Genomic DNA, 102968 nt, shown 5'->3' with positions numbered 1-102968 from the left:
CCCGACGCCCGGTGCCCGCCGATGAGCCCTGCACCGACCGCGCCGCCATGATGCCAACCCGCCGCCGCACCCGCGCCCAGGACCGCGCCACCCGCATCGCCACCGAACGCAAACACAACCGCGACGCCCGCCTCGCCCGAAAAGCCGCCACATCCGGCGATGTGGGGCCCGCCCCACCCGACGACGACCCGCCGCCTTTCTAACCGGAAGTTACGGCGAACAGCCGCCACTCGCCGGGCACGCCCTTGAGCGCGTGCGCGCCGCGGTCGTCGAACTCCAGACCCGACCCGATCACCAGGTCGCGCAGTGTGCTCGATACCAGCACCTCGTTGGAGCCTGCCAGGGCGCTCACGCGCGCTCCGATGTGCACGCCGATCCCGCCGATGTCGTCGCCGCGCACCTCGCATTCGCCGGTGTGCAACCCGGCCCGCACCTCGATGCCGAGCGAGCGCACAGCGTCGCGGATTGCCATGGCGCAGCGGATCGCCCGCTGCGGGCCGTCGAACATCGCCAGGAACCCGTCGCCCGAGGTGTTCACTTCTCGGCCTCGGAAGCGATTGAGTTGTGCCCGGACGATCACATCGTGCGCGTCAAGCAACGCGTGCCAGTCACGGTCGCCCATCTCCGCCGCCCGGCGGGTTGAGTCCACAATGTCGGTGAACAACACCGTGGCGAGAACCCGATCATCGGCCACGTCGGCCCGCTCACCGGTGAGGAATTCGGCGATCTCCTGAAACGACGACCGCCAGCCGGGTTCAACGAAGTGAAAGACGTTGCGCCCTGGGAGCTCAACGTACTTCGCGCCCGATATGTGATCGGCGATGTCCTTGCCCCACTCGGGCGGGATAAGGGCGTCGTCGGCGTGATGGAGGACGAGTGTCGGCACCCGGACTGTGGGAAGCAACGCCCGTACGTCCATTTCAGCCATAAGAGGCATCATGAAAGCGACAGTTCCTGGGCTCGCGCCCAGCCGTTCATGCCGTGCCCACGCTGCCCGGATCTCATCGTTCCACGGCATATCGGGATTCAAGACACGCTGGTACTCCCCCGTGCCCCACATACCGACCATGGCAGCGAGGACTTCCTCGGGAGCGAGCCTTGAGTGCGCTCGGCAAACGGATCCGCATAACCCTCCAGCACGACAAGCCCGGCTGTGCGCGACGGATGTGTCGCCGCGAACAGGGCACCCGTCGCGACCGCGCCGACGCCCCCGAGGAGGACCGCTTCACGACTCCCGAGGTCGTCCAACACCGCAGTGATGCTGTCGGCCCACAGCTCCAACGTCGGGAGCGCACCACCGGTGATGGGATCAGACGCTCCGATGCCCGGCTGGTCGAAGATAATCAGCCGACCGAGCGATGTGATTGCCTCGATCCACCCTTGAAGAGACGGCTGCTCCGGAAAGTCCTCACAGTTGCTGAACCACGACGGGATGAAAACGATGTCACGAGGACCTTCACGCGACGCCCGATAGGCGACACGCAAGTTCCCGTTCATCGCATAGCGCGTCTCCGAGAACATGGCGGAAGTCTAAGCCGGGGAACGCGTCGATTCCCGGAGTCAGGCCGCTTGGCTGATCGCCAACGAGTCGACGGCTCGGCCATTTTTGGAAGATACACCCCCCTGGGCGTCGCCGCTAAGAGGAAGCGACGGCGAACAAACGCCACTCACCGGGCACACCCTTGAGATCATGCGTACCGCGATCCTCGAACTCGATTCCTGACCCGATCACCAAGTCGCGCAACGTACTCGACACCAGGACGTCGCTCGGTCCCGCTAGGGCGCTCACGCGCGCGCCGATGTGCACGGCGATCCCGCCGATGTCGTCGCCACGCATTTCGCATTCACCGGTGTGCAATCCGGCGCGTACTTCGATACCGAGCGCCTTCACCGCATCGCGGATCGACATCGCGCAGCGGATCGCCCGCTGAGGGCCGTCGAACATCGCGAGGAAGCCATCACCAGAGGTGTTCACCTCGCGGCCTCGAAAGCGATTGAGTTGCACGCGCACGATGGCGTCGTGGGCGTCCAGCAGCGCATGCCAATCACGGTCGCCGATCTCCGCCGCCCGCCGCGTCGAGTCCACGATGTCGGTGAACAACACCGTGGCGAGAACCCGATCGTCCACTACTTCCTCGGGCTGCTCGCCCACGAGGAACTCGCGGATTTCCCTGAAGGACGGGCGCCAGGGCTCGACCCAGTGGTGCATGTTGTGGCCCGGCAGCTCGACGTACTTCGCGCCCGATATGTGATCCGCTATGTACTTGCCCGACGCCGCGGGGAGCAACGGATTGTCCGCGTGCTGGACGACGAGGGTGGGCACGCGGATTGTCGGCAGGACCGCCCGCACGTCCAATTCGATCACCATTGGAAACATCTGCGCGACGGTCCCCGGGCTCGCCGCCAGGCGTTCTAGTCGGGCCCACGTTGCCCGGATTTCCTCATTCCACGGCATGTCCGGATTCATCACATGTTGTAACTGACCCGTCCCCCACATGGCGCACATCATGGCAGTGATTTCCTCGGGTGTGGGTCCCTCGGTTCGTTCGGCAAGAGGATCGGCATAGCCCTCGAGCACAACCAGCGCCGTCGTACGGGACGGATGTGTTGCTGCGAACAACGCCCCGGTCGCGAACGCGCCGTCGATTGCGATGAGGACCGCTTCGCTACTCCCGAGATCGTCGAGCACCGCCCTGATGCTGTCGGTCCACTGCTCCAACGTCGGTAGCGCGTCTGATGTAACCGGGTCGGACGCACCGGTGCCCGGCAGGTCCAAGAAGACCAGCCGACCGAGCGATGTCATCGCCTCGACCCACCCTTGAATCGAAGGTAGCTCCGGGAAGACCTCACAGTTTGTGAACCAGTTCGGCACGAACACAATGTCGCGCGGACCTTCGCGAGACGTGCGATAGGCGACGCGCAAGTCCCCGTTCACTGCGTAGCGCGTCTCGGAGAACACTGCGGAAGTTTAAGCCGAGGAACGCGTCGATGACCGGAGTCGAGGGCGCTTGGCGATCGCCACCGAGTCGACGGCTCGATTATCTGGAGGCTGCTCGGCGGGCGCATTCATGTCACCACCCCGGGCAGCGCGCTGCTGTTCCCTACCACCGGCCCGGCACCTCGACGCTCCGTGCCCGCTGATGGGCCTTGCACCGACCGCGGCGCCATGATGCCCACACGCCGCCGCACCCGCGCCCGGGACCGCGCCACCCGCATCGCCCGCGAACGCAAACACAACCGAAACGCCCGCCTCGCCCGAAATAACGCCGCCCCGGGCGACGTCGGGCCCGCCCCGCCCGACGACGACCCGCCTCCTTTCTGAGGTGTCGAATTGGGCTGCCGGCGTTCGCCGGCCGACTTAGAATGAGGCCCTTTGATGCTGCCGTGCAGCCCGGTCGGGATGAGGTTGTTCATGAGTGAGCGCGTTCGTTCTCGACGTCTGAAGTCGGCCATCGCCTGCGCGGTCAGCGCGCTCGTCGTGGCCGGGTGCGCCACCTTCGTCGACGGCCGGGCGCTGTCGATGCTCAACGACCCGTTCCGGGTGGGCGGACTTGCCGCCACCAACGGGCCCAGCGGAATTCGCACCAACGCGCCGAGCCCGGACGGAACGGTGGTCAACACCGACAACGGGGCCATCGACAAGCTGTCCCTGCTGTCGGTCAACGACATCGAGGACTACTGGAAGTCCGTGTACAGCCAGTCGCTGAAGGGAACCTTCGTCCCGGTCGGCAAGCTGGTGTCGTACAACTCGGACGACCCGCGCAGCCCGATCGTCTGCCACGAGGAGACCTACAAACTCGTCAACGCCTTCTTCACCGGCCGCTGCAACCTCATCGCCTGGGATCGCGGCGTGTTCATGCCGGTGGCGCAGCGGTATTTCGGTGACATGTCTGTCAACGCTGTGCTGGCGCACGAATTCGGGCACGCCCTGCAGCAGATGGCCAAACTGGTGACCCGGAAGGACCCGACCATCGTCCGCGAGCAACAGGCCGACTGCTTCGCCGGCGTCTACCTGTTCTGGGTGGCGGACGGCAAGTCGCCGCGGTTCACGCTCAGCACCGCCGACGGGCTGGACCACGTGCTGGCGGGCATCATCACCACGCGCGACCCGGTGATGGACACCGACACCGAAAACGACGACGAGCACGGGTCGGCGCTGGACCGGGTGAGCGCCTTCCAGATGGGCTTCATCTCCGGCGCACCGGCCTGCGCGGGCATCAACAGCCAAGAGATCGAGCAGCGCCGCGGCGACCTGCCGAAGGCGTTGCGATTCGACAACAACGGCGACCCGGAGACCGGCGAGGTGCCCATCGACGAGGACACCTTGTCGACGCTGATGGAACTGCTGGGCCAGATCTTCGCGCCCAAGAATCCGCCCAAACTGTCCTTCACCCCCGCGGATTGCGCCGACGCCAAGCCCAGCCCACCGGCGTCATACTGCCCGGCGACCAACACGATCGTGGTGGACCTGCCGGCACTGGCGCAGCTGGGCAAGGTCGCCGACGAGAAGCAACAGAGCCTGCCGCAGGGTGACGACACCGCCCTGTCGGTCGTGATGTCGAGGTACGCGCTCGCCGTCCAGCACGAGCGCGGCCTGCCGATGCAGAGCCCATGGACGGCGCTGCGGACGGCGTGCCTGACGGGCGTGGTCCACCGCAAGATGGCCGAACCCATCGACCTGCCGTCGAAAAAGCAGCTGGTGCTGACCGCCGGTGATCTCGACGAGGCCGTGGCCGGACTGCTCACCAATCACCTGGTCGCCAGCGACGCCGACGGCACGAGCGTGCCCGCGGGCTTCACCCGGATCGCGGCGTTCCGCGGCGGCGTCGGCGGCCAGATGGACGCGTGCTACTCGCGCTATCCCGGATGACGGCGCGCGTCAGGTCATGCACACGTTGGCGAAGATCAACACCGGCCACGACACGATCGACCCGAGGAAGGACACCGCCAGGTCGACCCCCTGCAGTTGATGCAGGTGCTCGGTGTGCGTGGTCGACCAGATCGTGCCGATCAGGAGATACGGGGTGCCGACGATGATTCCGAGCGCTATGAGTTGGCCGACGGAGACCCGGAACTCGAGCACCTGGCGAATCTTGTCCCACACGCGCGGCACCTCCGGCTGACGAGCTTAGCCCTCCACCAGGCGCAAGGCGGCGTCCACGGCCAGCGCGGGCACGTCGAGGGTCTTCGAACGCAGATCGTGCCGCGCGCCGGCGATCTCCACGACCTCGGTGGGCGCGGGTATGAGCGCCGCGGCGGCGCGCAGTTCCTCGGGCGTGCCGAACGGGTCCGACGTGCCGTGCGTGAACACGGTGGGCACCGCGATGCCGGGCAGGTGCTCGATGCGGGCACGCTCCGGCTTCCCGGGTGGGTGAACGGGATAAGAGAACAACGTCAGCAGGTCGACCGGGGCGCCGCCGTCGGCCACCACCATGGACGTCTGGCGGCCGCCGTAGGAATGCCCACCGGCGATCAGCGGACCGTCAACCAGCCCGCGGCACAACGTGATTGCCTCGACGATGCCCTCACGGTCGGCGGCGGCCGAACCCGACGGCGGGCCGGTCGGCCGTCGCCTGCGGTAGGGCAGGTTGTAGCGGACCGCCAGCCAGCCGCGGCGCGCCCATTCGTCGCAAAGTTGCTGCAGCAGTGGCGAATCCCGGTTGCCACCCGCGCCGTGGGTCAACACCACCACACCCGACGGCTTGCCGTCGGGTTCGTGGGCCAGGCCGGCGATCTCGTCGAGGACCATCACGACAGCCGAAACAACGGGGAGACGGGCCCGTGACCGTGGCCGAGCGGATAGGACCCGCGCAAACACTCAGTGACCCAACGCTTTCCGAAGCCGACGGCGTCCGGCACGGAGAACCCGTGGGCGAGCGCGCATGCGACCGCCGACGCCAGGGTGTCGCCGCCACCGTGGTCGTTGCCGCCGGGCAGTCTCTCGGTGTCGTACTCGTGGAAGCCGGAACCATCGGAAGGGCCCCCGTACAACAGGTCGCAGCTGCGTCCCGACGACCGCAGGTGGCCGCCCTTGACCAGCACCCAGCGCGGGCCGAGGGCGTGCAACGCCTGCGCGGCCGCGCGCTGCGAATGGGCGTCGACCACGTCGATGCCCACGAGCAGCCGCACCTCGTCGAGGTTGGGCGTCACCAGCGTGGCCAACGGGAAGAGGCGCTGCCGGAGGGTGTCCAGCGCCGACACCGGAAGCAGGGCGTCGCCGTGCATCGAGGCGCACACCGGGTCGACGACGAGCGGCACCGACGCCCTGAGGCGTCGCCAGGTGTCCGCCACCGTGTCGATGATCGCCGCCGACGCCAGCATCCCCGTCTTCGCGGCCTGGACGCCGATGTCGGTGACGACGGCTTCGATCTGGCCGGCGACGACGCCATCGGGCACCTCGTGAAACTCCTTGACGCCCAACGTGTTCTGGACGGTCACCGCCGTTACGGCGACGCAGGCGTGCACGCCCAGCAGCGCCATGGTCCGCATGTCGGCCTGGATGCCCGCGCCGCCCCCGGAGTCGGACCCGGCGATGGTCAGCACGCGAAGCGGGGTGGTCCCCACAGGTGCCAGCGGCAGGTAGCTCAAGGCTGGGTGATCGGCAGATACACCCGGTTGCCGTGCTCGGCGAACTCCTGCGACTTCTCAGCCATGGCAGCTTCGATCGCCTCTTCGCTGTCCAGTCCGTGCGCGGCCGCGTAGTCGCGGACGTCCTGGGTGATGCGCATCGAGCAGAACTTCGGCCCGCACATCGAGCAGAAGTGCGCGGTCTTGGCCGGCTCGGCCGGCAGCGTCTCGTCGTGGAACTCCCGCGCGGTGTCGGGGTCCAGTGACAGCGCGAACTGGTCGTGCCAGCGGAACTCGAAACGCGCCTGTGACAGCGCGTTGTCCCGATCCTGCGCGTGCGGATGCCCCTTGGCCAGATCGGCGGAGTGCGCGACGATCTTGTAGGCGATCACGCCGTCCTTGACGTCCTTGCGGTCCGGCAGGCCGAGGTGCTCCTTCGGCGTCACGTAGCACAGCATCGCCGTGCCGGCCTGGGCGATGATCGCCGCGCCGATCGCGGACGTGATGTGGTCGTAGGCCGGCGCGATGTCGGTGGCCAGCGGGCCCAACGTGTAGAACGGGGCCTCCTCGCACAGCTCCTCCTCGAGCCGCACGTTCTCGACGATCTTGTGCATCGGGACGTGCCCGGGGCCCTCGATCATCACCTGCGCGCCATGGGATTTCGCGATCTTCGTCAGTTTGCCCAGGGTGCGCAGCTCGGCGAACTGCGCGGCGTCGTTGGCGTCGGCGATCGACCCGGGGCGCAGCCCGTCGCCGAGGGAGAAGGTCACGTCGTAACGGGCGAAGATGTCGCACAGCTCGTCGAAGTTCGTGTACAGGAACGACTCCCGGTGATGCGCCAGGCACCACGCCGCCATGATCGAGCCGCCGCGGCTGACGATCCCTGTGACCCGCTTGGCGGTCAGCGGGACGTAGCGCAGCAGCACGCCGGCGTGCACGGTCATGTAGTCCACGCCCTGCTCGCACTGCTCGATCACGGTGTCGCGGTAGATCTCCCACGTCAGCGCGGTGGGGTCGCCCTTGACCTTCTCGAGCGCCTGATAGATCGGCACCGTCCCGACCGGCACGGGCGAGTTGCGCAGGATCCACTCGCGGGTCTCGTGAATGTTCTTGCCGGTGGACAGGTCCATGATCGTGTCGGCGCCCCAGCGGGTCGCCCACACCATCTTGTCGACCTCCTCGGCGATCGACGACGTCACCGCCGAGTTGCCGATGTTCGCATTCACCTTGACCGCGAACGCCTTGCCGATGATCATCGGCTCGATCTCGGGGTGGTTGTGGTTGGCCGGGATCACCGCGCGGCCGCGGGCGACCTCGTCGCGCACCAGCTCGGCCGGCATCCCCTCGCGGGCGGCGATGAACGCCATCTCCGCGGTGATCTCGCCGGCGCGGGCGCGCTGCAGCTGGGTGCCGCGGTCGCGCGCCACGCCCGGGCGCGCGGGCAGTCCGGCCGCCAGGTCGATCACCGCATCCGAATCGGTGTAGGGGCCGGACGTGTCGTAGAGGTCGAAGTGCTCCCCGGTCGACAGGTTCACCCGCCGGAACGGCACCCGGGCCCCGGGCACGCCGTCCAGTTCCCGGTAAGCCTTGACGCTGCCGGCGATCGGCCCGGTGGTGACGGACGGTTCGATGGTGACGGTCATAATCATCTCCCTACGCCGGCATTACCCGGTCAGGTTCGTACGGTCGACGGCCCCGAGCCGTCCTCTCAGCGCCTTCGGCGTGCGCTCCCGCGTCTGGTGGATGGTCCGCTGGCGACGTTACCCCTTTGGGCCGGTGGCCGCCGATACGACCCAAATGGGAAGATCGGAGGGTGCAAGATCCCGCGACAACGGCCGCCGCCGCGCCCGCCGAACCCGCCCCGGGATACCTGAATGTCGGGACGGTCCGGTTCTGGTTCGTGGGCCAGCGCTGGGAGTGGTCCGACGAGGTGGCCAGGATGCACGGCTACGAGCCCGGGACCGTCGAGCCGACCACGAAGCTCCTTCTTTCCCATCGTCATCCCGACGATCGCGCCCACGTCCAGGAGTTGCTGGACACCGCCCTGCTGTCCGAGGAGTCGTTCTCCAGCCGGCACCGCTTCGTCGACACCGCCGGACGGGTGCACGACGCGATCGTCGTCGCCGACCGCATGGTGGACGACTCGGGCGCGGTGGTGGGCACCACGGGCTACTACATCGATCTCACCGACACCTTCGACGAGGAGCGCCACGAGACCCGGCGCGAGGTGCTCGACGAGGCGCTGCCGGACCTGTTCGAGAACCGCGCCGCGATCGAACAGGCCAAAGGGGTGCTGATGTACGTCTACCGGATCAGCTCCGAACAGGCTTTCCGGATTCTGCAGTGGCGGTCCCAGGAGACGAACGTCAAGCTGCGCGCGCTGGCCAAGCAACTCCTCGACGAGGTGGCGACGCTGCCGAGCCCGGCGCCCGCCGCGCAGAGCCAGTTCGACCATGTGTTGCTGACGGTTCACGAACGGGTCCCCGCCGAGTCCGCTGATTGAGGTGGCTAATACCGGGAATGCGGGTGTTCACCAACGGATAGGCTCGAAGCACCTTCGACGGCGCACCTCGGGCATCCGCGCCCCGAAGGCTTAGCGGCGAGGCGGCGAAGGGCGTGGGAATGTTGGCGGTCGATTGCGAGCCCCGTGAGGAGGCCGTGTTGGTGCGGGTTCAAGGCGAGGTGGACTCGAGCACGGTCGACGAACTTGCCCCGCGCCTGGCGGAGGCGCTGCGGCTGGCCGGCTCGCATCCGTCCCGGCTGGTCGTGCTCGACCTGCAGCCCGTGACCTTCTTCGGCAGCGCCGCGATCAACGCGGTCCTCGACTGCCACGAGGACGGCAAGGAAGCCGGCACGGCAGTGCGCCTGGTCGCCGATCACGACCAGGTGCTGCGGCCCATCCAGGTCACCGAGCTCGATCGCGTCCTCGACGTGTACCCGACGCTGTCCGCGGCACTCCATAGCAAGCCTGAACGATGACCGCCCGCCTGCCGGCCGACCTTTCGGCTGCGGCCGCGCTGGGCGGGGAGATGGGTCGGCGGTTCACCGAATTCGATTGGGCCGCACATCCTTTGGGCTCGCCCGAGAGTTGGCCCGGCGAGGTTCGCGCCGCGGTGGCCATCATGCTCACCTCGCGGTTCCCCATGTTCCTGTGGCTGGGGCCCGACGACCGGTTCATGGTCTACAACGACGGGTACGCCCAGATCCTCGGCGACAAGCATCCCGCCGCTCTGGGCGCGCCGGGGGAGCGGGTCTGGTCGGAGATCTGGGACGAGATCGGCCCCATGCTGGCCGGCGTGTTCGCCACGGGCGAGGCGACGTGGTCGAACGACCTGATGCTGGAGATCGTCACCCACGGTGTCCCGGTGGAGCGGTACTTCACCTTCACGTACAGCCCGACCATCGGCGAGGACGGCGCCGTGAGCGCCATTTTCTGCGCCGTCATCGAAACCACCGAACGGGTGCTGAGCGAACGCCGGCTGCAACTGCTGAACGCCGTCGCAGCGGCGACCGTCGAGCCGCGCACGGTCAACGAGGCGGTCGGCGCGGCCGTCGCCGCGTGCGCGAGCCAGCCCGCCGATCTCCCCTTCATCGCCGTCTACGTCCAGGACCCCGAGTCCGGCGAGGTCACCCTGCGCGGCGCGACGCCGTCCGTATTGCCGCTGTTGCCAAGGGAATTGAAGCATCTGACCGAGTGGGACGCCGGGTCGCGGTCCAGGGCCGAGTTGCTGGTCATCGACGGGGTGGCCGACGCGATTCCCGGCATCCGGGACGTGCTCGATGGCGACTGCTGCGAACGCGCGCTGGTGTTGCCGCTCGGGGACGGCCCGACCGGCGGGGCGCTGGTGGTCGGCACCACACCGCGACGGCCGCTGGACGAGCAGTACCGGGGCTTCTGCCAACTGCTGGCCGACCAGTTGTCGTCGGCGTTCACGTCGATCGTCTCCTATGAGCAGCAGCGGCAGCGCGCCGACGCGCTCGCCGAGCTGGACCGGGCGAAGACGGCCTTCCTGACCAACGTCAGCCACGAGTTCCGCACACCGCTCACCCTGCTGCTCGGGCCGATCGACGACGCGCTCGCCGACGCGCCGCCGGGAAGCGCGCTGGCCGAACGGCTCAGCGTCGCCGCCCGCAACGGGCGGCGGCTGCAGCGCCTGGTCGACTCGCTGCTCGACTTCTCCCGGATCGAGGCCGGCCGGGCCAACGCCGACCTGGTCTGCGCCGACGTGGGCGCGCTGACCGCGCACATCGCGTCGTCGTTCACCGAGCTCTGCCGGCGGGCGGGCCTCGAGCTGATCGTGGACTGCGGGCCCGCGCTCGCGGACGTCGACGCAAGCATGTGGGAGACGATCGTCCTCAACCTGCTGTCCAACGCGGTGAAATACACGATGAGCGGGTCGATCTCGGTCGAGGTGGGCGCCGACGCCACGCACTGCCTGGTCGCTGTTCGCGACACCGGGGTGGGGATCGCCGCCGACGACCTGGACCGCCTGTTCGAACGGTTCTACCGCGCCGACAATGCGCGCGGGCGCAGCGTGGAAGGGGCCGGGATCGGGCTGTCCCTCGTCCGCGGGCTGGTCGAGCTGCACGGCGGGTCCGTCGGGATCGCGAGCGAGCTCGACAGCGGTACGACGGTGACCATCCGCTTGCCGCTGTCCGCGGGACCCGCGGCCGATCAGTCGCCCGGCGCGCTGCTGGACGACACCAATGCCGTGGACGACACCAATCCCTATGTGGCCGAGGCCCGTCTGTGGGTGACCCCCGCCCCCGGGGCCGACGCGGTGGCCGCCGCGCCCGACCGGACGCGCCCGCTGGTGCTGATCGCCGACGACAACGCCGACATGCGGGCGCATCTCGACCGCGTCCTCTCGCGCCACTTCGACACGGTCCTCGCCGCCGACGGGGAGTCGGCCCTCTCCTCGGCCCGCGCGCTGCATCCGGACGCCATCGTCACCGACGTCATGATGCCGCGCCTCGACGGTTTCGAGTTGGTCGCGGCGCTGCGCGCGGACCCGGCGCTCGCCGCGACTCCCGTCGTCATGCTGTCGGCACGCGCGGGCGACGAGGCCGTCACCGAGGGTTTCGCCGGCGGGGCCGACGACTACGTGCCCAAGCCGTTCCGGTCTCAAGAGCTGGTCGAGCGGGTGGCGTCGAGGCTGTCCGCCGTCGCGCGCGAACGCGACCGCCAGCGTCGCGAGGCCCGGCTGGGGCTCGCCTCGGACCTGGTGCGGCTCGACACCGCGATGCAGGCCAGCGACTCGGTGGCGGCGCTGCTCGACGCCCTGCTGAACTCGGCGTTGGGTTCGGGTGGCGCCGCGGCGGCGACGATCGGCGTGCTCGACGGCGAGCACCACATCCGGTTCGAGTACGCCGGCGACGTCCCGGTCGAGCTGCGCGACCGCTATCACGTGACGTCCCTGGATTCGCCGCTCATCGGTTCCGACGTCGTGCGCACCGGCGAACCGATGGTCATCCCCGACACGTTCGAGCTGCCCCCGCGCTATCAGCACGCCGTGCAGGACACCGCCGACAGCATCCGCGCGTGCGTGGCCCATCCGCTGCGGGACGGCTCCGGCCGGGTGATCGGGGTGCTGGCCTTGTTATGGCCGGCGCCGCGCCGCTTCGAGCCGGCCGAACTCGAAACGTTCGTCCAGATGGCCGAACTCACGTCGTCGGCCCTCGACCGGGTGCGCGTCAGGGCGCATGAGCACCGCATCGCCGTCGACTTCCAGGAGCACCTGCTCGACCTGGACCACAGCTCCACCGCCGCCGCGGTGGCCGCGGTGTACCAGCCCGCGGGTGAGGCGATGCGCGTCGGCGGCGACTGGTACTCGGTGACCCCGCTGGACCGCTCGAGCCGGATCGCGACTTCCGTCGGCGACGTGGTGGGGCACGGCCTGGCCGCCGCGATCGTGATGAGCAGGCTGCGCGCCGCGGTGGCCGCCTCGGCGCTCACCGCGGCCGAGCCGGCCGCGGTGCTGGGCGCCCTGGACAGGTACGCGGCCAGCGTCGCCGGCGCCCGCTGCGCAACCCTGGCCTACGCGCTGGTCGATACCGATCCCGACACGGGCCGCGGCACCATCAGCTACGGTTGCGCGGGCCACCCCTATCCGCTGCTCATCCGCCCGAACCGGGCGCCGGTGTACCTCGAGTTCGGCCGGCGAGCCCCGGTGGCCGTGCGGGAGAACGACGCGGACGACCGCCCGGCGAACCCGACCGCGACGGCCCACCTGCCGCCGGGCAGCCTGATCGTGCTCTACACCGACGGCCTCGTCGAGCGGGCCGGTGAGACCCTGGACGAAGGGTTCGCGCGGCTGAAGGCGGCCGCCGCCGACTGCGCCGACCTGCCGGTCGAAGCCATCTGCACCGAACTGCTGAGCAGGATGACCCCGCCCGACGGCTACCGCGACGACGTCGTGCTGCTGGCGGTGCGCCCCAGCCACGCGGCGGAGTGCAGCTTCACGACCGTCCTGCCCGCGGTGCCGGCCCAGATCCCCGTCGGTCGAGACCGGCTGCGGGAATGGTTGAAGCGGCTCCCGGTCGCGCCGCGCAAGGAGCTCGACATCCTGCTGGCGACCGGCGAGGCGGTGACGAACGCGATCGAACACGGCAGCAACGCCGAGTCACGCAAGACCGTGTCCGTGGAGGCCTTCGTGCGGCGGGAAACCGTGTCGATCACGGTCAGCGACACCGGCCGGTGGATGGGCGACTCGTCGGCCAGCCTGCGCAGCAAGCGGCGGGGACGGGGGCTGACGCTGATGAGTGGGCTCGCCGATCGCGTCGACACCGTGCGCACGCCCGCCGGCACGCAGGTCACGCTGGACTTCCACCACGCCCTGGCGGCGGAACCCGTCCGGAGCTGACGGGTCAGGCCTCTTCCATCGCCTCGCCGAGTTCCTCGAGGATCTTGTTGTGGTGGTTGCTGGCCATCAGGTGACCGGCGGCGATCACCAGGGCCACCGGCCAGTCGATCAGCTCCAGCGCGGCCAGTGCCGCGAGGCCGCCGAAGTAGGCCAACTGCTCGGGCCGCGGAATCTCGAATTGCCCCACCACCGGCAGGTTGACCGCGAACGTCTCGCCCTCGCGGATCTTCTGCACCGCGTCGCGCTGCGACGTTCCCCGGCGCGCTTTCTTTTCCGCCATCATCTGCCTTTCAGGTCCGACTCGACGACCGACTCTGTGACCGATCCGCTCGCTTCGTCGATCGCTTCCGTGCTGAAGGTGCCCTCGGTGGAACTTTATGCGCTGTTGCGGCGGGATGGGGTTGTGGACGTTCGGCGGCCGGACCGGACCCGTTGTCGGTCGGTTCGGGGGTGGGTTCGGCGGTGGGTTGGGACACCTCAATGGGTGGCAGCGGCGTGCGCGAGGCGCCCCAACCATCCGCGAGACGGTTCGCGGCGCCCATCGCGACGGTCGCCGCGGCGGCCGTCCCCAGGGCCTGCGTCCAGCCGACCGGGCCGAGCGGTGTGCAGCCGAGCAACTGGCTGACCACCGGGATGCTGATCAGCGTTCCCATCACCGCCAGCGAGCCGGCGGCCGTCAGCACCACCAGCGGCGCCCGCGAGTCCAGCAGGGTCTGACCCAGCTCCGCGCCCACCAGGGCGACCAGCGCCACCGTCGACGCGCGCTGCGGGCGGCCGGTCATGCTCGCCATCACCCACGCGCCGGTCGTCGCCGCGGCGGTGGTCACGCCGCGAATCGCCACGGCGCGCCACAGCTCCGGCTGATCGGGGCCGCGCTTGCCCGTGTCGACCGGGCCGCTGGGCTTGCTGACCGCCAGGGCCGCGGCGGGCAGAGCATCGGTCAGCATGTTCACCAGCAGGAGCTGCCGCGTGTTCAGCGGCGACGTCCCGGTGATCGCGCTGCCGATGATCGCGAACAGCACCTCGCCGGCGTTGCCGCCGAGCAGCACCGACACCGCAGACTGCACCCGCTGCCACAGCTGGCGTCCCTCGACGATGGCCTGCAGCAGCCCCTCGATGCGGGCGTCGACGAGCACCACGTCGGCCGCCATGTGCGCGGGGTCGCTGCCCCCGGCGACGACGCCGATGCCCACGGTGGCCGCGCGGATGGCGGCCGCGTCGTTCGAGCCGTCGCCGACCATCGCGCACAGCACCCCGGCGCCCTCGAGCGTCTGGACGACCTGAACCTTGTTCTCCGGCGTCATCCGGGCGAAGATCACGCGTTCGGTGACGACGCGCTCCTGGTCCTTGCGCGACAGCGAATCCCACTCGGCGCCGCTGATGACCTGCTCGGCGCCGACGTCCAGGCCGAGCTCGGCCGCGATCGCCTTCGCGGTGATCGGGTGGTCGCCGGTGATCAGCTTGACGCCGACCCCCAGCCCGCGCAGGTCGGCCAGCAGGCCGGCGGCCTCGGGGCGCGGCGTGTCCGACAGGCCGAGGAAGCCGGCCAGCGTGAGCCCACCGCGGGCGAGTTCGGCGATGTCGTCGGGCTCGTCGGAGATGGCCCGCGCCTGTTGCGCGCTCAGCCGGCGCCGGGCCACCGCGATGACCCGCAGCCCGTTGGCCGCGAGCTCCGCCACGGTGCCCTGCATGCCGGGGTCGACGTTTTTACAGGCGGCGAGCACCACCTCCGGGGCGCCCTTGACCGTCAACTCGTTGCCGGTGACGGAGGCCGAGAACGACCTGCCCGAGCGGAACGGCAGGTGGGCCTCGGGTGGCCGCAGCGGCTCGGCGTCGGCGACCTTCTGGGCCGCCTCGACGATGGCTGCGTCGGTGGCATGCACGTGCGGGTCGCCGTTGCCCGGCTTCGCCGCGCTCGCCGCGCAGCGCAGGACCTCCGCGCGGGAGTGGCCGGGCGCGGGGTGGACCTGGGCCACCCGTAGGCGGTTCTCGCTGAGCGTGCCGGTCTTGTCGAAGCAGACGACGTCGATGCGGCCCAGCGCCTCGACCGAGCGCGGGACGCGGACCAGCGCGCCGAACTTCGTCAGCCGTCGCGCCGACGCCGCCTGCGCGAGCGTCGCCACCAGCGGCATGCCCTCGGGGACCGCGGCGACGGCGATCGCGATGCCGCTGGCCACCGCCTCCCGCAGTAGGGTGCCGCGCAGCAGGCCCAGCGCGCCGACCAGTGCGCCGCCGCCCATGCTGACCGGGAAGGCGCGGTTCGTGAGCTGACTGAGCTGGTGCTGCAACCCGATGTCCGACGCCGTGTCGGCGGACACCAGCTCGGCGGCCCGGCGTTCCTGGGTGTCCGCGCCGACGGCGGTCACCACCGCCAGCGCGGTGCCCGCGACCAGCGTCGTGCCCGCGTAGAGCATGCAGAACCGTTCGGCGAGGTCGGCGCCCGGTGTGGGATCGACCTGCTTGTCCACCGACAGCGACTCACCCGTCAGCGACGACTCGTCGACCTCGACGTCGACCTCGTCGAGGATGCGGGCGTCGGCGGGCACCACCTCGTGCGTCCGCACCTCGATCACGTCACCGGGCTCCAGCTGCGCGGCGATCACCTCGGTGTAGACGCGCTCGCCGTCGGGGCCCGTCGTCACCTTCCGCGCGGGCGGCGTCTGTTGCGCCAGAAGGACATTGAGGCGGTTCTCGGCGCGCAGCCGCTGGCTGGCGGCGAGCATCGAGTTGCCGGCCAGGACCGAGAACACCAGGACCGCGTCGACGGGCGAACCCAGCACGGCGCTGGCCGCCGAGCCGAGCGCCAGCACCGGCGTCAGGGGGTCGGTCAATTCCGCGCCGACGGCTTTGACGAACTGCCAGAACGGATTCGGGGGACCGGCGGGGACCTGCGCGCCGCGGCGGTGCGCCGGGAGCGACGCCAGCGCCCTGCGCACCTGCTCGGCCGACATCGCGTGCCACTCGTACACCGACGCGGGCCGGGGCGCCTCCGCGCCGACGACTCGGCGGGCCAGCAGGTACCCCGAGAACAGGCCCGCCGCGGCGCCCGTGGTCACCGGGCCGCGCCCGATCCCTCGGACGCCCGGGATCATCAGCAGCGAGCCCATCGCGGTGGCACCGGCGGAAATCCCGACGCCGCGCTCGACCGCGGACCTCGCCGCGGGGAGCGCGTGCAGCACCCGCCAGGCGGCGCCCAGGTCCGGAACCAGCAGGTCCGCCGACCACAGCGGCGGGCCGCCACCGGGCCCCGGAATCAGGCTCAGCGCCACGTCGGCGGACCAAACAGCCTGTGCCGCAGCCGAAGACAACACGGCCACCGTGCGCCCGGCGTCCTGCAGGTCGGCGACCGCACGGGCCAGCGCCTTGTCGACGTCGCCGTTCGCGACGGGCCGGATGTCGTCGAACGCCGGACGCAGTTCGTCCAGGGATTCCTCGTCGACCGAGACGAGTTCGGTTCCCGTGCGGTGCGCCTCGGCGACCACGGCCGACGCCAGCGGATCGTGGGCCGGGCAGAACAGGGCCGCCACCTCGGCGTCGGACCCGGCGCCCGAGATGCCGGGGATGGCGTGCCAGCCCGGCGAGAGGCCGCTCTTCTCCAGCATCAGGTGGGCGCGGTTCCACGCGGCGGACACGTCGTCCTCGTGGGCGCCGCGGATGCGGGCCACCCGCAGCGTGTCGGTGCACAGCACGCGGGGGTCGATGACGATCGCGTCGACCCGGTGCAGGTGGCGCAGCGCCTCCGGGCGCAGGAGCAGGACGGCGTGCTTGTCCGCCAGTCCCTGGCCGAGCGCCGCGGCGAAGGCCTCGGGGGTGGTGCGGTTGGCCGCCGGTGTGGTGACCAGGAGCGCGGTCGCGGCCATGGCGGGATTGCGGGTGACGGCGCCGACCAGGCCGGCGCCCAGGCCCTGAACCAGCGCGAAACGGTCGGCGTGGCGTTCCACGGGACGGCCGCGTGGCGGCTTCAGCCCCGCCTGGGCGCCGAGCGGGGCCTGGTCCGCGTAGCGGGCGAGTTCCGGTTCGTGCGCCCGCCACACGCGCGCCTCGGCGCGCGACTCGGCGGCCCTCAGCGACTGCATGAGCAGACCGACCGTCAGCGAGGCCGGGGCCTGCGTCACGGTTTCGGCGGCGGTCGTGGCCAGCGTCATCAGGGTGTCGGTGGCGGGCCGGCCGATGCGGTCCTCGATCAGGCGGCGCAGCCAGGGCTGATAGTCGACGGCGACGACGCCCGCCAGGGCGGCGACGGGAACCCGGGGCCACCGCAGCGCCCGGCCGGTCAGCGCGATGCCCAGCCCCGTCGCGGACGCGGCCACGGTCACGGCCCGGGTCGCCAGCACCACCCCGTCGCCGGGCAGGCTCGCCGTCGGGACGGCGAGGTCGGTGAGTTCACTTGCGACGCCTGACGTTTCGGCGGCGCTGACGATGCGGCACAGGTCGCGCAGCGACGTCTCGGGCCCGCTGACCTCGACGACGACGCGGGACAGCGGATAGTTCAGGCTCGCGGAGGTGACGCCCGGGTGGGCGCGGATCCCGTCGAGCACGCGCCGCCCGAGCACCTCGTCACCGTCGAGGCCGCGCACCTCGATCCAGGCCCGGCTCTCGCCGCGCCAACAACGTCGACTCAGGTGGGTTTCGTAGGACAGGTCGCCCGAGATCGCCCTCGCGCCCTCCCGCAGCGGAATGGCGGCGATGTTCGCCAGCGTGGTCGCTGCCTGAAGTCCCGTCGCGACGGCGCGCAACGGTAGGGATCGTTGTACCGAGTCGACAATGCTCAAGGCTTGTTCGGGTGATCCTGTCAGTTGGTGCTGCGCAACTGCGCCGCGCCGCCCGCGCGCCGCGTGGACGACTTCTTGGCCGTCGACTTCGACGGCGCCTTGCGTGCCGCCGGCTTCTCGGCCGCCGGCGCGGCCGGTACCGGCTTGAGGCTCGCCACCGGGGTGGACGCCTCCGGCTTGCGGTTCAGCCTCTGCAGCAGCAGGGCGCCGCCGCCGACCGCCAGGAGGATCGGCCACTCGACCAGGCCGGCCACGCCGAGCGCGCCGATAGCCAGCGCGGCCGCCGGGGCGGAGTGGCTGCCGGTGCTGACCCCGCGCTTGACGCCCTCGGCGGCTCCGGTTACGCCGCCGACGATCCCGTTGACCGCCGCGCCGCCCACCGCGCCCGCGGCCGCAGTGGTGGCGTTCGCCGCCCGATTCACCGCTTGACCCGCGCCCCGGATCGCTCCGCCGATGACACTCATGATGACTCCCTGACTTTTCAAGGTTGTTGCCGCAACCTCACGTAGGCCATATGTATACCCGCTGAACGTTACGTAAACGAAAACCCACGTGAGCGTTTTCGGCATCTAACAGGCGAAAGCCTGCCACGTTGCCGACCCGCAGACAACGCGAAACGGCGCCGAACCTGCCGTCCGGCGCCGCTATTGCGACCTATTCGCGCGTGAGATCGACCAATACCGGGGCGTGGTCACTGGGGGCCTTGCCCTTGCGTTCATCGCGGACGATGCGTGCGTCCGTCACGCGGTGGGCCAGCGCGGGGGAGGCGAGGATGAAATCGATTCGCATGCCCCGGTTTTTGGGGAACCGCAACTGGGTGTAGTCCCAGTAGGTGAAGACGCCCGGCCCGGGCGCGAAAGGCCTTACGACGTCGGTGAATTGGGCTTCGGCCATGGCGGCGAACGCGCGGCGCTCCGGCCCGGGGACGTGCGTGCAGCCGGCATAGAACTCGGTGCTCCACACGTCCTCGTCCGTCGGCGCGATGTTCCAGTCGCCCACCAGTGCGATCTGCGCCGCGGGGTCGTCGCGCAGCCAGCCGGCCGCCGTATCGCGAAGCGCGGCAAGCCATTCCAGCTTGTAAGCGTAGTGCGGATCACCCACCGCGCGGCCGTTGGGCACGTACAGGCTCCACACGCGGACGCCGGCGCAGGTGGCGCCCAGCGCGCGTGCCTCGGCCGTGGCGGCCACCTCGGGCTTGCTGCTCCAGCTCGGCTGGCCGTCGAAGCCGATCTGCACGTCGTCCAGCCCCACCCGCGACGCGATCGCGACGCCGTTCCATTGGTTGAAGCCGACGTGCGCCACCTCGTAGCCGAGTTCGAAGAACGGCAGGGTGGGGAACTGGCCGTCCGAGCACTTCGTCTCCTGCATCGCCAGCACGTCGACCTCGGCGCGGGAAAGCCAGTCGATCACCCGGGGCAGGCGGGTCCGGATCGAGTTCACGTTCCAGGTGGCGAGGCGCAGCGGGTCGCCGCCGTGATCCAGCGGCTGGTCCTCGGGCATGGCTAGACGCTACCCATGGCGGGGAAGTAGCGGCGGCGGTGGTGCAGGCGGAAACCCAGCGCCTCGGCGAGGGCGCTGTCGGCGTCCGGGACAACAAGGTAGCCGCGCGTTGCGCCGCGGGCGGCGCCCCAGGCCAGGAGCGCCCGGCACGCCACGGCCAGGGCGGGGTCGCCGGCGGCGCGCACCGACAGGCCGACCCAGCGGGTGCCGTCGGGCGCGTCGGTCACGGTCGCACCGGCTTCCGACCCGTCCGGGTCGGCGTCAACAAGGCCTTCGGCACCGGGCGCGACGTCGCGCACCAGCACCCGTTCGGTGTGGTCGGCCGGCAGCCCAGGCGGGACCGGCAGCAGGCGGTCGGGAACGGCCAGCCGCGGGGCGACGCCGCGCCGCTCGTACCAGTCGACGATCGCCGGGACCGAGCCCAGGGTGGCCGAAATGTCCAGCGGCATCGCCGAATTCGCGGCAAGGCCGGCCCCCGGCGCGGATCGCAGCAACCACCCGTCAACCCAGGCCCGCTCGACCCCGGGCGAGGCGGCCGCCGCCGCGTGCTCGAGCGCGCGGATGTCCGAGGTGCGCACGGGCGCGTCGGTCAGCACCCGCAGCGCCACGACGTCGTCGTGCGCGAACTCGGCGACCGCGCCCGTCTTCGTCCGCAGCCGGACCACCGGCCCGGCCTCGAGCAGGTGGCCCACCGCGTCGGTGAGCGGCGGGACCGAACCCGGCTCGCGACGGTAGCGGACGGTGACGCGCGTGCCGGGTGGCGGCCACGAGATCATCAGTGCCCGAACGGGTCCGGTCCCTCGCCCGGTAGCCAGGACAGGCCGGGGACGCCCCAGCCGTGCGATTTGACGGCCCGCTTGGCGCCGCGCGCGTAGCGGCCGATGAGGCGGTCCAGGTACAGGAAACCGTCCAGATGCCCCGTCTCGTGCTGCAGCATCCGCGCGAACAGGCCGGTGCCTTCGATGTCCACCGGCTTGCCCTCGGCGTCGAGGCCTGTGACGCGGGCCCACTTCGCCCGCCCGGTGGGGAATGACTCGCCCGGCACCGACAGGCAACCCTCCTCGTCGACGCCCGGGTCGGGCATGGTCTCGGGGATCTCGGAGGTTTCCAGGACCGGGTTGACGACGACGCCGCGCCGGCGGTTGGCCATCCCGCGGTCGTCGGCGCAGTCGTAGACGAACACCCGGATTCCGTGGCCGATCTGGTTGGCGGCCAAACCGACTCCGTGTGCGGCGTCCATCGTCTCGTACATCGTGTCGATCAATTCCGCCAGGCCGGGCGGCAGGGACCCGTCGGGCCCCACCGGCACCGGCGTCGTCGGCGTGTGCAGGACCGGATCCCCGACGATGCGAATGGGAACGACTGCCATGGTCGGCTAAAGTACCGCACCGGCGCGCGACCGGACCCGCCGATCCGGCGCGGGCAATCGGCGCGATTCGGCCGACTCGCGGGTCTTGATGACGGCTTGAGGGTTCGCGCCGTGTTTCAATAAGCGCCGAAACATGCCCCTAGGTAAGTCAAATGAGTCGAGCAGTTCGAGAATCTCCGGAAGGGTCCAGGGGAAGCGATATGGACAGCGCCATGGCGCGGGCAAATCGATCGGGGGACGAGGCTGAGATCGCCGACGGGCTCACCCGCCGCGAACACGACATCCTGGCCTTCGAGCGTCAGTGGTGGAAGTACGCCGGAGTGAAGGAAGAGGCCATCAAGGAGCTGTTCTCGATGTCGGCCACTCGCTACTACCAGGTGCTCAACGCGCTCGTCGACCGCCCCGAAGCGCTGGCTGCCGACCCCATGCTGGTGAAACGGCTGCGGCGGCTGCGGGCCAGCCGCCAGAAGGCGCGGGCGGCGCGGCGGCTCGGCTTCGAGGTGACCTGACTCGCTACAGTGGGCTCGATGAAAGAGCGAGTTCCCGACTCGACGGGCCTTCCGCTGCGCGCGATGGTGATGGTGCTGTTGTTCCTCGGCGTCATCTTTCTGCTGCTCGGCTGGCAGGCCCTGAGTTCGTCCGGGAAGTCCGACGACGACTCGTCGTCGGCGGCGTCCACGGCCACAAGCGCCGTGAACTCGCCCGCCCCGACGAGCAAGGCCGCCGCCAACCAGGCTGAGGTGCGCGTCTACAACATCTCGTCGAAGGAAGGTGTGGCCGCCCGCACCAAGGACCAGCTGACGGCGGCGGGGTTCAAGGTCACCGACGTCGGAAACCTCGCGCTCGCCGACGTCTCGGCCACCACGGTGTACTACACCGACGCCGACGGTGAGCACGCCACCGCCGACGCGGTGGGGCAGAACCTCGGCGCGCCCGTCCAGCCGCGCATCCCGGCGCTGGCCAACCAGCCCCCGGGCGTGATCGTCCTAGTTACCGGCTGACCTCGCCGTCACAAGTTAGGCTTCCCGGTATGCCCAGCCTTCCCGCTCACCGCACCACGCTCGCGCTCTCGGCGGCCACCTGCGTCGCGCTGGTGGCCGCATGCTCGTCGCCCCAGCACGCCTCGACCAGCCCGGGCACCACGCCGTCCGTCTGGACCGGATCGGCCGCCCCGGCGGCGGCCCCGAGCGGCGAGGCCTCGCCGGCGCCCGCCGCGCAGGGCATCGTGACCAAGCTGCGGACGCCCGACGGCGCGGAGGTGGCGACCGCCAAGTTCGACTTCGGCAACGGCTTCGCGACCATCACGATCGCGACGAGCGGCCCGGGCCGGCTCACGCCCGGCTTCCACGGCGTGCACATCCACCAGACCGGCAAGTGCGAGCCCAACTCGGCCGCCCCCACCGGCGGCGCGCCCGGCGACTTCCTTTCCGCGGGTGGGCATTTCCAGGCGCCCGGGCATTCCGGCGAGCCCGCCAGCGGCGACCTGACGTCGCTGCAGGTGCGCAAGGACGGTTCCGCCGAGCTGGTCACCACCACCGACGCCTTTGCCATGCAGGACCTGCTCTCCGGCGAGAAGACGGCGATCATCATCCACGCCGGCGCCGACAACTTCGCCAACATCCCGGCCGAGCGCTACAACCAGACGAACGGCGCGCCCGGCCCCGATCAGATGACCATGACCACCGGTGACGCCGGCAAGCGGGTGGCGTGCGGTGTCATCGGTGCCGGCTAGTCAAAGATCAACGCAGCGCATCGATTTCGCGCCCTCCCCGCGGCCGACCATCGGCGTCGAGTGGGAGTTCGCGCTGGTTGACGCGCAGACCCGCGACCTGAGCAACGAGGCCACCGCGGTGATCGCCGAAATCGGCGAAAGCCCGCACGTGCACAAGGAACTGCTGCGCAACACCGTCGAGATCGTCACCGGAGTGTGCGACAGCGCCGGCGAGGCGATGGAGGACCTGCGCGGCACCCTGGGGCCGGCGCGGCGCATCGTCCGCGACCGCGGCATGGAGCTGTTCTCGGCCGGCACCCACCCCTTCGCGCGGTGGTCCACCCAGAAGCTCACCGACGCCCCGCGCTACGCCGAACTGATCAAGCGCACGCAGTGGTGGGGACGCCAGATGCTGATCTGGGGCGTGCACGTGCACGTCGGGATCTCGTCGGCCAACAAGGTGATGCCGATCATGTCGTCACTGCTCAAGTACTACCCGCACCTGCTGGCGCTGTCGGCGTCGTCGCCGTGGTGGGGCGGCGAGGACACCGGCTACGCCAGCAACCGCGCCATGATGTTCCAGCAGCTGCCCACCGCCGGCCTGCCGTTCCAGTTCCAGACGTGGACCGAGTTCGAGGGCTTCGTGCACGACCAGAAGAAGACCGGCATCATCGACCACATGAACGAGATTCGTTGGGACATCAGGCCTTCGCCGCACCTCGGCACGCTCGAGGTGCGGGTGTGCGACGGCGTGTCCAACCTGCGGGAGCTCGGCGCGCTGGTGGCCCTCACGCACTGCTTGGTCGTGGACCTCGACCGCCGGCTCGACGCCGGCGAGACCCTGCCGAACATGCCGCCCTGGCACGTCCAGGAGAACAAGTGGCGCGCCGCCCGCTACGGGCTCGACGCGGTGATCATCCTCGACGCCGACAGCAACGAACGACTTGTGACCGAGGACCTCGACGAAATACTGACGCGACTGCAGCCCGTGGCGAAATCGCTGGACTGCGTCGACGAGCTGGCCGCGGTGGCCGACATCCCCCGCGCGGGCGCGTCGTACCAGCGGCAGCGGCGGGTGGCCGAGGAACACGACGGCGACCTGCGCGCGGTCGTCGACGCGCTGGTGGGTGAACTGGAGATCTGATGGAATTCCCGGAATCGATCGAGCTGGCCATGTTCCCGTTGGAGGCCGGCCTGCTGCCCGACGAGGATCTGCCGCTGCGGATCTTCGAGCCCCGCTACAGCGCGATGGTGCGGCAGTGCACCGAGAGCGGCGATCCGTTTGGCGTGGTGCTGATCTCGCAGGGCCGCGAGGTCGGCGGGGGAGACAAGCGGTCCGAGGTGGGCGTGCTCGCGCGGATCACCGAGTGCGTGGACCACGGCGAGGGCCGGTACTCCGTGCAGTGCCGGACGGGGGAGCGGATCCGGGTGGTGGAATGGCTGCCCGACGACCCCTTCCCGCGGGCGAACGTGGCGCTGTGGCCCGACGAGCCGGGCGAACCGGTGACGCCCGGCCAGTTGCGCGACATCGAGGACCGGGCCGTGGCCCTGTTCGAGCGGATCGCGGAGGCCCGCGACGTCGCGCTGCCGGACCGCGAGGTGCTGGTCGGTCGCGACGAGGGCGGCGATCCCGGGCGGCGCCTGTTCGAGCTGGCGTCGCGGATCCCAATCGGCACCGCCGACCGCTACTCGGTGCTGGCCGCGCCGTCGGCCGCCGACCGGCGCGACGCACTCAGCGAGGCACTGGACGCCGTCGCCGAGATCGTGGAGTTCCAGCTGTCGGAATGAGCGGCGACGTCACGGTCCACATCGACGGCGGCGTGGCGGTGCTCACGCTCAACCGTCCCGAGCGCCGCAACGCCTACACCGCCGAGATGGGCGCGCTGCTGGGCCGGGCCTACCGCGAGTGCGACGGCGTCGACGACGTCCGCGCCGTCGTGCTGACCGGCGCGGGCTCCACCTTCTGCGCCGGGGCCGACTTCTCCGGCGGCGCATCGCCTTTCGATTCGCCGGAGGACGGGTTCTCGGCCTCGCCGATCGACCCGGCCGCCTTCGAGATACGCAAGCCCGTCATCGCCGCGCTCAACGGGCACGCCGTCGGGATCGGCCTCACAATGGCGCTGCAGGCCGACGTCCGCATCGTCGCCGAGGACGCGAAATACGGTGTGGTGCAGGTGCGCCGGGGCGTCCTGCCGGACTGCATGTCGCATTGGACGCTGACGCACCTGGCCGGGCTCGGGGTGGCCGCCGAGGTGCTGCTGACCGGGCGGACGTTCACCGGCGCCGAGGCGGTGGCGCTGGGCATCGCGAACCGGGCGGTGCCCGCCGGACGGGTGCTCGGCGACGCCCTCGACATGGCGCGCGACATCGCGGCCAACGTGGCGCCGATGTCGGCGGCGTTGTGCAAGCGGCTGCTGTGGGACAGCGCCACCAACAGCTACACCCCGCGCCAGGTCGCGGCGCTGGAAACGCTGCTACACCGGCGCGTCATGGGCGGCGCGGATGCCCGCGAGGGGGTCGACGCCTTCCTGGAGCGACGGCCGCCGCGGTTCGGCGCGCGGATCTCGGCGGAATGGTCGGACCTGCCCGGTCCGTGACGGCACTGTTCGTCAGGCGGCATTCGGCGCCGGGAGCGGCGCCCGGGCGGCGGCGGGCTCGGCCGCGTGGTGCCTGATGACGACGCCGCTGACGAGGGCGCCGATGAAGAACAGCGCCGCGCTCACCTGCAGCAGCCGGGTGAAGCTGGCGTCGGTGAGCCGGTTGGCGGCGATCAGGCCCATGCAGGCCACGGCGAGCAGCGCCGACGTCCGACCGGTCGCGTTCTGGATGGCGGCCGCGATCCCGCTGTGCGCGGACTTCACCGACGACAGGTTGAGCGCGGTCAGGGGCGTGATGGCCAGGACCATCCCCACGGCCAGCACGATCCTGCCCGGCAGCAGGTCGGTGGCGACGTCGAAGCCGCGCGCCGAGGGGTGGATGAGCAGCAGGCCCACACCCGCCAGGGCGGGCCCGGCGATCAGGAAGGCCCGCGCCCCGATCCGGGCGGCCATGCCGCCGACCGAGCGGGCGAACAGGAAGGACACCACGGGGCTGGACAGGGTGGTCAGACCCGCGGCGGTGGCCGAGTACCCGGCGACCTCCTGGAGGAACAGGGCGATGGCCAGCGAGCCCAGCGTGATGCCGCCGTAGACGAACGCCGTGACCAGGTTGACGCCGGCGAAGTTGCGGGCGGCGAACAGACCCGGCGGCACCATCGGGTGGGGCGCCCGGCGCTGCCACGCGACGAACGCCGCCAGCGCCGCGACCCCCAGCAGCAGCGCGGCCCGGATGACGGGGTCGTTCCAGCCGTGCCGGCCCGACTCGATCAGGGCGTACACCGTGGCGGCCAGCCCGACCGCCGACAGGGCGGCGCCGGGCAGGTCGAGGCGGGCACGCTCAGCGGCGCGGGGCAACGGCGGCAGGCCGAACGTGAGCGCGAAACCGGCGAGCATCGGGACCGCCGACAGGATGTAGATCCATCGCCAGTTCAGCAGGTCGACGGCCAGCCCGCCGAGCAGGGGACCCAGCGCGAACGCCGTGCCCGTCCACGCCGTCCAGGTTCCGATCGCCGCGGCGCGGTCCGCGCGGCCGAACGCCGAGTTGATCAGCGCCAGCGAGCCGGGCACCAGGAACGCGCCGCCCAGCCCCTGGACGAGGCGGCCGGCGATCAGCATCGCCGGCGTGCCCGCCGTGGCGGCCAGCGCGGAACCGGCCCCGAAGGCAACCAGCCCGAAGCGCATCACCGGTATGCGCCCGAACCGATCGGAGATGGCCCCGCCCGGCAGCACCATGGCCGCCACCGCCAGCAGGTAGCCGTCCACGACCCATTGCTGGGAGCACATGCCGCCGCCGATGTCACGCTCCGTGGCGGGCAGCGCCAAGTTCACGACGGTGCCGTCGAGGAAGACGACCATCGACACCATGATCGCGACGAGCAGCACGCGCCTGCTCGGTTGCTTCGCCGCGATCATCGCCGCGGGGTCCCGGTGTGCTGGCTTTCCATGCGCTCTTCTCCTCGGCTTCCGGCGGTATGTAGTACCCAGGGGGGTTACAGCCCGGAGCGCCTGAGGTCGTCACGACCGGGTGGGCCGATGGGTTCAACGGGTTCGAGTGAGTTTCAGTGGGGTTTCGGCCAGCCGTAGCGACGAGCCGCGGCGCGCGCTGCGCTCCATCAGCCGCGGCGCCACCACGCGGTGCAGCGGACCGACGGCGGCCCAGACCGCGCGGGCGGAGCCCCGGCGGTAGTGCAGTCGCGTGGTGAGGGTGGCGCGCCGGCCGCCCTCGCGCCGCAGCGTCAGCCGGGCATCCATCAGCGGGCCGCCCGTCGCGAGCACGAACTCGTCGGGATCCGATCGCACGATCGGCCAGCCGATCACCCGTCCGGGCGCCGAGTACGGCCCCAGGCTAAGCCGCAACACGTGCCGGTGGATCCAGGCCACCGCGCTCCCGGACACGCCCGGGCGGCGCCCGACCGCGTCGCGGAACGCCTGCTCGGCGGTGCGCGAGTCGCCGGGTTCGATCGGGACCTCGAAGACGTCGGTGTAGTCCGGGCACGCCGCGGTCGCCACGCGACGCAGCGTCCAGCGCACGGCCATCCGGTGGCCGCCGGTGCCGATGACCAGCGCGCGATACAGCGAGCCGTGCACCCCCGGGAAGTCCGCCCAGGTCAGCGCGCGGAGCCGGGTGCGCCGGGGCGATTCGGCGTCCAGTTCGAACACCCATCGGTACACCGCAAACGGGTGGCGGCCCCTCAGCGCGAACCGGGCCGCGGGCCGCGCCTCGTCGAGGACGAAACCGGTCGGCACGGTCGCCGGATCGAGCGGGTCACGGCACATCACCCGCAGCAGGGCCGACCACGTGTCCTCGCGGCTCGCGTCGACGGTTATGGCATGCTCATCGATATAGGATAACTGTTCCATATAGAAGGAATGTACTAGATCGTGGCACCTCCGCGGAAGCACGGCACCGATGTGATCCTCGACGCGGCGCGGGCCCTGGTGCTCGACGGCGGGCCGCGGGCGGCGAGCGTCGCGGCGATCGCGAAGGCCAGCGGTGCGCCCGCGGGCACCCTGTATCACCGCTTCGGCAGCCGCGACGGCATCCTGACCGCGGCGTGGCTGCGGGCGCTCGAACGCTTCCAGACGCGGGCGATGGCCGCGCGCGGCGACACCCCGCTTGAGACCGCGGTCGCGATGGCCGTCGCGGCGATCGGCTTCGCGCGGGAACTGCCCGAGGACGCCCGCCTGCTGTTGACGATCCGGCCCGGCGACCTGCTCGACGCCGAACCCGACGCGGCGTTCAACGAGACGCTCGCCGCGATGAACGCGCCGCTGACCGAGCGCCTCGGCGCGGTGGCCCGAGAACTCTACGGGCGCAACGACGCCCGCGCCGTCGACGCGGTCGCGCGGGCGGTCGCCGATCTGCCCTACGCCGTCGTGCGTCGCCACGCGCACGACGAGCCGATGCCGCCCTGGCTGGAGGGCGATGTCGCCGCGGCGGTCCGGGCGATGCTAAAGGACTTTCGCAAAGGCCTTGAGGGAGTCCACCTGGACGGGATCCAGTGAGGGGCGCACGGTTTCGCGGGCCGCGGCGAGGTCGGCGGCCGTCACGTCGGTGGCATCGATCGACCGGCGCATCGCCGTGAGCGCCGCCTCGCGCAGCAGCGCCACGCAGTCGGCCGCGCTGTAGCCCTCGAGCCCGGCGGCCACGTCCTCGAGGTTGACGTCCGCGCTCAGCGGAATGGATTTGCCCGCCGTGCGCAATATTTCGAGGCGGGCGGCGGCGTCGGGCGGTTCGACGAACACCAGCCGCTCCAGGCGCCCCGGCCGCAGCAGGGCGGGGTCGATCAGGTCCGGCCGGTTGGTGGCGCCCAGCACGACCACGTCGCGCAGCGGGTTGACGCCGTCGAGTTCGGTCAGCAGGGCGGCCACCACCTTGTCGCTCACCCCGGAGTCGAAGCTCTGGCCGCGCCGTGGCGCCAGCGCGTCGATCTCGTCGAGGAACACCAGTGACGGTGCGGAATCCCTTGCGCGCCGGAACAATTCGCGCACCGCCCGCTCGCTGCTGCCCACCCACTTGTCCATCAGCTCGGAGCCCTTGACGGCGTGCACCGACAGCCGGCCGGTGCTGGCCAGGGCGCGGACGACGAAGGTCTTGCCGCAGCCCGGCGGACCGTACAGCAGCACCCCCCGCGGCGGCTCCACGCCGAGCCGGGCGAACGTGTCGGGATGCTGCAGCGGCCACAGCACCGCTTCGGTGAGCGCCTGCCGGGCCTCGGCCATGTCGCCGACGTCGTTCAGCGTGACGTTCCCGACGGTCACCTCCTCGCTGGCCGAGCGGGACAGCGGCCGGATGACCGTCAGGGCGCCGACGAGGTCCTCCTGGTTCAGCTTCGGCGGCTGCCCGTCGGCGCTGGCCCGCGACGCCGCCCGCAGCGCCGCCTCCCGCACCAGCGCCGCCAGGTCGGCGACCACGAAACCCGGTGTGCGGCCTGCGATCTCGTCGAGGTCCAGATCGCCGGCGGGCACCGGCTTGAGCAGCGATTCCAGCAGCGCCTTACGGGTGCCGGCGTCCGGCAGCGGCACGCTCAGCTCGCGGTCGCACAGGTCGGGGGCGCGCAGCCGGGCATCGAGCTGATCGGGCCGGGCCGAGGTGGCGATCAGGGCGACGCCCGCGGTGGCGACGGCGGTGCGCAGCTCGCCGAGGATCAGCGACGCGACCGGCTCGGGGGTGGCCGGCAGCAGCGCGTCGACGTCGGTGATCAGCAGCACGCCGCCGCCGTCGCGCACTGCCTTGACCGCCGACGCGACCGCCTTGAGCCGGTCGTCGGCCGCCAGCGCGCCGGCCTCCGGGCCGTCCAGCTTGACCAGCCGGCGCCCGTCGCACACCGCGTGCACGAGGGTCACCTTGCCCACGCCGGCGGGACCGGACACCAGCACGCCGAGGTTGGTGCCGGCGCCCAGCGTCTTGAGCAGGTGCGGCTCGTCGAGCGCGAGCTTGAGCCACTCCGACAGCTTGGCGGCCTGCGGCTGCGCCCCCTTGAGCTCCTCGACGACGGTCTCGGGGCTGGCCACCTCGACCAGCTCGTGCGACGCGGTCGCCGGGCCGGACGGCACGGCGGTGCCCCAGGTGACCAGCGTGTTGGGCTGCACGCTCACCGGCCCCACCGGATCGACGCCGGTCACCGTCAGCAGCTCCGAGGTCCAGCTGATGCCCACCGAGGCGGCCAGCGCGCGGGTGGCGGCCGCCGTCGAGAAGCCCGGGCCCAGGTCGCGGGGAAGCAGCGACACCGCGTCGCCCACGGTCACCACCTTGCCGAGCAGGGCCTGGCGCAGCGTCACCGACGAGATCGACTGGGTGGCCAGCGCGGAGCCGGACAGCGTCACCGACCTCGCCCCGTACACGGTCACCGTGCCCACGATCACCGGGGCGTCCTCGCGAAGGCCGGCGTTGGACAGCGTCACGTCGTCGAGCAGGGCGGTGCCGACCGGGGTGTCCGGGCCGGCCAGCCCGGCGACCGCGGCCGTCGTGCGCGAGCCGGTCAGCGAGATCGCGTCCCACTCCCGGATGCCCAGCGCGGCAACGACACTCGGGTGCAGGCGGACGACGCCGCGGCGGGAGTCGACGGCGGAGGTGTTCAGCCGGGCGGTGAGGGTGAGCTGCCGGCCCGGTTGGGTCATCGCAGGCGACCGCCGGGCTTGCGCAACCCCAGCCGCGCCGCGGAGCGGCCCTTCGGCTGCGCGCGGCGGTTGGCGCGCCGGGCGGCGCGACGCTGCCTCGGCTCGTCGCCCCACGCCTCCGGATGGGCGGCGAGCCAGCGCTGGTTGCGCACCGCGAACGGGACGTGACAGAGGTAGGCGATGATGATCACCCAGATCAACAGGTAGGGGGCCAGCACCGCGGCGGCCGCGGCGATCGCGAGCAGCGCCAGCAGGGGGGCGGCCCAGTTCGGGGGCACCGCGGCGGCGTGCATCTTGCGCATCGGAATCTTGCTGATCATCAGCATCGAAGTCCCGGTGATCCAGATGCACAGGAAAACCGGCGACGTCCACCAGCCCTCCCCGAACTGCAGCTTGAGCCCGATCAGGCCGATCATCGACACCGCGCCCGCCGGCGCGGGCATCCCGACGAAGAATTCGTGCGTGTAGGAGGGCTGCCTGCCGTCGTCCTGCAGCGCGTTGTAGCGGGCCAGCCGCAGCACCACGCACACCGCGTACAGCAGCACCACGATCCACCCGGCCGGCGACTGGGAGAACAGCGTCAGGTACAGCACGATCGCCGGTGTCACACCGAAGTTCACCGCGTCGGCCAGCGAGTCGATCTCCTCGCCCATGCGCGACTGCGCGTCGAGGATGCGGGCCACCCGGCCGTCCAGGCCGTCGAGGATGGCCGCCGCGGCGATCAGCGCCATCGCGGCCTTCGGCTGGTGTTCGAGCGCGAACTTGATGGCGGTGAGCCCCGCGCAGATGGACAGCACCGTCATCGCGCTGGGCAGGATCTGCAGGTTGACGGCCCGTTTGGCCCGCGGCTTGCTGATCATGGCAGTTCGGCCAGCACGGTCTCGCCGGCGATCGTGCGCTGGCCCACCTGCACGAGCGGCTCGGCGCCCGCCGGCAGGTAGGTGTCCAGCCGCGACCCGAACCGGATCAGCCCGTAGGTGTCGCCGATCCCGAGCTTGTCCCCGACGCGGGCGTCGCACACGATGCGGCGCGCCAGCAGGCCGGCGATCTGCACGGCGACCACCTCGGCGCCTTCGTCGGTCCGGATCCGCAGCCCGGTGCGCTCGTTCTCGGTGCTGGCGGCGGCCAGGTCGGCCGACCCGAACCGGCCGGGCCGGTGCTGCACGGCGACCACTTCCCCGCCGACGGGCGCGCGCTGCACGTGGGCGTCGAGCAGCGACAGGAAGATGCTGACCCGCGGCAGTGGCGTGTCGGCCATGCCGAGTTCGGCCGGCGGCGCCGCGCTGTCGATCACGCAGACCATGCCGTCGGCCGGCGCCACCACGACGCCGGGCCGGGTGGGCGGCACGCGCGGGGGATGCCGGAAGAAGCCCGCGCAGGCGCCGGCCGTCAGCAGGCCGGCCCGGCGCAGCCACCGGTGGCGACGCCCCGCCAGGGCGAGCCCGAGGCCCCCGGCGATGAACGGTCTTCCGGCCGGGTGGACCGGCGGAATGGCGGAGCGCACCAGTTCGAGCACGTGCCGGGGGCTGAAGGCCGGGTCCTCGGCGGTGGGACCGACCGGAGGAGGGGGGCTGCTGGGGCGTCGTGCCACGCGGCCATCTTACGAGCCGCCATGATGGGGGCATGGGGCTGCGCCGCGCGAAGGTGGGCGTCACGTCGGCGTTCCTGGCCCACGCGGTCGTGTTCTCGTCGTGGGCCGCCCACATCCCCCGGGTCAAGGCCGAGCTCGGCCTGACCGACGCGGCACTGGGCACGGCCCTGTTCGGCGCGCCGCTGGGGTCCGTCGTGGCCACGCTCCTGTGCCACTGGGCGCTGCCCCGTGTCGGCAGCCGCCGGCTGGTCCACGTGACGCTCGCCGGCTACGCGGCCGCCGGCGCCACGGTCGGGCTGGCCTGGTCGGCCGCGTCGCTGTTCGGCGCGCTGGCGCTGTGGGGGTTCTTCCAGGGGGCGCTCGACGTCGCGATGAACACCCAGGCCGCCGCGGTCGAGCGAATGGCGCGGGCGCCGATCATGGCCCGTTTCCATGGAATGTGGAGCGTCGGCGCGCTGGTGGGCGCGCTGATCGGGGCGGCCTGCGTCAGCGCCGGCGTCGGGCTCGCGCCGCAGCTGGCGGTCCTCGGGGCCGTCGTGGTGGTCGCGGGTGAGGCGCTCACCCGGGGCCTGGTCCGCGACCGGGAGCCCGAGCCGTCGAGGTCCGGTTTGGCCGGGCGGAGGTGGCTGACGCCGACCGTGGCGATCCTCGCGGCGGTGGCGTTCGCGTCGTTCCTGTGCGAGGGCGCCGCCACCGACTGGTCCGCCACCTACCTGTGCGACGTCGTCGGCACCGGCCCGGGCGTCGCGGCGCTGAGCTACGCGGCGTACACGCTCACGATGGTGGTCACGCGCCTTGGCGCGCTGCGCCTGCACGCGCGGATGCCCAGCCGCCGCCTGCTGCCGGCGCTGGCGCTCGTCGCGGTGGCCGGCATGAGCGTGGCGCTGGTCACCGGCAGCGCCGTCGCCGGGGTGCTGGGTTTCGCCGCCCTGGGCGCCGGCGTGGCGCTGCTCGTGCCCACGGCCTTCAGCGCGGCGTATTCGGCCACCGAGGCGGGGTCGGCGATCGCCCTGGTCGCCGCGACGGGCTGGATCGGCTATCTGCTGGGCCCGCCACTCATCGGGCACCTGGCCGGCGCGGCGGGACTGGCGGCGGCGCTGGTGACCCTCCCGGTGATGATGTCGGTGGTCGCGATCGCGATCCGCTTCAGCCCGGCGTTCGACAAGGCCGACGAGTTTCACCGCGAGGTCGCGGCGCCCGCGGGCTAGCTCAGGTCCCAGACCTGCAGCTCGGTTCCGGCCGCCACCTCGACGACCTCCTCCGGGATGTCCAGCAGCGCGTTGGCCGACGCCAGCCAGCGCAGGTGGTGCGACGCCGGCGGCCCGTAGCTGACGACCGTGCCGGCCTCGTGGTCGAGGATGGCCCGCCGGAACTGGCGCTTGCCGCGCGGCGAGCTGAGCGACTCGGCCAGCACGGCGGACCGGTGCGGGCGCTCGGGATCGGGCAGGCCCATCGCGCGGCGCAGCGCCGGGCGCAGGAACACCTCGAACGAGACCAGCGCGCTGACGGGGTTGCCCGGCAGGGTGACGATCGTGGTGCCCGCGACTCGGCCGATGCCCTGCGGCATCCCCGGCTGCATCGCGACCTTGACGAACTCCACCCCCTGGTCGCCCTCGCGGCCGAAGGCGTCCTTGACCACCTCGTAGGCGCCGGCGCTCACGCCGCCGCTGGTGATGATCAGGTCGGCTGCCGGCGCGTGGCGGTCGAGCAGCGCGCTGAACTGGGTGACGTCGTCCTCGGCCGTCGCGACGGCCGTCACCTCGGCGCCGGCGTCGCGCACGGCGGCCGCCAGCATGACCGAGTTGGACTCGTAGATCTGCCCGGGCCGCAAAGGATTGCCGGGCGGCACCAGCTCCGAGCCGGTCGACAGGACCAGCACCCGTTGCCGCGGGATCACCGTCAGCTCCGCCATGCCCAGCGCCGACACCAGGCCGAGCACCGCGGCCGTCACGACCTGGCCTTTACGCAGGACCGTGGTGCCGGGGGCGACGTCCTCGCCCGCCCGCCGGATGTGCGCGCCGGCCGGGCGGGGGCTGCGGATCGCCACCCTGTCGGTACCCCCGTCGGTGTCCTCGACCGGGACGACGGCCGTGGCGCCGGCCGGCAGGGGCGCGCCGGTCATGATCCGGTGCGCCGATCCCGGTTGCAGCGTCAGCTCGTCGGTGCGGCCGGCGGGGATGTCCTCGGCGACGGGCAGCACCACCGGGTGGTCGGGCGCCGCGTCGGCCACGTCCTCGGCGCGCACGGCGTAGCCGTCCATCGCCGAGTTGTCGAACACGGGCAGCGCCAGCCGTGCCGCCACGTCCACGGCGAGCGCCAGGCCCAGCGCGTCGGCCAGCGGAACGGCGATCGCGGGCCGGGCGCGGATCAGCCCCGCCACCACGCGCTGGTGTTCTTGGACTGACCGCAAGACCGAGCGCATCAGACCGGGAAGCTCACGCCGGTCAGTTCCTCGGAAACCTCCCAGAGCCGGCGCTGGAGGTCCGCGTCGTGGGACTGGGCGCTGGATTCGACCAGCTTCGGATTTCCCCGCTGCTCGAGGAAGCCGTCGGGCCCGTAGTACTGACCGCCCGTCACCGCCGGGTCGGTGGCGGCCCGCAGCGTCGGCAGCGCGCCGCCCTCGGGGCTCTGGAACAGCAGGGGCCCCAGCACGGCCTTGAGCGGCTGGAAGATGCGCGGCAGGTTGCGGGCCAGGTCGGTGTTGGACCCGCCGGGATGAGCCGCCACGGCGATCGTCTGGGCGTCCCGGCGCGCCGCCAGCCGGCGCTGCAGCTCGTAGGTGAACAACAGGTTGGCCAGCTTGGACTGGCCGTAGGCGGCGATGCGGTCGTACCCGCGTTCCCACTGCAGATCGTCGAAGTGGATCGCGGCGCGCAGCCGGTGCCCGAGGCTGCTGACGGTCACCACCCGCGACCCGGGCACCTCGAGGAGGTGGTCGAGCACCAGGCCCGTCAGGGCGAAGTGGCCGAGATGGTTGGTGCCGAACTGCAACTCGAAGCCGTCGGCCGTGGTCGACTTCGGTGTCCACATCACCCCGGCGTTGTTGATCAGCAGGTCGATCCGCGGATAGGCGGCCCGCAGCGCGTCGGCGGCCGACCGCACCGAGTCCAGCGACGACAGGTCCAGCTTCTGCACGGTGACGTCTATGTTTCGGGACCCTTGGCCCCCGGCCGCCGCGATGCGCGCCGCCGCGGCGTCACCCTTCTGCGGGTCGCGCACCGCCAGCACGACGTGGGCGCCGCGGGAGGCCAGCGCGGCGGCCGTGGGCAAGCCGATGCCCGTGTTCGCGCCGGTGACGACGGCGACCCGGCCGCTCTGGTCCGGGATGTCCGATGCGGACCACTCGCGAGAAGCCATGCGGCCAAAAATACCCATACGGCCGCGGGCCACCCCGACGTAAAGTCGAGAACGTGATTACCGGTCTGGCCCACACCGGGGTCTGCGTGCCCGACTGCGAGGCGGCCGTCGCCTTCTACCGGGACGTGTTGGGCCTGCATGTGCTCTCGCCGCCGTACGCCATCACCGGTAACGCCATTCACAACGACATGGGCGAGCTGGTGTCCGACCCCAGCATGAAGGCGGCCATCGTCGGGTTTCCCGGCGACGGCGACCGCGTGCTCGAGGTGATCGAGTACCTCAACGTCGAAGGGGCGGACCGGGGCGCCGCGCTCGCCGACCACGGGCTGTCGCACGTCGCGCTGCTCTGCGAGGACCTCGACGCCACCCGCGCGGAGCTGGAGAGCAAAGGTGTGCGGTTCCTGGTCAGGGGCATCGCCGAACTGGTCGGGGTGCGCACGACCTGGTTCGCCGACCCGTGGGGCGTGGTGTTCATCCTGGTCGAGAAGAGTCGGCCCGAGCGACCGTATTTCGCCCAGTGGTCCTGACCGTCGGCATCATCGGCGCCGGCGCCGGGGGCATCGCCATGGGCGTCCAGCTCGCCGAGGCCGGCTACGACTTCACGATCTTCGACCGGGCCGACGGGTTCGGCGGCACCTGGCGGCACAACACCTTTCCCGGCGCGGCCTGCGACGTCCCGTCGCACCTGTACTCGTACTCCTTCGCCCCCAACCCGCGGTGGAGCAAGACCTACGCAAACCAGCCCGAGATCCTCACCTACCTCGAGCAGGTGGCCGCCGAGCACGGGCTGGGCGCTCGTCTTCGGCCGGGCACCGCGATCGTCTCGGCGCGTTGGTCCGACCGCGACCGTCGCTGGACGCTGACGGGCGACGACGGGCGCGAGCACGCCTTCGACGTCGTCGTCAGCGCCGTCGGCATGCTCGACGTGCCCCACATCCCCGACATCCCGGGCGCCCAGCGGTTCCGCGGACGCCAATTCCATTCCGCGCGTTGGGATCACAGCAGGTCGACGGCCGGTGAGCGGGTCGCGTCGATCGGCACCGGCGCCAGCGCCATCCAGTACGTCCCGGCGATCGCGCCGCAAACCGCGCACCTGACGGTGTTCCAGCGGACCCCGATCTGGATCGCCCCGCGGTTCGACTTCCCGTTCACCCCCGAGCAGCAGGAGCTCTTCGAGCGCGACCCGGCCGCGGCGCGAAAGCTGCGTCAGGAGGCCTTCGACGCCTACGAGTCGGCCGGCTTCGACGTCGACGACGCCCAGACCCGGGAGGCGACCGAACTGGCCCGCAGCTACCTGGCGCGCAAGGTGGCCGACCCCGAGCTGCGGGCGAAGCTGACACCCGACTACCCGGCGGGCTGCAAGCGGCCGCTGATGTCCCGCGACTGGTACCCGACGCTCGCGCTGCCCAACGTCAGCCTGGAAACCACGCCCATCGCCGAGATCACCGAACGCGGCGTGCGCACGGCCGACGGCGTCGAGCACCGCGTGGACACCATCGTCTACGGCACCGGATTTTCCGCGGCCGACTACCTGGCCAGCATCGACGTGCACGGGACCGGCGGACGGCACCTGCGCGAGGACTGGAGCGAGGGCGCCGAGGCCTACCTCGGCACGCTGGTGGCCGGCTACCCGAACTTCTTCACGCTGTACGGCCCCAACACCAACGGCGTGAACTCGATCATCTACATCCACGAAGCGCAGACGACCTTCGTCCGCCGCATCCTCGACGTCCTGCGCGCCCGCCGGGCGCGCACGGTCGAGGTCACGCCCGAGGCGCAGCGCCGCTACAACGACGAGATCCAGGCCGCGATGGTCGGCAAGGTGTGGCTGGCGTGCGACAACTACTTCCGGCACCCCAGCGGCAAGGTGGTCACCCAGCTGCCCTACAGCGGCCGGACCTTCTACGAACGCACGCGTGAACTGGTCGAAAGCGACTACCGGTTCGCGGGGTAGCCAATCCCGGTGGCCGCTCGCGTCTCATCAGCCGGATCCGCGCCCCCGCCCGGACCGGGGTGCTGAAATCCCTTTCGGTCCGTATCCGCGCCGCGGTGGCGGCCCGTCGGGACGGCTTCTTCGCCTGCACCCGCCACACCCTACGCACGGTCGGGGAACCTGCGGGTTACTGAACCCAGAAATTATCGTGGCGAATGAACCACTCCCGGCGCTCGTCGTCGGTCATGTCGGCCAGCGCGGCGAAGCCCTCGAAGTAGGCCTCGCGCGGGGCGCCGGGCGCGAACAGCATCAGGATCGACGCCGGCTCGTCCGCCCCGTTGCGGAAGCCGTGCACCCCGCCGGGCGGGACGTAGAGGAAGTCGCCCTGGTGCCCGTCGGCCCACCGGACGCCGTCGTAGAGCTTCATCGTCCCGCTCAGGACGAAGAACGCCTCGGACATCGCGCGGTGGAAGTGCGGCCCGGGGCCACCGCCGTTCGGCGGGATGTCCACCCGGTACAGGCCGTAGTCGCCGCCGGTCGCCTCCTGGTTGGCCAGGTAGTGGTACTTGACCCCGGCCGTTTCGTAGTCCGGCGGTTCGCCTGCCCGCTTGAGCCAGGCGCTGATCTCCGGCTCGTCCTCGGTGTAGCGCGGCGGCGGGTAGGGCGGCACGACGAGGGACATGCCCCCAGTGTTACCCCCCGAGCGGGTACACCACCCCGGTCAGCTCCTCGGACACCGCCCAAAGCCGGCGCTGCATTTCGGCGTCGTGCGACTTCGCGCTGGACGAGACGAGCTTCGGGTGGCCGCGCGTCTCGGCGAAGCCGTCGGGACCGTAGTACTGGCCGCCGAGCACGCCCGGGTCGGTGGCGGCGCGCAGCGTCGGGAGCGCGCCCATCGCCGCGTCCTGGGCGATCAGGTTGAAGAACACGTTGACGAGCGGCCGGAACGCCGCGGGCGTGTAGCGGCCCAGCTCGGTGTTCGACCCGCCGGGGTGGGCGGCGGCGGCGATGGTCGTGCCGTGCGGGGCGAGCCTGCGCTGCAATTCGTAGGTGAACAGCAGGTTGGCCAGCTTTGCCTGCCCGTACGCCGCCACGCGGTTGTAGCGGCGCTCCCACTGCAGGTCGTCGAAGTGGATGTCGGCCAGGATGCGGTGGCCCATGCTGCTCACGGTCACGACCCGTGAACCGGGGACCGGCAGCAGCCGGTCCAGCAGCAGGCCGGTCAGCGCGAAGTGGCCCAGGTGGTTGGTGCCGAACTGCATCTCGAAGCCGTCTTTGGTGGTCTCCTTCGGCGTGTACATGACGCCGGCGTTGTTGATCAGCAGGTCGATCCGCTCGTAGGCGGACTTGAGCTGGTCGGCGGCGGCGCGCACGGAGTCCAGTGACGTCAGGTCCAGCTCCTGCAACACCACGTCGGCGCCGGGGCTCTTGGCGGTGATCCGGGCGGCGGCGTCCTTGCCCTTGTCGAGGTTGCGCACCGCGAGCACGACGCGCGCGCCCTTGTCGGCCAGCGCGGCGGCGGTTTCGTAGCCGAGGCCGGTGTTGGCCCCGGTGATGACGGCGACGCGGCCGGTCTGGTCGGGAATGTCCGCGGTGGTCCACTTGGCCATGTGCAGCTCCTGCAACTAGTAGAGTAAACGGGGCGAGCGCTCCGGTTGATGATCACTATACGGAACGCACGCCCCGCTTTGTCAACCGAATCGATGGTGAACACATGGCGCAACCGGACCGGCCGCTGCGGGCCGACGCGGCGCGCAACCGCGCCCGCGTGCTGGACGTCGCCTACCAGACCTTCGCGGCCGAGGGCTTGTCGGTGCCGATCGACGAGATCGCGCGCCGCGCCGGCGTCGGCGCGGGGACGGTCTACCGCCACTTCCCCACCAAAGACGCGCTGTTCGCGGCCGTCATCGACGACCGCATGCGGCACCTGGTCGACGACGGGCGCGCCCTGTTGGGGACGGCGGGGCCCGGCGAGGCGCTGTTCGCCTTCCTGCGCTCGATGGTGTTGCAGTGGGGTGCGGCGGACCGCGGCCTGGTCGACGCCCTGGCCGGCTACGGGATTGACATCGCCTGCGCCGCGCCCGACGCCGAGGACGCCTTCAAGGCCATGCTCGCCGAGCTGCTGCACGCCGCCCAGCAGGCGGGTACGGCGCGGCGGGACATCGGGATGGGGGATCTCAAGGCGATCCTCGTCGGCTGCCAGGCCATGCAGGCGTACGACGCGGCGCTGGCCGAGCGGGCGACGGACGTTGTCATCGACGGTCTTCGCGCTGGGCGATAACGCCCCGCGTGTTCTTGCACTCGGCATAGGCGAGTGCTAAGAATGACGTTGGCACTCCCGACCGGTGAGTGCTAGGTCGGGACGGTGAGGCCAGTCTGGTCGTCCGTCGCGGGCACTGCGCCCGGCCAGCGTAAGTAACGGGGTCGTCCTCACCCGGTCACCCCTGGTCCATTCCCGATCCGGAGGAATCACTTCGCAATGGCCAAGACAATTGCGTACGACGAAGAGGCCCGTCGGGGCCTCGAGCGGGGGCTCAACGCCCTCGCCGACGCGGTAAAGGTGACGTTGGGTCCCAAGGGCCGCAACGTCGTCCTGGAGAAGAAGTGGGGTGCCCCCACGATCACCAACGATGGTGTGTCCATCGCCAAGGAGATCGAGCTGGAGGACCCGTACGAGAAGATCGGCGCCGAGCTGGTCAAGGAAGTCGCCAAGAAGACCGACGACGTCGCCGGTGACGGCACCACGACGGCGACGGTGCTGGCCCAGGCGCTGGTCCGCGAGGGCCTGCGCAACGTCGCGGCCGGCGCCAACCCGCTGGGCCTCAAGCGCGGCATCGAGAAGGCCGTCGAGAAGGTCACCGAGACCCTGCTGAAGTCCGCCAAGGAGGTCGAGACCAAGGAGCAGATCGCCGCCACCGCCGCGATCTCCGCGGGCGACCAGTCGATCGGCGACCTGATCGCCGAGGCGATGGACAAGGTCGGCAACGAGGGCGTCATCACGGTCGAGGAGTCCAACACGTTCGGCCTGCAGCTCGAGCTCACCGAGGGCATGCGGTTCGACAAGGGCTACATCTCGGGCTACTTCGTCACCGACGCCGAGCGTCAGGAAGCGGTCCTCGAGGACCCGTTCATCCTGCTGGTCAGCTCCAAGGTGTCGACGGTCAAGGACCTGCTCCCGCTGCTGGAGAAGGTCATCCAGGCCGGCAAGCCGCTGCTGATCATCGCCGAGGACGTCGAGGGCGAGGCCCTGTCCACCCTGGTGGTCAACAAGATCCGCGGCACGTTCAAGTCGGTGGCGGTCAAGGCCCCCGGCTTCGGCGACCGCCGCAAGGCGATGCTGCAGGACATGGCCATCCTCACGGGCGGCCAGGTCATCAGCGAGGAGGTCGGCCTTTCGCTGGAGAGCGCCGACGTCGCGCTGCTGGGCAAGGCCCGCAAGGTCGTCGTCACCAAGGACGAGACCACCATCGTCGAGGGCGCCGGTGACACCGACGCCATCGCCGGGCGCGTGGCCCAGATCCGCCAGGAGATCGAGAACAGCGACTCCGACTACGACCGCGAGAAGCTGCAGGAGCGCCTGGCCAAGCTGGCCGGCGGTGTTGCGGTGATCAAGGCCGGCGCCGCCACCGAGGTGGAGCTCAAGGAGCGCAAGCACCGCATCGAGGACGCGGTGCGCAACGCCAAGGCCGCCGTCGAGGAGGGCATCGTCGCCGGTGGTGGCGTGGCCCTGCTGCACGCGACCCCGGCGCTGGACGAGCTGAAGCTCTCCGGCGACGAGGCGACCGGCGCGAACATCGTTCGCGTCGCGCTCGAGGCCCCGCTGAAGCAGATCGCCTTCAACTCCGGGCTGGAGCCCGGCGTTGTGGCCGAGAAGGTCCGCAACTCGCCCGCCGGCACCGGCCTGAACGCCGCCACCGGCGAGTACGAGGACCTGCTCAAGGCCGGCGTTGCCGACCCGGTCAAGGTCACCCGCTCGGCGCTGCAGAACGCCGCGTCGATCGCCGGGCTGTTCCTGACGACCGAGGCCGTCGTCGCCGACAAGCCGGAGAAGGCGGCGGCTCCCGCGGGCGACCCGACCGGCGGCATGGGCGGCATGGACTTCTAAGAAGTCAACGGAAAAGCCCGGTTCCCCTTGGGAGCCGGGCTTTTTCGTGCGTCGAGACTGCGTACAGCGTCAAGAACCGGGAGGAGAACCCGCTCTCACCGCAGTTTCGGCGACGTCATTGCAGACTCGGCGTTCGACAACGCTAAGCGGGCAGCGAGAACACCACGCAGTCGTGCAGGCAGCCCTTGGCCGCCTCCGGGGAGTCGGGCGCGGCGTCGCGGTGCAGCAGCGCGCGGGTGGGCACCACGCCCAGGCGGGCGGTCTCGTCGCCGGCGGAAGACACGGTTGCCTCGCCGTCGACGATCAGCGAGTACCCGCCCGGCTCGGTCGGCGGCCACAGCAGGGTGACGTCGCCGCGCCGGGCGAGGTTCCGCCGGGTGCGTCCCCCGATGAGCCCGACGTCGAGCGTCTCCCCCCGCAACCGCGGCTCGACCGCCACGGTGTGCGGGCGATACCCGTCGTCGACCGTGATCAGGTAGGCAAACGGGAAGTCGGGAAGAGCTGCTGCCAGCCGGTCGAAGTCCACCTTCTTGGCGCCCATGCCGTCGAGGATAGGCCGCTATCGAAGGCGGCGACCCGCCTCGCCCGGCTTCGCCGCGCTCGCGATCGCCGCTATCGAAGGCGGCGACCCGCCTCGCCCGGCTTCGCCGCGCTCGCGATCGCCGCTACTCGGGGAAGACCGGCTCCCTGGTGCCCGCGTTGGCGTCGGCGGGCGGGCGGTCGCCCTTGAAGAAGTTCGAGCTCGGTATGGCCGACTCGCGGCCCGCGGGGCGGATAGTCGTCTCGCTGCCGGACGCGGCGGGGAAGAAGGCGGCCGGGGCGGCCGTGGTCGTGCGCAGTCCCGGCGGGGTGGGAGTGCTGCCGCCGACCGGGCCGGCGACGCCGGAGTTGGCGTTGCCGGACTCCATGCCGGCGGCCGCCATCCCCGCGGTGCCCGCGTCGGCTATGGAGCCGGTGACGGCCGGGCCGGCGGTTGCGGTGTGGAGCAGGCTGGGACTGGCGATGCCCGGGTTGAGGCCCCCGGTGGTTGCGGCCGCGGTGTTCAGCAACCCCGTTCCGACGTTGGCGGCGCCCAGCCCGCCGGTGGCGTAGTGGCCGGAGCCGAACGACGACTCGGACCCGGCGACGTTGTCCTGCAAGAAGCCGGTGTTGGCGTAGCCGTTGTTCAGGAAGCCCGCATTGACGCTGCCCGAGTTCATGAGGCCGGCGTTGGTGGACCCTGCATTTCCGATGCCGAAGTTGCCGCTGCCGGAGTTGAAAAAGCCGATGTTGTTGTTACCCGAATTGAAGAAGCCGATGTTGCCGGTGCCCGAGTTGAATCCCCCGAAGCCAATTTGGCCATTGCCGCTCAGCCCAATTCCGAAGTCGTTGCTGCCGGAATTGCCGAACCCGAGGTTGTTGTTGCCCTGGTTACCGAAGCCGAGGTTGCTGTTGCCCGAGTTTCCCGAGCCAACGTTCTGGGCGCCGCTGTTTCCGAAGCCCATGTTGGGCACGCTCAGCGGACCCCAACTGATTTTGCCGTTGTTGAACTCGAAGCCCACCTTCTGCAGGAGTTGCTGCCAGGGCGCCAACTGCGCGGCGGCGGCCGACGCGTCGGCGTGGTAGCCGAACATGGCGGCGACGTCCGCGGCCCACATCGCCTCGTAGGCCGCCTCGGTGTCCATGATCGCCGGGATGTTGAACCCGAACCAGTTCGTCGCCGCCAACGCCTGTACGAGTTGCCGATTGGCGGCCACCACCGCGGGCTGAACCGTTGCGGCCACCGCCGTCTCGAAGGCGGCCGCGATCGCGGAGGCCTGGGTGGAGGCGGCCTCGGCCTGGGCCGCGGCGGCGCTGAGCCAGCTCACGTATTGCGTGGCGACGGCCATCATCGCCGCGGCCGACGCGCCCTGCCAGGAGCCGTTGACAAGATCCGATGTCACCGAAAAGAATGACGACGCCGACGAAGTCAGGTTCTCGGCCAGCCCGTCCCAGGCTTCTGCCGCAGCAAGCAGCGGCGCCGCTCCAGGACCGGCGTAAAGTAGTGCCGAGTTGATTTCAGGCGGCAACCACGCAAAATGCGGGCTCGTCACTGACCCAACTTAACCGGGATGGGCCGCCCTTCGTGGCGTTATGGAGCAGGTATCGGGGCCGGCTTGCGGCCGCGGACCAACTTTCCGGGACGGGCGTCGGTCGGAACGCCATTTTCGGCAATTACTTCCCCCGACACAATGGTTGCCACGTATCCTTCGGCCGTCTGGTCCAGCCGCCGGCCACCCGCCGGCAGGTCGTGACGGATCACCGGCTTGTGCAGCCGCAGGGCGGCGTGATCGATGACGTTCAGGTCGGCCTTGTAGCCGACGGCGATGCGGCCCCGGTCGCCCAGTCCGGCCACGCGGGCCGGCACCGACGTCAGCTCGCGGACGGCCTCGGGCACCGTGAAGCGTCCCGATTTCCGGTCGCGGGCCCAGTGCGCCAGGAAAAACGTCGAATAGCTGGCGTCGCAGATCATCCCGTAGTGGGCGCCGCCGTCGCCGAGGCCGAGCACCACGTCGTCGCGGTGCAGCAGCTTTCCGACGGTGTCCAGCGAGTTGTAGGCGAGGTTGCTGGTGGCCACCAGCAGCATGGCGCGGCCCTCGTCGTCGAGGAGGCGGTCGTAGGCCTCCTCCATCGGGTCCACCCCGCGGGCGCGGGCTCGGGCGCCGATGCTGGTCGACGGGTCGGGCTCGTAGTCGGGGGTGTCGCCCAGCGGGAAAATCCAGTCCCACATCTGCGCCACGTAGAGGATCGGGTGCCCGGTGCCGGGCTTGTCGGCCAGGATGCGGGCGCGGACCTCCGGCTTGCGCATCTGGACCACCCGCTCGGCCAGCGGCAGGTGCGCGATCTCGCGGTAGCTGGGGTAGAGGATGAACGGGTTGGCGGACAGCTGCAACCCGATGATCAGCCCGATCGGGCGCGGCAGCAGCTGCGCCGTGATGTCTCCGCCGGCCGCGTTCGCCTTCTCGATCATGGTGATCGCGTCCTCCCACGTCGGATCGCCGGAGTTGGCGACGATCAGCGTGAACGTGACGGGCAGGCCGACGTCCTCGGCCACGTCGAACACCGTCTGCAGCACCGGCTGGTAGCCGCCGGCCGGGATGTCGGGCACGAACTGCAGGAGCCCGCCGCCGCCGTCGACCACGCCCTTGGCGATCTCCTCGATCTCCTCCCGGGCGGCGTCGTAGCTGGGGATCGGCGAACCGCTCTCGGTCTTGTGGATCGTGAACCGCGACGTCGCGAAGCCCAGAGCGCCGGCCTCGATCGCCTCGGTGGCCAGCGCCCGCATCCTGGCCAGGTCGTCCTCCGTGGCCGGCTCGCGGTCGGCGCCGCGCCGGCCCATCACGTAGACGCGCAAGGGCGAATGCGGCAGGAAGGCGGCGACGTCGATGTCGCGCTTGCCCGCGTCGAGCGCGTCAAGGTATTCGGGGAAGGTTTCCCAGGTCCACGGCAGGCCGTCGGTCATGACCACCCCGGGGATGTCCTCGACGCCGGCCATTACGTCGACCAGCACGTCGTGGTCGTCCTGGCGGCACGGCGCGAAGCCGACACCGCAGTTGCCCATCACCACCGTGGTCACGCCGTTCGCAGACGACGGTGTGAGCCGCTCCGACCAGATCGCCTGGCCGTCGTAGTGGGTGTGCAGGTCGACGAAGCCGGGCGTGACCAGCAGGCCGGTCGCGTCGATCTCGCGTGCGGCCGCCTCGCCGTTCACGTGGCCGACGGCCGTGATGATGCCGTCGCGGACCGCCACGTCCCCCACGTACGGTTCCCCTCCCAGCCCGTCGACGATGGTGCCGTTGCGGATGATGAGGTCGTAGGTCATCTAAATAATCTACGACCGCGTCCCGCGCTCATGCCAGGCTCGGCTGCCCGCCGTCGGTAGTGTCGGCCCTATGGCCAGCCCCGACGAAGCAGCGAAAGAACTCCTCCGCGACGCGTTCACCCGGTTGATCGAACACGTCGACGAGCTCACCGACGGATTGACCGACGAGGTCTCCGACTACCGCCCGACCCCGGAGGCGAACAGCATCGCCTGGTTGATCTGGCACAGCGCCCGGGTGCAGGACATCCAGCTCGCGCACGTCGCCGGGGTCGAGGAGGTGTGGACCCGGGACGGGTGGGTGGACCGGTTCGCGCTGGACCTCCCCCGCCACGACACCGGCTACGGGCACGGGCCGGACGAGGTCGGGAAGGTCCACGCGTCCGCCGAGCTGCTGAGCGGCTACTACCACGCCGTGCACAGGCTCACCCTCGAATACGTCGCCGGCGTGACCGCCGACGAGCTGTCCCGGGTCGTGGACACCAATTGGGACCCGCCGGTGACGGCCAGCGCGCGGCTGGTCAGCATCATCGACGACTGCGCCCAGCACCTGGGGCAGGCGGCGTACCTGCGGGGAATTCAGTAGGTTCGCACGCGTGCGATTCGCGGCGGCGGTGCTGGCGTGGTTGGCCGCCACCGTGGCGCTGGCGGTGGCGGTACCCGCCTCGTGGGCCCAGGCGCACATCATCGACGCCGACGGCTACGCCGCGCTGGCGCGCGAGGCGGCCGGCGACCCGGCACTGCAGTCCGCCATGGCCTCCGAGCTCACCACCCGGGCCGTCACCCTCATCGCCGCCCGCGCCGGCGGTCGGTACCCGGTCGACGGCTCGCGGCTGCGCTGGGCCGCCAGCGCCTTCACGGCCGGGCCCGCGTTTCCGCCGATGTTCGAGCAGGCCAACCGCGCGGTGCACGGCTGGTTGTTCACCGACCGCGGCTCCGGTGATCCGTGGACGATCGACGTCGCCCCGATGCTCAAAGACGGCGCGATCCAGGCGCAGTTGAGCCGTCAGGGCGTGGCGGTGCCGGCCGCGCTGAGGGTTCCGGTGACCGCGTCGTTGCCCGGTTCGTGGCGGCAGGGACGGCTCAGGCCGTTCGCCACGTGGGGGCCCTGGGTGAGCGTCGGCGCGGCGGTGCTCAGCGGTTGCTGCGCCCTGCTCACGCTGGCCGCGGCCCGCAGCCGCGGACAGGCCATCAGCAGCCTGGGCGTCTCGGCGCTGATCGTCGGCGCGCTGGGTTGGGCCGGCACCGAGATCGGCCGTCCCTACGTCAACGACGGGCTCGACGGCGCCACCACCACCGATCTCCGCGACATCGGCGACGTCATGGTGACCCACGCCGAGGCCAGCCTGCACCACTGGCTGGACGTGACCCTGGTTGCCGGCGCCGCGCTGGTGGCGGTCGGCGTCGTCGTCGCGGTCGTGGGCGGCCTGCGGCGGAAGCAGGGGGCCGCCACTAGCCGAACGTGAACGAGAAGACTTGCAGACCGGGGCTGACGCCCAGGTCCAGCCCGTCGCTCGCGGCGGTCGGGTCGGCCACGATCCGGTGCAGCGTCGGTGGCCCGGCGATCTGCATCGTGGTCGTCCGTCCGCCCCGGCTCGCGGTGAGGGTTCCGGTGCCGCCGACCACCACGAAGACGTCCTTGGCCGTGTAGTCGAGGCGGATGGCGGCGTCGGGGCCGTCGGCGGTGGCGCCCTGGTCGTCGAGCGTCCAGCGCCCACGCAGGGCGAACCTGTCGGCCGGGAGCGTGGGCGGGTAGTCGTAGGTGGCGGTGCCCGCCCGATACGGACCGGCGCCGCCGTAGTAGGTGGCCTTGCCGGCGCCCAGATACGTCTCGGGGGTGAGCCGTCCGGTGGGAGTCGTGTCCGGCCCGTGGGCCGGCGCGGGGAGCCTGGCGCCGGGGTTCGCGTCGGCGAGCAGCTGCCGGATCAGCCTCTCGGTGCCGTCGTAGTCGCCCTCGCCGAACTTGGTGTGGCGGATCGTCCCGTTCGCGTCGATCAGGTATTCGGCCGGCCAGTACAGGTTCTGGTAGTTGTTCCACGTCGCGTAGTCGTTGTCCAGCGCGACGGGATAGGTGATGTGCAGCGCGGCCGCACCGCTGGCGACGTTGGCGGGAACGTGTTCGAACGCGTACTCGGGGGTGTGCACGCCCAGGACGACCAATCCGCTGTCGCGGTAGCGGCCGTACCAGTCGACGACGTGGCCGATGGCCCGCTGGCAGTTGATGCACGAGTACGCCCAGAAGTCGACGAGCACCACCTTGCCGCGCAGCGAGGCGAGGTCGACCGCGGCGCCGCCCGGGGTGTTGAGCCACTGGGCGATGCCGGTGACCCCGGGGGCCGGCCCGCACTGCTGGAGCTGGTCGGCGCCCTCGGTGCAGTCGGCGAGCTGGCCCTTGGGCGCGGCGCCGAGTTGCTGCTGAATGTGGTTGGCGCCGAGGTCTTTCTGCATGGCGGCGGTGTAGTCGGGGACGGCGCGCTGCAGCATCGCCGGCAGGTTGAACACGAGCGCCACGGCCAGCACGATCATCGCCACGCCGCCCGCGGCCTGGATCGCACGTTGCCGGCGGCGGAAGGCCGCGACCCGCTGTGTCACGCCGCGCCCGGCGAGCGCGAAGACGAGCAGGGGAACCGCGGTGCCGACCGCGAACGTCGCGGTCAGCAGCAGGACCGGGAGGCCCAACGACGCGGTGCCGCCGGCCACCACGATCGCGGCCAGCACGGGGCCGGCGCAGGGCACGTACAGGGCGCCCAGCGTGAGTCCGAGCCCGAATCCGCTTCTGCCGAGCGGGGTTTCGCGCAGCGGAATGCGCGCGAACGGCCGCTCGATCAATTCCCGCAGCGGCGGGAAGATCAGGCCCAGCCCGATGACCGTCAGCGCCACCAGGGCGCCCCAGCGGATCGCATCCTGCGGCAGGTGCAGCGCCGACAGCAGCGTCGAACCGGCCAGCGTCACCAGGCCGAAGCTACAGACCAGCCCGGCGATCACCAGATATGGCCGGGCCGAACGGGTTTGACCACCGACGGCTCCGGAGAAGAACACCACCGGCAGCACCGGCAGGATGCACGGCGAGATTCCGGTGATCAGGCCCCCGAGGAAGCCGATCAGTGCGACCGTGGGCATGGCTAGTCGGTGTACGCCAGGGCGCTGTCCCGGTCGGCGGGCCGCGACGGAACCCGCGGCGGGCGGGAGCGGACCCGGATCGGCCACCAGAACCACCGTCCCAGCAGCGCGGCGACGGACGGCGTCATGAAAGCACGCACGATGAGCGTGTCGAAGAGCAGGCCCAGGCCGATCGTGGTTCCCACCTGTCCGATGATCCGCACGTCGCTGACGACCATGGACGCCATCGTGAACGCAAAGACCAAGCCGGCGTTGGTCACCACCTTCCCGGTGCCGCCCATCGAGCGGATGATGCCGGTCTTCAGCCCCGCGTGGATCTCCTGCTTGAAGCGCGAGACCAGCAGCAGGTTGTAGTCCGATCCGACGGCCAACAGGACGATCACCGACATCGCCAGCACGAGCCAGTGCAACTGGATCCCGAGGATGTCCTGCCAGACAAGCACCGAGAGCCCGAACGACGCCCCCAAGGAAAGCGCCACCGTGCCCACGATCACCGCGGCGGCGACGAGCGCGCGGGTGAGGATCAGCATGATGATGAAAATGAGGCAGAGCGAAGAGATTCCGGCGATCACCAGGTCCCACCGGGCGCCGTCGGAGATGTCCTTGAACACGGCGCCGGTCCCCGCCAGATAGATCTTCGCGTCCTCCAACGGCGTTCCCTTGAGCGACTCTTCGGCCGCGGTGCGGATCTTGTCGATGCTGGCGATGCCCTCGGCCGACGCCGGGTCTCCGCGGTGCAGGATGATGAACCGCGCGGAATGCCCGTCGGGCGAGAGGAAGTTGTTCATCGCGCGCCGAAAGTCCTTGTTCTTGAACACCTCTGGCGGAAGATAGAACGAGTCGTCGTTCTTGGACGCGTCGAAGGCGTGGCCCATGGCCGTCGCGTTGTCACTCATCTCGTCCATCTGCGCGAAGATGCCCGACATGGTGCTGTGCATGTCGAGCATCATGGTGCGCATGTTCACCATCGTCTCGATCATGGGCGGGAACTGGGCGACCATCTCCGGCATCAGCCGGTCGAGCTCCTGGATGTCGCCGACGAGCACGGTCAGCTTGTCGTCGATCTGATCGACGCCGTCGAGAGCGTCGAAGATGGAGCGGAACGACCAGCAGATCGGGATGTCGAAACAGTGCCGCTCCCAATAGAAGTAGCTGCGGATCGGCCGCCAGAAGTCGTCGAAGTTGGCGATCTCGTCGCGCAGCTGATTGGTGATCTGCTGCATCTCCTCGGTGTCGCCGACCATCTTGTGGGTGACGCCGACCAGTCGCGTCATCAGGTCGTACATGTGCCGCATGGTCGCGATGGTCCTGGTCATCTCGTCGGCCTGCTTGAGCATGTTGTCCATCTGGTCGCGCTGGTATTTCATGCTCTGTGCCTGCGCCGCGTTCTGCATGCTCATCTGGAACGGGATCGACGTGTGGTCCATCGTCGTCCCGTCCGGCCGGGTGATTGCCTGGACGCGCGAGATCCCCGGGACCCGGAAGATCCCCTTGGCGAGCCGGTCCAACACCAGGAAGTCGGTCGGGTTGCGCATGTCGTGATTCGACTCGATCATCAGGATTTCCGGCTTCATTCGCGCCTGGGAGAAGTGGCGGTCCGCGGCCGTCAGGCCCTCGTTGGCGGGGATGGAGCTGGGCAGGTATTCGCGGTCGTTGTAGTTCGCCTTGTAGCCGGGCAGGGCGAGCAGGCCGATGAGGGCGATCGCGAGCGTGACGGCCAGGATCGGCAACGGCCAGCGGACCACCGCGGTGCCGACGCGGCGCCAGCCGCGGACACCGATCCTGCGCTTGGGGTCGAACAGGCCGAACCGGCTCCCGGCGGTCAGCACGGCGGGCCCCAGGGTGAGCGCGACCAGCACGGCGACCAGCATCCCGACCGCGCAGGGCACGCCGAGGGTCTGGAAGTACGGCATCCGCGTGAAGCTGAGGCAGAACGTCGCGCCGGCGATCGTCAGGCCGGAGCCCAGGATCACGTGAGCGGTCCCGCGATACATGGTGTAGAACGCCGAATCCCGGTCCTCGCCGGCCTGCCGCGCCTCCTGGTAACGGCCGATGATGAAGATCCCGTAGTCGGTGCCGGCCGCGATCGCCAGCGAGGTGAGCAGGCTGACCGCGAAGGTGGACAGGTTGAGCAGCCCGGTGTGGCCCATCAGCGCGACGGCCCCACGCGCCGCGGTCAACTCGAAACCGACCGTGACCAACAGCAGGATCACGGTGACGATCGAGCGGTACACGAACAGCAGCATGATCAGGATGACCGCGACCGTCGTGACCGTGATTCTGGCCGTGGACTTGTCGCCGCTGTGGTGCAGATCCGCGGCCATCGCGGCGACCCCGGTGACGTAGGCCTTGACGCCGGGCGGGGCGGGCACCCCGGCCACGATTTTGCGGACGGCCTCGACCGATTCGTTGGCCAGCGGCTCGCCCTGGTTGCCGGCGAGGTTCACCTGGACGGTCGTCGCCTTGCCGTCGTTGCTCTGGGCGCCGGCCGCGGTGAGCGGATCGCCCCAGAAGTCCTGGACGCTCAGCACGTGCGTCTTGTCCTCGCGCAGCTTGCGGACGATCGCGTCGTAGTACCGGTGGGCGTCGTCGCCGAGGGTCTGGTTGCTTTCCAGGACGATCATCGCCGAACTGTCGGTCTCGCCCTCCCGGAAGGCGTGGCCGATGCGCTTCATCGCCTCGAACGACGGCGCGTCCCGCGGGCTCAGCGACACCGAGCGTTCCTGCCCGACGACCTCGAGCGACGGGACGAACAGGCTGAAGGCGGCGGCGGCCGCGATCCAGAACAGGATGATCGGCACCGCGAAGGTGTGGAGGAGGCGGGCGAGGAGCGGCCGTTCGGTGTGGGTGGGCCCGGCGCCGGCGAAGTGGGTGGTCACGCGGACTTCACCACGCAGAACGTGTAGGCGCGGACCTCGTTGGAGATTCGCTCGGCCTTGACGACGTCGTCCACGGTGATCCGGCAGCCGACGCTGTCGCCGCTGGCGCGGGCCATGAGGTTGCCCATCATGGCGGCCTTGTCGGTGGTGACGCGCAGCGTCCACGGCAACGGCGCCCCGTCGACGCGGTGGGGATCGCCGTTGACGTCGAAGTAGCTGATGTCGGCGGTCGTCCCGGGCGGCCCGAACACCTCGTAGACGATGCGCTTCGGGTTGAACGGCTTGGGGTTTTGCAGGTTGCTGTCGGCATACGATTCGCGCTTCTGCGAGCCGAAGTAGCCGTGGACCCGGTCCACGATGAAGCCCCCGACGGCGACTACCGCCAGGATCACCAACGGGATCCAGAACCGCGACAGAAACCTGAAGATCGGCTGTCCCCTTTACCGGTTGGCACGCCGGCGGACGATCCGCCCGCTCGCCCATGTCCGGTTCCCGATTGCCCCGGCTGGGTGATCGGGAAGGCGAACAACCAAGGCTAGCCTAAGTAAACCACGGGCGATCAGCTGCCGAAGGCCGGAGCGGTCGCCGCCTTATCCTCGCGAAACGCAGTGTAACGACACCGTTCCGCCGGTAACCCGCTTTGGCGCTAGGCCCAGTTCCACACCGACATGTCGCCAGGCGGGTACTGGTTGCACACGTCGGTCGCCTTGGCGACCACGCCCTTGTTGTTGAAGAAGATCTTCATGTGGTTGACCCACGCGAACGTCAGCGGGTCGCCGTTGTAGAAGTTCTCGGAGTAGTCCCTGCGCTCCTGCGGTGACAACGAGAAGAACCAGTGGGCCTTGTCGATGGTCGCCTGCTGCAGGTTGGCGTGGTTGTTGAAGTCGATCATGTACCGCTGGTAGTACACGGGACTCGTGTCGCGCACGGCCGCCATGTACTGCTCGGCGTCGCAGGTGGTCGCGATCATCCGGCGGGGTACCGGGAAATCTTCCGTGGAGTCGGCCACCGCGGCCTTCGGAAAGGCGGTGGCGGCGATGCCCAGGGACAGCAAAACGGCGCCTGCACGCAGGCCAGAACTCAGCCGAGACATAGCTGTTACCGTAACACTTTCCAGGCCTGCGGTGGGAGCCGTCGCGACATTTCGTAGCCCGTCTCACTATCAGTCGTGATCTGGGACGATGACATGGCTCGGGTCGGGCCGTAGCTCCGGTGGCGCCTGGCTGTAGTCCCCGAACGGGCCGTCGCGCCGCTCGACCGCCGCGCGCACGCCCTCGGTCTGCGCGATCGTGATGAAATCGAGCGCGTCGGGGGTGTTGCGCATCAGGCCGTCGAGGATCCCGCCCAGCATCTGCGTGCTCGCCAGGCCCATGTTCTCGTAGGCCTGGTTCACGATCAGCTTCTGGGCGCGCAACTGCGACAACGGGATTCGCGCCAGCTCCGCGGCGATCTCCGCGACGCGGGCCTCGAGCCGCTCGAAGGGCACCGCCTCGTTGATCAGTTCGACCTCGGCGGCCTGCACCCCGGTGAGCGGCCGACCGGTCAGCGAGTGCCACTTCACCTTGGCCAGGCTCAACCGGTAGAGCCACATCCCGGTCAGGTAGGCGCCCCACATCCTGCTGTACGGGGTGCCGATCACGGCGTCCTCGCTGGCGATCACGAGGTCGGCGCACAGCGCGTAGTCGCTGGCCCCGCCGAGGCACCAGCCGTGGACCTGCGCGATCACCGGCTTGGACGCCCGCCAGATCGCCATGAACTTCTGCGTCGGCCCCGTCTCGCGGGCGGTGACCATCGCGAAGTCCTTGCCCGGGTCCCATCGGCCGTCGGTCATCATGGCTTCGCCCCAGTGCTGGAAGCCGCCGCCGAAGTCGTAGCCGCCCGAGAAGGCGCGGCCGGCGCCGCGCAGCACGATGACCTTGACCTCCGGATCGCGTTCGGCCAGGCCGACGGCCGCCTCGATCTCGTCGGGCATGGGCGGGACGATGGTGTTCAGGTGTTCCGGGCGGTTCAGCGTGATGGTCGCGACGGGGCCGGCCGTCGCGTACAGCAGGGTCTCGAAGTTCGCCATCGGTCAAGCGAAGTCGGTGGCGCGGTTCGTGTCCAGCGCGACTCTCGGGCCGGCCCGGCCAATTTTCGTCGGTTAGGCGCGGGCCCGCGCGACCGATCGCTAGCATGGTGATTCGGCGGGGGTGTGTCGGAAGGTCTGCAGCGGGCGAGTGATCGGCCAAGGTCGAATGGGCACGGTCGTCTCGGCCGCGGCCGCGATGGTGTTCACCGCGTTTTCGGTGGTCACCACCCTTCCCGTCCCCGCGCAGGCGGCCCCGTGTGCGGGCGACGGGGCCAACCCCGTCTCCTGCCAGAACTGCCTGATGTTCGTCGAGGCGTATCACACCTCGAACGTGTGCGACCACCCCGCTCCGCCGCGCCCCGTTCAGTCACCCCAGACCAGGCTGCCGCTGCCGACCCCGGAGGCCCCGCCGGAGCCGCTGCCGCTGGAGCCCGTTCCGCCGGTGCAGACGCCCAAGGCCATTCCGCCGAGTCCTTCGCCCCCGAGCACGGTTCCGGTGCAGAGCCCGCGGCTCAATCTCGGGGGCGCCGGGGTGCCGAAGAACGCGTCGGTGGTGACGCCCCCCAAAGGGCTGGACGCGCCACCGCAGGCCGTCGCGGATGCCAGGGGCGCGCCGGCGACGCGAATCGACCCCGCCAACCCGCCATTGCCGCCGATGCAGGTGTACGACTTCGACCACCAGGTGCAGAACGTGGTCGACGCCCACAACGGCAACGTCGACGTGGTGCACGCCGGCAACCAGGAGCTGGTGCGGCCCCGGCACTGGGACTACGTCGACTACGACGAGGATCACCGGCCGGCCCTGTACAACCCGCTGAGTGAGGCGATGACCTTCCGCTACCGCTACAACGGCGCCTATCGGGAGGCCTTCGTGCCGGCGGGCGGGCGGATCGTCCTCGACGTGGCCGCCGCCGGCGAATACCCGTTCACCGCGGTCGGATTCAGCCACGTGGCGTCCGGCAGCTTCCACGGCGGCGCCTGGATACCGCCGGCGGGCTCGGACGTCCCGCCGCCCCGGACCTACGCCGCGCCGCCCCCACCCGAGCTGTACCAGGACGTCCCCGCCTATGTCGCGGCGGCCAACCAGACCGTCGTGGTCGGCCAGGTGCAGGTGCTCGGCCACGACGACAGCCAACCCGCGGGCGGCCAGGACACGTTCCTGCTCGACGACTCCACCCTGGCGTGGGGTCAGGTGAGCGAATCCGACGGCAACGGGCAGATCAAAGTGACCAAGACCCAGTCGCTACCGGGCGCCGGGCCGACCGACAACGGCAGCCTCCTCATCGCGCTCGCAGCGCTCAAGCCGCCGGTTCAGCATTCCGAAACCTGGTGGCGTTCGGCGCTGGGATACGGCGGGCTGGGGTTGGTGGCCTGCCTCGCCGCCTGGCTGCTCGGGCGCCGGAATCGCAACCCGGACGTGTTCGTCGACGACTAGTGGCGACCCGTCACGGGTGGTTGACGCAGAACGCCACGCACATCGCCGACACGGGAATGGACACCCACTGCAGCCCGCCGTCGGCCTGGCGCTCGCAGTAGACGGGGCCCGGGACTCCCCAGACCTTCGCCCCCTCCGGCGAGCACGGTTTCCCGAGGTCGGAATCGGCGTGCGCCGGGCCGGTTCCGAGGGCGATGGCGATGGGTGCGATCGCCGTCAACGTCGCCACGCCGATGAACCTGAGTGCGCCCATGATCCATGCCCTCCTCGACACCGTCCGCCAGTTCGTTACCGAGCTTAACCGTTTCGGGCGCTTAAGGATCGGGCTGGCGGTTCTCGGGTGACGCCGCGTAGATGCGCCCGCGGATCTTGATGTACGGGGTGATGAGGTAGGCCGAGCCGACCACGACGGCGATGAACATCAGCGTCGACAGCACCGCGTTCGGCCAGAGCTTGCCCACCCCCACCGCGAAGCAGGCGATGCCGATGGCCGAGGTCGTCCAGTAGTAGCGGCGCCCCGCGCGGCGGTGGGTGATGTAGCGGAACCGCGCCTGGGTCGCCCCGGCCGCGATGAGGATCAACCCCGTCGCCAGCATGGTCAACTCGATGCGGTCGGTCGCGGACACGCCGACGATCTTACGGCCGGTCAGCCGGGGTCGATCACCTGCAGGACGCCCGCGGTGACGCCGGCCACGAACAGTCGCCCGGTCGCCGGGTCCACGCCGACGGTGTAGGGGTTCTGCACGGTGGGGATCCGGCGGATCTCGCGCGGCGCCGGCTGGGTCATGTCGTAGCCGACGACCTCGTTGCCGCCCGAGGACGCCACCCAGAGTTGGTCGCGCGCTGGGTCGTAGGCAACGCCGTAGGGGCCGCCCGGCTGCGCGACGCGCGCGACCTCCCGCGGCGCCGGCAGGGCATCGAACACCCGGATCGCGTCGCCGCGGGTGTCCACGGCGATCAGGTGGCCGTGCCGGTCCGCGACGAGGTGGGTGGGCCCGTCCCCGGCCGGGGCCGCCCCGACGACCGACAGCCGTTCGGCGTCGTAGACCGTCAGCGTGTTCTGGCGGGCGTCGAGTACCCCGACCGCGGCGCCGGACGCGGCCAGTCCGGCGGGCTGGGTGAGGCCGGTGAAGACCTTGACCACGGTGCCGTCGCGCACGACGCTCACCGAGCCGCCGTGCTCGTTGCCGACGAAGACGGTGCCGCCCGCGGCGGCGGTCGCATCGTGGGGGAAGGTGCCCGTCGCGATCGGCGGCGACGCGGCGTCGCCCGGTAATTGCACCTCCACCAACGCGTTCGCCGTCTCGACCGGCACCAGCACGGGGCCACCGGCCGCGGCCAGCTGGAGGTGGCGCGCCGAGCCGGGCAGCGGCGTGCGCGCGGTGACGGCGAGCGAGTCGGCGTCGAGCAGCACCAGTTGGTCGGGGTCGCGCACGGCCACCGCGACGACACGCGTCCGGCCGTCCACGGCGACGCCCTCGGCTCCCGCCCCCACTCCGACGATCCGCCCCGGCGGGGTTGCGTTGGGCGGCGGCGCGTTTCGCGGTTCGGCGGCGGACGGCAGGGGCGGTTGTGCGTTGGGGTGGGTGCACCCGAGCAGGAGCGCGGCGGCGAGCGCGACCGCGGCCGCGCGCCGCGTCATCGCCGGCCGCCGAGCATCCGCCACAGGAACGAGTAGGTGAGCGCGGACTTGAAGGCGACCTGTTCGTTGTCGGCGGCGCCGGCGTGGCCACCCTCGATGTTCTCGTAGTACCAGACCCGGTGGCCCGCGGCCTCGAGCGCCGCCGCCATCTTGCGCGCGTGTCCCGGATGCACCCGGTCGTCGCGCGTGGACGTGGTGAACAGCACCGGCGGGTAACGGCGGTCGGACGAGATGTTCTGGTAGGGAGAGTATTCGGAGATGAACGCCCAGTCGTCGGGATTGTCCGGGTCGCCGTACTCGGCCATCCACGAGGCGCCGGCCAGCAGCAGGTGGTAACGCTTCATGTCCAGCAGCGGCACGCTGCACACCAGCGCGCCGAACCTCTCCGGGTACTGGGTCAGCATGATGCCCATCAGCAGGCCGCCGTTGCTGCCGCCCTGGGCGCCCAGCTGCGGCACGTTCGTGATGCCCCGGTCCACCAAATCCGTTGCGACCGCGGCGAAATCCTCGGCCACCTTGTGCCGGCCCTCGCGCATCGCCTGGGTGTGCCAGCCTGGACCGTACTCGCCCCCGCCCCGGATGTTGGCCAGCACGTAGGTGCCTCCGCGGGCCAGCCACAGGCGGCCCAGCACCCCGCTGTACGCGGGTGTGTTGGAGGACTCGAAACCGCCGTAGCCGTACAGCAGCGTGGGTCCGGGGCCGTCCGCGCCGGTGGGCCGCACCACGAAGTACGGGACCTGCGTCCCGTCCTGGGAAGCGACGAAATGCTGTGTCACGGCAAAGTTTTCGCCGTCGAAGAAGGCGGGCGCCGCCTTGACCTGCTCGAGCGGCCCGTCACCCGTGCCGCGCATCAGCCGCGACGGTGTCACGAACGCGCTGGAATCCAGGAAGAACTCGTCGCCGGTGTCGTCGGCGGCGACGACGACGGTGTTGGTCGCGGCCGGGATGCCCGGCACCGGCCGGCGCTCCCAGTCGCCCGGCCTGACGATCTCCACCCGGCTGGCCACGTCGGCGAGGGTGACGATCAGCAGCCGGTCTTTCGTCCACGCGTAGTGGTGCAGGGCGGTGTGCTCGTCGGGCTCGAACACGACCCGCAATTGCGCTGTGCCGCTCAGGAATTCCTCGTAGTCGGCCGCGAGCAGCGAGCCGGCCCGGTATGTCTCGGTGCCGCGATACCAGTCGGTGCGCAGCTCGATCAGCAACCAGTCGCGGTGTACCGAGACGCTGGAGTCGGTGGGCGTGTCGATGCGGACGAGTTCCGGCCTTTCCGGGGACCCGCGTAGCTCGTAGACCTCCTCGTTCCAAAAGTCGACGGCCCGGACCAGCAGCGTGCGTTCGTATCCCGGGGTCCGGTCCACCGACACGCTGACGAGGACGTCGGTTCGGGCGCCCTCGAACACGGTTTCCGCGTCGCTCAGCGGGGTGCCCCGGCGCCACCGCTTGATCACCCGCGGGTAGCCGGAGTCGGTGAGCGAGCCGGCGCCGAAGTCGGTGCCCACCAGGGTGGTGTCCGGGTCGGCCCAGGCGATCTGCGACTTCGCCTCGCGCAGCTCGAAGCCGCCGGCGACGAAAGTCCTTGTCCGCATCTCGAACTCGCGCACGATGGACGCGTCGGAGCCGCCGGGGGAGAGCCGCACCAGCGCGCGGGTGTGGTCGGGCTCGATGACCCCCGCCCCCGCCCACACCCACTTCTCGTCGTCGGCGCGGCCGAGCTCGTCGACGTCGATGAGCACGTCCCAGTCGGGGGAGTCGGTGCGATAACTGTCCAGGGTGGTGCGCCGCCACAGGCCGCGGGGGTTGGCGGCGTCGCGCCAGAAGTTGTAGAGGTACTCGCCGCGGCGGACCACGTAGGGAATGCGGGCGTCGGTGTCGAGCACCTCCAGCGCCTCGACGCGCATCTTCTCGAACTCCCCGTCCCGAAACTCCGCCAGCGTCGGCTCGTTGCGCGCCCGCACCCAGTCCAGCGCCTCGTCACCGGTGACGTCCTCGAGCCACAGGAAGGGGTCGTCACAGGAGTCGGCGTGGGATTGCGGTGTCATGGAGCCATTGTGGCCCGCGGCGGTAGTGTGAGCTGTATTACAGAGCCGAACGAGGAGCCGAACAAATGACTGTCTTCGCACGTCCGGGCGCCGAGGGCGCGTTGATGTCATACGAGTCGCGATACGGGAACTTCATCGGGGGCGAGTGGGTCGCGCCCGCCGCGGGCCGCTACTTCGAGAACCTGACGCCGGTCACCGGCCAGCCCTTCTGCGAGATCCCGCGGTCGGACGAGGCCGACATCGAGAAGGCGCTCGACGCCGCCCACGCCGCGGCGCCCGCGTGGGGCAAGACCGCGCCCGCCGCGCGGGCGGCCATCCTGAACAAGATCGCCGACCGCATCGAGGAGAACAAGGCCGCCCTGGCCGTCGCCGAGACGTGGGACAACGGCAAGCCGGTCCGCGAGGCGATCGCCGCCGACATCCCGTTGGCCGCCGACCACTTCCGGTACTTCGCCGCGGCGATCCGCGCCCAGGAGGGGTCGCTGTCGCAGGTCGACGACGACACCGTCGCCTACCACTTCCACGAGCCGCTCGGGGTGGTCGGCCAGATCATCCCGTGGAACTTCCCGATCCTGATGGGCGCCTGGAAGCTGGCGCCCGCGCTGGCGGCCGGCAACGCCGTCGTCCTCAAGCCCGCCGAGCAGACACCGGCGTCGATCCTGTACCTGATGTCACTGATCGGCGACCTGCTGCCGCCGGGGGTCGTCAACGTCGTCAACGGGTTCGGGGCGGAGGCCGGCAAGCCGCTGGCGTCCAGCAACCGGATCGCCAAGGTGGCGTTCACGGGCGAGACCACCACCGGGCGGCTGATCATGCAGTACGCCTCCCAGAACCTGATCCCGGTCACTTTGGAACTCGGCGGCAAGAGCCCCAACATCTTCTTCTCCGACGTGATGGCGGAGGGCGACGACTTTCAGGACAAGGCGCTCGAGGGCTTCACGATGTTCGCGCTCAACCAGGGCGAGGTGTGCACGTGCCCGTCGCGCAGCCTGATCCAGGCCGACATCCACGACGAGTTCCTGGAACTCGCCGCGATCCGCACCAAGGCCGTCCGGCAGGGCGACCCGCTGGACAGCGAGACGATGCTGGGCTCGCAGGCCTCCAACGACCAGTTGGAGAAGATCCTGTCCTACGTCGAGATCGGCAAGGAGGAGGGCGCCAAGCTGATCACCGGTGGCGAGCGCGCCGAGCTGGGCGGCGACCTGTCCGGCGGCTACTACATGCAGCCGACGATCTTCAGCGGCAACAACAAGATGCGCATCTTCCAGGAGGAGATCTTCGGCCCGGTGGTGGCGGTGACGCCGTTCCGCGACTACGACGACGCGATGGGCATCGCCAACGACACCCTTTACGGGCTGGGTGCGGGGGTCTGGAGCCGCGACGGCAACACCGCCTACCGGGCCGGCCGCGAGATCCAGGCCGGACGGGTGTGGGTCAACTGCTATCACGTGTATCCGCCGCACGCGGCGTTCGGCGGCTACAAGCTGTCGGGCTTCGGCCGCGAGTGCCACAAGATGGCGCTCGAGCACTACCAGCAGACCAAGAACATGCTCGTGTCCTACTCCGACAAGGCGCTCGGTCTGTTCTAGATGGCGGCCGGTCCGATACCACGGGCGGTCATCACTGCCCCCGCCGCGGAGTTGTTGGCGCGGCTGCAGGAACTGCATGGCCCGGTGATGTTCCACCAGTCCGGCGGCTGCTGCGACGGGTCCTCGCCGATGTGTTACCCGCTCGGCGACTTCCTGGTCGGCGACCGGGACGTCCTGCTCGCCGAACTCGAGGTCCCGCGCTCGGAGGCGGTGCCGGTGTGGATCTCGGGCCCGCAGTACGAGACGTGGAAACACACCCAGCTCGTCATCGACGTGGTGCCGGGGCGCGGCGGCGGATTCAGCCTCGAGGCCCCCGAGGGATTCCGATTCCTCAGCCGCGCAAGGGTATTCACCGACGACGAGCAGGCGCAGCTGCTGCAGACGCCCGTCGTCACCGGCACGGACTACGAGCGCGGGCTGCGCCCGCCGGTGCGCGGTCGGGTGGTGCCCGACGCCGGTCCGGAAACGTGCCGTCCGGTCCGGGAGCCGCAGTAAGGTCGTCACCGTGATCCCGCTTCCGCGCCCCTGGCTGCTGGCCGGCGCGCTGCTGGTGGGCGCCGCGGTCGGTTTGCTGGCGGGCGTGGCATGCAGTGCGATGCACGCGGCGATCCGCCCGGAGATCGCCGTCGGGCTCGTCGTCGGGATACCCGGTGTGCTCGGCCTGCTGACGATCCTGTTCTCGGGGCGGCGCTGGCTCACGACGCTCGGCGCGTTCGTCCTGGCGCTGGGCCCCGGCTGGCTCGGTGTGCTCGTCGCCCTGCGGGTGTCCGGTGGCTGACGAGCGCGACCCCGAATCGAACCCCGGGACCGCGCCGTTCGTCCCGGACTTCTCCGACACCGAGGACACGGGCACCCAGTCCTGGACCCCCGACTTCGACGACGACACCGGCCCGCGGCCGGCGGTCGAGGAGTCCGAGCAGGAGCCGGCGCCGTCGCCCGCGGAGCCCGAAGGTCAGCCCGACGAATCCGCCGGCGCGCCCGTGCAACCGGTCACGGTGCCCGGGCGCTACTTCTCGGTGAAGTGGTGGAAGTTGCTGCTGGTGATCGTCGGCGTGTGGTTCCTGGCGGCCGAGGTCGGGCTCGGCCTCCTGTACTGGTGGTACCACTCGACCGACAAGACGCCCGCGCTGTTCGTGGTGCTGGTCTACATCGTGGCCTGCGCGGTCGGCGCGGTGCTGCTGGCCATGGCCGAGGGCAGGCCGCTCGTCTCGGCGTTGTCGATCGCGCTGATGTCGGGGCCGTTCGCGTCCGTCGTCGCCGCCGCCCCGCTCTACGGCTACTACCACTGCGCGCGGGTCGGACACTGCCTATTGGGCGTGCTTCCGTATTAACGCCCGACAACCCCGGCCACTAGGGTGGGGCTCGTGACTTCTCACTATGACGTCGTCGTCCTCGGGGCCGGTCCGGGCGGATATGTCGCGGCCATCCGCGCGGCGCAGCTCGGGCTGAACACCGCCATCGTCGAGCCGAAGTACTGGGGCGGGGTCTGCCTCAACGTCGGCTGCATCCCGTCCAAGGCGCTGCTGCGCAACGCCGAGCTGGTCCACATCTTCACCAAAGAGGCCAAGACGTTCGGCATGAGCGGCGAGGCGACCTTCGACTACGGCGCCGCCTTCGACCGCAGCCGCAAGGTGGCCGAGGGCCGCGTGGCCGGCGTGCACTTCCTGATGAAGAAAAACAAGATCACCGAGGTCCACGGCTACGGCAAGTTCACCGACGCCCACACGATCTCCGTCGACCTCAACGACGGCGGCACCGAAACCCTCACCTTCGACAACGCCATCATCGCCACCGGCGCCAGCACCCGGTTGGTGCCGGGCACCTCGCTGTCGGACAACGTGGTCACCTACGAGGAGCAGATCATGACCCGGGAGCTGCCCGGGTCGATCATCATCGCCGGTGCGGGCGCCATCGGCATGGAGTTCGGTTACGTGATGCGCAACTACGGCGTGGACGTCACCATCGTCGAGTTCCTGCCGCGCGCGCTGCCCAACGAGGACGCCGACGTCTCCAAGGAGATCGAGAAGCAGTTCAAGAAGCTGGGCGTCAAGATCATGACCGCAACCAAGGTCGAGTCGATCACCGACAACGGATCGGACGTCACCGTGGTCGTCAGCAAGGACGGCAACTCCCAGGAGCTCAAGGCCGACAAGGTCATGCAGGCCATCGGCTTTTCGCCCAACGTCTCCGGTTACGGGCTGGAGAAGGCGGGCGTCGCGCTGACCGACCGCAAGGCCATCGGCATCAGCGAGTACATGCAGACGTCCGTGCCGCACATCTACGCGATCGGCGACGTCACGGGTCTGCTGCAGCTGGCGCACGTCGCGGAGGCGCAGGGTGTGGTGGCGGCCGAGACCATCGCCGGCGCCGAGACCCTCGCCCTGGGCGACTACCGCATGATGCCGCGCGCCACGTTCTGCCTGCCGCAGGTCGCCAGCTTCGGGCTCACCGAGCAGCAGGCGCGCGACGAGGGCCACGACGTGGTGATCGCGAAGTTCCCGTTCACCGCCAACGGCAAGGCGCACGGCCTGGGCGACCCCACCGGCTTCGTCAAGCTGGTCGCCGACGCCAAGCACCTCGAACTGCTGGGCGGCCACCTGATCGGCCCGGACGTGTCCGAGCTGCTGCCCGAGCTGACGCTGGCGCAGAAGTGGGACCTGACCGCCACCGAGCTGGCCCGCAACGTACACACCCACCCGACGCTGTCCGAGGCGTTGCAGGAGTGCTTCCACGGCCTGACCGGCCACATGATCAACTTCTGAGTTCCTCCCATGAATCGCACCGAGACCGTCATAGGTGCCATCGCCGGCGTCGCCGCGGGTTACGTCCTGTGGCTGGTGGCCTTCTCGATCGCCGACGACAACGCGGCGGTGGGCAGTTGGGCGCCGGCGGTGCTGCTGGGCTCGGCGGTGCTGGCGGTCGGCGCGGTGCTGTGGGGATTGGTGCTGCGGCGACGCCGCAGGTATCTGTGGTCAGGGTTCGGCTTCGGCCTGCCGGTCCTGCCGCTGGCGCTGACGCTGGCCGTCCTGGCCGACGTGTATTTGTACTAGCGCGGATTGTCCAGCGGGATGTCAAGCGCCGACATCGTCGCCGCCAGCCCGTCGTATTGCGTTGCCAGCAAACAGAATTCGATGAGCCCCCGGCGGTCGAGGTGGCTCGCGAGCTCTCGCCAGGTGGCGTCGGTGACCGTGCGGTCCTTGACGAGCTCGTCGGTGGCGGACAGCAGCGCGCGCTGCCGCGCGCTCAACTGGTCGGCCGGGCCGTCGGGCCAGCCGAAGATGGCGGCCTGCTTCGCGTCGTCCAGCCCTTGCCTGCGGGCCATCCGACGGTGGTGCTGCAACTCGTATTCGCACGCCCGCAGGTGCGCGACCCGCAGGATCACCAGCTCGCTGTCGATCGCCGGCAGCCTGCCCCGCAGCAGCCGGCCGCTGTAGACGCTCCACGCCAGGAACAGCAGCCGGTGCTGGCCGAGGGTGGTCATCAGATGCATCTCGGGGGCGTGGACGGCGCGCGCGCCGAATTTGGCGATCACCCAGTTGATCGGCCCGAGTTCGCGGAACCGCCCGGACGGGATGCGGCCGGTGTCGCTCACGGCTGCTTCACCAGGTAAGGGGAGACGGTGCTGCGGTGCTCGTCGAGGTCCAGCGCGCGGCCCAGCGCGGGGAACGCCCGCTGCGGACAGTTGTCGCGTTCGCAGACCCGGCAGCCCGCGCCGATCGGTGTCACCGCCATGTTGGGATCCCCCGACAAGTCCAGTCCTTCCGAGTAGACGAGCCGATGGGCGTGGCGGAGTTCGCAACCCAGCCCGATCGCGAAGGTTTTACCGGGCTGACCATACCGGGCGGCGCGGCGCTCCACGGTGCGCGCCACCCACATGTAGTTGCGGCCGTCCGGCATCTGGGCGATCTGCACCAGGATCTTGCCCGGGTTGGCGAACGTCTCGTACACGTTCCACAGCGGGCAGGTGCCGCCGCTCGAGGAGAAGTGAAAGCCCGTGGCGGACTGGCGTTTCGACATGTTGCCCGCCCGGTCCACCCGGATGAAGGAGAACGGCACGCCCCGCATGGACGGGCGCTGCAGGGTGGACAGCCGGTGCGCGATGGTCTCGTAGCTCACCGCGTAGAACGACGACAACCGCTCGACGTCGTAGCGGAAGTTCTCGGCCATGTCGTGGAACTGGTGGTAGGGCAGCACGGCCGCGGCTGCGAAGTAGTTCGCCAGGCCCAGCCGGGCAAGCGTGTGCGACTCGTCGCTGGTGAACTTCCCCTCCTCGACCAGGTCGTCGATCAGGTCCCCGTACTCGAGGTAGGCGAGCTCGGCGGCCATCTTGAACACCTGCTGGCCTGGCGCCAGGTGGTTGCCCATCTCCAGCGTCTTGGTCCGCGGGTCGTAGCGGTGAAGCACGGAGTCGCCGAGGTCGATCCGTCGGGTGATGTGCACGCCGTGCACCTCGGTGAGGCGGCGGGTGAGCTCCCGCGCGAGGTCGCCGTGGTGCAGCCGCATCTTGTTGGTCAGCTCCTCGGCGGCGGTGTCCAGCTCGTGCAGGTAGTTCTGCCGCTGGTAGAAGTAGTCGCGCACCTCCTCGTGCGGCATGGTGATGGACCCGGTGCCGCTGCCGTCGGAGAACCGCTCCTCGGTTGCGGCGGCCAGCTGGGCGGTGGTGATGCGGTAGCGCCGGTGCAGGTTGACCACGGCCCGGGCGAGGGTGGGATGGGCGTTGACCATCTCGGCGACCTCGGTGGGGTCGACTTCGATGTCGAGGTCGCGGTCCATCGTGACCTCGCGCAGCTCGGCGACCAGCCGGGTGTCGTCCTGGGAGGCGAAGAAGGTGGCGTCGACCCCGAACACCTCGGTGATGCGCAGCAGCACGGCGACCGTCAGCGGGCGCACGTCGTGCTCGATCTGGTTGAGGTAGCTCGGCGAGATGTCGAGCAGCTGCGCCAGCGCGGCCTGGCTGAATCCGCGCTCGCTGCGCAACTGGCGCACGCGGGCGCCGACGAACGTCTTGGGCATCCGGCCCAGGGTACCGCGCATTGCGAAGGACCGCTTCGCAGAGTTCGCACGTCGGCACGATCCGGTCACGATTGGTGTTTGAAAGATGCGATTGGCATGATTCGCACCGGGGCCCCGCGGTACAACACTGGGGTACGAACGAAAGACAGTGGACGGGGAGCAGAAGCCGTGAGCCTGGACAAGACGCTGATGCCGGTGCCCGACGGTCACCCCGACGTGTTCGACCGCGAGTGGCCGCTGCGCGTGGCCGACATCGACCGCACCGGCCGGCTGCGGCTGGATGCCGCCGCCCGCCACATCCAGGACATCGGCCAGGACCAGCTGCGGGAGATGGGGTTCGAGGAGACGCACCCGCTGTGGATCGTCCGCCGCACCATGGTGGACCTGATCCGGCCGATCGAGTTCCAGGACCTGCTGCGGTGCCGACGCTGGTGTTCGGGCACCTCGAACCGGTGGTGCGAGATGCGGGTGCGCATCGACGGGCGCAAGGGCGGCCTGATCGAATCCGAGGCGTTCTGGATCAACATCAACCGCGACACGCAGATGCCGTCGCGCATCGCCGACGACTTCCTCGCGGGCCTGGCCAAGACCACGTCGGTGGACCGGCTGCGGTGGAAGGGCTACCTCAAGCCGGGCAGCCGCGACGACGCCGCCGAGATCCACGAGTTCCCGGTCCGGGTCACCGACATCGACCTGTTCGACCACATGAACAACTCGGTGTACTGGAGCGTCGTCGAGGACTACCTGGCGTCGCACCCGGACCTGCTGAGCGGACCGCTGCGCACGACGATCGAGCACGAGGCGCCCGTCGCGCTGGGCGACAAGCTGGAGATCATCTCCCACGTCCACCCCGCCGGCAGCACCGATCAGTTCGGCCCGGGCCTGGCTGACCGCACTGTTACAACGCTCACATATGCGGTCGGCGACGAGACGAAGGCCGTCGCCGCCCTCTTCGCGCTCTGACGTCCGACCCGCGCGTCAATTACCTTCGATGACCTGCGAATTCGTGTTACCGGCCGGTAGCTTCTGAAACGGTTAAGTGATTGCCGGGATTTACAAGATTTGCAAAAACCGGCCTGCCCGTTGCTGAAATTGGCAACTGAAACGGGTGGACCTGCATCAACAGCTGTGCCATTGTCGAGTTAGCACACCAGCGAAGTTGAGCCTCTAGCTACCCGCCGGTGCCGCTTATTGCTAGTCAGCAGTGAAGATTCGTTAAGGAGCAATGCCACATGTCTGTCGTTGGCCGACCGAAGAGCGCCGAGCAGATCCAGCAGGACTGGGACACCAACCCGCGCTGGAAGGACATCACCCGCACCTACACCGCCGAGGACGTCGTCGCGCTCCAGGGCAGCGTCGTCGAGGAGTACACCCTCGCCCGCCGCGGCGCCGAGGTGCTGTGGGACGAGCTGCACGACCTGGAGTGGGTCAACGCCCTCGGCGCGCTGACCGGCAACCAGGCCGTCCAGCAGGTGCGCGCCGGCCTCAAGGCCATCTACCTGTCGGGCTGGCAGGTCGCCGGTGACGCCAACCTCTCCGGCCACACCTACCCCGACCAGAGCCTGTACCCGGCCAACTCGGTGCCCCAGGTGGTCCGCCGCATCAACAACGCGCTGCTGCGCGCCGACCAGATCGCCACGCTCGAGGGCGACACCTCGGTGGAGAACTGGCTGGCCCCGATCGTCGCCGACGGCGAGGCCGGTTTCGGTGGCGCGCTGAACGTCTTCGAGCTGCAGAAGGCCATGATCGCCGCGGGTGTCGCGGGCACCCACTGGGAGGACCAGCTGGCGTCGGAGAAGAAGTGCGGCCACCTCGGTGGCAAGGTGCTGATCCCCACCCAGCAGCACATCCGCACCCTGACCTCGGCGCGGCTCGCCGCGGACGTGTGCGACGTCCCGACCCTGGTGATCGCCCGCACCGACGCCGAGGCCGCCACGCTGATCACCTCCGACGTCGACGAGGCCGACCAGCCGTTCATCACCGGCGAGCGCACCCGCGAGGGCTTCTTCCGCACCCGCAACGGCGTCGAGCCCTGCATCGCGCGGGCCAAGGCCTACGCCCCGTACGCCGACCTGATCTGGATGGAGACCGGCACCCCGGACCTCGAGCTGGCGCGCAAGTTCTCCGAGGCGGTCAAGGCCGAGTACCCCGACCAGATGCTGGCCTACAACTGCTCGCCGTCGTTCAACTGGCGCAAGCACCTGGACGACAGCACCATCGCGAAGTTCCAGAAGGAGCTTGCCGCAATGGGATTCAAGTTCCAGTTCATCACGCTGGCCGGCTTCCACGCGCTGAACTACTCGATGTTCGATCTGGCCTACGGCTACGCCCGCAACCAGATGAGCGCCTACGTCGAGCTGCAGGAGCGCGAGTTCGCGGCCGAGGAGCGCGGCTACACCGCGACCAAGCACCAGCGCGAGGTCGGCGCCGGGTACTTCGACCGGATCGCCACCACGGTCGACCCCAACTCGTCGACCACCGCGCTGACCGGCTCGACCGAAGAGGGTCAGTTCCACTGATCTGGTGAGCCACTGATCCTTCGCCGAACGTGCACCTGTTGCGAATATTCGACCGATTTTTCGCGCTGAATGCACGCTCGGCGTAAGGGTTAGAAGCTGAAGTAGCATAGGCCCCGCCCGGCTACCCCGGGTGGGGTCTATTGCGATGCACGACAACACGACTCGGGAGACACAGACCAGTGAGTGACGCAGCGATCGAGCGGGTAGGGGTCGTCGGGGCCGGGCAGATGGGATCCGGCATCGCCGAGGTCTCGGTGCGTGCCGGCGTCGGCGTGACGGTGTTCGAGCCAACCGAGGCGCTCATCACGGCGGGCCGCAACCGCATCGTGAAGTCGCTGGACCGCGGCGTCAGCGCCGGCAAGGTGACCGAGCGGGAGCGCGACCGCGCCCTGGGCAAGCTCACCTTCACCACCGACATCAACGACCTGGCCGACCGCCAGCTGGTGATCGAGGCGATCGTCGAGGACGAGGCCGTCAAGGCGCAGGTCTTCGCCGACCTCGACCGAGTGGTCAGCGACCCCGACGCCGTCCTGGCGTCGAACACCTCGAGCATCCCGATCATGAAGATCGCCGCGGCCACCAAGAACCCGCAGCGCGTGCTCGGCCTGCACTTCTTCAACCCGGTGCCGGTGCTGCCGCTCGTCGAGCTGGTCAGCACGCTGGTCACCGACGAGGCCGCGGCGGCGCGCACCGAGAAGTTCGCCGGCGCCGTCCTCGGCAAGCAGGTGGTGCGGTGTTCCGACCGGTCGGGCTTTGTGGTGAACGCCCTGCTGGTGCCCTACCTGCTCTCGGCGATCCGGATGGTGGAGGCCGGGTTCGCCACGATCGAGGACGTCGACAAGGCCGTGGTGGCCGGGCTGTCGCACCCGATGGGCCCGCTGCGGCTGTCCGACCTCGTCGGCTTGGACACCCTCAAGCTGATCGCGGACAAGCTCTACGAGGAGTTCAAGGAGCCGCTCTACGGGCCGCCGCCGCTGCTGCTGCGCATGGTCGAAGCCGGCCGGCTGGGCAAGAAGTCCGGCCGGGGCTTCTACACGTACTAGCGGCCTACTTCTCGCAGGTGAACTGGCAGACGTCGGTGGCGCCGTCGCGGAACAGCTTCGCGCAGCCGGTCAGGTACTTCATGTAGCGGTCGTAGACCTCCTCCGACTGGATGGCGATCGCCTGGTCCTTGTTGGCCTCCAGCGCGGCCGCCCAGATCTCCAGCGTGCGGGCGTAGTGCAGCTGCAGCGACTGCACGCGCGTCACCCTGAACCCGGCTCCCTCGGCGTGCTCCTCGACCAGCGCGGCCGTCGGGAGCCAGCCGCCCGGGAAGATCTCGGCCAGGATGAACTGCGTGAAGTGCACGATCTCGTGGGTCAGCGTCACGCCCTTCGCCCGCGCTTCCTTGAAGGTGGGGCGCGAAATCGTGTGCAGCAGCATGATGCCGTCGGCCGGCAGGACCTTGTAGGCCATCTCGAAGAAGTGGCCCCAACGCTGACGGCCGAAGTGCTCGAACGCGCCGATCGAGACGATGCGGTCGACGGGCTCGTCGAACTTCTCCCAACCCTCCAACAGCACCTGCCGGCTGCGCGGGGTGTCCATCTCCGAGAACATCTTGTCCACGTGGGCGGCCTGGTTCTCCGACAGCGTGAGGCCGACGACGTTGACGTCGTAGCGCTCGATGGCGCGCCGCATGGTCGCCCCCCAGCCGCAGCCGATGTCCAGCAGCGTCATGCCCGGCTTCAGATTCAGCTTGCCCAGCGCGAGGTCGATCTTGGCGAGCTGTGCCTCTTCCAGGGTCATGTCGTCGCGCTCGAAGTACGCGCAGCTGTAGGTCTGCGTCGGGTCGAGGAACAGCCGGAAGAAGTCGTCCGACAGGTCGTAATGGGCTTGGACGTTTCCGAAATGCGGCGTGAGCTCCACAGACATAACTAAACGGGCCTTTCTATACGCGAAGCGACGACGGGCGGCCTGTGCGGCGCGAACCCGGCTCCCCCCGATGCATCCCCTGCATGCTAGCGGTTCGCGAGCGCCAAGTCCGCCTCCAGACCGCGGATTCTGGTCACACAAGGGTGTCGAAATAGGCAAAAAACGCAGGCCGGAGCTACCGCGGGGAGCCGTTGCCGTCTTCTCGCGGCGGCACGATCGGGGAGGGGTGCGGCTGCTCCCGGAACTTCTCCAGCGACCCGCCGGCCTCGACGATGCCGCAGATCGCGCTCCAGCTCAGCATCGTCAGGTAGTCGATCAGCTCTTCGGCGCTCATCCGCGGGTCGGAGACCCAGGAGTGGGTGGCCAGCTGCACGCCGCCGACGATCATGTAGGCCCACGGCTCGACGCCGCCGGTGTCCATGCCGGCCTCCTGCATGCGCCGGCGGAGCATCATCGCGAGCATGCGGGCGATGATCCGCTCCGAGTCGGCGATCACCTTGCTCTTGGTGGGCGAACTGTTGGCCATCACGAACCGGTACGGCTCGGGCTCGTCGGCGACGGTCTCGACGTACACCCGGATGATCTCGCGGGTCAGGTCGAAGCCGTCCAGCTCGGAGGAGAGCGCCCCGGCCATGTTGGGGATCAGGGTCGTCTGCGCGAAGCGCATCAGCACGGCGGTCGTCAGGTCGTTCTTGTCGACGAAGTAGCGGTAGAGCACCGTCTTGGAGACGCCGATCTCGGCGGCGATCTCGTCCATGCTCAGGAAGCGGCCGAGTCGGCGGATGGCAACGATCGTGCCGTCGACCAGCTCGTTGCGTCGCTCCACCTTGTGCTGGTGCCAGCGTCGCTTACGCCCGTCCATCTTGACGGTCACAGCCGGGAGTCTCTCTGCCACAGTCGCCGAATTCCATTCACTAGACGCCCCTGATATTACGGCTTCCGGGGCTCTGCTTGGTGCACGCCGGCGCGCTGGCGAGGTGCTTGCCGCACGGGGTCGTCACACATATTCGGCGCGGCGAGACATGATGGACTGGTGGCACACAGAGCCGAGGCCCAGCGGGCGCACACGTCGTTGGCGGAATCGTTCGCCGGCGCCGACCCGGAGGCCGACGCCGAGCGACGGGTGGCGCTGCGCCGGATGAAGATCGTGGCGCTGAGCTTCCTGATCGGCGCCACCATCGCGTTCCTCGCCTGCCGGTGGGCGCAGGCGCACGGCTACACGGCCGCCTGGATCGGCTACGTCGGGGCCGCGGCGGAAGCCGGCATGGTGGGCGCCCTGGCCGACTGGTTCGCCGTCACCGCGCTGTTCAAGCACCCGCTGGGCATCCCGATCCCGCACACCGCGATCATCAAGCGCAAGAAGGATCAGCTGGGGGAGGGCCTCGGCACCTTCGTCCGGGAGAACTTCCTGTCGCCGCCCGTGGTGGAAACCAAGCTGCGCGACGCCGAGGTGGCCGGCCGGCTCGGCAAGTGGCTCTCGGACACCGCCCACGCCCAGCGGGTGGCGAGCGAGACGGCGACGGTGCTGCGCGTGCTGGTGGAGCTGTTGCGGGACGACGACGTCCAGCACGTGATCGACCGGATGATCGTGCGCCGCATCGCCGAGCCGCAGTGGGGCCCGCCGGTCGGCCGGGTCCTGGGCACCCTGCTCGCCGAGAACCGCCAGGAGGCGCTGATCCAGTTGCTGGCCGACCGGGCGTTCCACTGGTCGCTGAACGCCGGGGAGGTGATCCAGCGGGTGGTCGAGCGCGACTCGCCGAGTTGGTCGCCCCGGTTCGTCGACCACCTGGTCGGCGACCGGATCCACCGCGAGCTGATGGACTTCACCGACAAGGTCCGCCGCAATCCCGACCACGAGCTGCGCCGGTCGGCGACGCGGTTCCTGTTCGAGTTCGCCGACGACCTGCAGAATGACGCGGCGACCATCACGCGCGCCGAGGAGATCAAAGAGCAGCTGATGGCGCGCGACGAGATCGCCAACGCGGCCGCGACGGCGTGGAAGACGCTCAAGCGGCTCGTGCTGGAGGGCGTCGACGACCCGTCGAGCGCCTTGCGCAGCCGCATCTGCGACACGGTGGTCCGCATCGGCGAGTCGTTGCGCGACGACGCCGACCTGCGCGACAAGGTCGACAACTGGCTGGTGCGCGCCGCGCAGCACCTCGTCTCGCAGTACGGGGTGGAGATCACGGCCATCATCACCGACACGATCGAGCGCTGGGACGCCGGCGAAGCCAGCCGGCGGATCGAGCTGCACGTGGGGCGTGACCTGCAGTTCATCCGGATCAACGGGACGGTCGTGGGCTCGCTCGCGGGCCTGGTCATCTACGCGGTGGCGCAGCTGCTCTTCTAGGAGTGCTAACAACTGCTTGCAATAGCAAGCACTTGGCCGTATCCTGGTGCCGGCATCACCGTCGATCAGCAGGAGAACGTCATGGCCCCCGAGGAGAAGCTCTCCGCGAAGGTGTCCACGGCCGCCTCCGATATCGGCAGCTTCATCCGGGACCTGCGGGAGAACGCGCAGGTGTCCGTACGTCAGCTCGCCGAGCGGTCGGGCGTCAGCAACCCGTACCTGAGTCAGGTCGAGCGCGGACTGCGCAAGCCGTCCGCGGACGTCCTGAACCAGATCGCCAAGGCGCTGCGGATCTCGGCCGAGGTCCTCTATGTCCGCGCCGGGATCCTGGAGCCTTCCGAGAAGAGCCAGGTGCGCGACGCCATCGTCACCGACCTGGCGCTCACCGAGCGCCAGAAGCAGGTGCTGCTCGACATCTACTCCTCCTTCACCCAACAGAACGAAGCGGCGGAGGGCGAGGACGACCAGATAGCGGCGCCTTCGGCGGCACCGGAGGAAGGGACCAAACTCCCCTAGCTCCGAAGAACATCTACGAGTAACGCTGATAACGAAGAAATTATGAAAGGAAAAAACCATGGCTGAGAACTCCAACATCGACGACGTGCGCGCGGCGTTGCTGGCGGCGCTGGGCGCGGCCGACCTGGCGCTTGCTACCGTCAACGACCTGATCGCCAACCTGCGCGAGCGGGCCGAGGAGACCCGCACCGAGACCCGCAGCCGGGTCGAGGATCGCCGCGCCCGCCTGACCAAGCTGCAGGAGGACCTGCCCGAGCAGTTCACCGAGCTGCGCGAGCGGTTCACCCCCGAGGAGCTGCGCAAGGCGGCCGAGGGCTACCTCGAGGCCGCGACCAGCCGGTACAACGAGCTGGTCAAGCGCGGCGAGGCCGCCCTGGAGCGGCTGCGCAGCCAGCCGGCCCTCGAGGACGCGTCCGCGCGCGCCGAAGGCTACGTCGACCAGGCGGTGGAGCTGACGCAGGAGGCCCTCGGCACCGTCGCGTCGCAGACCCGCGCCGTGGGTGAGCGCGCCGCCAAGCTGGTCGGCATCGAGCTGCCCAAGAAGGCCGAGGAGTCGGGCAAGGCCGCTAAGGATGTGGCCAAGAAGGCCCCGGCCAAGAAGGCGCCCGCCAAGAAGGCTCCCGCCAAGAAGGCGTCGGCCAAGAAGGTCACCCAGAAGTAGTCGGACGCCGAGTTCGACTCGGCAACGACCGGACACCCGGCTCGGAGTCGCCGCACCAACACGGCGACTCCGAGTCGACGTTTTCGATAGCGCCCGCATACCCTTAAGGCGTGAACCACCTCGTCGGTACCGTCATGCTGGTCCTGCAGATCGCCGTCCTCGTGACGGCGGTGTACGCGTTCGTGCACGCGGCGCTGCAACGGCCCGACGCCTATACCGCCGCCGAGAAGCTGACCAAGCCGGTGTGGCTGGTGATCCTCGGTGGCGCGGTCGCCCTGACCTCGATCCTGAGCTTCGTTTTCGGCGTCCTCGGCATGGCGATCGCCGCCTGTGCCGCCGGCGTCTACCTGGTCGACGTGCGGCCGAAACTTCTCGAGATCCAGGGGAAGTCGCGCTAGCGGGATGAGGCTCGTGCTGACGGCGGCGGCCCTCGCCGTCCTGTTCGTCGCGCCGCCGGTCACGGCATCCGGCCGGGCCGCCCCGGGTTTTGCGGCCAGCCCCTCGACCCCTTTGCCGCCGTTCGTCGATCACACGCAATGGGGCCAGTGGGCCGGGCTACCCAGCCTGCGGGTGTTCCCGACCCCGTCCGGGCGGCTGGCCGCCCGCCAGGACCCAACCGGGCCATCCGCGGACGAGGCGTGGGGCGAGGTGCTCGCGCTGTCGCCCGACGCCGACTCGCCCGGCATGCGCGCGCAGTTCCTGTGTCACTGGCAGTTCGCCGAACTGGTGCAGCCGGGCAAGGTCAGCTGGAACCTCGAGCCGTGGCGGCCGGTGGTCGACGACGCCGAGATGGTCGCGTCCGGCTGCAACCCCGGCGCGCCCGAAGAAGCGTTCCGGTGACGGCCCGGCCCACGCGGGCCCAGGTGGCGGCGCTCGTCGACCACACCCTGCTCAAGCCCGAGGCCACCCCGGCAGACGTCGCGGCACTGGTCGCCGAGGCGGCCGAACTGGGCGTGTGGGCGGTGTGCGTGTCACCGTCTATGGTGCCCATCGCCGTGCGGTGCGCCTCAGGCGTCGGCGGGGTCCGCGTTGCCACCGTGGCGGGATTTCCGTCGGGCAAGCACGTGCCGGAGGTGAAGGCGCACGAGGCCGCGCTGGCCGTGGCGGCCGGCGCCGCCGAGGTCGACATGGTGATCGACGTGGGCGCCGCGCTGGCCGGCGACGTCGACGCGGTGCGCTCCGACGTCGAGGCGGTGCGTGCCGGCGTCCCGGACGCGCTGCTCAAGGTGATCGTCGAGTCGGCGGTCCTGCTACCGCTCGACGACGGCCACACGTTGGCGGCCGTATGCCGCGCCGCGCAAGAGGCCGGCGCCGACTTCGTGAAGACGTCCACCGGTTTCCATCCCGCGGGCGGCGCGTCCGTGCGCGCCGTTGCCGTGATGGCTGACGCCGTCGGCGGGCGGCTGGGGGTCAAGGCCAGCGGGGGCATCCGCACGGCCGACGACGCGGTCGCCATGATCGACGCGGGCGCCACCCGGCTGGGCCTCTCGGGCACCCGTGCGGTGCTCGACGGGCTCGACTAGGAGCCCGCCGTCAGAGGTTGGCGAAGCAGGGGTCGTTGTTGTTGCCGGTGGGGATGGTCGCGTTCTGCGTCGAAAAGTGCGCCGTCACACCGGAATCGGTCACCTGCACGCTGTCCGCGTGGATGCCCAGCGGGTAGTTCTTGGTGAAGTTCGCCGTGAAGTCGTCCAGCGTCGACTGCACGGACTCCTTGGGCAGCGTGAAGCCCAGCGCATTGAAGGTGACGATCTGCAGCTGCAGGCCCCCGCCGGACACCACGGGCTTGGCGGTGATGTTCTCCAGCATGCCCTTCAGCTCGATGGTGCCGTCACTGGGATGAGAGGTCACGGAGTTCGTGACGAACGGGCCCAGGACCGGGACCGCGTTCTGCACCGACTCCTTGATGCCGTCGTTGGTCCAGGAGATGCTGGCGTCCAGCGAGCCGATCGTGCCCTTGGAGTCGGCGGTCTTGTTCAGCCTGACGTCCTTGATGTTGAGGTTGAGCTTCATGCCCTTGGCGTCGCGGATGTTGTTGCCGGCCGTCGACACCGAGATGTTGGTGTAGTGCTTGGTCGCCTGCTGCCACAGCATCAGCGGCGTGACGCCGAACGACGCGGTGGCCTGGTCCTTGACCTCGCAGGCGACGGCCTGGGCGACCTTGGTGTCGGCGACGTGCCGGACGTAGAGCTCGGCGCCGATCAGGCCGGCGATCACGAGGGCGAAAATGATGATGCAGATCAGCAGGATGGACAGCGGGTCGCGGAGGAAGCCCCGCTTGCGCTTACCGGGTTCCGGCTCCTCGCCCTGGGCGGGGATGCGCTCCGTGGGGCCCGCCGGAGGAGTGGGCGGAGGGGGCGCGTAGCCGGGCTGCTGCGTGTTGGTCTGCGGCGCGGCGATGCGTTCGGTCTGTCCGGGCAGCTGACCGGGTGCGGTCTGCGGCGCCTGGCCCGGGCCTGCGGTGTTGATGCGTTCCGTGGGGCGCTCGGTGGGCGGCTGGCCGAAGGGGCCTTGGTTCCCTGGACGGGCCCACGTCGACGGGCCTTCGTTAGATGGTCCCTGGGGGCCCTGGGGATTCGTCACCCGACTGATTCTGCACTATCGACCTGAGCGAACTCTGAGTGGTTGCGCAGCACCCCGATGGCCTCGCGGGCCTCGGCGACCCGGTCGAGGTCGAGGTCGGCGACCACCAGCTGCGGGTGCGGGCCGGCCGACGCGAGCACCTCGCCGAACGGCGAGGCGACCAGGCTGCCGCCCACACCGGTGGGGGAGCCCGAGCCGCTAAGGGCTTCGCCCGGGTCGGCCTGGCCGGCGGCCGCGACATAGCTCATCGAGTCCAGCGCCCGGGCGCGGGCCAGCAGAGTCCACTGGTCGAGCTTGCCCGGTCCCGAACCCCAGGACGCGCAGACGGCGATCACCCGCGCCCCGCGCCGCGCCAGCTCGGTGTAGAGGGCGGGGAAGCGGATGTCGTAGCACAGCGACAGCCCGACGCCCACCCCGTCGACCGTGATGACGACCGGTTCGCGTCCGGGGGCGACGGTGCGCGACTCGGTGAACCCGAACGCGTCGTACAGGTGGATCTTGTCGTAGTGCGCGGCGGGCTGGTCGGGGCCGGCGGCGATCAGGGTGTTGGTGACGCGGCCGTCGCCGGCGGGGGTGAACATGCCGGCGACCACCGTGATGCCCGCGTCGGTCGCGATCCGGCGCACGCCGTCGGCCCATGGCCCGTCGGCCGGCTCGGCGATGGGGAGCAACGGCACACCGAACCGGCACATCGTGGCCTCCGGGAACACCACCAGCCGTGCGCCGGCGTCGGCGGCCCGGCCCGCGTACTCGCCCACCAGCCGCAAGTTCGCCGCCGGGTCGGTGCCGCTGAGGATTTGCGCCAAGGCGATCCGCATGGGGGCCAGCTTAGGCGCGGAGTGGCTACGTGTTGTTGGCCATCCACTCGGTGGTGAACTTCTGTTCCCAGCTCACGAGCTCGCGCAATTGGTCGCCGATCAACCGTTCCACCTTGCCCCCGATGATCGGAACCCGCACCTGGACGCTGACATGGATGCCGAGCCGGGCCCCGCCGGAGTCGGCCAGCGGCGCCAGTTCCGCGTCGCCCGAGACCGCGACCGGCGTGCCCAGGATGGTGCCCGTGATCTTCGCCGTGGCGGCACCCCCGACGAGCGGACCCCAGGTCTCCGAGCGCCGGATGGACAGGTCGCCGCCGTGCAGTTGCTTGACGACCGCGTGCAGGTTGTGGCTGCGCACGGTCTGCAGCGTCACCACCTCGACGGTGCCGTCGTCGCCGGACTCGCCCCCGATGCGCATGAGCTCCACTTGCGCCTCGTCGACCGGGATGTCGGCCAGCCTCGCGTGCCAGTACTCCTCGTCGTAGAAGACTCGGTGGACCTGTTCGACGCTCGCCTCGTAGTCGGCCGACAACGCGAATGAACGCGGCATAGCTGGCCACGCTACCGTTACGGCCCATGAAACCGACGGGTGCCGGTTCGCTGCTGGCCGGTGCGCAGGTCGCCGAGGCGGCGCCGTTGGCCCCGTTGACAACCCTGCGAATCGGGCCGGTCGCGCGCCGCCTGATCACCTGCAGGAGCACCGATCAGGTGGTCGCGGCGATGCGGGCGGTGGACGCCGAGGCCCGCGCCGGCGGTGGCCCGGTGCTGGTGTTCGCCGGCGGGTCCAACGTGGTGATCGACGACGCCATGCCCGATCTCACCGCGGTGCGGCTGGCCAACGACCGCATCACCGTCGAGGGGAACCTGGTCCGCGCCGAGGCGGGCGCGGTGTGGGACGACGTCGTGGTGGCGGCGGTCGAGCACGGCCTCGGCGGGCTGGAGTGCCTGTCCGGCATCCCCGGTTCGGCGGGGGCCACCCCGGTGCAGAACGTGGGGGCGTACGGGGCCGAGGTGTCCGACACCCTCACCCGGGTGCGGGTGCTCGATCGTGCGACCGGCGCGGTGCGCTGGGTGCCGGGCGGCGAACTGGGATTCGGCTATCGCACCAGCGTATTCAAGCGGACAGGCGAGGCCGGGGACCCCATCCCGTGGGTCGTGCTGGAGGTGGAATTCGCGCTGGACGCGTCGGGGCGCAGCGCGCCGCTGCGCTACGGCGAGCTGACGGCGGCCCTGCGCGCCGCCCCCGGGGAGCGGGCGGACCCGCGCGCGGTCCGGGAGGCCGTCCTAAGCCTGCGCGCGCGCAAGGGGATGGTGCTCGACGAGGCCGACCACGACACCTGGAGCGTGGGCTCGTTCTTCACCAATCCGGTGGTGACCGAGGATGCCTACGAGCGGCTGGCCGCCACGGTGGAAGGACCGGTGCCGCACTACCCCGCGCCCGACGGAGTCAAGCTGGCCGCCGGCTGGCTGGTGGAGCGGGCGGGCTTCGGCAAGGGCTATCCGCAGCCGCGCCCGGGCGCCCCCGAAGCGCCGTGCCGGCTGTCGACCAAACACGCGCTCGCGCTGACCAACCGTGGTGGCGCCACCGCCGCCGACGTGATCGAGCTGGCCCGGACCGTCCGGGACGGGGTTCGTGATGTGTTTGCTGTCACATTGAGACCCGAACCCGTCCTGTTCGGGTGCAGGCTGTAGCCCGAAAAACCGCGGATCGGCGGCCCCGGCGCCGAATTGTCGTGGCGGCGTAAGCAATTTCTCCCGGTATCTTTGATTCTCGTGAGCCCCTCCAGCGCGCCCCCGCCGATCAACCGGCGTGTAGCCTTGGCGGCCCTCGGGCTCGGCGTGCTCGCCCCGAACGTCCTGGCAGCCTGCGCGGGCACCACCGCGAAGCAGGCGGAAAAGAAGGAGCCGCCGGCGGCGGCCCTGAAGTTCCAGCCGGCCGACGCGACCGAGAACGTGGTGCCGATCGCCCCGGTCAGCGTTGAAGTCCACGACGGCTGGTTCCAGCACGTCGCGCTGACCAATTCGTCGGGCAAGCCCGTGGCGGGTGCGTTCAACTCCGACCGCACCGTCTTCACGACCACCGAGCCCCTGGGCTACGACTCCACCTACACCTGGAGCGGTTCGGCGGTCGGCCACAACGGCAAGGCGGTGCCCGTCGCGGGCAAGTTCACCACCGTGTCGCCCACCAAGAAGATCGGCGGGGCGTTCCAACTGGCCGACGGGCAGACCGTGGGCATCGCGGCGCCGATCATCATCCAGTTCGACGCCCCGATCAGTGACAAGGCCGCCGTCGAGAAGGCGCTGACCGTCACCACCAACCCGCCCGTCGAGGGCAGTTGGGCCTGGCTGCCCGACGAGCGGCAGGGCGCGCGCGTGCACTACCGCACCCGCGAGTACTACCCCGCCGGCACCACCGTGAACGTCGACGCCAAGCTCTACGGCGTGCCGTTCGGCGACGGCGCCTACGGGGCCGACGACATCTCGCTGAACATCAACATCGGCCGGCGGCAGGTGGTCAAGGCCGAGGTCTCGTCGCACCGCATCCAGGTCGTCACGGACGCGGGCGTCATCATGGACTTCCCCTGCAGTTACGGCGAGGCCGACAAGGCGCGCAACGTGACCCGCAACGGAATTCACGTCGTGACCGAGAAGTACTCGGACTTCTACATGTCCAACCCGGCCGCCGGCTACACCAACGCCCACGAGCGTTGGGCGGTGCGGATTTCCAACAACGGCGAGTTCATCCACGCCAACCCGTCCAGCGCGGGCGCGCAGGGCAACAGCAACGTCACCAACGGGTGCATCAACCTCTCGACCTCCGACGCCGCGGAGTACTACCAGACGGCGATCTACGGCGACCCCGTCGAGGTCACCGGAAGCTCGATCCAGCTGTCCTACGCCGACGGCGACATCTGGGACTGGGCGGTGGACTGGGACACCTGGGTCGCGATGTCGGCGCTGCCGCCGCCCACGGCGCATCCGCCGTCGACCCAGATCCCCGTCACCGCGCCCGTGACGCCGTCGAACGCGCCCAGCCTGTCGGGCACACCGACTTCGAGTCCGACGACGACCACCACCACGTCGCCTAGCTCGGGTCCCGGCGGTTAAACCGGGTGGCGCTGGCCTGGTCGCGCGGACGGATGACGACCAGGTCGAGGTTCACGTGCGAGGGCCGGGAGGCCACGAACCCGATCACCTCGGCGACGTCGGCCGCGGTTAGGGGAGTGATGCCGGTATAGACGGCGCCCGCACGCTGCTCGTCGCCGTCGAAGCGGACCAGCGAGAACTCCGTTTCGACCGCGCCCGGCGCAATCTCGGTGAGCCGCACCGGCTTTCCCAGCAGCTCACCGCGCAGCGTGCGGTGTAGCGCACCCTGCGCGTGCTTGGCCGCCGTATATCCGGCGCCGCCGTCGTAAATCTCAAGCGCCGCAATCGAAGTGACGGTGACGATCAGGCCGTCGCCGGAGTCGACCAGCTTGGGCAGCAGCGCCCGGGTGACGCGCAGGGTGCCCATCACGTTGGTCTCCCACATCCAGCGCCAGTGCTCGAGGTCGGCCTCGGCGACGGGTGCCAAGCCGCGGGCACCCCCGGCGTTGTTGACCAGCACGTCGACCCGCGGCAGCTTCTGCGCCAGCGCCTCGACGGCGGCGTCGTCTGTGACGTCGGCCACAATCGCGGTGCCGCCGATCTCGTCGGCCAGGGCGCTGATGCGGTCCGCTCGCCGGGCCACCGCCACCACGTGAAAGCCCTGCGCAGCAAGGGTTTTCGCGGTCGCCTCGCCGATTCCGGAGCTGGCCCCCGTGACCACCGCTGTCCGTTGGATTTCGCCGGTTGCAGTCATCGGTCCAACTCTAATAAACGTGCTAAATTCACCGTGTGCACCACAGCGCCCAGTTCAACAACACCGCCGCGTGTCTTTGCGCGGCAGGTGCGTGTTGTTGCCGCGCACTTTGCCGCTCCTGAGGTTTTCAGGCGTGGCCAAGCCGGCCATTGGAACTCGGACAAAGGACGCTCGTGCGCTCGACAACTCTTACCCACAGTCACCATTCCCTCAGCCGTAACGGCCGGTCGCACCGCCTGATCCTGCCGCCGGCACTGCACATCCCCGACTCCGCGGCGGCGTCGGTGTTCCGCGCGGTCCGCCTGCGCGGCCCCGTCGGCCGCGACGTGATCGCCGGGGTGACGTCGCTGAGCATCGCGACGGTCAACCGCCAGGTGATCGCGTTGCTCGACGCCGGCCTCCTGCGCGAGCGCGCCGACCTGGCCGTTTCCGGCGCCATCGGCCGCCCGCGGGTGCCGGTGGAGATCAACCACGAGCCGTTCGTCACGCTCGGAATCCACATCGGCGCCCGCACCACCAGCATCGTGGCCACCGACCTCTTCGGCCGCACCCTCGATACCGTCGAGACCCCGACGCCGCGCAACCCGGCGGGACCGGCGCTGGCGGCGCTGGCCGACAGCGCGTCGCGCTACCTGCGGCGCTGGCACCGGCGCCGGCCGCTGTGGGTCGGGGTCGCGATCGGCGGCACTGTCGACAGCGCCTCCGGCCACGTCGACCACCCGCGGCTCGGCTGGCGGCAGGCGCCGGTCGGGCAGGTGCTGGCCGACGCCCTGGGCCTGCCGGTGTCGGTCGCCTCCCACGTCGACGCCATGGCCGGCGCCGAGTTGTTGCTGGGCCTGCGCCGTTTCGCGCCCAGCTCGCCGACCAGCCTGTACGTCTACGCGCGCGAGACCGTCGGCTACGCGCTGGTGATCGGGGGTCGCGTGCACTGCCCCTCCAGCGGCCCCGGCACCATCGCCGCACTGCCCGCCGACTCCGAACTGCTCGGCGGCACGGGTCAATTGGAGACGACCGTGAGCGACGAAGCGGTGCTGGCCGCGGCGCGCCGGCTGCGCATCCTGCCGGCCGCGCCGATCGGCCGGGCCAACGGGGGCGCCGCCGCGGTCACCGACCTGATCCGGGTGGCCCGGGCCGGCAATCGGCAGGCCAAGGATTTGCTGGCCGAGCGGGGCAGGGTGCTGGGCGAAGCGGTAGCGCTGCTGCGAGACATGCTCAACCCCGACGAGTTGGTGGTCGGTGGGCAGGCCTTCACCGAGTACCCGGAGGCGATGGAACGGGTCGAGGCGGCCTTCGCCGACCGCTCCGTGCTGCCGCCGCGCGACATCCGCGTCACCGCGTTCGGCAACCGCGTCCAGGAGGCCGGCGCCGGGACGGTGTCACTCGGCGGGCTGTACGCCGACCCGCTGGGCGCCATGCGGCGCGCCGGGGTGCTCGGCGCCCGGTTGCGGGAGGTCGCCGCGGACGAGTCGTCCGCGTAGCGCTTCGGCTCGTCGTGGGGCCGTCCTGTAAAAGGGAAGGGTGCGGCACGACGAGGTTCCCCGGCGCGACGGCCCGCGTCGGGTGGCGGTGTTGGCCGTGCACACCTCGCCGCTGGCCCAGCCGGGCACCGGCGACGCGGGAGGCATGAACGTCTACGTGCTGCAGACCGCGCTGCACCTCGCCCGGCGAGGGATCGAGGTCGAGATCTTCACCCGGGCCACCGCGTCGGCCGACCCTCCGGTTCAGCGGGTGGCGCCCGGCGTGCTGGTGCGCAACGTGGTCGCCGGCCCGTTCGAGGGCCTCGACAAGTACGACCTGCCCACCCAGCTGTGCGCCTTCGCGGCCGGCGTGCTGCGCGCCGAGGCGTCCCACGAACCCGGGTTCTACGACATCGTGCACTCGCATTACTGGCTGTCGGGGCAGGTCGGCTGGCTGGCCCGCGACCGCTGGGCGGTGCCGCTGGTGCACACCGCGCATACCCTCGCCGCGGTCAAGAACGCGGCGCTGGCCGCGGGCGACTCGCCCGAACCGCCCCTGCGCACCGTCGGCGAGCAGCAGGTGGTCGACGAGGCCGACCGGCTGATCGTCAACACCGAAGACGAAGCGCGGCAACTGGTTTCGATCCACCACGCCGACCCGGCACGCATCGACGTCGTCCACCCGGGGGTGGACCTGGAGGTGTTCCGCCCCGGCGACCGCCGCTCGGCCCGGGCGGCCCTCGGGCTGCCGGCCGACGAGGACGTCGTGGCGTTCGTCGGGCGCATCCAGCCGCTGAAGGCGCCCGACATCGTGCTGCGCGCGGCGGCGAAACTGCCGGGCGTGCGCATCGTCGTCGCCGGAGGTCCGTCCGGCAGCGGCCTGAGCTCTCCCGACGGGCTGGCGCGCCTCGCCGACGAACTTGGCATCACGGCGAGGGTGACCTTCCTGCCGCCACAGTCCCGGCCCGACCTGGCGACGTTGTTCCAAGCGGCGAACCTCGTTGCGGTGCCGAGCTATTCGGAGTCATTCGGGCTGGTGGCCGTGGAGGCGCAGGCCTGCGGCACGCCGGTGGTGGCCGCCGCCGTGGGTGGGTTGCCGGTGGCGGTGCGCGACGGCGTCACAGGCACCCTGGTGTCCGGCCACGACGTCGACCAGTGGGCGGATGCGCTCGACCGTCTGCTGCGACAGGACACCCCGCACGCCGAGGCGATGAGCCGGGCGGCCGCCGCACACGCGGCCACGTTCTCTTGGGAGAACACCACCGACGCGCTCCTGGCCAGCTACCGCCGCGCCATCGGCGACTTCCCCGGGGAGCGGCACCGCCGCGCCCCCGACCGGGCATCGATGCGCCGGCCACGCCGCTGGTCGTCGCGGCGCGGGGTCGGCGCATGACCCCGACGCCCGAGTCGGTGCGCGGCGTCATCGAGCGGACGCTGCAGGCCAACCAGCTCGCCTACTCCGAGTTTCCCGGCGCGCACGGCGGATTGCCCGGGCTGGTCGTCGAGCTGCCCGGCGAGCGCAAGCTCAAGACCAACACGATCCTCAGCATCGGCGAGCACTCGGTGCGCGTCGAGGCGTTCGTGTGCCGCAAGCCCGACGAGAACCACGAGAGCGTGTACCGGTTCCTCCTCAAGCGCAACCGGCGGCTCTACGGCGTGGCCTACACGCTGGACAAGATCGGCGACATCTACCTGATAGGCCGGATATCGCTGGCCTCGGTGGACGCAGAGGAGCTCGACCGGGTGCTGGGCCAGGTCCTCGAGGCCGTGGACGCCGACTTCAACACGTTGCTGGAGCTGGGATTTCGCTCGTCGATCCAGAAAGAGTGGGAGTGGCGGGTCTCGCGTGGCGAATCGCTGAAGAACCTGCAGGCGTTCGCGCACCTGATCGACGACGATGACGACGACGCGTGAGAGACTCTCCGGCATGGGTGACACGGCCACGCTGGTGCTCCTACGCCATGGCGAGAGCGACTGGAATGCCCTCAACCTGTTCACCGGCTGGGTGGACGTCGGGCTGACCGAGAAGGGCCGGGCCGAGGCGGTGCGCAGCGGCGAGCTGCTGGCCGAGCACGGCCTCATGCCCGACATCCTGTACACCTCGCTCCTGCGGCGTGCCATCACCACCGCGCACCTGGCGCTGGACGCCGCCGACCGGCTGTGGCTCCCGGTGAGGCGAAGCTGGCGGCTGAACGAACGCCACTACGGCGCCCTGCAAGGCCTCAACAAGGCCGAGACCAAGGAGCGCTACGGCGAGGAGCAGTTCATGGCCTGGCGGCGCAGCTACGACACGCCGCCACCCCCGATCGAGCCGGGCAGCGAGTTCAGCCAGGACACCGACCCCCGCTACGCCGACATCGGCGGCGGCCCGCTGACCGAGTGCCTGGCCGACGTGGTGGCCCGCTTCCTGCCGTACTACACCGACGTCATCGTCCCCGACCTCCGGTTCGGCAAGACCGTCCTGATCGTCGCGCACGGCAATTCGCTGCGCGCCCTGGTCAAGCACCTCGATCAGATGACCGACGACGACGTCGTCGGGCTGAACATCCCGACCGGCATCCCGCTGCGCTACGACCTCGACGAGCGGCTGCGGCCGCTGGTGCCGGGGGGCACCTACCTGGACCCGGAGGCCGCCGCAGCGGGCGCCGCGGCGGTTGCCGGGCAGGGAGGCCGGTGAACCGGCGTCGCCGCCGAACGGGTGACGAAAAGGCCTTTTCGCCAAACATCGCGTGAACGGGAGCGGAACACCTGTGGCGCAGGATGTGACTTGTCCGATTTTGGCCTCGCTCCGCTAGGGCACTGTTCAGGAAGATTTGTAGGATTTTCCATGTGACTGTGTTCTCGGCGCTGTTGCTGGCCGGGGTCTTGTCCGGACTCGCACTGGCCGTGGGTGTCGCGGCCGGGAGACGGCTGTCGACACGGTCGGGTCACAGCGGCCGCCATGCGTCCGAAGCGCCGAACCAGTGGACCGGCCTCACGGTCGCCCAGATGCTGCAGCGCATCGGCGCCCTCATGCCGCTGGGTGTCGCGGTGGTGGATTCGCACCGCGACGTCGTCTATCTCAACGATCGGGCCAAGGAGCTGGGGCTGGTGCGCGACCGGCAGCTCGACGACCAGGCGTGGCAGGCCGCGCAGCGGGCACTGAGCGGGGTCGACGCCGAGTTCGACCTACGGCCTGCCAAGCGCGCGGCGGGCCGGTCGGGTCTCGCGGTGCACGGCCAGGCCCGGCTGCTGAGCGAGGAGGACCGTCGGTTCGCCGTCGTCTTCGCCCACGACCAGTCCGACTACGCCCGCATGGAGGCCACCCGGCGCGATTTCGTGGCCAACGTCAGCCACGAGCTCAAGACCCCGGTGGGCGCGATGGCCCTGCTCGCCGAGGCCCTGCTGGCGTCGGCGGACGACTCCGAGACCGTGCGCCGCTTCGCCGAGAAGGTGCTGGTCGAGGCCAACCGGCTGGGCGACATGGTCGCCGAGCTGATCGAGCTGTCCCGGTTGCAGGGCGCCGAGCGGCTGCCCAACGTGACCGAGGTTGACGTGGATACTGTTGTCTCCGAGGCGATTTCACGCCACAAGGTGGCGGCGGACAACGCCGACATCGACGTGCGCACCGACGCGCCGAGCGGCCTGCGGGTGCTCGGCGACGAGGGGCTGCTGGTGACCGCCCTGGCGAACCTGGTTTCCAACGCGATCGCGTATTCGCCCCGGGGTTCGTTGGTGTCGATCAGCCGCCGCCGCCGGGGTGACAACGTCGAGATAGCCGTCACCGACCGGGGCATCGGGATCGCCCTGGAGGACCAGGAGCGGGTGTTCGAACGCTTCTTCCGCGGTGACAAGGCGCGCTCGCGCGCCACCGGCGGGAGCGGGCTGGGGCTGGCGATCGTCAAGCACGTCGCGGCCAACCACAACGGCAGCATCGGTGTGTGGAGCAAGCCGGGGACCGGCTCGACCTTCACGCTGTCCATCCCGGCCTACCAAGACGGTGATGAACCCGAGCAACCGCTCGGCCGCGAGGTGCGGTCGAGCAGGTCACAAAGAGAGGAAGAGCTAAGTCGATGACCCGCGCTTACGACGATGCAGAGCGTAGCGATGAGGAGGAGTGGCGCCGATGACCAGTGTCTTGATCGTGGAGGACGAGGAGTCGCTTGCCGATCCGCTGGCCTTTCTCCTGCGCAAGGAGGGCTTCGAGGCCACGGTGGTGACCGACGGGCCCGCCGCGCTCGCCGAATTCGACCGGGGCGGCGCCGACATCGTGCTGCTCGACCTGATGCTGCCGGGCATGTCCGGCACCGACGTGTGCAAGCAGCTGCGCGCCCGTTCCAGCGTTCCGGTGATCATGGTGACCGCCCGTGACAGCGAGATCGACAAGGTGGTCGGCCTCGAACTCGGCGCCGACGACTACGTCACCAAGCCGTACTCCGCGCGGGAATTGATCGCCCGCATCCGGGCGGTGCTGCGCCGTGGCGGCGACGACGACTCCGAGATCAGCGACGGCGTGCTGGAGTCGGGGCCGGTGCGGATGGACGTCGAGCGTCATGTCGTGTCGGTCAACGGCGATCCGATCACGTTGCCGCTCAAGGAATTCGACCTGCTCGAATACCTGATGCGCAACAGCGGCCGGGTGCTGACCCGCGGGCAGCTGATCGACCGGGTGTGGGGTGCCGACTACGTCGGCGACACCAAGACTCTCGACGTCCACGTCAAGCGTCTGCGCTCCAAGATCGAGGCCGACCCGGCCAACCCGGTGCACCTGGTCACGGTGCGCGGGCTGGGCTACAAGCTGGAGGGGTAGACGCCGGTCACGACCCGACATTGATTGTGCGGCCTCAGCGCACACTCAACGCCCGCCGGCAGCCACCGCCTCGTCGGCGACGGCCAGCGCCATCGCCATGATCGACACCTGCGGGTTGACCTCCGGGCAGCTGGGCAGCACCGACGCGTCGGCCACCCAGACGCCGTCCACGCCCCGCAACCGGCCGAGTTCGTCGACCGGACACCGCTGCGCGTCGGCACCCGCGGCGGCGGTGCCCGTCGGGTGGAAGGCGGCCAGGTGCAGGGCGCGGGGATTGCTGCGCCCCAGAGCGGCGTGCAGGTCGGCAAGCGATGTCACGGTCGGCGCGCCGGGCAGCCCGAGGAGCACCTCGCGCGCGCCGGCCGCAAAGAGCAGACGGCCCATGGCCTCGATTGCTACCACCAGCTTGGCCAGGTCGGCGCGGTCGATGCTGTAGCGCATCAGCGTCTCGCCGCGCACCGACGACACCGAGCCGACGCCCCGGTCGGCCACCATGGCGCCGAACGTCGCCACCTTCGGGGCGCGGTCCAACCAGCCCAGCAGCTCGGCGCCGTACCCCGGATAAACCATCGACCCCATGCCCGGCGGCGTGGCCGTCGCCTCGATCAGCACGCCGTGTGACTCGTGCAGCCCGTGGACGGCGGCGCTTTGCAGCACGCCGTCCCACGCCACGACGTCGTCGTCGAACCGCCCCGCCAGCACCGTCGCCGGGTGTAGCGCGAGGTTGCGGCCCAGGCGCGGGTGCGTGCCGATCCCGCTGCGGCGCAACAGCCCCGGCGTCTCGGTTGCCCCGGCGGCGACGATCACCGTGTCGGCGAGGACGTCGAGCGCGGTGCCGTCGGGCCGGCGGGCGCGCACCCCTCGCGCGCGCCCGTCCCGGTGCAGCACCCGCTCGACGCGGGCATGGGAGATGATCCGCGCACCCGCCGCGCACGCCTGGGGGAGCGCGTTGAGGTGCACGCCGAACTTGGCGTTGCGCGGGCAGCCGATCGCGCACTGGCAGCAGCCCCCGCAGCCCGGCGCGTTACGGGGGATCGGCGCCGCGCTCCAGCCGAGCGTCGCGGCCGCGTCGAGCAGCAGACGACCGTTGCGGCCCATTATCTCCAGCGGCACCGGCGCCACGCGCAGCGTGCGTTCGACGTCGTCGAGCCGTTCGCCGAACAGGCCGGGATCGGCCAGGCCCAGCCCGAACTCGTCGCGCCAGCGGCGCTGGACGGCCGCGGGGGGCCGGAAGCAGGTCCCGGAGTTGACGACCGTGGTGCCGCCCACCGCCCGCCCGATCGGCAGCACGATTGACGGGCGGCCCACCGCCACGGTGGCCCCGGCGCCGCGGTACAGGCCGGCGTAGCGGTCGATCGGGTGGGTGGTGCGGAAGTCGTCGACCGTCCAGCGCCGCCCTTCCTCGAGGACGACGGTGTCGAGGCCGGCGCGCGCCAGGGTGCGGGCGGCCATCGCGCCGCCGGCGCCCGACCCGACGATCACCGCGTCGGCGCGCACCACCGACGGGCTCTCCTCGGACGGCGTGAGGGTCAGCGGGGCGTCGGGCCGTGCGACCGCGTCCTGCCGGCCGCGGGCGAGCAGTTCGGGCGCGTAGGTGTCGGCGCCGTTGGCGAGCAGGACGATCGCCTTCATGGCCTCCACCGCGGCTCCCGCGTCCGGGCTGAGGGACGCCACGCGCCGCAGCACGCGGTCCCGCTCGGCGGGTGTGAGCCGGGACAGCGACCGGCCCGTCGTGAGATAGCTTGCGGCAGAGAGGGATACGAGTCCGGCCCGCACGGCCAGCCGGGAGGTCGGCGGCAGGCGCGTGAGGTAGCGGTCGACCCGCTCGACGAGCCGGGCCGAAGCGGGGCCGCCGTGCTCCTCGGGCAGCAGCGCGCTGCCGAACGACGCGAGCGACCCCCGGCGGCTCATGCCAGGCGCCCGAGCCGGCGGCCCAGCTTGAGGAAGAAGGGGTAGGTGGCGAAGATCGCGCCCGCGGCGGCGTGTTTCGGCCACTCGAGCTCGTCGGTCTGCATGCCGAAAACGCCGCTGTTCCACATGAAGTCGCGTCCGTTGCGGGCGCGGAAGGGGCGCCACAGCGGGCCGAGTCCCGGCACGTTGTTGTAGAGCCCGAACGAGCCGCCGAAGAACACCCCGAGCGTGGCGGCCTCGGCGATGTCGCGACGGTCGGAGGGCAGGCGCCGCTCGATCAGCACGCCGGCCGCGACCAGCAGCGGCGGGTCGAAGAGAAAGCTCATGCGGGGATCCTTTCGTTGGGCTCGGGCGCCTGCGCGCCGCGCAGGCCGACCTCGGCGTGCCCGGTGCCCAGCACCGACCAGTGCCGGTCGTCGATGTCGACGTGCACGTCGGCCTGCTCGGTGTTCGTGCACACCGCGCGCCCGCCGTCGGGGTCGGTGTATTCGAGGCTCACGCACCGCTCCGGCGGCTGGTCGACGCGGATCAGCACCCGGCGACCGGCCATGCGTCCCTCCAGTTGCCAGTGCCGCAGCCCCAGCGTGGTACGCATTCGCAGCGACGGCAAACCCGTTGTCGGCCAGTCCTTTCCGTCGATGCGGAAGCGCACGAAGGCCAGCGGCGCCAGGCGGCGCAGGCCCGGCTTGTGCGACACGGCGCTGACGGCCTCGACCACGTCGCCGCCGCCGAGGTCGGCGTGCACCCAGCCCCAGCGCTTGGCGTTGCCGTGCCCGTAGATGTGCGCGACGCCGCCGCGCCAGCCGTCGACGCGCCGGTCGGCGTCGCCGACGGTCACCGAGCCGGTGAAGTCGGCGGTGGGGGCGAGCACCACCTGGGCGCCCGGCAGCAGCTCACGCTCCCAGGCGGCGCGGGGGAAGGTCCACAGCGGCGTCCCGGCGTCCTTCCAGGACAAGTCCCAGCCAAGCGAGCCGGCGCGTCCGCTGAGCAGCTCCGGCGCGACCCGCACTCCTGCGGCCTCGAACCACGCCGCCCCGGCCGCGGGGGCGGTCGGCTCGGGGCCGAACCGCTCGATGCGCGGCGGCCCGTCGTCGGGGAACCAGGTCACCCAGCCGTGCGCGTAGGGGTCGCCCCGCAGGGGCGCGACGGTCTCGCAGTGCACCCACAGCCCGGCCCGGCTCGCCGGATCGGACAGGGTGGCGTACCAGACCTCCAGGCGCCCAGCCTTGCCGCGCCAGCGCGGCGCCGCGGCCGATCGCAGCTCGTCGTCCATTGCTCACCTCCGGATGGTTCATCCAGTATATTGGTTGAGCCAATGAACCAGTCAAATCCGCTGCAGCCGCCGGACCGGCAGCGCGTCGACGAGCAGATCGCCGAGTCAATCGCCGACGCCGTTCTCGACGGCGTCTTTCCGCCCGGCTCGCTCCTGCCGCCCGAGCGGGACCTGGCTGAACAACTGCAGGTCAACCGCACCTCGCTGCGGCAGGGGCTGGCCCGGCTGCAGCAGATGGGCCTGATCGAGGCCCGGCACGGCAGCGGCAATGTGGTGCGCGACCCGCAGGGCCTCACCCACCCCGCGGTGGTCGAGGCGCTGGTCCGCAAGCTCGGCCCCGAGTTTCTGGTCGAGCTTTTCGAGATCAGGGCGGCGCTGGGGCCGTTAATCGGCCGCCTGGCCGCCCAGCGCGGCCGGCCCGAGGACGCCGACGCCCTGCGGGCCGCACTGGCCGCGGTGCGCGACGCCGACGGCGCCGAGGCGCGCCAGGCCGCCGACCTCGAGTACTTCCGGGTACTCATCCACGCCAGCCGCAACCGTGCCCTGGGGTTGCTGTACCGCTGGGTCGAGCAGGCGTTCGGCGGCCGCGAGCACGAGCTCACGCCCGCCTACGACGACGCGGAGCCGGTGATAGCCGGTTTGACCGCGATCACCGAGGCGGTGCTGGACGGCGACCCGCAGGCGGCCGCCGCGGCCGTCGAGGCCTACCTGCACGCGAGCGCGCAGCGCATGGTCGTGGCCTACGCCAGGGGGCAGGAGCCCTAGGGCTACTCGGCGATGCGCGTCGCCGGGTGCACCGCGACGAGCCCCAGCTGGGCGCGGCGCTTGCACATCGCCGCCAGCTCCGCATAGGCCTTGGCGCCGAGCAGCTCGGTGAGCTCGTCGGCCATGCTCTCCCACACCTGCTTGGCCCCGACGTGGGCGCCGGGGTCGCCGGTGCAGTACCAGTGCAGGTCGGCTCCACCCGAGCCCCAGCCGCGCCGGTCGTACTCGGTGACCCAGGTCTTGAGGATCTCGGTGCCGTCGGGCCGGGTCACCCACTCCTGGCTGCGCCGGATCGGCAACTGCCAGCACACGTCGGGCTTCATGGTCAGCGGCGCCACACCGAGCTTGAGGGCCTTGATGTGCAGGGCGCAGCCGGCGCCGGCGGGGAACCCGGGCCGATTCAGGAAAATGCAGGCGTCCTTGTGCTTGCGCGTCCGGTGCTGGGGTTGGCCGTCGTGCTCGTCGAGTTCGAGATATCCCTTGCGGCCGAGCCCCTTTTCCCGGAACTGCCAATCGTCGTCGGTCAATTGCTTGACCGCGTCGTCGAGCCGGGCGCGATCGTCGTCGTCGGACAGGAACGCGCCGTGCGAGCAGCACCCGTCGTCGGGGCGGCCCTCCACGGTGCCGTGGCAGGCCGGCGTGCCGAACACGCACGTCCAGCGCGACAGCAACCAGGTGAAGTCGGCCGCGATCAGGTGCTCGGGATTGTCCGGGTCGTAGAACTCGACCCATTCGCGGGCGAAGTCCAGCTCGACCTCCTGGCCCGGCCCGGGCTGCGAATTCCCCACGGGGTCAACGTTAGACCACGGATCGCGCCGCCCGGCCAGGCGACACCCGGGTCATGGCGCGCCGGTGCACCCCATGCGGCTAGGGTTTTTCTGTGCGATTGGGCGTGCTCGACGTGGGCAGCAACACGGTTCACCTGCTGGTGGTTGACGCCCACCGCGGGGGGCATCCCACGCCCATGAGTTCGACGAAGGCCACGCTGCGCCTCGCGGAGTCGATCGACAGCTCGGGCAAGCTCACCAAGCGCGGCGCCGAGAAGCTCATCTCGACGATCGACGAGTTCGCCAAGATCGCCGACAGCTCCGGGTGCAAGGAGCTCATGGCGTTCGCCACCTCGGCCCTTCGTGACGCCGAGAACTCCGAGGACGTGCTCGCGCGGGTGCGCAAGGAGACCGGGGTCGAGCTCGAGGCGCTCAGCGGCGTCGACGAGTCGCGGCTGACCTTCCTGGCGGTGCGGCGCTGGTACGGGTGGAGCGCGGGGCGCATCATCAACCTCGACATCGGCGGCGGTTCGCTGGAGATGTCCAGCGGCGTGGACGAGGAACCCGAGGTGGCGCTCTCGCTGCCCCTGGGCGCCGGGCGGCTGACCCGCGAATGGCTTCCGGACGACCCGCCGGGCAGGCGCCGGGTGGGGATGCTGCGGGACTGGCTGGACGCCGAGCTCGCGGAGGCCAGCGAGCGGGTGCTCGACGCCGGTCCTCCCGACCTCGCGGTGGCGACCTCGAAGACGTTCCGCTCGCTGGCGCGGCTGACCGGCGCGGCCCCCTCGGCCGCCGGGCCGCGGGTGAAGAGGACGCTCACAGCAAACGGCCTCAGGCAACTCATATCTTTCATCTCTAGGATGACGACCGCTGACCGCGCGGAGTTGGAAGGGGTAAGCGCCGAGCGGGCACCGCAGATAGTGGCGGGAGCCCTGGTGGCGGAGGCGAGCATGCGAGCGCTATCGATCGACGCGGTGGACATCTGCCCGTGGGCGTTACGGGAGGGTCTGATCCTGCGCAAACTCGACAGCGAAGCCGACGGAACCGACCTCATGGACGGTTCGGTGCGCGATGCTGGAGACAAGGCGGGTGATCGGACCGCGAACCGATCGAGAGGCGACAAATCATGACGGGACCCCACTCCGACACCGAGAGCCCGGGCACGCGCCCGATCTCGGTGGCCGAATTGCTGGCCAAGAACGGAACCATCGGCGCCCCGGCCGTGACCCGGCGGCGCCGCCGTCGCCGCGGCGACAGCGACGCCGTCACGGTCGCCGAGCTCACCGGTGAGATCCCGGTCATCCGCGACGACGAGCACCACCCCGGTGATCGCGAGACGCCACCGGCCCCTGAGCAGGCCACCGCAATCACCGAAGAACGTTCCGAGACTGAAGAGGCGAGGACCGCGTACTGGTCCGAGCCGGAGCCGCGGTGGCCCCCCACGTCGCCGACGCAGCCGCACCGCGCGGCGGGCCCCGAGCGCAGCGCTTACCCGCGTCCGCCCCGCCGTGCCGAGGCGGGCGAGGGTGACGGGCAGTCGGGCGCCGAGGACATGAGCCCGGACCCGATGGACCCCTACGCGAACCTCCCGGTGGACGTGATGGACTCCGAGGTTCACGAGGCCGAGCCCGACACCGACGATTCCGCGTACGTGCGCTCCTACCTGGGCAGCTCCGACTCGACGCTGTTCGGCGGCCAGACGCTGGCCGACGAGATCGCCCGGCGCGGCGGCACCGCGGAGCCGGAAGCGGACGAACCGCACGTGACGGCCGACCGCGCCGCCGAGAGCCACGGGCTGCGCGGCCGGCTCGAGGCGGTGTGGCGCGGCACGGTCGTCGTGCTGCAGTCGGTGCTGGCCGTCGCCTTCGGGGCCGGGTTGTTCGTGGCGTTCGACCAGCTGTGGCGCTGGAACAGCATCGTGGCGCTGGTGTTGTCGGTGCTGGTGATCCTTGGCCTGGTGGTCGGGGTCCGGGTCGTGCGCAAGACCGAGGACATCGCGAGCACGCTGATCGCGGTCGCCGTCGGGGCGCTGATCACCCTGGGCCCGCTGGCGCTGTCGTTGCAGTCGGGCTAGGCACACCACCCGAGACTGTGCGCCCAGCGATCAAAGTCGGCCTTTCGACGGCCTCGGTGTATCCCCTGCGGGCCGAGGCCGCTTTCGAGTACGCCGCCCGGCTGGGCTACGACGGCGTCGAGCTGATGGTGTGGAGCGAGACGGTCAGTCAGGACATCGCCGCCGTGGCCAAGCTGTCGCGGCGCTATCGCGTGCCGGTGCTCTCGGTGCACGCCCCGTGCCTGCTGATCTCGCAGCGGGTGTGGGGCGCCAACCCGATCCCGAAACTCGAACGCAGCGTGCGGGCCGCCGAAGAACTCGGCGCGCAGACCGTCGTGGTTCACCCGCCGTTCCGCTGGCAGCGGCGCTACGCCGAGGGGTTCAGCGAGCAGGTTGCGGCGCTCGAGGCGTCGAGCGAGGTCATGGTGGCCGTGGAGAACATGTTTCCGTTCCGGGCCGATCGCTTCTTCCCTGGGCAGTCGCTGGAACGGATGCGCAGGCGGGGCGGCGGGCCCGGGCCGGCGATCTCGGCGTTCTCGCCGTCCTACGACCCGCTCGACGGCGACCACGCTCACTACACGCTGGACCTGTCGCACACGGCGACGGCGGGCAGCGACTCCCTGGAGATGGCCCGCCGCATGGGCGCGGGCCTGGTCCACCTGCACCTGTGTGACGGCAGCGGACTGCCCGCCGACGAGCACCTGATCCCCGGGCGCGGCACACAGCCGACCGCCGAGGTGTGCCAGATGCTGGCCGGCGGCCAATTCGCCGGGCACGTGATCCTCGAGGTGTCCACGTCGAGCGCGCGTTCGGCCAGCGAGCGCGAGAGCATGCTCATCGAATCGCTGCAGTTCGCCCGCACGCACCTGCTGCGCTGACACGACTTGGAGAACATGGACGCGTTATTCACCACCGCAATGGCGTTGCGGGAGGTCGGCCCCGGCGTGTACGAGGGCGAACTAGACAAGCACTGGACGATCGGCCCGAAGGTGCACGGCGGCGCGATGCTCGCGCTGTGCGCCAACGCCGCCCGCACCGCATGTGACGGCTTGGCGGCAGGGCTGGAGCCCGTCGCGGTGTCCGCCAACTTCCTGTCGGCGCCCGACCCGGGGCCCATGCGGCTGGAGACCTCGATCCGCAAGCGGGGCCGCCGGATCAGCGTCGTCGACGTCGAGCTCACGCAGGGGGAGCGCACCGCGGTCCACGCCGTGGTCAACCTGGGCGAGCCGGAGCACTTCCCGCCGGGTGGCGACCTCGCGCCGCTGCTGTCGGCCAACCCCGTGCTGGGGCTGATGGCGCCCGAACCGCCGGGCGACATCGAGCCGATCGGGCCGGGCCACCCGCTGGCCGGCCTGGTCCACCTGGGCGAGGGCTGCGACGTGCGCCCCCTGCTGTCCACGATGCAGCGCAGCGAGGACGGGCGCCCTCCGATGATCCAGATGTGGGCGCGCCCGCGGGACGTCCCCCCCGACGGGCTGTTCGCGCTGATGTGCGGCGACCTGTCGGCGCCGGTCACCTTCGCCGTGGACCGCACGGGCTGGGCGCCGACGGTCCAGCTCACCGCCTACCTGCGGGCCCTGCCCGCCGACGGCTGGCTGCGGATCATCGCGACGTGCATGGAGATCGGCCACGACTGGTTCGACGAGGACCACATCGTGGTCGACAGCCTGGGCCGGCTGGTGGTCCAGGCGCGTCAGCTGGCCCTGGTCCCTGCCGCTCGTTGACCGTCCGTCTGGGATGCTGTCCGGCATGGCAAGAATCGCGATCATCGGCGGCGGCGGCATCGGGGAGGCACTGCTGTCGGGTCTGCTGCGCGCGGGCCGACAGGTCAAGGACCTGGTCGTGGCCGAGAAGGTGCCCGAGCGCGCCGAGTACCTCGCCGACACCTACTCGGTGCTCGTCGCGCCGGTCGCCGAGGCGGTCGACAACGCGACGTTCGTCGTCGTCGCCGTGAAGCCGGCCGACGTCGAACCGGTGCTGGGTGAGATCGCCCGGGTGGCCGCCGCGGCCGACAGCGACAGCGCGGAGCAGGTGTTCGTCACGGTGGCGGCCGGCATCCCGATCGCGTACTTCGAGTCCCGCCTGCCGGCCGGAACGCCGGTGGTGCGGGCGATGCCCAATGCGGCCGCGCTGGTGGGCGCCGGGGTCACCGCGCTCGCCAGGGGCCGCTTCGTCACCGGCCCGCAGCTCGAAGAGGTGTCCGCCCTGTTCGACGCCGTAGGTGGCGTGCTGACGGTGCCCGAGGCCCAGATGGACGCGGTCACCGCTGTGTCGGGCTCCGGCCCGGCGTACTTCCTGCTCATGGTGGAGGCGCTGGTCGACGCCGGGGTGGCGGCCGGCCTGAGCCGCAGCGTGGCCACCAGCTTGGCCGCGCAGACCATGGCCGGTTCGGCGGCCATGCTGCTGGAACGGTTGGACTCCGGGCAGCAGAGCGGGGACCCGCTCGCGACACTGCCCGACACCAGTCCGGCGCAGCTGCGGGCGACGGTCACCTCGCCCGGTGGCACCACGGCGGCTGCGCTGCGCGAACTCGAACGGGGTGGGCTGCGCGCCGCCGTCGACGCGGCCGTCCAAGCCGCAAAAATGCGCTCTGAGCAGCTAAGAATTACATCAGAATAATTCAAGATTTTTGGACGGATTGTCCCCCACCAGTACCAGTAACCCCATCAGTCCCGCTATTCTCCTTTCTGTATGCACGTGGGTGCCAGCGGAGGGGAAGCCGCTGGCGTTGCTCGTGCCTGACACGATTGGGTTGCGATGACGTCTACGAACGGGCCATCAGCGCGAGATTCTGCAGGTAAAGGACGGGATTCCGGGCCCGCCGACGCCCAGCAGGCCAGGACGCAGTTCCTCACCGTCGCCGAGGTGGCCGCGTTGATGCGGGTGTCCAAGATGACGGTGTACCGCCTGGTGCACAACGGCGAGCTGCCCGCGGTCCGTGTCGGGCGGTCGTTCCGGGTGCACGCCAAGGCCGTGCACGACATGCTGGAAACCTCGTACTTCGACGCCGGTTAGCCCGCGGGCTGACTGACGCCCCTGCATAACCCCTGGATCGGGCCGCCATGTGCGGCCGACCGGCGCCGTTTGGTGTTCGCGGTGCCCGGCTGGGTAAAGTGGCGGGGTCCTTTTGCAGTCTTTTCCGGCGGTCAGATAGCGGAGTCAGTGGGTTTTAAATGGGTTCAGTGATCAAGAAGCGGCGCAAGCGCATGTCGAAGAAGAAGCACCGCAAACTGCTGCGTCGCACCCGGGTGCAGCGCAGAAAACTTGGCAAGTAAAACCCTTCCGCCTCGACCGTCCGGCGACGATGCCGCCGACCCATCCGGCCGCTAGGCTGGCCGGGTGGAGTCGTCGACCGGGCAGGGTGACACCGTGCACTACCCCAAGGTGGTGCTGGTCACCGGTGCGTGCCGGTTTCTCGGCGGGTACCTGACCGCCCGGCTCGCGCAGAACCCGTTGATCAACGGGGTCATCGCGGTGGACGCGGTCGCCCCCAGCAAAGACATGCTGCGCCGGATGGGCCGCGCCGAGTTCGTCCGCGCCGACATCCGAAACCCCTTCATCGGCAAGGTAATTCGCAACGGCGATGTCGACACGGTGGTGCACGCCGCCGCCGCGTCCTACGCCCCGCGCTCGGGCGGCGTCGCGGCGCTGAAGGAAATCAACGTGATGGGCGCGATGCAGCTCTTCGCGGCCTGCCAGAAGGCGCCGTCGGTGCGCCGCGTCGTGCTCAAGTCGACGTCGGAGGTGTACGGCTCGAGCCCGCACGACCCGGTCATGTTCACCGAGGACAGCAGCAGCCGACGGCCCTTCCGCGACGGTTTCGCCAAGGACAGCCTCGACATCGAGGGCTACGCCCGCGGACTGGGTCGCCGCCGCCCCGACATCGCGGTCACCATCCTGCGGCTGGCCAACATGATCGGCCCGGCGATGGACACCTCGCTGTCGCGGTACCTGGCCGGACCCGTGGTGCCGACGATGTTCGGCCGCGACGGGCGCCTGCAACTCCTGCACGAGCAGGACGCGCTCGGCGCGCTGGAGCGGGCGGCGATGGCCGGCAAGGCGGGCACGTTCAACATCGGCGCCGACGGGATCATCATGCTGTCGCAGGCGATCCGCCGGGCCGGCCGGATCCCGCTGCCCGTGCCGGGGTTCGGCGTGTGGGCGCTGGACTCGCTGCGGCGGGCCAACCACTACCACGAGATCAGTCGGGATCAATTCGATTATTTGAGCTACGGCCGCGTCATGGACACCACCCGGATGCGCAAAGAGCTGAATTACCAGCCGAAATGGAGCACGGCGGAGGCGTTCGACGACTACGTGCGCGGCCGCGGCCTCACTCCCATAATCGACCCCAATCGGGTACGCTCCTGGGAAGATCGGGCCATCGCTCTTGCTCAGCGCTGGGGTAACCGAAATCCAATTCTACGTGGGGTCAGGTAGATATCGTGGCGGGTGAAACCAGAGCCAACGTCATACCACTGCACACGAATCGGGGTCGGGTAACGGCGCGCCGCAAAGCGGATCAGCGCGCCGAGTCGGCCCGGCAACACCCGTCGCTGCTGTCCGACCCGCGCGAGCGCGCTTCCGCCGATGAGATCGCCGCCGTCGTCCGCGAGATCGACGAGCACCGGCGCACGGCGTCCCCGGCGGCTGGTACCGCCGATGCGCCGCTCAACGAACTCGCCCAGCGCGTCGCCGCGGTCGCCGGATTCCTGCGGCAGCGGTTGGCGGGCGACTACAGCGTCGACGAGTTCGGTTTCGACCCGCACTTCAACAGCGCGATCGTGCGGCCCCTGCTGCGGTTCTTCTTCAGGAATTGGTTCCGGGTCGAGGTCAGCGGCGTCGAGAACCTGCCCGCGGAGGGGGCCGCGCTGGTGGTGGCCAACCACGCCGGCGTCCTGCCGTTCGACGGGCTCATGCTCTCGGTGGCGGTGCACGACGAGCATCCCGCGCATCGGGACCTGCGGCTGCTTGCGGCCGACATGGTGTTCGACCTGCCGGTGCTCGGGGAAACGGCGCGCAAGGCCGGCCACACGATGGCCTGCACGGCGGACGCGCACCGGCTGCTCTCCTCCGGTGAGCTCACCGCCGTCTTCCCCGAGGGCTACAAGGGCCTGGGCAAGCGCTTCGAGGACCGCTACCGGTTGCAGCGGTTCGGGCGCGGTGGTTTCGTCTCGGCCGCGCTGCGCACGAAGGCGCCGATCATTCCGTGCTCGATCATCGGGTCCGAGGAGATCTACCCGATGCTGACCGACGTGAAGCTGCTGGCCCGGCTGTTCGGGCTGCCGTACTTCCCGGTCACGCCGCTGTTCCCGCTGGCCGGCCCGGCGGGCCTGGTGCCGTTGCCGTCGAAGTGGCGCATCGCGTTCGGCGAGCCGATCTACACCAATGACTACGCCGTCTCCGACGCGGACGACCCGATGGTCACGTTCGAGCTCACCGACCAGGTGCGCGAGACGATTCAGCAAACGCTGTACCGGTTGCTGGCCGGGCGCCGCAACATCTTCTTCGGCTGAGCCGTCTCTGCGGGCGCCGGGCCCGCTTTCGTGCCCAACGTCGATCTGTTGTGCGAAATCACGCCTCGCGACGACAACAACTCGACGTTCGCGGCGCCGGAGGTCGGCGCCAAAAAGCCAGCGCCCCGGTGCCTTACGACACCGGGGCGCTGTACTTGGGTAGCTACTTGACCAGCGTGAACTGGCAGACGCCGGTGTACCGGTCGCGGAACAGGTCCGAGCATCCCCGCAGGTAGTGCATGTAGATGTCGTAGGTCTCCTGGCCCTTGAGCTCGATCGCCTTCTCCTTGTTCGCCTCGAGCGCGTCCGCCCAGGCGTCGAGGGTCGGCACGTAGTTGTGCCCGATCTTGTGGTAGCGCTCGACCTTCCAGCCGGCCTGCGACGAGTAGTGGTCGACCTGCGAGATGCGCGGCAGCCGGCCGCCCGGGAAGATCTCCGTGAGGATGAACTTGATGAAGCGCAGCAGGCTCATCGGCGACGTCAGGCCCCACTCCTTGGCCTCTTCGGGCTCGGGAATGGTGATCGTGTGCAGCAGCATCCGGCCGTCTTCGGGCGTCAGGTCGTAGAACTTCTTGAAGAAGGTCGCGTACCGCTCGAAGCCGGCGTCACCGGCGCCGTCGGCGAAGTGCTCGAACGCGCCCAGCGACACGATCCGGTCGACCGGCTCGTCGAATTCCTCCCAGCCCTGGATGCGCACCTCTTTGCGGCGCGGGCTGTCGATCTCCTTGAACTTCTCGACGTCGTGGGCGTACTGGTTCTCGCTCAGCGTCAGGCCGATGACGTTGACGTCGTACTCGGACACCGCGTGCCGCATGGTCGAACCCCAGCCGCAGCCGATGTCGAGCAGCGTCATGCCCGGCTCCAGGTTCAGCTTGTCCAGCGCCAGCTTCCGCTTGGCGTACTGCGCCTCTTCCAACGTCTTGGCGCCTTCTTCCCAGTAGGCGCAGCTGTACGTCATCGACGGGTCCAGCCAGAGCTTGAAGAATTCGTTGGATTTGTCGTAGTGGGATCGGACGGCTTCGACCGGCGGCTTGAGCTGCGTGCTGCCCGTTTCACCCTGTGACGTCATTGATCTGACCCTACTTTCCAGCTGATATCGATGCAATCGCGGCCACTGTCTCTTCAGTGCTCGCTTCTTGATGTGCGGCTTCCCCCAGCATCGTCACGATGCCTGTGACAACCGGTTTCCCCTCGGCGTCTGTGATCTCGCTGCGGATCTCAGCGAGCACAGTACCGTGCGACTCGATCACCGAGTCTAGGTAGGTGTCGAAGAAAAGCCTATCGTGCGCCAGGATCGGTCGGTGAAATTTGAGCTTCTGGTCGCGGTGAAAGACCCGGGCGATGTTGATCGGGATCTTGAACTTGGTGAAGATCTCGAGCTGCACGCGCCGGCCGGCGATCGCCGCGAAGGTCAGGGGCGCCACCAGCTCGGGGTATCCCGCTTCGGCGGCGTCCGCCTCGTTGTAGTGCGCCGGGTGGTCGTCCTTGACCGCGGCCGCGAACTCGCGGATCTTTTCGCGCCCGACCTCGAAAAAGTCCGACCCTCGATAGTTGCTGCCGATGAGTCCTTCTGTGCCCTCTGGGACTGTCATGCCGCTGTGCTCTCTGCTCGACTGTGTCTGCGCGGCGCAGCTTATCAGCGGGATTGGCGCCGAGACGCCAGTGCCGCCAGCGCGCCTCCGGCCGCTCCCAGCGCCAGGGCGGACGGCACCCCGATCCGCGCGGCCTTGCGCGCGGTGCGGAAGTCGCGGATCTCCCAGCCGCGTTCGCGGGCCAGGGCGCGCAGCCGCGCGTCGGGATTGATGGCGACCGCGGTGCCCACCAGCGACAGCATCGGCACGTCGTTGTAGCTGTCGGAGTAGGCGGTGCAGCGCTTGAGGTTGAGGCCCTCCCGGATCGCCAGCGACCGCACGGCATGCGCCTTCCCGGGGCCGTGCAGGATGTCCCCGACCAGCCGGCCGGTGAACACCCCGTCCACCGACTCCGCGACGCTTCCCAGGGCCCCGGTGAGGCCGAGACGGCGCGCGATCGTCGCCGCCAGCTCGTACGGGGTCGCGGTGATCAGCCACACCTGCTGGCCGGCGTCGAGGTGCATCTGGGTGAGCGCGCGGGTGCCGGCCCAGATCTTGTCGGCGATGATTTCGTCGTAGATTTCCTCGCCGAGCCGCACCAGCTCGTCGACCGATCGCCCCTCGATGAACGCGAGCGCCTTGCGCCGGCCGGCGGCGACGTCGTCGCTGTTCTCCTTGCCCAGCAGCTGGAACTTGGCCTGTGCGTAGACGAATCCGAGGACATCGCGGTAGGTGAAGTAGTTCCGAGCGGCCAAGCCGCGGCCGAAGTGCACCGCCGAGGAGCCCTGCACCAGCGTGTTGTCGACGTCGAAGAAGGCGGCGGCGGTCAGGTCGACCGGCGGCGCGGGGCGGTCCGCCGGATCTGCATGCTTGAGGTCCTCGAGCGCGCGGGCGGCGCTGGCGTCGGCGGCCAGCGATTCCAGGTCGACCCGCTCCGTGCGGTTCGCGTTGCCCGGGTCAGAGGAAGGCGATGAAGCCATGCCCCAACCTCCTGGATCGCCGTGCCGCATCCACACGCGGCCACCACAACCCTATCCGGACTCTTTGGGGGAGGTGCGTGCCCTCGGGGCCCAACACTTATCCGCCGGCTGGCGTGAGCCCCAACGACTCACGGTCGAAGACCACCCAGTCGTCGGCGTCGTTCACGACCTGTACGCCGTCCAGTTCCGGCGTGGTTTCGATCATCTTCTTGAGCTCTTCCCACCGGATGCCGCCATAGGTTATTCCAGGCCGTTTCCGCGTGGTGTATGCGCGAATCAGGCGTAAGTTGTCAATGCGAAGAGTCCGCATTATCGGTCGGCCATCTGTGCTGTTGTTTGCCGACAATTCCAGGAAGACTTCGCGGTCCATAAGCACTGTGCCGATCGGTGGCGACAACTCTTCGGGGGGCGTACTCACCGCGAGAGTGATGAGATCCTCGAGCAACTTGGCCTCGGATTTTGAACCGGATGTGCTCGAACGGAGGTCGTCAAGTATTTCGGGGATTCGTTTCTTGCTGATTGACACCCACTGCGAATCGCGATTTGAAACGATCACCCAATCGAGGCCCGGAATTTCGAGCGCGGCCCCCAAGGCGTCTTCGAAAATACCTCCGGCGAAAGTGTCCGGCAGATCGGGGTGGTCCTTATCCGTGCAGAGCAGCATTGCGTTGCTGCCGTCCGGAAGTCGCAACAATGGGAACGCGTTGACGGTTCTTCCTTCGTGTTCGACCAACGCCCGCGCAAAATACATCTCGACGCGTCCCAGGGCTGAGAAAAGGCGCCGCTCGTCGTCCGGTGATTTCCGCTCTGCGGCAATCCGGATCATTTCTTCGATCTCGCTGTTGGGCGACATCAAGGTCGATGCCTCTCGTATGGTTGGAACTTGCCTTCCCATTTATCATATATTCCAGTCACATGATAGAGCATGTACGTCGGACGAGTTGGGTCGAGTGTGCACGTCGCCAGATCCACAGGTCCCATGTTTTCTCGTATGAGTTCGCTCAAAAGCGTCGGCTCCGTTACGGTTTGTGGAGTGCCCATGATATTCAGATTGTCCGGTGGATGAATGGTGTAATTCGGCATCGATTCGCCGGCATTGAATGTATCCGAATAAACGCCAGATGTGTCGCCGCCGGTCTCAATCAAGTTGCCGAGCGCATCGGTGATGGCCGACCCGTGTTTCGCAAATATCGTGACACTCGCTCCCTTTGGCACGGTGAATTCGCCGTGGTCGGGGTCGTAGGAGCCGTGTCCGCTTATCTTGTGCCTTTCCTCGGGCGTTTGACCGTCGAGGTCGCCCTGATCTGGGGATTCCCCTGGCTTCGGGTCGCCGTCGCCGTGTGACGGGGCATCTCCGGGCTCGTGGGGAACACCATCACCGCCCGGATGTGGGCCCCCGCCATGGGGTTGGTTCGCTTCTGCGGGATGTCGGACCGGCTCCCCAGGGGGAGCCGGGCTCCCAGAGTGCGAGGCGGCTTCAGCGGCGGTCCCGCCGCCCGTAGGGCTCGGGGGCGGCGCCGGTGGGTGTGGCGCCGTGGGCGCGGGTGGAGTATCGGGGCCCGGCGCGCCGGGCCCCGATAC

General features: G+C 70.2%; 100 protein-coding genes, 3 pseudogenes and 1 riboswitch. Of the genes and pseudogenes, 53 read left to right on the top strand and 50 right to left on the bottom strand.

The window, feature by feature from the left end; translation table 11 throughout:
• Positions 1–203 (top strand): annotated as a pseudogene (locus tag GPY60_RS11350) (hypothetical protein); the annotation flags it as partial.
• Here the strand turns inward: GPY60_RS11350 and GPY60_RS11345 are convergent.
• Positions 200–1521 (bottom strand): annotated as a pseudogene (locus GPY60_RS11345) (adenylate/guanylate cyclase domain-containing protein). The pseudogenes GPY60_RS11350 and GPY60_RS11345 sit on opposite strands and share 4 nt — an antisense overlap.
• A gap of 115 nt (positions 1522–1636) precedes the next feature.
• Positions 1637–2959 carry an adenylate/guanylate cyclase domain-containing protein gene (locus tag GPY60_RS11340; RefSeq protein WP_156687768.1) on the bottom strand — a complete coding sequence of 441 codons (1323 nt, stop codon included), beginning with the start codon at positions 2957–2959 and terminating at the stop codon, positions 1637–1639.
• A gap of 453 nt (positions 2960–3412) precedes the next feature.
• Between GPY60_RS11340 and GPY60_RS11335 the strand changes: the two genes are divergently transcribed.
• Positions 3413–4870 carry a peptidase gene (locus GPY60_RS11335; protein ID WP_197283638.1) on the top strand — a complete coding sequence of 486 codons (1458 nt, stop codon included), beginning with the start codon at positions 3413–3415 and terminating at the stop codon, positions 4868–4870.
• A gap of 9 nt (positions 4871–4879) precedes the next feature.
• Here the strand turns inward: GPY60_RS11335 and GPY60_RS11330 are convergent, their stop codons facing one another.
• The 4 genes from GPY60_RS11330 to thiC all read right to left on the bottom strand — a co-directional run bounded on the left by GPY60_RS11330 (position 4880) and on the right by thiC (position 8210).
• The gene (locus GPY60_RS11330) at positions 4880–5104 is read right to left on the bottom strand and encodes a hypothetical protein (protein ID WP_156687767.1); all 225 of its coding nucleotides are present in this window, start codon (positions 5102–5104) and stop codon (positions 4880–4882) included.
• A gap of 24 nt (positions 5105–5128) precedes the next feature.
• Entirely contained in the window at positions 5129–5749 is a 621-nt protein-coding gene (locus GPY60_RS11325) for an alpha/beta hydrolase family protein (RefSeq protein ID WP_156687766.1), read from the bottom strand.
• A complete protein-coding gene (thiD, locus tag GPY60_RS11320) occupies positions 5749–6588 on the bottom strand; it encodes a bifunctional hydroxymethylpyrimidine kinase/phosphomethylpyrimidine kinase (RefSeq protein ID WP_156687765.1) in 840 nt (279 codons plus the stop codon). The genes GPY60_RS11325 and thiD overlap by 1 nt, the downstream gene beginning before the upstream one ends.
• The gene (thiC, locus tag GPY60_RS11315) at positions 6585–8210 is read right to left on the bottom strand and encodes a phosphomethylpyrimidine synthase ThiC (RefSeq protein ID WP_156687764.1); all 1626 of its coding nucleotides are present in this window, start codon (positions 8208–8210) and stop codon (positions 6585–6587) included. The genes thiD and thiC overlap by 4 nt, the downstream gene beginning before the upstream one ends.
• Positions 8201–8311: riboswitch (TPP riboswitch) on the bottom strand. (Overlaps the previous gene by 10 nt.)
• A gap of 69 nt (positions 8312–8380) precedes the next feature.
• Between thiC and GPY60_RS11310 the strand changes: the two genes are divergently transcribed.
• The 3 genes from GPY60_RS11310 (at position 8381) to GPY60_RS11300 (ending at position 13430) form a co-directional block, all read left to right on the top strand.
• On the top strand, positions 8381–9070 hold the full coding sequence (locus tag GPY60_RS11310) for a PAS and ANTAR domain-containing protein (protein ID WP_156687763.1): 690 nt from the start codon (positions 8381–8383) through the stop codon (positions 9068–9070).
• A 113-nt stretch (positions 9071–9183) separates the two neighbouring features.
• Positions 9184–9546 carry an STAS domain-containing protein gene (locus GPY60_RS11305; protein WP_156687762.1) on the top strand — a complete coding sequence of 121 codons (363 nt, stop codon included), beginning with the start codon at positions 9184–9186 and terminating at the stop codon, positions 9544–9546.
• Complete coding sequence (locus tag GPY60_RS11300; protein WP_156687761.1) at positions 9543–13430, top strand: SpoIIE family protein phosphatase; 3888 nt, start codon at positions 9543–9545, stop codon at positions 13428–13430. Before GPY60_RS11305 ends, GPY60_RS11300 begins: the two co-directional genes overlap by 4 nt.
• A 4-nt stretch (positions 13431–13434) precedes the next feature.
• Here GPY60_RS11300 and GPY60_RS11295 read toward each other — a convergent pair whose 3' ends face one another.
• From GPY60_RS11295 to GPY60_RS11270, 6 genes are all read right to left on the bottom strand, one after another.
• Positions 13435–13710 carry a hypothetical protein gene (locus GPY60_RS11295; RefSeq protein ID WP_156687760.1) on the bottom strand — a complete coding sequence of 92 codons (276 nt, stop codon included), beginning with the start codon at positions 13708–13710 and terminating at the stop codon, positions 13435–13437.
• Between the two features lie 10 nt (positions 13711–13720).
• Positions 13721–18202 (bottom strand): cation-translocating P-type ATPase, encoded by a 4482-nt coding sequence (locus GPY60_RS11290; protein WP_156687759.1) that lies wholly within the window; start codon positions 18200–18202, stop codon positions 13721–13723.
• A gap of 20 nt (positions 18203–18222) precedes the next feature.
• A complete protein-coding gene (locus tag GPY60_RS11285; protein WP_156687758.1) occupies positions 18223–18666 on the bottom strand; it encodes a hypothetical protein in 444 nt (147 codons plus the stop codon).
• 190 nt (positions 18667–18856) lie between these two features.
• On the bottom strand, positions 18857–19663 hold the full coding sequence (locus GPY60_RS11280; RefSeq protein ID WP_197283641.1) for an exodeoxyribonuclease III: 807 nt from the start codon (positions 19661–19663) through the stop codon (positions 18857–18859).
• A 41-nt stretch (positions 19664–19704) separates the two neighbouring features.
• Entirely contained in the window at positions 19705–20478 is a 774-nt protein-coding gene (locus GPY60_RS11275; RefSeq protein WP_156687756.1) for a GNAT family N-acetyltransferase, cg3035/Rv0428c family, read from the bottom strand.
• A complete protein-coding gene (locus GPY60_RS11270; RefSeq protein WP_156687755.1) occupies positions 20478–21071 on the bottom strand; it encodes a peptide deformylase in 594 nt (197 codons plus the stop codon). Before GPY60_RS11270 ends, GPY60_RS11275 begins: the two co-directional genes overlap by 1 nt.
• Before the next feature lie 200 nt (positions 21072–21271).
• Here GPY60_RS11270 and GPY60_RS11265 point away from each other — a divergent pair, with 200 nt between their 5' ends.
• Genes GPY60_RS11265 through GPY60_RS11240 form a run of 6 tightly spaced genes read left to right on the top strand, consistent with a single transcriptional unit; the run spans position 21272 to position 25379 of the window.
• Complete coding sequence (locus tag GPY60_RS11265; RefSeq protein WP_156687754.1) at positions 21272–21580, top strand: DUF3263 domain-containing protein; 309 nt, start codon at positions 21272–21274, stop codon at positions 21578–21580.
• Between the two features lie 18 nt (positions 21581–21598).
• Positions 21599–22072 (top strand): LytR C-terminal domain-containing protein, encoded by a 474-nt coding sequence (locus tag GPY60_RS11260; protein WP_156687753.1) that lies wholly within the window; start codon positions 21599–21601, stop codon positions 22070–22072.
• Positions 22073–22101: 29 nt separating this feature from the next.
• A complete protein-coding gene (gene sodC, locus GPY60_RS11255; protein WP_156687752.1) occupies positions 22102–22803 on the top strand; it encodes a superoxide dismutase[Cu-Zn] in 702 nt (233 codons plus the stop codon).
• A complete protein-coding gene (locus GPY60_RS11250; RefSeq protein ID WP_156687751.1) occupies positions 22793–23926 on the top strand; it encodes a glutamate--cysteine ligase in 1134 nt (377 codons plus the stop codon). Before sodC ends, GPY60_RS11250 begins: the two co-directional genes overlap by 11 nt.
• A complete protein-coding gene (locus GPY60_RS11245; RefSeq protein ID WP_156687750.1) occupies positions 23926–24570 on the top strand; it encodes an LON peptidase substrate-binding domain-containing protein in 645 nt (214 codons plus the stop codon). Before GPY60_RS11250 ends, GPY60_RS11245 begins: the two co-directional genes overlap by 1 nt.
• Complete coding sequence (locus GPY60_RS11240) at positions 24567–25379, top strand: enoyl-CoA hydratase/isomerase family protein (RefSeq protein WP_156687749.1); 813 nt, start codon at positions 24567–24569, stop codon at positions 25377–25379. Before GPY60_RS11245 ends, GPY60_RS11240 begins: the two co-directional genes overlap by 4 nt.
• Positions 25380–25391: 12 nt before the next feature.
• On the opposite strand, the gene GPY60_RS11235 is transcribed toward GPY60_RS11240, so the two are convergent.
• A complete protein-coding gene (locus GPY60_RS11235; protein WP_156687748.1) occupies positions 25392–26792 on the bottom strand; it encodes an MFS transporter in 1401 nt (466 codons plus the stop codon).
• Positions 26793–26918: 126 nt separating this feature from the next.
• Positions 26919–27740, bottom strand: a complete 822-nt coding sequence (locus GPY60_RS11230) for a DUF2867 domain-containing protein (RefSeq protein ID WP_156687747.1) — start codon at positions 27738–27740, stop codon at positions 26919–26921.
• 21 nt (positions 27741–27761) lie between these two features.
• On the opposite strand from GPY60_RS11230, the gene GPY60_RS11225 reads away from it, so the two are divergent.
• Entirely contained in the window at positions 27762–28385 is a 624-nt protein-coding gene (locus GPY60_RS11225) for a TetR/AcrR family transcriptional regulator (protein ID WP_156687746.1), read from the top strand.
• Here GPY60_RS11225 and GPY60_RS11220 read toward each other — a convergent pair.
• The 3 genes from GPY60_RS11220 to GPY60_RS11210 are packed head-to-tail and all read right to left on the bottom strand — an operon-like array spanning position 28332 to position 32016.
• Positions 28332–30500, bottom strand: coding sequence for an AAA family ATPase (locus GPY60_RS11220; protein WP_156687745.1), 2169 nt, complete (start codon positions 30498–30500; stop codon positions 28332–28334). The genes GPY60_RS11225 and GPY60_RS11220 overlap by 54 nt on opposite strands.
• Positions 30497–31360, bottom strand: coding sequence for a CDP-diacylglycerol--serine O-phosphatidyltransferase (gene pssA, locus GPY60_RS11215; protein ID WP_156687744.1), 864 nt, complete (start codon positions 31358–31360; stop codon positions 30497–30499). Before pssA ends, GPY60_RS11220 begins: the two co-directional genes overlap by 4 nt.
• On the bottom strand, positions 31357–32016 hold the full coding sequence (locus tag GPY60_RS11210) for a phosphatidylserine decarboxylase (RefSeq protein WP_231639572.1): 660 nt from the start codon (positions 32014–32016) through the stop codon (positions 31357–31359). The genes pssA and GPY60_RS11210 overlap by 4 nt, the downstream gene beginning before the upstream one ends.
• Positions 32017–32123: 107 nt before the next feature.
• On the opposite strand from GPY60_RS11210, the gene GPY60_RS11205 reads away from it, so the two are divergent.
• Positions 32124–33299 carry an MFS transporter gene (locus tag GPY60_RS11205; RefSeq protein ID WP_156687742.1) on the top strand — a complete coding sequence of 392 codons (1176 nt, stop codon included), beginning with the start codon at positions 32124–32126 and terminating at the stop codon, positions 33297–33299.
• Here the strand turns inward: GPY60_RS11205 and moeA are convergent.
• A complete protein-coding gene (gene moeA / locus GPY60_RS11200; RefSeq protein WP_156687741.1) occupies positions 33296–34501 on the bottom strand; it encodes a molybdopterin molybdotransferase MoeA in 1206 nt (401 codons plus the stop codon). The two genes, GPY60_RS11205 and moeA, sit on opposite strands and share 4 nt — an antisense overlap.
• An 11-nt stretch (positions 34502–34512) precedes the next feature.
• Positions 34513–35448 (bottom strand): SDR family NAD(P)-dependent oxidoreductase, encoded by a 936-nt coding sequence (locus GPY60_RS11195; RefSeq protein WP_156687740.1) that lies wholly within the window; start codon positions 35446–35448, stop codon positions 34513–34515.
• 53 nt (positions 35449–35501) lie between these two features.
• Between GPY60_RS11195 and GPY60_RS11190 the strand changes: the two genes are divergently transcribed.
• Entirely contained in the window at positions 35502–35975 is a 474-nt protein-coding gene (locus GPY60_RS11190; RefSeq protein ID WP_156687739.1) for a VOC family protein, read from the top strand.
• On the top strand, positions 35966–37402 hold the full coding sequence (locus GPY60_RS11185; protein ID WP_231639567.1) for a flavin-containing monooxygenase: 1437 nt from the start codon (positions 35966–35968) through the stop codon (positions 37400–37402). The genes GPY60_RS11190 and GPY60_RS11185 overlap by 10 nt, the downstream gene beginning before the upstream one ends.
• Positions 37403–37568: 166 nt before the next feature.
• Here GPY60_RS11185 and GPY60_RS11180 read toward each other — a convergent pair whose 3' ends face one another.
• Positions 37569–38063 carry a cupin domain-containing protein gene (locus tag GPY60_RS11180; protein WP_156687738.1) on the bottom strand — a complete coding sequence of 165 codons (495 nt, stop codon included), beginning with the start codon at positions 38061–38063 and terminating at the stop codon, positions 37569–37571.
• A gap of 10 nt (positions 38064–38073) precedes the next feature.
• On the bottom strand, positions 38074–38991 hold the full coding sequence (locus tag GPY60_RS11175) for an SDR family NAD(P)-dependent oxidoreductase (protein WP_156687737.1): 918 nt from the start codon (positions 38989–38991) through the stop codon (positions 38074–38076).
• Positions 38992–39095: 104 nt separating this feature from the next.
• Here GPY60_RS11175 and GPY60_RS11170 point away from each other — a divergent pair, with 104 nt between their 5' ends.
• Together GPY60_RS11170 and groL are read left to right on the top strand one after the other, a co-directional pair.
• Positions 39096–39662, top strand: coding sequence for a TetR/AcrR family transcriptional regulator (locus tag GPY60_RS11170; protein WP_156687736.1), 567 nt, complete (start codon positions 39096–39098; stop codon positions 39660–39662).
• A gap of 198 nt (positions 39663–39860) precedes the next feature.
• A complete protein-coding gene (groL, locus tag GPY60_RS11165; protein ID WP_156687735.1) occupies positions 39861–41486 on the top strand; it encodes a chaperonin GroEL in 1626 nt (541 codons plus the stop codon).
• Between the two features lie 142 nt (positions 41487–41628).
• Here the strand turns inward: groL and GPY60_RS11160 are convergent, their stop codons facing one another.
• The 3 genes from GPY60_RS11160 to GPY60_RS11150 all read right to left on the bottom strand — a co-directional run bounded on the left by GPY60_RS11160 (position 41629) and on the right by GPY60_RS11150 (position 45327).
• Complete coding sequence (locus GPY60_RS11160; RefSeq protein WP_156687734.1) at positions 41629–42027, bottom strand: pyridoxamine 5'-phosphate oxidase family protein; 399 nt, start codon at positions 42025–42027, stop codon at positions 41629–41631.
• 124 nt (positions 42028–42151) lie between these two features.
• Positions 42152–43558 carry a PPE family protein gene (locus GPY60_RS11155; protein WP_156687733.1) on the bottom strand — a complete coding sequence of 469 codons (1407 nt, stop codon included), beginning with the start codon at positions 43556–43558 and terminating at the stop codon, positions 42152–42154.
• Between the two features lie 38 nt (positions 43559–43596).
• The gene (locus tag GPY60_RS11150) at positions 43597–45327 is read right to left on the bottom strand and encodes an N-acyl-D-amino-acid deacylase family protein (protein WP_156687732.1); all 1731 of its coding nucleotides are present in this window, start codon (positions 45325–45327) and stop codon (positions 43597–43599) included.
• 70 nt (positions 45328–45397) lie between these two features.
• Here GPY60_RS11150 and GPY60_RS11145 point away from each other — a divergent pair, with 70 nt between their 5' ends.
• The gene (locus GPY60_RS11145; protein ID WP_156687731.1) at positions 45398–45910 is read left to right on the top strand and encodes a mycothiol transferase; all 513 of its coding nucleotides are present in this window, start codon (positions 45398–45400) and stop codon (positions 45908–45910) included.
• 10 nt (positions 45911–45920) lie between these two features.
• Positions 45921–46790, top strand: coding sequence for a hypothetical protein (locus tag GPY60_RS11140; RefSeq protein WP_156687730.1), 870 nt, complete (start codon positions 45921–45923; stop codon positions 46788–46790).
• Here the strand turns inward: GPY60_RS11140 and GPY60_RS11135 are convergent.
• The 5 genes from GPY60_RS11135 to GPY60_RS11115 all read right to left on the bottom strand — a co-directional run bounded on the left by GPY60_RS11135 (position 46777) and on the right by GPY60_RS11115 (position 53391).
• Positions 46777–48444 carry a cytochrome c biogenesis protein DipZ gene (locus GPY60_RS11135; RefSeq protein WP_156687729.1) on the bottom strand — a complete coding sequence of 556 codons (1668 nt, stop codon included), beginning with the start codon at positions 48442–48444 and terminating at the stop codon, positions 46777–46779. The genes GPY60_RS11140 and GPY60_RS11135 overlap by 14 nt on opposite strands.
• A 2-nt stretch (positions 48445–48446) precedes the next feature.
• Positions 48447–51323, bottom strand: coding sequence for an MMPL/RND family transporter (locus tag GPY60_RS11130; RefSeq protein ID WP_156687728.1), 2877 nt, complete (start codon positions 51321–51323; stop codon positions 48447–48449).
• Positions 51320–51739 (bottom strand): MmpS family protein, encoded by a 420-nt coding sequence (locus tag GPY60_RS11125; protein ID WP_156687727.1) that lies wholly within the window; start codon positions 51737–51739, stop codon positions 51320–51322. The genes GPY60_RS11130 and GPY60_RS11125 overlap by 4 nt, the downstream gene beginning before the upstream one ends.
• Positions 51740–51969: 230 nt before the next feature.
• Positions 51970–52416: a DUF5078 domain-containing protein gene (locus GPY60_RS11120; protein ID WP_156687726.1), complete on the bottom strand. Its 447-nt coding sequence runs from the start codon at positions 52414–52416 to the stop codon at positions 51970–51972.
• A gap of 69 nt (positions 52417–52485) precedes the next feature.
• Positions 52486–53391, bottom strand: a complete 906-nt coding sequence (locus tag GPY60_RS11115; RefSeq protein WP_156687725.1) for a crotonase/enoyl-CoA hydratase family protein — start codon at positions 53389–53391, stop codon at positions 52486–52488.
• Between the two features lie 166 nt (positions 53392–53557).
• Here GPY60_RS11115 and GPY60_RS11110 point away from each other — a divergent pair, with 166 nt between their 5' ends.
• A complete protein-coding gene (locus GPY60_RS11110; RefSeq protein ID WP_156687724.1) occupies positions 53558–54826 on the top strand; it encodes a hypothetical protein in 1269 nt (422 codons plus the stop codon).
• 10 nt (positions 54827–54836) lie between these two features.
• Here the strand turns inward: GPY60_RS11110 and GPY60_RS11105 are convergent, their stop codons facing one another.
• The 4 genes from GPY60_RS11105 to GPY60_RS11090 form a co-directional block, all read right to left on the bottom strand.
• Positions 54837–55079: a hypothetical protein gene (locus tag GPY60_RS11105; RefSeq protein WP_156687723.1), complete on the bottom strand. Its 243-nt coding sequence runs from the start codon at positions 55077–55079 to the stop codon at positions 54837–54839.
• Positions 55080–55140: 61 nt separating this feature from the next.
• Entirely contained in the window at positions 55141–55422 is a 282-nt protein-coding gene (locus GPY60_RS11100; RefSeq protein ID WP_197283640.1) for a hypothetical protein, read from the bottom strand.
• Between the two features lie 50 nt (positions 55423–55472).
• Positions 55473–56468: a YncE family protein gene (locus tag GPY60_RS11095; RefSeq protein ID WP_156687721.1), complete on the bottom strand. Its 996-nt coding sequence runs from the start codon at positions 56466–56468 to the stop codon at positions 55473–55475.
• Positions 56465–58507 carry a prolyl oligopeptidase family serine peptidase gene (locus GPY60_RS11090; protein ID WP_156687720.1) on the bottom strand — a complete coding sequence of 681 codons (2043 nt, stop codon included), beginning with the start codon at positions 58505–58507 and terminating at the stop codon, positions 56465–56467. Before GPY60_RS11090 ends, GPY60_RS11095 begins: the two co-directional genes overlap by 4 nt.
• Before the next feature lie 65 nt (positions 58508–58572).
• On the opposite strand from GPY60_RS11090, the gene exaC reads away from it, so the two are divergent.
• From exaC to GPY60_RS11060, 6 genes are read left to right on the top strand one after another with little or no spacing between them, the layout of a single operon-like run.
• Positions 58573–60096 carry an acetaldehyde dehydrogenase ExaC gene (gene exaC, locus GPY60_RS11085; RefSeq protein WP_156687719.1) on the top strand — a complete coding sequence of 508 codons (1524 nt, stop codon included), beginning with the start codon at positions 58573–58575 and terminating at the stop codon, positions 60094–60096.
• The gene (locus tag GPY60_RS11080; RefSeq protein ID WP_156687718.1) at positions 60097–60591 is read left to right on the top strand and encodes a DUF779 domain-containing protein; all 495 of its coding nucleotides are present in this window, start codon (positions 60097–60099) and stop codon (positions 60589–60591) included. It abuts the gene before it with no gap.
• Between the two features lie 10 nt (positions 60592–60601).
• Complete coding sequence (locus GPY60_RS11075) at positions 60602–60874, top strand: putative holin (RefSeq protein WP_156687717.1); 273 nt, start codon at positions 60602–60604, stop codon at positions 60872–60874.
• The gene (locus GPY60_RS11070; RefSeq protein WP_156687716.1) at positions 60867–61427 is read left to right on the top strand and encodes a hypothetical protein; all 561 of its coding nucleotides are present in this window, start codon (positions 60867–60869) and stop codon (positions 61425–61427) included. Before GPY60_RS11075 ends, GPY60_RS11070 begins: the two co-directional genes overlap by 8 nt.
• A gap of 33 nt (positions 61428–61460) precedes the next feature.
• Positions 61461–62858 (top strand): dihydrolipoyl dehydrogenase, encoded by a 1398-nt coding sequence (gene lpdA / locus GPY60_RS11065; protein WP_156687715.1) that lies wholly within the window; start codon positions 61461–61463, stop codon positions 62856–62858.
• A gap of 9 nt (positions 62859–62867) precedes the next feature.
• Positions 62868–63146 carry a hypothetical protein gene (locus GPY60_RS11060; protein WP_156687714.1) on the top strand — a complete coding sequence of 93 codons (279 nt, stop codon included), beginning with the start codon at positions 62868–62870 and terminating at the stop codon, positions 63144–63146.
• Here the strand turns inward: GPY60_RS11060 and GPY60_RS11055 are convergent.
• Together GPY60_RS11055 and ramB are read right to left on the bottom strand one after the other, a co-directional pair.
• Positions 63143–63688 carry a carboxymuconolactone decarboxylase family protein gene (locus GPY60_RS11055; RefSeq protein WP_156687713.1) on the bottom strand — a complete coding sequence of 182 codons (546 nt, stop codon included), beginning with the start codon at positions 63686–63688 and terminating at the stop codon, positions 63143–63145. The two genes, GPY60_RS11060 and GPY60_RS11055, sit on opposite strands and share 4 nt — an antisense overlap.
• Entirely contained in the window at positions 63685–65109 is a 1425-nt protein-coding gene (ramB, locus tag GPY60_RS11050; RefSeq protein WP_156687712.1) for an acetate metabolism transcriptional regulator RamB, read from the bottom strand. The genes GPY60_RS11055 and ramB overlap by 4 nt, the downstream gene beginning before the upstream one ends.
• A 168-nt stretch (positions 65110–65277) precedes the next feature.
• On the opposite strand from ramB, the gene GPY60_RS11045 reads away from it, so the two are divergent.
• The 3 genes from GPY60_RS11045 to GPY60_RS11035 all read left to right on the top strand — a co-directional run bounded on the left by GPY60_RS11045 (position 65278) and on the right by GPY60_RS11035 (position 68671).
• Positions 65278–66072, top strand: coding sequence for an acyl-[acyl-carrier-protein] thioesterase (locus tag GPY60_RS11045; RefSeq protein WP_156687711.1), 795 nt, complete (start codon positions 65278–65280; stop codon positions 66070–66072).
• 269 nt (positions 66073–66341) lie between these two features.
• Complete coding sequence (aceA, locus tag GPY60_RS11040; RefSeq protein WP_156687710.1) at positions 66342–67628, top strand: isocitrate lyase; 1287 nt, start codon at positions 66342–66344, stop codon at positions 67626–67628.
• Positions 67629–67807: 179 nt separating this feature from the next.
• Positions 67808–68671, top strand: a complete 864-nt coding sequence (locus tag GPY60_RS11035) for a 3-hydroxybutyryl-CoA dehydrogenase (protein WP_156687709.1) — start codon at positions 67808–67810, stop codon at positions 68669–68671.
• Between the two features lie 4 nt (positions 68672–68675).
• Here GPY60_RS11035 and pcaA read toward each other — a convergent pair whose 3' ends face one another.
• Both pcaA and GPY60_RS11025 read right to left on the bottom strand, forming a co-directional pair.
• Complete coding sequence (pcaA, locus tag GPY60_RS11030; protein ID WP_156687708.1) at positions 68676–69539, bottom strand: cyclopropane mycolic acid synthase PcaA; 864 nt, start codon at positions 69537–69539, stop codon at positions 68676–68678.
• Between the two features lie 175 nt (positions 69540–69714).
• Positions 69715–70434 (bottom strand): TetR/AcrR family transcriptional regulator, encoded by a 720-nt coding sequence (locus GPY60_RS11025; protein ID WP_156687707.1) that lies wholly within the window; start codon positions 70432–70434, stop codon positions 69715–69717.
• A gap of 135 nt (positions 70435–70569) precedes the next feature.
• On the opposite strand from GPY60_RS11025, the gene GPY60_RS11020 reads away from it, so the two are divergent.
• The 6 genes from GPY60_RS11020 to deoC all read left to right on the top strand — a co-directional run bounded on the left by GPY60_RS11020 (position 70570) and on the right by deoC (position 74589).
• A complete protein-coding gene (locus tag GPY60_RS11020; RefSeq protein WP_156687706.1) occupies positions 70570–71889 on the top strand; it encodes a DUF445 domain-containing protein in 1320 nt (439 codons plus the stop codon).
• 81 nt (positions 71890–71970) lie between these two features.
• A complete protein-coding gene (locus GPY60_RS11015) occupies positions 71971–72405 on the top strand; it encodes a helix-turn-helix domain-containing protein (RefSeq protein WP_156687705.1) in 435 nt (144 codons plus the stop codon).
• Positions 72406–72463: 58 nt separating this feature from the next.
• The gene (hbhA, locus tag GPY60_RS11010) at positions 72464–73066 is read left to right on the top strand and encodes a heparin-binding hemagglutinin HbhA (RefSeq protein ID WP_156687704.1); all 603 of its coding nucleotides are present in this window, start codon (positions 72464–72466) and stop codon (positions 73064–73066) included.
• Positions 73067–73176: 110 nt separating this feature from the next.
• Positions 73177–73464 carry a DUF2516 family protein gene (locus GPY60_RS11005; protein ID WP_197283637.1) on the top strand — a complete coding sequence of 96 codons (288 nt, stop codon included), beginning with the start codon at positions 73177–73179 and terminating at the stop codon, positions 73462–73464.
• 4 nt (positions 73465–73468) lie between these two features.
• Positions 73469–73906 (top strand): DUF2599 domain-containing protein, encoded by a 438-nt coding sequence (locus GPY60_RS11000; RefSeq protein WP_156687703.1) that lies wholly within the window; start codon positions 73469–73471, stop codon positions 73904–73906.
• Positions 73903–74589, top strand: coding sequence for a deoxyribose-phosphate aldolase (gene deoC, locus GPY60_RS10995; protein WP_156687702.1), 687 nt, complete (start codon positions 73903–73905; stop codon positions 74587–74589). Before GPY60_RS11000 ends, deoC begins: the two co-directional genes overlap by 4 nt.
• Before the next feature lie 10 nt (positions 74590–74599).
• Here deoC and GPY60_RS10990 read toward each other — a convergent pair whose 3' ends face one another.
• The 3 genes from GPY60_RS10990 to GPY60_RS10980 are packed head-to-tail and all read right to left on the bottom strand — an operon-like array spanning position 74600 to position 77014.
• Positions 74600–75646, bottom strand: coding sequence for an LmeA family phospholipid-binding protein (locus GPY60_RS10990; protein WP_156687701.1), 1047 nt, complete (start codon positions 75644–75646; stop codon positions 74600–74602).
• Entirely contained in the window at positions 75643–76464 is an 822-nt protein-coding gene (locus GPY60_RS10985; protein WP_156687700.1) for a carbon-nitrogen hydrolase family protein, read from the bottom strand. The genes GPY60_RS10990 and GPY60_RS10985 overlap by 4 nt, the downstream gene beginning before the upstream one ends.
• Before the next feature lie 25 nt (positions 76465–76489).
• Entirely contained in the window at positions 76490–77014 is a 525-nt protein-coding gene (locus tag GPY60_RS10980) for a DUF2505 domain-containing protein (RefSeq protein ID WP_156687699.1), read from the bottom strand.
• Between the two features lie 26 nt (positions 77015–77040).
• Between GPY60_RS10980 and GPY60_RS10975 the strand changes: the two genes are divergently transcribed.
• Entirely contained in the window at positions 77041–78156 is a 1116-nt protein-coding gene (locus GPY60_RS10975) for a UDP-N-acetylmuramate dehydrogenase (protein ID WP_156687698.1), read from the top strand.
• A gap of 36 nt (positions 78157–78192) precedes the next feature.
• On the top strand, positions 78193–79572 hold the full coding sequence (locus tag GPY60_RS10970) for a L,D-transpeptidase (RefSeq protein ID WP_231639565.1): 1380 nt from the start codon (positions 78193–78195) through the stop codon (positions 79570–79572).
• On the opposite strand, the gene GPY60_RS10965 is transcribed toward GPY60_RS10970, so the two are convergent.
• Positions 79550–80305 carry an SDR family oxidoreductase gene (locus tag GPY60_RS10965; protein ID WP_156687696.1) on the bottom strand — a complete coding sequence of 252 codons (756 nt, stop codon included), beginning with the start codon at positions 80303–80305 and terminating at the stop codon, positions 79550–79552. The two genes, GPY60_RS10970 and GPY60_RS10965, sit on opposite strands and share 23 nt — an antisense overlap.
• Before the next feature lie 173 nt (positions 80306–80478).
• On the opposite strand from GPY60_RS10965, the gene GPY60_RS10960 reads away from it, so the two are divergent.
• The 6 genes and pseudogenes from GPY60_RS10960 to regX all read left to right on the top strand — a co-directional run bounded on the left by GPY60_RS10960 (position 80479) and on the right by regX (position 86551).
• Positions 80479–81783, top strand: a complete 1305-nt coding sequence (locus GPY60_RS10960; RefSeq protein WP_231639563.1) for an ROK family protein — start codon at positions 80479–80481, stop codon at positions 81781–81783.
• Positions 81784–81804: 21 nt separating this feature from the next.
• Positions 81805–83155, top strand: a pseudogene (gene mshA, locus GPY60_RS10955) (D-inositol-3-phosphate glycosyltransferase); the annotation flags it as partial.
• The gene (locus GPY60_RS10950) at positions 83152–83676 is read left to right on the top strand and encodes a YbjN domain-containing protein (RefSeq protein ID WP_156687695.1); all 525 of its coding nucleotides are present in this window, start codon (positions 83152–83154) and stop codon (positions 83674–83676) included. The pseudogene mshA and the gene GPY60_RS10950, both read left to right, overlap by 4 nt.
• A 13-nt stretch (positions 83677–83689) precedes the next feature.
• On the top strand, positions 83690–84439 hold the full coding sequence (locus tag GPY60_RS10945; protein WP_156687694.1) for a phosphoglyceromutase: 750 nt from the start codon (positions 83690–83692) through the stop codon (positions 84437–84439).
• Positions 84440–84591: 152 nt separating this feature from the next.
• Entirely contained in the window at positions 84592–85818 is a 1227-nt protein-coding gene (locus GPY60_RS10940) for a sensor histidine kinase (protein ID WP_156687693.1), read from the top strand.
• A gap of 49 nt (positions 85819–85867) precedes the next feature.
• Positions 85868–86551, top strand: coding sequence for a two-component sensory transduction protein RegX (regX, locus tag GPY60_RS10935; RefSeq protein WP_156687692.1), 684 nt, complete (start codon positions 85868–85870; stop codon positions 86549–86551).
• A 45-nt stretch (positions 86552–86596) separates the two neighbouring features.
• Here regX and GPY60_RS10930 read toward each other — a convergent pair whose 3' ends face one another.
• Genes GPY60_RS10930 through GPY60_RS10920 form a run of 3 tightly spaced genes read right to left on the bottom strand, consistent with a single transcriptional unit; the run spans position 86597 to position 89735 of the window.
• Positions 86597–88462, bottom strand: coding sequence for a GMC family oxidoreductase (locus GPY60_RS10930; protein WP_156687691.1), 1866 nt, complete (start codon positions 88460–88462; stop codon positions 86597–86599).
• Complete coding sequence (locus tag GPY60_RS10925) at positions 88459–88788, bottom strand: hypothetical protein (protein ID WP_156687690.1); 330 nt, start codon at positions 88786–88788, stop codon at positions 88459–88461. Before GPY60_RS10925 ends, GPY60_RS10930 begins: the two co-directional genes overlap by 4 nt.
• Positions 88785–89735 (bottom strand): hypothetical protein, encoded by a 951-nt coding sequence (locus GPY60_RS10920; RefSeq protein ID WP_156687689.1) that lies wholly within the window; start codon positions 89733–89735, stop codon positions 88785–88787. Before GPY60_RS10920 ends, GPY60_RS10925 begins: the two co-directional genes overlap by 4 nt.
• A 42-nt stretch (positions 89736–89777) precedes the next feature.
• On the opposite strand from GPY60_RS10920, the gene GPY60_RS10915 reads away from it, so the two are divergent.
• A complete protein-coding gene (locus tag GPY60_RS10915; protein WP_197283635.1) occupies positions 89778–90500 on the top strand; it encodes a FadR/GntR family transcriptional regulator in 723 nt (240 codons plus the stop codon).
• Positions 90501–90502: 2 nt separating this feature from the next.
• Here the strand turns inward: GPY60_RS10915 and GPY60_RS10910 are convergent, their stop codons facing one another.
• Positions 90503–91288 (bottom strand): hypothetical protein, encoded by a 786-nt coding sequence (locus GPY60_RS10910; protein WP_197283634.1) that lies wholly within the window; start codon positions 91286–91288, stop codon positions 90503–90505.
• A 92-nt stretch (positions 91289–91380) separates the two neighbouring features.
• On the opposite strand from GPY60_RS10910, the gene GPY60_RS10905 reads away from it, so the two are divergent.
• From GPY60_RS10905 to GPY60_RS10865, 9 genes are all read left to right on the top strand, one after another.
• On the top strand, positions 91381–92397 hold the full coding sequence (locus GPY60_RS10905; RefSeq protein WP_156687686.1) for a Ppx/GppA phosphatase family protein: 1017 nt from the start codon (positions 91381–91383) through the stop codon (positions 92395–92397).
• A complete protein-coding gene (locus GPY60_RS10900; RefSeq protein WP_156687685.1) occupies positions 92394–93341 on the top strand; it encodes a hypothetical protein in 948 nt (315 codons plus the stop codon). The genes GPY60_RS10905 and GPY60_RS10900 overlap by 4 nt, the downstream gene beginning before the upstream one ends.
• Before the next feature lie 17 nt (positions 93342–93358).
• Entirely contained in the window at positions 93359–94198 is an 840-nt protein-coding gene (locus GPY60_RS10895; protein ID WP_156687684.1) for a sugar phosphate isomerase/epimerase family protein, read from the top strand.
• Between the two features lie 15 nt (positions 94199–94213).
• Positions 94214–95044, top strand: coding sequence for a thioesterase family protein (locus GPY60_RS10890; RefSeq protein WP_156687683.1), 831 nt, complete (start codon positions 94214–94216; stop codon positions 95042–95044).
• A gap of 25 nt (positions 95045–95069) precedes the next feature.
• Positions 95070–95939, top strand: a complete 870-nt coding sequence (gene proC, locus GPY60_RS10885; RefSeq protein ID WP_197283633.1) for a pyrroline-5-carboxylate reductase — start codon at positions 95070–95072, stop codon at positions 95937–95939.
• A gap of 138 nt (positions 95940–96077) precedes the next feature.
• A complete protein-coding gene (locus tag GPY60_RS10880; protein ID WP_156687681.1) occupies positions 96078–96335 on the top strand; it encodes a cell division/environmental response transcriptional regulator in 258 nt (85 codons plus the stop codon).
• A 158-nt stretch (positions 96336–96493) separates the two neighbouring features.
• Positions 96494–96595: a 30S ribosomal protein bS22 gene (locus tag GPY60_RS10875; RefSeq protein WP_003402602.1), complete on the top strand. Its 102-nt coding sequence runs from the start codon at positions 96494–96496 to the stop codon at positions 96593–96595.
• A 64-nt stretch (positions 96596–96659) separates the two neighbouring features.
• The gene (locus GPY60_RS10870) at positions 96660–97760 is read left to right on the top strand and encodes an SDR family oxidoreductase (protein WP_156687680.1); all 1101 of its coding nucleotides are present in this window, start codon (positions 96660–96662) and stop codon (positions 97758–97760) included.
• Positions 97761–97765: 5 nt separating this feature from the next.
• The gene (locus tag GPY60_RS10865; protein ID WP_156687679.1) at positions 97766–98836 is read left to right on the top strand and encodes a lysophospholipid acyltransferase family protein; all 1071 of its coding nucleotides are present in this window, start codon (positions 97766–97768) and stop codon (positions 98834–98836) included.
• Between the two features lie 163 nt (positions 98837–98999).
• Here the strand turns inward: GPY60_RS10865 and cmaA2 are convergent, their stop codons facing one another.
• From cmaA2 to GPY60_RS10840, 5 genes are all read right to left on the bottom strand, one after another.
• Positions 99000–99905 (bottom strand): cyclopropane mycolic acid synthase CmaA2, encoded by a 906-nt coding sequence (gene cmaA2 / locus GPY60_RS10860; protein ID WP_156687678.1) that lies wholly within the window; start codon positions 99903–99905, stop codon positions 99000–99002.
• Between the two features lie 10 nt (positions 99906–99915).
• Positions 99916–100428: an FAS1-like dehydratase domain-containing protein gene (locus tag GPY60_RS10855; protein WP_156687677.1), complete on the bottom strand. Its 513-nt coding sequence runs from the start codon at positions 100426–100428 to the stop codon at positions 99916–99918.
• Between the two features lie 44 nt (positions 100429–100472).
• A complete protein-coding gene (locus GPY60_RS10850; RefSeq protein ID WP_156687676.1) occupies positions 100473–101387 on the bottom strand; it encodes an HAD family hydrolase in 915 nt (304 codons plus the stop codon).
• 97 nt (positions 101388–101484) lie between these two features.
• A complete protein-coding gene (locus GPY60_RS10845; protein ID WP_156687675.1) occupies positions 101485–102240 on the bottom strand; it encodes a hypothetical protein in 756 nt (251 codons plus the stop codon).
• Entirely contained in the window at positions 102240–102602 is a 363-nt protein-coding gene (locus GPY60_RS10840) for a putative adhesin (RefSeq protein WP_156687674.1), read from the bottom strand. Before GPY60_RS10840 ends, GPY60_RS10845 begins: the two co-directional genes overlap by 1 nt.
• Between the last annotated feature and the right edge of the window lie 366 nt (positions 102603–102968).

It is taken from the genome of Mycobacterium sp. Marseille-P9652 (assembly GCF_902652685.1).
Lineage (GTDB): Bacteria > Actinomycetota > Actinomycetes > Mycobacteriales > Mycobacteriaceae > Mycobacterium.
Note: the sequence above shows the minus strand (reverse complement) of the source record. Positions and strands in the feature narration are given on the sequence as shown.

Coding starts and splice junctions, on each gene's coding strand:
- GPY60_RS11335 (WP_197283638.1), top strand. CDS start 3,413: ATGAGTGAGCGCGTTCGTTCTCGACGTCTGAAGTCGGCCATCGCCTGC.
- GPY60_RS11325 (WP_156687766.1), bottom strand. CDS start 5,749: ATGGTCCTCGACGAGATCGCCGGCCTGGCCCACGAACCCGACGGCAAG.
- thiC (WP_156687764.1), bottom strand. CDS start 8,210: ATGACCGTCACCATCGAACCGTCCGTCACCACCGGGCCGATCGCCGGC.
- GPY60_RS11300 (WP_156687761.1), top strand. CDS start 9,543: ATGACCGCCCGCCTGCCGGCCGACCTTTCGGCTGCGGCCGCGCTGGGC.
- GPY60_RS11295 (WP_156687760.1), bottom strand. CDS start 13,710: ATGGCGGAAAAGAAAGCGCGCCGGGGAACGTCGCAGCGCGACGCGGTG.
- GPY60_RS11285 (WP_156687758.1), bottom strand. CDS start 18,666: ATGAGTGTCATCGGCGGAGCGATCCGGGGCGCGGGTCAAGCGGTGAAT.
- GPY60_RS11275 (WP_156687756.1), bottom strand. CDS start 20,478: ATGATCTCGTGGCCGCCACCCGGCACGCGCGTCACCGTCCGCTACCGT.
- GPY60_RS11270 (WP_156687755.1), bottom strand. CDS start 21,071: ATGGCAGTCGTTCCCATTCGCATCGTCGGGGATCCGGTCCTGCACACG.
- GPY60_RS11265 (WP_156687754.1), top strand. CDS start 21,272: ATGGACAGCGCCATGGCGCGGGCAAATCGATCGGGGGACGAGGCTGAG.
- GPY60_RS11260 (WP_156687753.1), top strand. CDS start 21,599: ATGAAAGAGCGAGTTCCCGACTCGACGGGCCTTCCGCTGCGCGCGATG.
- sodC (WP_156687752.1), top strand. CDS start 22,102: ATGCCCAGCCTTCCCGCTCACCGCACCACGCTCGCGCTCTCGGCGGCC.
- GPY60_RS11245 (WP_156687750.1), top strand. CDS start 23,926: ATGGAATTCCCGGAATCGATCGAGCTGGCCATGTTCCCGTTGGAGGCC.
- GPY60_RS11240 (WP_156687749.1), top strand. CDS start 24,567: ATGAGCGGCGACGTCACGGTCCACATCGACGGCGGCGTGGCGGTGCTC.
- GPY60_RS11235 (WP_156687748.1), bottom strand. CDS start 26,792: ATGATCGCGGCGAAGCAACCGAGCAGGCGCGTGCTGCTCGTCGCGATC.
- GPY60_RS11230 (WP_156687747.1), bottom strand. CDS start 27,740: ATGGAACAGTTATCCTATATCGATGAGCATGCCATAACCGTCGACGCG.
- GPY60_RS11220 (WP_156687745.1), bottom strand. CDS start 30,500: ATGACCCAACCGGGCCGGCAGCTCACCCTCACCGCCCGGCTGAACACC.
- pssA (WP_156687744.1), bottom strand. CDS start 31,360: ATGATCAGCAAGCCGCGGGCCAAACGGGCCGTCAACCTGCAGATCCTG.
- GPY60_RS11205 (WP_156687742.1), top strand. CDS start 32,124: ATGGGGCTGCGCCGCGCGAAGGTGGGCGTCACGTCGGCGTTCCTGGCC.
- GPY60_RS11195 (WP_156687740.1), bottom strand. CDS start 35,448: ATGGCTTCTCGCGAGTGGTCCGCATCGGACATCCCGGACCAGAGCGGC.
- GPY60_RS11180 (WP_156687738.1), bottom strand. CDS start 38,063: ATGTCCCTCGTCGTGCCGCCCTACCCGCCGCCGCGCTACACCGAGGAC.
- GPY60_RS11175 (WP_156687737.1), bottom strand. CDS start 38,991: ATGGCCAAGTGGACCACCGCGGACATTCCCGACCAGACCGGCCGCGTC.
- GPY60_RS11170 (WP_156687736.1), top strand. CDS start 39,096: ATGGCGCAACCGGACCGGCCGCTGCGGGCCGACGCGGCGCGCAACCGC.
- groL (WP_156687735.1), top strand. CDS start 39,861: ATGGCCAAGACAATTGCGTACGACGAAGAGGCCCGTCGGGGCCTCGAG.
- GPY60_RS11160 (WP_156687734.1), bottom strand. CDS start 42,027: ATGGGCGCCAAGAAGGTGGACTTCGACCGGCTGGCAGCAGCTCTTCCC.
- GPY60_RS11150 (WP_156687732.1), bottom strand. CDS start 45,327: ATGACCTACGACCTCATCATCCGCAACGGCACCATCGTCGACGGGCTG.
- GPY60_RS11145 (WP_156687731.1), top strand. CDS start 45,398: ATGGCCAGCCCCGACGAAGCAGCGAAAGAACTCCTCCGCGACGCGTTC.
- GPY60_RS11135 (WP_156687729.1), bottom strand. CDS start 48,444: ATGCCCACGGTCGCACTGATCGGCTTCCTCGGGGGCCTGATCACCGGA.
- GPY60_RS11120 (WP_156687726.1), bottom strand. CDS start 52,416: ATGTCTCGGCTGAGTTCTGGCCTGCGTGCAGGCGCCGTTTTGCTGTCC.
- GPY60_RS11115 (WP_156687725.1), bottom strand. CDS start 53,391: ATGGCGAACTTCGAGACCCTGCTGTACGCGACGGCCGGCCCCGTCGCG.
- GPY60_RS11110 (WP_156687724.1), top strand. CDS start 53,558: ATGGGCACGGTCGTCTCGGCCGCGGCCGCGATGGTGTTCACCGCGTTT.
- GPY60_RS11105 (WP_156687723.1), bottom strand. CDS start 55,079: ATGGGCGCACTCAGGTTCATCGGCGTGGCGACGTTGACGGCGATCGCA.
- GPY60_RS11100 (WP_197283640.1), bottom strand. CDS start 55,422: ATGCTGGCGACGGGGTTGATCCTCATCGCGGCCGGGGCGACCCAGGCG.
- GPY60_RS11095 (WP_156687721.1), bottom strand. CDS start 56,468: ATGACGCGGCGCGCGGCCGCGGTCGCGCTCGCCGCCGCGCTCCTGCTC.
- GPY60_RS11090 (WP_156687720.1), bottom strand. CDS start 58,507: ATGACACCGCAATCCCACGCCGACTCCTGTGACGACCCCTTCCTGTGG.
- exaC (WP_156687719.1), top strand. CDS start 58,573: ATGACTGTCTTCGCACGTCCGGGCGCCGAGGGCGCGTTGATGTCATAC.
- GPY60_RS11080 (WP_156687718.1), top strand. CDS start 60,097: ATGGCGGCCGGTCCGATACCACGGGCGGTCATCACTGCCCCCGCCGCG.
- GPY60_RS11060 (WP_156687714.1), top strand. CDS start 62,868: ATGAATCGCACCGAGACCGTCATAGGTGCCATCGCCGGCGTCGCCGCG.
- ramB (WP_156687712.1), bottom strand. CDS start 65,109: ATGCCCAAGACGTTCGTCGGCGCCCGCGTGCGCCAGTTGCGCAGCGAG.
- aceA (WP_156687710.1), top strand. CDS start 66,342: ATGTCTGTCGTTGGCCGACCGAAGAGCGCCGAGCAGATCCAGCAGGAC.
- pcaA (WP_156687708.1), bottom strand. CDS start 69,539: ATGTCTGTGGAGCTCACGCCGCATTTCGGAAACGTCCAAGCCCATTAC.
- GPY60_RS11015 (WP_156687705.1), top strand. CDS start 71,971: ATGGCCCCCGAGGAGAAGCTCTCCGCGAAGGTGTCCACGGCCGCCTCC.
- hbhA (WP_156687704.1), top strand. CDS start 72,464: ATGGCTGAGAACTCCAACATCGACGACGTGCGCGCGGCGTTGCTGGCG.
- GPY60_RS11000 (WP_156687703.1), top strand. CDS start 73,469: ATGAGGCTCGTGCTGACGGCGGCGGCCCTCGCCGTCCTGTTCGTCGCG.
- GPY60_RS10985 (WP_156687700.1), bottom strand. CDS start 76,464: ATGCGGATCGCCTTGGCGCAAATCCTCAGCGGCACCGACCCGGCGGCG.
- GPY60_RS10980 (WP_156687699.1), bottom strand. CDS start 77,014: ATGCCGCGTTCATTCGCGTTGTCGGCCGACTACGAGGCGAGCGTCGAA.
- GPY60_RS10975 (WP_156687698.1), top strand. CDS start 77,041: ATGAAACCGACGGGTGCCGGTTCGCTGCTGGCCGGTGCGCAGGTCGCC.
- GPY60_RS10965 (WP_156687696.1), bottom strand. CDS start 80,305: ATGACTGCAACCGGCGAAATCCAACGGACAGCGGTGGTCACGGGGGCC.
- GPY60_RS10950 (WP_156687695.1), top strand. CDS start 83,152: ATGACCCCGACGCCCGAGTCGGTGCGCGGCGTCATCGAGCGGACGCTG.
- GPY60_RS10945 (WP_156687694.1), top strand. CDS start 83,690: ATGGGTGACACGGCCACGCTGGTGCTCCTACGCCATGGCGAGAGCGAC.
- regX (WP_156687692.1), top strand. CDS start 85,868: ATGACCAGTGTCTTGATCGTGGAGGACGAGGAGTCGCTTGCCGATCCG.
- GPY60_RS10930 (WP_156687691.1), bottom strand. CDS start 88,462: ATGAGCCGCCGGGGGTCGCTCGCGTCGTTCGGCAGCGCGCTGCTGCCC.
- GPY60_RS10925 (WP_156687690.1), bottom strand. CDS start 88,788: ATGAGCTTTCTCTTCGACCCGCCGCTGCTGGTCGCGGCCGGCGTGCTG.
- GPY60_RS10920 (WP_156687689.1), bottom strand. CDS start 89,735: ATGGACGACGAGCTGCGATCGGCCGCGGCGCCGCGCTGGCGCGGCAAG.
- GPY60_RS10915 (WP_197283635.1), top strand. CDS start 89,778: ATGAACCAGTCAAATCCGCTGCAGCCGCCGGACCGGCAGCGCGTCGAC.
- GPY60_RS10900 (WP_156687685.1), top strand. CDS start 92,394: ATGACGGGACCCCACTCCGACACCGAGAGCCCGGGCACGCGCCCGATC.
- GPY60_RS10890 (WP_156687683.1), top strand. CDS start 94,214: ATGGACGCGTTATTCACCACCGCAATGGCGTTGCGGGAGGTCGGCCCC.
- proC (WP_197283633.1), top strand. CDS start 95,070: ATGGCAAGAATCGCGATCATCGGCGGCGGCGGCATCGGGGAGGCACTG.
- GPY60_RS10880 (WP_156687681.1), top strand. CDS start 96,078: ATGACGTCTACGAACGGGCCATCAGCGCGAGATTCTGCAGGTAAAGGA.
- GPY60_RS10875 (WP_003402602.1), top strand. CDS start 96,494: ATGGGTTCAGTGATCAAGAAGCGGCGCAAGCGCATGTCGAAGAAGAAG.
- cmaA2 (WP_156687678.1), bottom strand. CDS start 99,905: ATGACGTCACAGGGTGAAACGGGCAGCACGCAGCTCAAGCCGCCGGTC.
- GPY60_RS10855 (WP_156687677.1), bottom strand. CDS start 100,428: ATGACAGTCCCAGAGGGCACAGAAGGACTCATCGGCAGCAACTATCGA.
- GPY60_RS10850 (WP_156687676.1), bottom strand. CDS start 101,387: ATGGCTTCATCGCCTTCCTCTGACCCGGGCAACGCGAACCGCACGGAG.
- GPY60_RS10845 (WP_156687675.1), bottom strand. CDS start 102,240: ATGTCGCCCAACAGCGAGATCGAAGAAATGATCCGGATTGCCGCAGAG.